The 115,343-nt window shown below is 65.2% G+C and carries 81 protein-coding genes and 2 pseudogenes (1 of these 83 only partly in view); 42 read left to right on the forward strand and 41 right to left on the reverse strand.

The genetic code is table 11. From position 1 onward, the window contains the following. Both VT03_RS29200 and VT03_RS29205 read right to left on the reverse strand, forming a co-directional pair. A protein-coding gene (locus tag VT03_RS29200; protein WP_075096264.1) for a hypothetical protein crosses the window boundary here: on the reverse strand, positions 1-126 show its start. The gene continues 150 nt to the left of window position 1, outside the view; the window shows 126 of its 276 coding nt (coding positions 1-126); the start codon lies at positions 124-126; the stop codon falls past the left edge of the window. 213 nt (positions 127-339) lie between these two features. Then, positions 340-1,452, reverse strand: coding sequence for a DUF1559 domain-containing protein (locus VT03_RS29205; protein WP_075096265.1), 1,113 nt, complete (start codon positions 1,450-1,452; stop codon positions 340-342). Between the two features lie 576 nt (positions 1,453-2,028). Between VT03_RS29205 and VT03_RS29210 the strand changes: the two genes are divergently transcribed. Both VT03_RS29210 and VT03_RS29215 read left to right on the forward strand, forming a co-directional pair. Further along, the gene (locus tag VT03_RS29210; RefSeq protein ID WP_075096266.1) at positions 2,029-2,580 is read left to right on the forward strand and encodes a sigma-70 family RNA polymerase sigma factor; all 552 of its coding nucleotides are present in this window, start codon (positions 2,029-2,031) and stop codon (positions 2,578-2,580) included. 32 nt (positions 2,581-2,612) lie between these two features. Beyond that, entirely contained in the window at positions 2,613-3,989 is a 1,377-nt protein-coding gene (locus VT03_RS29215; RefSeq protein ID WP_075096267.1) for a FecR domain-containing protein, read from the forward strand. A 117-nt stretch (positions 3,990-4,106) separates the two neighbouring features. On the opposite strand, the gene VT03_RS29220 is transcribed toward VT03_RS29215, so the two are convergent. Together VT03_RS29220 and VT03_RS29225 are read right to left on the reverse strand one after the other, a co-directional pair. Next, the gene (locus VT03_RS29220) at positions 4,107-5,969 is read right to left on the reverse strand and encodes a polymorphic toxin-type HINT domain-containing protein (protein WP_075096268.1); all 1,863 of its coding nucleotides are present in this window, start codon (positions 5,967-5,969) and stop codon (positions 4,107-4,109) included. 278 nt (positions 5,970-6,247) lie between these two features. Beyond that, a complete protein-coding gene (locus VT03_RS29225; protein WP_075096269.1) occupies positions 6,248-6,790 on the reverse strand; it encodes a hypothetical protein in 543 nt (180 codons plus the stop codon). 127 nt (positions 6,791-6,917) lie between these two features. On the opposite strand from VT03_RS29225, the gene VT03_RS29230 reads away from it, so the two are divergent. Further along, positions 6,918-7,907 (forward strand): alpha/beta hydrolase, encoded by a 990-nt coding sequence (locus tag VT03_RS29230; protein ID WP_075096270.1) that lies wholly within the window; start codon positions 6,918-6,920, stop codon positions 7,905-7,907. Between the two features lie 239 nt (positions 7,908-8,146). Then, on the forward strand, positions 8,147-8,464 hold the full coding sequence (locus tag VT03_RS29235; RefSeq protein WP_075096271.1) for an HU family DNA-binding protein: 318 nt from the start codon (positions 8,147-8,149) through the stop codon (positions 8,462-8,464). Positions 8,465-9,108: 644 nt separating this feature from the next. Here the strand turns inward: VT03_RS29235 and thiO are convergent. Both thiO and VT03_RS29245 read right to left on the reverse strand, forming a co-directional pair. Next, entirely contained in the window at positions 9,109-10,200 is a 1,092-nt protein-coding gene (gene thiO, locus VT03_RS29240; protein ID WP_075096272.1) for a glycine oxidase ThiO, read from the reverse strand. 18 nt (positions 10,201-10,218) lie between these two features. Beyond that, positions 10,219-11,724, reverse strand: a complete 1,506-nt coding sequence (locus tag VT03_RS29245; protein WP_075097365.1) for a sulfatase — start codon at positions 11,722-11,724, stop codon at positions 10,219-10,221. A 163-nt stretch (positions 11,725-11,887) separates the two neighbouring features. On the opposite strand from VT03_RS29245, the gene VT03_RS35040 reads away from it, so the two are divergent. From VT03_RS35040 to VT03_RS29280, 7 genes are all read left to right on the forward strand, one after another. Beyond that, positions 11,888-12,802: a DnaJ C-terminal domain-containing protein gene (locus tag VT03_RS35040; protein ID WP_075096273.1), complete on the forward strand. Its 915-nt coding sequence runs from the start codon at positions 11,888-11,890 to the stop codon at positions 12,800-12,802. An 828-nt stretch (positions 12,803-13,630) separates the two neighbouring features. After that, positions 13,631-14,437 (forward strand): serine/threonine-protein kinase, encoded by an 807-nt coding sequence (locus tag VT03_RS29255; RefSeq protein WP_156514836.1) that lies wholly within the window; start codon positions 13,631-13,633, stop codon positions 14,435-14,437. A gap of 324 nt (positions 14,438-14,761) precedes the next feature. Beyond that, complete coding sequence (motA, locus tag VT03_RS29260) at positions 14,762-15,625, forward strand: flagellar motor stator protein MotA (RefSeq protein WP_075096275.1); 864 nt, start codon at positions 14,762-14,764, stop codon at positions 15,623-15,625. 56 nt (positions 15,626-15,681) lie between these two features. After that, positions 15,682-16,263, forward strand: a complete 582-nt coding sequence (locus VT03_RS35045) for a flagellar motor protein MotB (protein WP_082846630.1) — start codon at positions 15,682-15,684, stop codon at positions 16,261-16,263. 615 nt (positions 16,264-16,878) lie between these two features. Further along, positions 16,879-18,750, forward strand: a complete 1,872-nt coding sequence (locus VT03_RS29270) for a hypothetical protein (RefSeq protein ID WP_156514837.1) — start codon at positions 16,879-16,881, stop codon at positions 18,748-18,750. 175 nt (positions 18,751-18,925) lie between these two features. Further along, on the forward strand, positions 18,926-20,143 hold the full coding sequence (locus tag VT03_RS29275; RefSeq protein ID WP_075096277.1) for a PmoA family protein: 1,218 nt from the start codon (positions 18,926-18,928) through the stop codon (positions 20,141-20,143). A gap of 51 nt (positions 20,144-20,194) precedes the next feature. Beyond that, positions 20,195-20,458, forward strand: coding sequence for a biotin/lipoyl-containing protein (locus tag VT03_RS29280; protein WP_075096278.1), 264 nt, complete (start codon positions 20,195-20,197; stop codon positions 20,456-20,458). Between the two features lie 468 nt (positions 20,459-20,926). On the opposite strand, the gene VT03_RS29285 is transcribed toward VT03_RS29280, so the two are convergent. Both VT03_RS29285 and VT03_RS29290 read right to left on the reverse strand, forming a co-directional pair. Continuing rightward, a complete protein-coding gene (locus VT03_RS29285) occupies positions 20,927-21,259 on the reverse strand; it encodes a hypothetical protein (RefSeq protein WP_075096279.1) in 333 nt (110 codons plus the stop codon). A gap of 759 nt (positions 21,260-22,018) precedes the next feature. Further along, positions 22,019-23,326 carry an MFS transporter gene (locus VT03_RS29290; RefSeq protein ID WP_075096280.1) on the reverse strand — a complete coding sequence of 436 codons (1,308 nt, stop codon included), beginning with the start codon at positions 23,324-23,326 and terminating at the stop codon, positions 22,019-22,021. Between the two features lie 238 nt (positions 23,327-23,564). On the opposite strand from VT03_RS29290, the gene VT03_RS29295 reads away from it, so the two are divergent. The 5 genes from VT03_RS29295 to VT03_RS29315 all read left to right on the forward strand — a co-directional run bounded on the left by VT03_RS29295 (position 23,565) and on the right by VT03_RS29315 (position 31,010). Further along, positions 23,565-24,272, forward strand: coding sequence for a hypothetical protein (locus tag VT03_RS29295; RefSeq protein ID WP_075096281.1), 708 nt, complete (start codon positions 23,565-23,567; stop codon positions 24,270-24,272). Positions 24,273-24,561: 289 nt separating this feature from the next. Then, on the forward strand, positions 24,562-26,268 hold the full coding sequence (gene groL, locus VT03_RS29300; RefSeq protein WP_075096282.1) for a chaperonin GroEL: 1,707 nt from the start codon (positions 24,562-24,564) through the stop codon (positions 26,266-26,268). Between the two features lie 137 nt (positions 26,269-26,405). Beyond that, positions 26,406-26,699, forward strand: a complete 294-nt coding sequence (gene groES, locus VT03_RS29305; RefSeq protein ID WP_075096283.1) for a co-chaperone GroES — start codon at positions 26,406-26,408, stop codon at positions 26,697-26,699. A 197-nt stretch (positions 26,700-26,896) separates the two neighbouring features. Continuing rightward, positions 26,897-28,510, forward strand: coding sequence for a chaperonin GroEL (gene groL / locus VT03_RS29310; protein ID WP_075096284.1), 1,614 nt, complete (start codon positions 26,897-26,899; stop codon positions 28,508-28,510). A 199-nt stretch (positions 28,511-28,709) separates the two neighbouring features. Continuing rightward, positions 28,710-31,010 (forward strand): tetratricopeptide repeat protein, encoded by a 2,301-nt coding sequence (locus tag VT03_RS29315; RefSeq protein ID WP_075096285.1) that lies wholly within the window; start codon positions 28,710-28,712, stop codon positions 31,008-31,010. 472 nt (positions 31,011-31,482) lie between these two features. Here the strand turns inward: VT03_RS29315 and VT03_RS29320 are convergent, their stop codons facing one another. Next, a complete protein-coding gene (locus VT03_RS29320; protein WP_075096286.1) occupies positions 31,483-33,843 on the reverse strand; it encodes a prenyltransferase/squalene oxidase repeat-containing protein in 2,361 nt (786 codons plus the stop codon). 323 nt (positions 33,844-34,166) lie between these two features. On the opposite strand from VT03_RS29320, the gene VT03_RS29325 reads away from it, so the two are divergent. Further along, entirely contained in the window at positions 34,167-36,266 is a 2,100-nt protein-coding gene (locus VT03_RS29325) for a diguanylate cyclase (protein WP_197489118.1), read from the forward strand. A 371-nt stretch (positions 36,267-36,637) separates the two neighbouring features. Here the strand turns inward: VT03_RS29325 and VT03_RS29330 are convergent, their stop codons facing one another. Further along, complete coding sequence (locus tag VT03_RS29330) at positions 36,638-37,210, reverse strand: hypothetical protein (RefSeq protein ID WP_075097366.1); 573 nt, start codon at positions 37,208-37,210, stop codon at positions 36,638-36,640. A gap of 257 nt (positions 37,211-37,467) precedes the next feature. Between VT03_RS29330 and VT03_RS29335 the strand changes: the two genes are divergently transcribed. From VT03_RS29335 to VT03_RS29345, 3 genes are all read left to right on the forward strand, one after another. Further along, complete coding sequence (locus tag VT03_RS29335; protein WP_156514838.1) at positions 37,468-38,301, forward strand: tetratricopeptide repeat protein; 834 nt, start codon at positions 37,468-37,470, stop codon at positions 38,299-38,301. 244 nt (positions 38,302-38,545) lie between these two features. Beyond that, positions 38,546-39,436: a hypothetical protein gene (locus tag VT03_RS29340; protein WP_156514839.1), complete on the forward strand. Its 891-nt coding sequence runs from the start codon at positions 38,546-38,548 to the stop codon at positions 39,434-39,436. Positions 39,437-39,532: 96 nt separating this feature from the next. Then, the gene (locus tag VT03_RS29345; protein WP_075096290.1) at positions 39,533-40,411 is read left to right on the forward strand and encodes an alpha/beta fold hydrolase; all 879 of its coding nucleotides are present in this window, start codon (positions 39,533-39,535) and stop codon (positions 40,409-40,411) included. Between the two features lie 403 nt (positions 40,412-40,814). Here the strand turns inward: VT03_RS29345 and VT03_RS29350 are convergent, their stop codons facing one another. Beyond that, positions 40,815-43,208: a DUF3488 and transglutaminase-like domain-containing protein gene (locus VT03_RS29350; protein ID WP_075096291.1), complete on the reverse strand. Its 2,394-nt coding sequence runs from the start codon at positions 43,206-43,208 to the stop codon at positions 40,815-40,817. 1,062 nt (positions 43,209-44,270) lie between these two features. Between VT03_RS29350 and VT03_RS29355 the strand changes: the two genes are divergently transcribed. Together VT03_RS29355 and VT03_RS29360 are read left to right on the forward strand one after the other, a co-directional pair. Next, positions 44,271-44,459, forward strand: a complete 189-nt coding sequence (locus tag VT03_RS29355; RefSeq protein WP_075096292.1) for a carbon storage regulator — start codon at positions 44,271-44,273, stop codon at positions 44,457-44,459. A 106-nt stretch (positions 44,460-44,565) separates the two neighbouring features. After that, positions 44,566-46,620 (forward strand): S41 family peptidase, encoded by a 2,055-nt coding sequence (locus VT03_RS29360; RefSeq protein ID WP_075096293.1) that lies wholly within the window; start codon positions 44,566-44,568, stop codon positions 46,618-46,620. 268 nt (positions 46,621-46,888) lie between these two features. Here VT03_RS29360 and VT03_RS29365 read toward each other — a convergent pair whose 3' ends face one another. From VT03_RS29365 to hemP, 3 genes are all read right to left on the reverse strand, one after another. Beyond that, positions 46,889-47,161 (reverse strand): hypothetical protein, encoded by a 273-nt coding sequence (locus VT03_RS29365; RefSeq protein WP_075096294.1) that lies wholly within the window; start codon positions 47,159-47,161, stop codon positions 46,889-46,891. Between the two features lie 105 nt (positions 47,162-47,266). Next, on the reverse strand, positions 47,267-48,223 hold the full coding sequence (locus VT03_RS29370) for a DUF1559 domain-containing protein (RefSeq protein ID WP_075096295.1): 957 nt from the start codon (positions 48,221-48,223) through the stop codon (positions 47,267-47,269). Between the two features lie 119 nt (positions 48,224-48,342). Beyond that, entirely contained in the window at positions 48,343-48,531 is a 189-nt protein-coding gene (gene hemP, locus VT03_RS29375; RefSeq protein ID WP_231870550.1) for a hemin uptake protein HemP, read from the reverse strand. A 422-nt stretch (positions 48,532-48,953) separates the two neighbouring features. On the opposite strand from hemP, the gene VT03_RS29380 reads away from it, so the two are divergent. The 4 genes from VT03_RS29380 to VT03_RS29395 all read left to right on the forward strand — a co-directional run bounded on the left by VT03_RS29380 (position 48,954) and on the right by VT03_RS29395 (position 53,841). Next, positions 48,954-49,865, forward strand: a complete 912-nt coding sequence (locus tag VT03_RS29380; RefSeq protein WP_075096296.1) for a DUF1559 domain-containing protein — start codon at positions 48,954-48,956, stop codon at positions 49,863-49,865. 84 nt (positions 49,866-49,949) lie between these two features. Continuing rightward, positions 49,950-50,414 (forward strand): hypothetical protein, encoded by a 465-nt coding sequence (locus VT03_RS29385; protein WP_156514840.1) that lies wholly within the window; start codon positions 49,950-49,952, stop codon positions 50,412-50,414. Positions 50,415-50,490: 76 nt separating this feature from the next. Continuing rightward, the gene (locus VT03_RS29390) at positions 50,491-52,143 is read left to right on the forward strand and encodes a hypothetical protein (RefSeq protein WP_082846633.1); all 1,653 of its coding nucleotides are present in this window, start codon (positions 50,491-50,493) and stop codon (positions 52,141-52,143) included. Positions 52,144-52,278: 135 nt separating this feature from the next. Continuing rightward, the gene (locus VT03_RS29395; protein WP_156514841.1) at positions 52,279-53,841 is read left to right on the forward strand and encodes a PQQ-binding-like beta-propeller repeat protein; all 1,563 of its coding nucleotides are present in this window, start codon (positions 52,279-52,281) and stop codon (positions 53,839-53,841) included. Positions 53,842-54,280: 439 nt separating this feature from the next. Here VT03_RS29395 and fabF (VT03_RS29400) read toward each other — a convergent pair whose 3' ends face one another. Both fabF (VT03_RS29400) and acpP read right to left on the reverse strand, forming a co-directional pair. Beyond that, positions 54,281-55,525, reverse strand: a complete 1,245-nt coding sequence (gene fabF / locus VT03_RS29400; protein ID WP_075096299.1) for a beta-ketoacyl-ACP synthase II — start codon at positions 55,523-55,525, stop codon at positions 54,281-54,283. A gap of 3 nt (positions 55,526-55,528) precedes the next feature. Next, entirely contained in the window at positions 55,529-55,771 is a 243-nt protein-coding gene (acpP, locus tag VT03_RS29405; RefSeq protein ID WP_075096300.1) for an acyl carrier protein, read from the reverse strand. 482 nt (positions 55,772-56,253) lie between these two features. Here acpP and VT03_RS35290 point away from each other — a divergent pair. Beyond that, positions 56,254-56,508: pseudogene (locus VT03_RS35290) on the forward strand (FHA domain-containing protein); the annotation flags it as partial. A gap of 579 nt (positions 56,509-57,087) precedes the next feature. After that, a pseudogene (locus tag VT03_RS35295) lies at positions 57,088-58,188 on the forward strand (CpaF family protein); the annotation flags it as partial. 248 nt (positions 58,189-58,436) lie between these two features. Here the strand turns inward: VT03_RS35295 and VT03_RS29415 are convergent. Further along, a complete protein-coding gene (locus VT03_RS29415; RefSeq protein WP_075096302.1) occupies positions 58,437-59,942 on the reverse strand; it encodes a PQQ-binding-like beta-propeller repeat protein in 1,506 nt (501 codons plus the stop codon). Between the two features lie 239 nt (positions 59,943-60,181). Here VT03_RS29415 and VT03_RS29420 point away from each other — a divergent pair, with 239 nt between their 5' ends. Then, positions 60,182-62,245, forward strand: coding sequence for a prolyl oligopeptidase family serine peptidase (locus VT03_RS29420; RefSeq protein ID WP_075096303.1), 2,064 nt, complete (start codon positions 60,182-60,184; stop codon positions 62,243-62,245). Between the two features lie 374 nt (positions 62,246-62,619). Here the strand turns inward: VT03_RS29420 and VT03_RS29425 are convergent, their stop codons facing one another. Beyond that, positions 62,620-63,843 carry a pyruvate carboxyltransferase gene (locus VT03_RS29425; RefSeq protein WP_075096304.1) on the reverse strand — a complete coding sequence of 408 codons (1,224 nt, stop codon included), beginning with the start codon at positions 63,841-63,843 and terminating at the stop codon, positions 62,620-62,622. A 542-nt stretch (positions 63,844-64,385) separates the two neighbouring features. Between VT03_RS29425 and VT03_RS29430 the strand changes: the two genes are divergently transcribed. The 5 genes from VT03_RS29430 (at position 64,386) to VT03_RS32995 (ending at position 73,473) form a co-directional block, all read left to right on the forward strand. Further along, positions 64,386-68,558 (forward strand): hydantoinase B/oxoprolinase family protein, encoded by a 4,173-nt coding sequence (locus VT03_RS29430; protein ID WP_075096305.1) that lies wholly within the window; start codon positions 64,386-64,388, stop codon positions 68,556-68,558. 241 nt (positions 68,559-68,799) lie between these two features. After that, positions 68,800-70,080 carry a beta-ketoacyl-ACP synthase II gene (fabF, locus tag VT03_RS29435; protein ID WP_075096306.1) on the forward strand — a complete coding sequence of 427 codons (1,281 nt, stop codon included), beginning with the start codon at positions 68,800-68,802 and terminating at the stop codon, positions 70,078-70,080. 83 nt (positions 70,081-70,163) lie between these two features. Beyond that, positions 70,164-71,117: an alpha/beta hydrolase gene (locus tag VT03_RS29440; protein WP_156514842.1), complete on the forward strand. Its 954-nt coding sequence runs from the start codon at positions 70,164-70,166 to the stop codon at positions 71,115-71,117. A gap of 656 nt (positions 71,118-71,773) precedes the next feature. After that, positions 71,774-72,406, forward strand: coding sequence for a hypothetical protein (locus VT03_RS29445; protein ID WP_075096308.1), 633 nt, complete (start codon positions 71,774-71,776; stop codon positions 72,404-72,406). 105 nt (positions 72,407-72,511) lie between these two features. Further along, positions 72,512-73,473, forward strand: a protein-coding gene (locus tag VT03_RS32995) for an IS630 family transposase (RefSeq protein ID WP_231870551.1) whose coding sequence is annotated in 2 segments (ribosomal slippage) — positions 72,512-72,848 and positions 72,848-73,473 — 963 coding nt in all. Because the reading frame shifts where the segments join, the coding sequence is not laid out codon by codon here. Between the two features lie 8 nt (positions 73,474-73,481). Here the strand turns inward: VT03_RS32995 and VT03_RS29460 are convergent. The 8 genes from VT03_RS29460 to VT03_RS29495 form a co-directional block, all read right to left on the reverse strand. Further along, positions 73,482-73,850: a Rieske (2Fe-2S) protein gene (locus VT03_RS29460; protein WP_075096311.1), complete on the reverse strand. Its 369-nt coding sequence runs from the start codon at positions 73,848-73,850 to the stop codon at positions 73,482-73,484. 107 nt (positions 73,851-73,957) lie between these two features. Continuing rightward, the gene (locus VT03_RS29465; RefSeq protein ID WP_075096312.1) at positions 73,958-74,806 is read right to left on the reverse strand and encodes an endonuclease III domain-containing protein; all 849 of its coding nucleotides are present in this window, start codon (positions 74,804-74,806) and stop codon (positions 73,958-73,960) included. Positions 74,807-74,976: 170 nt separating this feature from the next. Further along, positions 74,977-75,468: a 30S ribosome-binding factor RbfA gene (gene rbfA, locus VT03_RS29470; RefSeq protein ID WP_075096313.1), complete on the reverse strand. Its 492-nt coding sequence runs from the start codon at positions 75,466-75,468 to the stop codon at positions 74,977-74,979. A 64-nt stretch (positions 75,469-75,532) separates the two neighbouring features. Further along, on the reverse strand, positions 75,533-78,502 hold the full coding sequence (gene infB / locus VT03_RS29475; RefSeq protein WP_075096314.1) for a translation initiation factor IF-2: 2,970 nt from the start codon (positions 78,500-78,502) through the stop codon (positions 75,533-75,535). A 173-nt stretch (positions 78,503-78,675) separates the two neighbouring features. Beyond that, entirely contained in the window at positions 78,676-80,061 is a 1,386-nt protein-coding gene (nusA, locus tag VT03_RS29480) for a transcription termination factor NusA (protein ID WP_075096315.1), read from the reverse strand. Between the two features lie 421 nt (positions 80,062-80,482). Then, positions 80,483-82,603, reverse strand: coding sequence for an ABC transporter ATP-binding protein (locus tag VT03_RS29485; protein ID WP_075096316.1), 2,121 nt, complete (start codon positions 82,601-82,603; stop codon positions 80,483-80,485). 87 nt (positions 82,604-82,690) lie between these two features. Then, positions 82,691-84,226, reverse strand: coding sequence for a trypsin-like peptidase domain-containing protein (locus VT03_RS29490; protein ID WP_075096317.1), 1,536 nt, complete (start codon positions 84,224-84,226; stop codon positions 82,691-82,693). Positions 84,227-84,304: 78 nt separating this feature from the next. Next, a complete protein-coding gene (locus VT03_RS29495; protein WP_075096318.1) occupies positions 84,305-84,757 on the reverse strand; it encodes a TraR/DksA family transcriptional regulator in 453 nt (150 codons plus the stop codon). A 398-nt stretch (positions 84,758-85,155) separates the two neighbouring features. Between VT03_RS29495 and aroE the strand changes: the two genes are divergently transcribed. Then, the gene (gene aroE, locus VT03_RS29500; protein WP_075096319.1) at positions 85,156-86,637 is read left to right on the forward strand and encodes a shikimate dehydrogenase; all 1,482 of its coding nucleotides are present in this window, start codon (positions 85,156-85,158) and stop codon (positions 86,635-86,637) included. Between the two features lie 162 nt (positions 86,638-86,799). Here aroE and VT03_RS29505 read toward each other — a convergent pair whose 3' ends face one another. Continuing rightward, a complete protein-coding gene (locus VT03_RS29505) occupies positions 86,800-87,564 on the reverse strand; it encodes an arginyltransferase (protein ID WP_075096320.1) in 765 nt (254 codons plus the stop codon). A 155-nt stretch (positions 87,565-87,719) separates the two neighbouring features. On the opposite strand from VT03_RS29505, the gene VT03_RS29510 reads away from it, so the two are divergent. After that, positions 87,720-88,247, forward strand: coding sequence for an adenine phosphoribosyltransferase (locus VT03_RS29510; protein ID WP_075096321.1), 528 nt, complete (start codon positions 87,720-87,722; stop codon positions 88,245-88,247). A 76-nt stretch (positions 88,248-88,323) separates the two neighbouring features. On the opposite strand, the gene VT03_RS29515 is transcribed toward VT03_RS29510, so the two are convergent. Next, positions 88,324-92,445 (reverse strand): beta strand repeat-containing protein, encoded by a 4,122-nt coding sequence (locus tag VT03_RS29515; protein WP_156514843.1) that lies wholly within the window; start codon positions 92,443-92,445, stop codon positions 88,324-88,326. A 658-nt stretch (positions 92,446-93,103) separates the two neighbouring features. On the opposite strand from VT03_RS29515, the gene VT03_RS29520 reads away from it, so the two are divergent. Continuing rightward, on the forward strand, positions 93,104-93,718 hold the full coding sequence (locus VT03_RS29520) for a 5-formyltetrahydrofolate cyclo-ligase (RefSeq protein ID WP_075096323.1): 615 nt from the start codon (positions 93,104-93,106) through the stop codon (positions 93,716-93,718). After that, positions 93,711-94,487: an alpha/beta hydrolase-fold protein gene (locus VT03_RS29525; RefSeq protein WP_082846636.1), complete on the forward strand. Its 777-nt coding sequence runs from the start codon at positions 93,711-93,713 to the stop codon at positions 94,485-94,487. The genes VT03_RS29520 and VT03_RS29525 overlap by 8 nt, the downstream gene beginning before the upstream one ends. Before the next feature lie 105 nt (positions 94,488-94,592). On the opposite strand, the gene VT03_RS29530 is transcribed toward VT03_RS29525, so the two are convergent. Then, a complete protein-coding gene (locus tag VT03_RS29530) occupies positions 94,593-95,501 on the reverse strand; it encodes a DUF58 domain-containing protein (protein WP_075096325.1) in 909 nt (302 codons plus the stop codon). A gap of 156 nt (positions 95,502-95,657) precedes the next feature. Between VT03_RS29530 and VT03_RS29535 the strand changes: the two genes are divergently transcribed. After that, positions 95,658-96,551, forward strand: coding sequence for a triphosphoribosyl-dephospho-CoA synthase (locus VT03_RS29535; protein WP_075096326.1), 894 nt, complete (start codon positions 95,658-95,660; stop codon positions 96,549-96,551). Between the two features lie 315 nt (positions 96,552-96,866). On the opposite strand, the gene VT03_RS29540 is transcribed toward VT03_RS29535, so the two are convergent. The 6 genes from VT03_RS29540 to VT03_RS29570 all read right to left on the reverse strand — a co-directional run bounded on the left by VT03_RS29540 (position 96,867) and on the right by VT03_RS29570 (position 109,102). Further along, positions 96,867-99,500 carry a PVC-type heme-binding CxxCH protein gene (locus VT03_RS29540; RefSeq protein ID WP_075096327.1) on the reverse strand — a complete coding sequence of 878 codons (2,634 nt, stop codon included), beginning with the start codon at positions 99,498-99,500 and terminating at the stop codon, positions 96,867-96,869. A 1,142-nt stretch (positions 99,501-100,642) separates the two neighbouring features. Further along, complete coding sequence (locus tag VT03_RS29550) at positions 100,643-102,199, reverse strand: hypothetical protein (RefSeq protein ID WP_075096329.1); 1,557 nt, start codon at positions 102,197-102,199, stop codon at positions 100,643-100,645. Positions 102,200-102,343: 144 nt separating this feature from the next. Continuing rightward, positions 102,344-102,655, reverse strand: a complete 312-nt coding sequence (locus tag VT03_RS29555) for an immunity 53 family protein (RefSeq protein ID WP_075096330.1) — start codon at positions 102,653-102,655, stop codon at positions 102,344-102,346. 134 nt (positions 102,656-102,789) lie between these two features. Next, positions 102,790-103,116 (reverse strand): DUF6572 domain-containing protein, encoded by a 327-nt coding sequence (locus VT03_RS29560; RefSeq protein ID WP_075096331.1) that lies wholly within the window; start codon positions 103,114-103,116, stop codon positions 102,790-102,792. Positions 103,117-103,159: 43 nt separating this feature from the next. Beyond that, entirely contained in the window at positions 103,160-105,229 is a 2,070-nt protein-coding gene (locus VT03_RS29565) for an FAD-dependent oxidoreductase (protein ID WP_075096332.1), read from the reverse strand. Positions 105,230-105,766: 537 nt separating this feature from the next. Then, entirely contained in the window at positions 105,767-109,102 is a 3,336-nt protein-coding gene (locus VT03_RS29570; RefSeq protein WP_075096333.1) for a PVC-type heme-binding CxxCH protein, read from the reverse strand. A gap of 589 nt (positions 109,103-109,691) precedes the next feature. On the opposite strand from VT03_RS29570, the gene VT03_RS29575 reads away from it, so the two are divergent. The 3 genes from VT03_RS29575 to VT03_RS29585 are packed head-to-tail and all read left to right on the forward strand — an operon-like array spanning position 109,692 to position 111,935. After that, on the forward strand, positions 109,692-110,894 hold the full coding sequence (locus tag VT03_RS29575; RefSeq protein WP_075096334.1) for an aspartate aminotransferase family protein: 1,203 nt from the start codon (positions 109,692-109,694) through the stop codon (positions 110,892-110,894). A gap of 35 nt (positions 110,895-110,929) precedes the next feature. After that, positions 110,930-111,496: a Uma2 family endonuclease gene (locus tag VT03_RS29580; RefSeq protein ID WP_075096335.1), complete on the forward strand. Its 567-nt coding sequence runs from the start codon at positions 110,930-110,932 to the stop codon at positions 111,494-111,496. Positions 111,497-111,512: 16 nt separating this feature from the next. After that, positions 111,513-111,935 carry a GNAT family N-acetyltransferase gene (locus VT03_RS29585; protein ID WP_075096336.1) on the forward strand — a complete coding sequence of 141 codons (423 nt, stop codon included), beginning with the start codon at positions 111,513-111,515 and terminating at the stop codon, positions 111,933-111,935. Position 111,936: 1 nt separating this feature from the next. Here the strand turns inward: VT03_RS29585 and VT03_RS29590 are convergent, their stop codons facing one another. The 6 genes from VT03_RS29590 to VT03_RS29615 form a co-directional block, all read right to left on the reverse strand. Beyond that, the gene (locus tag VT03_RS29590; RefSeq protein ID WP_075096337.1) at positions 111,937-112,386 is read right to left on the reverse strand and encodes a DUF1801 domain-containing protein; all 450 of its coding nucleotides are present in this window, start codon (positions 112,384-112,386) and stop codon (positions 111,937-111,939) included. Positions 112,387-112,426: 40 nt separating this feature from the next. Beyond that, a complete protein-coding gene (locus VT03_RS29595; RefSeq protein ID WP_075096338.1) occupies positions 112,427-112,981 on the reverse strand; it encodes a DUF1801 domain-containing protein in 555 nt (184 codons plus the stop codon). Positions 112,982-113,035: 54 nt separating this feature from the next. Continuing rightward, entirely contained in the window at positions 113,036-113,260 is a 225-nt protein-coding gene (locus tag VT03_RS29600; protein ID WP_075096339.1) for a hypothetical protein, read from the reverse strand. A 45-nt stretch (positions 113,261-113,305) separates the two neighbouring features. Continuing rightward, on the reverse strand, positions 113,306-113,749 hold the full coding sequence (locus tag VT03_RS29605; RefSeq protein WP_075096340.1) for an SRPBCC family protein: 444 nt from the start codon (positions 113,747-113,749) through the stop codon (positions 113,306-113,308). Beyond that, positions 113,746-114,078, reverse strand: a complete 333-nt coding sequence (locus tag VT03_RS29610) for an ArsR/SmtB family transcription factor (protein ID WP_197489119.1) — start codon at positions 114,076-114,078, stop codon at positions 113,746-113,748. The genes VT03_RS29605 and VT03_RS29610 overlap by 4 nt, the downstream gene beginning before the upstream one ends. 329 nt (positions 114,079-114,407) lie before the next feature. Further along, positions 114,408-115,274 (reverse strand): class I SAM-dependent methyltransferase, encoded by an 867-nt coding sequence (locus VT03_RS29615; protein WP_075096341.1) that lies wholly within the window; start codon positions 115,272-115,274, stop codon positions 114,408-114,410. Positions 115,275-115,343 lie beyond the last annotated feature (69 nt).

Raw genomic sequence — 115,343 nt, forward strand, 5'->3', positions numbered from 1 at the left:
CTCGGCGTTCTTCCGGGCCAGCGTGGTTTCGGCCTCCAGGTCCATCGGAAGGGGCTTGTCCGGAATCCCGGAGCCGCATCCGGAGATCACGAAACCGATCAGGATGAGTCCAATCAGGCGTAGCATCGTGGATCACGTCTCTCGTGATGGAAGGTGTGAAACGAGGTCGCGTCGCCTCGAAGTGGGGAGCTGCACCGGACTGGGGCGCGGCTCCAATGTCGTACCGCGACTAAGTCGTCTGCCGGGGCTGGTCCCGTGCGGGGAGGCGGGGATCGATGTCGTGGACCCCTGCTCTCGATCCGCCGCGTCCCTCGCGGACAGACGGCAGAGAAGACCGCTTTAGAATTCGCCGATCATGTCCCGGTCGGCTCGCGAGCCCAGCGCCCACCACGTCGTCATCGCGATGTGGTCCGCAACAAATCGTACCGACCCGTCGGCCAGCAGCACGTGGACGCCGCCGGGGTGCTCGCTCGTGGGAGTGATGTGCATGTTGTGAGCCCACCACTGGTTGTTCCAGTAGCAGCTCCGCGTGTTGGGGGGCATCAGGTGCTGGTACATCGTGGCGCTGTTGCCGTCGACGACGGCCCACGTTCCTCCGGCATACTGGCTGTAGCTGGGGAGAGACGCCGTGTAGGTGGCGCAGCGCTGCTGAATCTGGCCAAGAGTTTCGATCGCCGGGATGTTGCCAGAGAACTGCAGGTGTCCCCGCCGGTAGTCCCTCTCGGCCGAACCGAGCTGGTTGATCAGGAACTCCGAGAACGCCGCCGTGTTGGAGGCCCCGTCCGTGATGTCCGCGATGCGGACGTTGCAGGAGGTGTTGGGGTCGTTGCTCGTCGAGTAGTGGCGATAGTCGTAGAAGACCGAAGCAAAGCCGTTGGGGAAGGCGAGCTTGCCGTTGGCCCCATTTCCGCCCAGCGACTCGACGTATCGTTCCCCGCTGACGCCGGTCGCCTGCCGCGGCCAGCCGTGATTGACTGCGTAGTTATTGTTCCCCACCCCCCGCCCATAGGACGCGTTCTTGCGGGCCTTGAAGTCCGACGGACAGAGGAAGATGTTGATCGTCGTCTTGATCGCCGGGAGGTTGGGATGATTGGCGTCAACGACGACGGAGTTCGCGAAGCCGCGGCGGAAATCGAACTTGTTGTAGACGTTGGCCTGATCGAGATAGGGAAGGAGCAGCACCTGGCCAGAGATGCGGCCGTTCACTCCGGTCTCTCCCCCCGGTCCGCTGTCGGGCTGCGTCTGATTCGTGTTCCAGGGGGGGAAGACGAAGTGGGTCTCGTGATAGTTATGGAGCGCGATCCCGATCTGCTTCAAATTGTTGCGGCATTGTGCCTGCCGCGCCGCTTCACGGGCCTGCTGAACTGCCGGTAGCAGCAGCGAGACCAGCACCGCGATAATGGCAATGACCACGAGCAGCTCAATGAGCGTAAACCCCTTCTTCACGGTCATCTGTCGTCCCCTCTCCCGTGCTGACGCCTGCAGGGACCATCGGGGTTCGGCCCCGAGTTCAGTTGTCCGGAAGTCCCGCCGGAAGAACGCAACGTTGCGTCCGCCGGCTGCAGAGTGCCAACGCCCATCAATGTCGGAGAGGGGCCTGAACGTCCCGTTCTTCTCTTAAAGTTTACAAGGGATTTGCCCGCTCTTGTTGCGGCCTGCCGACTCGACAATCCCGAGAAGAGGCGCGCGACATCTGGACGTTTTGATGCCGTGCCGCATGCCGTGTTTCGGAGCGATGCGGCCCCGCAACGCTCTGTGAATTCTCTGTGATTATCGGGAAGAAGTGCGCAACACCCGACATTGAGAGGCACAGCGGCAACACGTCCGTGAGATTCTGGTCCCAGGCGGTTTGAAGCCGCCCGGTGTTCGCCTTCATCGGCCTCCCGTTTCCATGGCGCCGCCGGTCGCACCAGGACTTCAGGTCCACACCTGCGGGCCAAGGCGACCGGTGCGCCGCTGTCGCGGTGGTCATGCGGTCCCCTGCCGGTCGGACCGCGGCCGCCCCACGTGTCTCGCAGGAACTTCGTGATGGAGAGTACGACTTCCCCCACCAACGAGTCGCGACAGGACGAGTTCAGCAAGCTCGTCGCGTCGGTCGAGCAGAGGCTGCGCCACTTTCTGTTATCGCTGACATGCAACCCGGATGACGCGGAGGATGTCCTGCAGGACTCGTATGAGGTGGCGTGGAGGCGGTTCGACGACTTCCAGGAGGGGACGAACTTTTACCACTGGGTTTCGCGGATCGCGTACAACCAGGCCCGGAACTTCAACCGTCGACGCAAGCGGCACCGCGGGCTCGGGCTCAGCGACGAAGTGCTGGCCAGCCTGGCCAGGATCCATTCGGGCTACAGCGAATTCCTGGAAGTCCGCCAGCAGTTGCTCCAGCAGTGCCTGCAGAAGCTCAAGCCGATCGACCGGGCGCTCCTGTTCGACTCTTATCGCGAAGAGGGACCGAAGTCCGCCATCGCGGACCGATACGGCGTTCGCGGCGACCTGCTCTACAAGAAACTGTTCCGGCTTCGCGTCCGACTTTTTGAGTGTGTCAATTTCGCCTTGGGAAGAAAGAACCCGCATTCATGACCGCGCCGTCTCCAGATGCTCATGAACGACTCTTGGAGCTTTCCGAACAAGCCTGCAACGGCACGCTTGACGCGGAGGACTACATCCAGCTGGATGCCCTGCTCTCCTCCAGTCACCGGAACCAGCTCACCTTCCTCGAGTACGTTCATCTCAGCGCCGAGCTCGAGACGCTGGCGATGGGTGAGGACCGTCCGCCGTACCGGGTCCACGAACGGTCGCGGAAGCGGGGCGTCGCCAGGGCGATCGCCGTCGGACTGTCGCTGTGCGGGGCGGCGGTCCTGACGGTGGCGGGAATCGCGCTGCTCTCCACGGGGCGGTCCGGTGCCGGACGGCAGGTTGCCGGAACCGGCGACGGCTCCGTGCCGTGGCTGGCGCGGGTGCAGCGGTTCTCGGGGAACGCGGTCTGGAAGGTGGACGGACATGACAAAGGGAGTCACGTTTTGGGCCGCCAGTCGCTCGTGATCTCCGAGGGATACCTGGAGCTGAGCTTCCGGAACGGCACGCGGCTCTCGGCCGAGGGACCGGCGGAGCTCGTGGTGCATGACGATCTGCGGGTCAGCCTGGCGAAGGGGACGGTGCGGGCGACGCTGGCGGAGGGAGTCTCCGGCTTTCAGGTCGAGACCGACACAATGGAAGTGGTGGACCGGGGAACCCAGTTCTACGTCGAACGCGACCGCGACGGGCTGACGACCTCCTATGTCAGCGACGGCGTCTGCGATATCCGCAACCGCGGGGAGAACGCCCCTCCGGCTCCGTTCCGGACGGTGGTCGCGGGGGAGTCGGTCCTGGTGGATCAGGACCGCCGGCTGGTCCCGCTGAGCGCGGAGCAGTCCCGCCGGTTCGCCGAGCGGCTGGTCTCCAGCTTCCTTTCGTATGAGCTCCCGATCAAGCGGATTTCGCCGTCCGTCTGTCTCATCGCGCCGCCGGAGGGGACGCTCGACCACCTGTTCTGCTCGGTGAACCGTCCGGTGTATCTCATTCCGGAGCGTCAGAACGTCCTCCTGCAGGAGGACCTGCTGCTCCCGGGACGAAACGGGGCGGAGGGGGTGAGGCTGGCCGCGGGGACGTTCGTCGACAGCTTCCTGGTTCACAACGCGTTTGGTCCCGACCTTCCCGCCGGCGCTTCGAGCAAGCTCCTCAGGCAGACGCAGACGACCGGGGAGATCGTCTTCGGGCACGAGGTGCTGGCGGTGCTGAGCGAACCGGGGCAGCTTGTGCAGACGGATCAGGAGTTCGCGGTGAAGGGGGCCAGGTTCCCGGCTCCGAACCGGCGTGTCCTGGAGTCCCAGGACCGGCTCTCGCTGTCACCGACCGATCCGCACCGCGTGGATTTCGTATTCCAGGCGACGGAAGGGGACGTCGACCACGTGCGGGTGCTCGTCCGATCGGGAGCGAATGGGACGCGATAGCCGGCCCGGCTTCGCTCGCCCGAAGCTCATCCCCTCCGGCCGGGAGTTACCGCAGCCGGGGCGGCCCGCCCTGGACCCGAGGCGCTCCCGCGCGATTCGACACCACGGTGCGGCCATTCAGCGGGCATTGGAGACCTTCGCCGGCGCGTCGTCCTCCGATTCCCAGAGCGGCGAAAGCCCTGGGACGAGCGAGTTCGTCGGTGCCCGGGGCGTCACGTCGTGGCTGAGAAAGGGGGACTCGCTCCCAACGAAGTAGGAATGCGTGTCGGCCACGATCAGGTTGTGGACGGCCCCTTCACCCGCCGGCTCAACGGAGCGAACCTCGGTCGAACCCCGAACCGTGTGCAGCGGCATCCCGGCTTGCAGGGAGCGGGCCTGAACCCAGCCGAGGCCGTTGATCCAGAACGGATGCCCCTGGGAACAGACGACCTCATCCCCCGCCGTCCGAAGACGGTAAAGGACCGCTTTCTCCCTTAAGGTCCGCCCGAGAACCGGCTTGAACACGAGCTCGCCGGTCTCAACATCCTGGGCCAGTACGCGATCGCCCGGCTCGATCGTCTCCACGGCGCGGGGGCCCTGCTCCGTGACGATCGGAGTTCCGGCCACCAGACAGGAGTGCATCCGAACTTCCCGAGTGATGTTCGGACGATTGTTGCGGGAGACCCCGCGGCGATCGACGTACCACGTCGACTCATAGTTCGCGGAGACCTGATTCTTGACGGGGAGCTGGTCTTCTACGTCGCGCCACCAGGCGGCCACCTCCGCAGGAGTCTCCAGCGGGCGGCCGGCGATCGCCGAGACGGTCCTCACGATCCGGGCTGTTCGCGGTGCGTCGGATTCCGCCTCCACTTCCGCCAGAGTCTTCCAGAACTCGAAGTTTGCGAGTTCGCCTGCCATCTCGGCCTGCGACAGGCGGTGGTATCGCAGCCCATAGAGCTGGCCCCTCCGGACGATCGCCGTCATCGGTCGGTTCATCACGAAGTGAACCCGGCTGAGTCCGTCGATCCCCGTCCACTCCATCGAGTACGCATACCCGCCGGAAGGAGTCGAGGTGAACGTGGGATCCGCGCGGAATGACCGCGCGCTGCCGACGAGCGCGTGGAGATAGTCCTCGCGAGGACGGGGCTTGAGGAAGCTTGTCGCATCGGTCCGGATCGTGGCGTGCTCGGAAAAGATCGCCTGCCGCGCGAGGGCGATCGTCGCCTCGTAGCAGTCGAAGCGGTCCAGCCACTTCACGAACGCGGAGTGCACCGCGTCCCCACGGTCATCCATGGCCTGTTCCAGCGCGAAGACGCGGTCGGGATGCTTCCAGCCTTGGAACGGATCCGCCTGGGAGGCGAGTTCCTTGGCGGAGAGCCGGCGCAGCCTCTGGGTGAGCCGCACAGCCCGCTCCCCGTGCTTGTCCGAGCTCTCGCTCCACCTTTGCGAAGCGGCGACACGACTCACGGCCGATTCCCGCGGAATCCAGCCTCCGTCGGATGGCACATCTCCGAGACGGACGTGCGCATCCCGATCCGTCGGCTCGAGCGAGACAAGCCGCGCCAGGACCGCCCGCTCCTCATCCGGCATCTTCCGTTGACGAGCCTGGCGGGCGAAAGACCGGAGGTCCGCCGCCGACCCGGACTGCCGGGCGCGTTCCGTCCGAAACCAGTCGATCTGTTCCCGGCGCCCCGGCTGATCGGCAGCCTGACTGTACGGGACCCAGTCCTCACCGAAGCGGACGTCGCCGAGATGCCAGTGAGCAGCGGGGTCTTCGGGGGCCTCCGCCAGCCGCTGCCGGAGAATCGCCGTCCGGTCGGCGGAATTCCCCGCCAGCTCCGCTTCGAGCGCGGCGGGGACGTCTCCCGGCAGGCCGGACTGCGAGCCGGATGAGGTTTTCCGTTGAGCGCTTTCGGGGGGCGCCGCCGTCAGGGGCCACGCCGGAGCGAAAGCCAGGGAAGTGCAGAAGAACAGGGTGCAGAAGAGCCGGTGTCCGGACATAGTGAGGTCCCCTCGCGCTGCAAGACGCTGCCTCTCATACGGAAGACGCTCGACGAGTTTACCGGTTTTTCGAGCCGAAAGCCGGCAGGCGCCGGGGCGGATGGTGAACGACCGTGCTCAGGGTTTCTCCGGACTGGGCGCGGACGGCACGAATACCGATGTGGCAAATGGGCTCCTGTGACGTTCTCTTTTGAATCCCGCACCCGCTGCGGCTGAAACCGTTCCTCGGTGAAAACGCCTCCGGCGGCCGGGGCTGCTCGCCCGGGACCCGGGGGGCCCTAGTTCCGAACCGCCTCCCATCGATACCGGTCGCGGGACTTCGTCAGTTCTTCCAGGTCCAGCACCTGCGAAGTGATCGAGAGAATCCGCGACGACCGCCCCGCTCCAAAGTCGCGGATCAGCCGGTTGACGTCTTTCTCCGGCGTCCCGGATGTGATCGTGTGAGTGAGAACGCCCTCCTCCACGGTCCAGGTCAGCTCCAGGTCGAGCGACCCGCCGTACGCCAGCGACCATGGAAAGCTGATCGTCACATCCATCGAAGCGGTCCCGTCGGGGCGGTTCGTCACCACCCGCGTCCCATAGTCATTGAGACGCCACGTCCCCAGGAGCTTCTGTCGCAGCTCGTCATCCGTCGGGACATTTGACGAGGGGGCTTCCGGCGGGACGGCCGCCTCGGAGGCGGCGCTCCGGGCTCGGACGGGAATCCAGGTCGCCGTTCCACCGATCAGGAGCGCCATGACCACCACGACCACGACCGGCGCGGAGCCGGGCCGCCGAACGCGATCGGCGAGTCCCGGAGAGAGGGGCGGAGAAGATTCCATCGAAGTCCGTTCCACGACTTTCCCAGTGTTTGCATATCCTTCTCTCGAAATTATGAGAGTCCGAGCCCAATTCGGGAACAGGGGTTCCACGGGCGGACCCGCAGTCACAGACGGAGCGTTCGGCGACATGACGGATCAACCCCAGCCTTCTCCCGCCCTTTCGGCTCCGCTGGCGACGAGACTGCGGCAATGGCTCTGGCGCGTCGCCCGGCTGATCGTGGCGGGGTACTTCGGAATCGTGCTCCTGCTGTGGAGCTTTCAGAGGACACTGCTCTATCACCCGCTCAAGGCGACCACGATCGAGCGGAGCGCGACCGGCCTGTCCGACAGCGATGTCGAGGAGGTCAGCGTGACCGCCGGCGACGGCGTGGCGCTCCATGGCTGGCTGGCCCGGACGGCGGCGACAGGGATGGCGGCGACAGCGAGCAGCCCCGGCGAGGCCTCCGTCCGGGAGACCGTCCGGAGTTCGAACGCGCCGGTCGTGATCTACTTTCAGGGGAACGCCGGGAACCGGAGGACGAACGGCGACATCGTCGGCGAACTCGCCTCGTACGGCTGCCACGTCCTGTACTTCGATCACCGCGGCTTCGGCCTCAACGCGGGGTATCCGACCGAGGCGGACCTGTTAGCCGACGGCCGGACGATCTGGATTTTCGCCACCGGGGAGCTGGGGATCCCTTCGGATCGCCTGTATCTCTTCGGCGAGTCGTTGGGGGGCGGCATCGCCACGGGCGTGGCCCAGGGCCTCTGTCGCGACGGGCTGAAGCCGCCGGCCGGGTTGATCCTCGGCGCCACGTTCTCTTCGGTGCGCCGCGTGGCTCAGGATCTCTACCCCTTCGTCCCGGTCCGCTGGATGCTGAGCGATCCGTTCCTCTCCGATGTCCGGATGGCCGACGTCACCTGTCCGGTCCTCCAGTTTCACGGAACGGCGGACTCGATCGTCCCCTTCCCGATCGGCCGCGAGCTTCACGCGGCGATCCCGGCGGCCTCCCGTTCCGGAGTTCCGAAGCGCTTCGTCGAGATCCCCGACTGGGACCACTTCGGCATCCCTGCGGCGGTCCTGCGAGGCGAGCTTTCCGAGTTCATCGCGCGGGTGCAATCGGCCTCGTCCAGGTAGCCGCCGCGCGCGGCGACGGAGCCTCATCGAAGTGGCCTTGCGACCTGCGTCTCGATCGTCAAGACCCGCGCCTCGTCAAGTCAGAGCCAAGGGCGCCGAAAAGTGGCCCGGAAAAATCCAGCATTTTTCCAAGCGAAACGCGTTTGCGGTGAATTGACAACGCGAAATCCCAGCATTCTACTTACCCCGCGAGTGAGTCGCACCAACCCGTACACGCCGTTCCATTGAAAGGAGCCACGATGGCCAAGGCCGCCGATAAGCCCATGTCGAAGAGTGAGATCGTCGCCTCGATCGCCGAGTCGACCGAGCTGGGGAAGAAGGAAGTCACCGCCGTCCTCGACGGTCTCGAAGCCCTGATCGCTCAGGCGATGGCCAAGAAGGGTTCGGGCACGTTCGTCATTCCGGGTCTGATGAAGATCGTCCGGACTGAGAAGAAGGCCACCCCGGCCAAGCAGGGGCGCAACCCGAAGACCGGCGAAACGATCACCATCGCCGCCAAGCCGGCCCGCAAGGTCGTCAAGGTCCGGGCTCTCAAGAAGCTCAAGGAAATGCTCTAAGAGTCCATTCCTTCGAGAGCGTCTCGGCCGGCGGGGCGATGATCCCTCAGGGTGATCGCCCCCGACAGTCCGGCCGACGAATCCGGTCTGTCCTCTGACCCGGTTTTGCTCTCCGAAGACGACTCTGCTTTGCGGGCGGGCCCGATTCGCGGACAGCGTGTATTCGGTCGTCGCAAACCTCGACTCCCTGATTTTCGTCAGGGAGTTTTTTCATGCGCTCAGGCAAGCGGGCCGAATGAGAGGCGGAGGAATCGGTTGTCGCGCCAGCTCGAACGAGGTCCATGCCCGCGCGGCGTCCTTGCCGCCGGAGGCGCTTCCATGAGGAACCGTGGGACAACACGGACGTCCCCTTTGTGGAACCGGCGTTGAGGACTCACCGCTCGCTGCGGAATCCCGGCGGGTTGATGTGGGGGCATACGGCACGTTGTCCGCGCTTGGACACCATCTCCTTCAGACATCTCTCGACGGCCAGGCCTCCGGCGGGCAAGAGGGCCAAGAAAACAACACAGGCCCCCTTGCATCCCCCACCAGGGTGCCCCTGGACCCGGTCGGTCAGTTGCGGGCTGCCACCGCCTCCGTCCTGCGAAACGCTCATGGCGAATCCATCCGATTGAGGATGAGTGATCCACGTTGAAGCGGCGAACTCAAGCCTCGGTCTCGAACGGTGCCAGCGGCAGCGAGGTCGGCAACCCGAGCAGGCGCTCCGCGATGAGCCGCGCCGTGGCCGGCGACAGATGCAGCCCCGCCCGGTAGTGCCCCGCCGCCAGCAAGAGATTCTCGACGGCGGGGGCCCGACCGATCCAGGGGCGTCCACGACGGGCGTGCGGCCGCAGTCCGGCCCACGTCTTCTCGATTCGCGCTCCGGCAATCGGGGGGACAAGCGAGGCACCGAAACGGATCAGCTCGGCGATCGCCTCAGGCGTGTTCTCCTTCTCGAATCCCGCCCGCTCTTCGGTTGAGCCGATCAGAATGTGTCCGTCGCCGCGGGGGACCACGTACCGCGGCCCGCATTCGAGCACATGGCTGAGAGAGATTTCGGGAGCGTTGAGCAGCGCGATCTGTCCCCGCACCGGAACGATCTCGAGCGGGATCCCCACCGCCGCGGCCAGCTCATCGGCCCACGGACCGGCCGCCAGGACGAAATGTCCGGCGGTGTGGCGCCGCGACTCCGTGGCAACCGCGATGACGCGATCGCCGGCCCGATCCCATCCGCGGACCGGCTCGTTCTCGACGATCTCGACCCCGCGTTGCCGGCACGCCGCTTCGAGTGCCCGCAGATGCCAGGGGTTGCGGACCTGATGCAGGTCCGGCAATCGGTAGGCGGGGCGTCCGCCGGCATCGATCGACGGCTCCAGGCGACGCACTTCGTCCGCGGTGAGCCGCTCGACCCGCGCACCGCTCTTCTCCCAGAGCACGAACTCCTCATCGAAGCCGGTGGCGTCGCCGGGACCGAACTCCAGGCCGCCGCAGCGACGGTAGCCGTTGTCGACGCCGGTCGCCTCCCGCAGTCCCGCGCTCAGCGCGGGCCACAGCCCGTCGGAGAACTTCGTGAGTCGGGCGAGAGGCCGCTCGGGATCGCCGGGATACCCCGGAGGAAAAATCCCCGCGCCGGCCCACGACGCCTCGCGACCCGGCGCCGCGCGATCGAGAAGGCGGACCGAAAGTCCCCGACCGGCCAGCTCCCACGCGGTCGTCAGGCCGATGACCCCCGCTCCAACAATCACGACATCAGGCATGGACGAAGATCTGTTCCTTCAGCGTCGGGCTTCGTTGGGGGCGGAGGAGGCGGGGGCGGCGGGCGGTTCAGGCGGGAGTTGTGCGGGGGGCCGCAGGCCGGTTCCCTTCCGCTGCTGGGCTGAGTCTCCCAGCTCGGCGCGGGCCGCTTCGGCCAGTTCTTCGAGCTGCTTCCGAACCTCGGGGAACTGCCCCTGCACGTCGTCGGTTTCACCGACGTCCCAGGAGAGGTTGTAGAGGGCGGGGCCGGTTTTGCCGACCGTGTAGCCGCCGGGCCGGCCGTCGTCCCCAGGCGTTCCGGTCAGCGAGCGGTATTCGTGCGGGAAGTGGAGCTTCCACGGGCCGGACCGGATCGCCTCCAGGGCGTTCCCCCAATAGTAGTAGTACACCGGGTGCGGCGTCCGGGCCCCGGGCTCGTTCCGCATCAGGGGGCCGATGTCGAGACCGTCGATCGGATGGTCCGGGAGCGGAGCCCCGACCACCTTGGCAATCGTCGGCAGGAGGTCGATTGTCGAAGCGAGCTCATGACACGTCGTCCCGGCGGGAATGACCCCGGGCCAGCGCATGAGGCAGGGGACCCGGACGCCCCCTTCCCACGACGTCCCCTTCCCTTCCCGCAGCGGCCCGGCCGAGCCGGCGTGTCGGCCATAGCTCAGCCAGGGACCGTTGTCTGACGTGAAGATCACGAGTGTCTGCCGGTCGACATTCACTTCTTCCAGCGTCGCCAGGATCTGACCGACGCTCCAGTCGATCTCCGTCAGGACGTCGCCGTAGGGGCCCTGGGCCGTCGCGCCGCGGAAGGGATCGGTGCAGTAAAGGGGGACGTGCGGCATGCTGTGCGCGACGTAGACGAAGAACGGCTCCTGCGCATGGTCGCGGATGAACTGCGTCGCCCGCTCGGTGTACCAGCCGGTCAGGTGCTCCTGGTCCTCGGCCGTAACCGACGGGTTCAGGACCCGGTCCCCTTCGATCAGCGGCAGTTCGGGATAGGCCTTCGGTGTCTCCGGGTGCTGGGGCCACATGTCGTTCGAATACGGCAGCCCGAAGTATTCGTCGAAGCCGTGGTGCGTCGGGAGGAACTGGGGATGGTGTCCCAGGTGCCACTTCCCGGCCATCGAGGTCGCGTACCCCTGCGCCTTGAGCAACTCCGGGAGGAGGACTTCGCGATCGTGGATGCCGTACCTCGTCTTCGGCCCGGGAGCTCCCAGCATGCCGATCCGGTTCGGGTAACAGCCGGTCAGGAGTGCCGCGCGGGAGGCCCCGCACACCGCCTGCGGAACGAGAAAATCGGTGAACCGCATCCCCTGCCGGGCCAGGCGTTCCAGGTTCGGCGTCTCGTAACCCCGCTGGCCGATCCCGCTCAGATCGCCGTAGCCCATGTCGTCCACGAAGATCAGGACGATGTTGGGGCGGTTGTCCGGACGAGGGGCGGCGGGGGCCGCCGCCGGTTCCGGCGAGACGGCATCCTGAGCGGCCGCCACGCCGACGAGACCGAGGAACAGCAGGAGGAGGACGCGACAGATCATGGGAAGCACACCGGGGACGGTCTGCGGAGGGGGCATCGGCCGGCCGGCAGAATCGCCGATCAGTCCCCGATTTTCCACGCCGCGGCGCGTCTTCTCGGACAGCAGGGGACCCCATATTATGCTCGGAACACGACTCACTCCGTGAGAGACCTCGATCCCAACAATGGCCAAGCCAAACTTTTACGACGTCCTGGGCGTTTCCAAGACGGCGACCCAGGACCAGATCCGCAAGGCGTACAAGAAGATCGCGCGCGAGAACCATCCGGACGCCAAGCCGAACGACAAGGCGGCGGCGGATCGGTTCAAGCAGGCCAACGAGGCCTACGAAGTCCTGGGGGACGAAGAGAAGCGGAAGAAGTACGACCAGTTCGGCGACGCCTACGAATACGTCCAGGGAGCGGGCGGGGGGGGCGGAGGGGCCGGTCCGTTCCCCGGCGGCTTCGACCCGTCGAGTGTCTTCGGCGGGGGTGGCGACATCGACCTGGGAGACATTTTCGGGGGGGCCTTTGGAGGCCGCAGCCGGAGTCGCGCGCCGCGGGCCCGCAAGGGGGAAGATCTCCAGACGTCGATCACGGTCCCGTTCCAGATGGCGGCCGACGGGGGTTCGTACGACGTCTCGCTGCAGAAGGAGTCGGGGGTCGAGCGGTTGGCGGTTAAGGTTCCGCCTGGGGTCAACACCGGCGACGTGATTCGCCTTTCCGGACAGGGACATGCGGGAATTCAGGGAGGGCCGAGCGGGGATTTGCTGATTACGGTCCATGTCGCTCCGCATCCGGTGTTCAAGCGGGACGGCGACAACCTGACGGTCGACCTGCCGATCTCGGTGACCGAGGCGGTGCTCGGGGCCAAGGTGGACGTTCCGACCCTTTCTGAGGGGACGGTCGTCATGACGATTCCGGCGGGGACGTCGTCGGGGGCGAAGCTGCGGTTGAAGGGGAAAGGGATTCTGAACCGGAAGTCGGGGGAGCGGGGGGACCAGTACGTCCAGATCCGGATTGTGGTTCCGACGTCGCTTTCCGGGCGTGCCAGGGAGCTGTTCCAGGAGTTGTCGAACGAGCTTCCGCCGATTCCGAGATAGCTTGAACGGCGTCCTTGCCGGCACGACTTGATAGCTCAAGCCCAATGTGCGACGGCAGCCTGGGGTCAAGGGGGCCACGCCCCCTTGCCGCCGGAGGCACTTTCGTCGCGGAACCGTGGGACATAACGGATGTTCCCTTTGTGGTCCCAGTGTTGAGGACTCCCTCACAGCACACCGCTGGCTTTGCAATCCGGGCAGTTTGGTGAGGGGGCATCCGACACGATGTCCGCGCCTGGGAAACGTGCTCTTTCAGACATTGTCCGGCGAGACGGCCTCCGGCGGGCAAATGGAAAAAAAACAACACAGGCCCCTCTGCACTCCCTACCAAGGAGGTACCCCCTGGACCCCAGTTCGGCCCGCTGACGATGGCAATCGTCTCCAGGGAGAAAACTGCTTCGCCCGCGCCAGCGATGCCAAAGGTCAACACCGCCGAACGACACAGCCCACCCGGCAGAAGACGCCGGACTTCACACATCGACCAGTAAAACACCGGTTCCCAGACGGTCGCAGCCCTCCCCGGGCGCAACGTGTTGTCCGGAATCTGGTTGTGGTTCACGCCCCATTCGCCAAAAAATCTTGAAACGTACCCGCTGGTTCTTTGACGTGTCCGCGGGAACAATGCATGACGGTCGGACGGCGATCGGGGGGCCTGCGTCTCGCGTCAGGCACGGATTCTTGACACCTTTCCACTCTCCGTAGCCGATCAAAGGGGACACCCTCGCTGGGTGTCCTGGTCAAACTCCCCGCCCTCGCCCACCTGCCGGGTGCTGCCGCTCCCGGGACTGCTGCGCGGGCATAACGTCTGGTCCCCTCCGCGAAGAACCACCCGTGTCACTCCGTGCGCGAACCAAGCTGGGCAAGTACCGGATCGAGAAGGTCCTGAGCGAAGGGGGCTTCGCGACCGTTTACCAGGCGCTCGACTCCATCGAGGGGATCCGCGTCGCCCTCAAGATCCCCCACTCCAAGATCGTCAGCGACACCCTGCTGAAGGATTTCCGCAACGAGGCCCGGCTCGCCGCCCGCCTCGAACACCCGAACATCCTCCACCTCAAGGACGCTTCGGTCATCGACGGGTACTTCGTCATCGCCCTGCCGCTGGGCGAAAAGACGCTCGCCGACCGGCTGATGAGCCGCCTCTCGCTGCGGACGGTCGTGGAATACACCGGCCAGATGCTGGAAGCGGTCGCCTATGCCCACCGGCAGCGGATCATCCACTGCGACGTGAAGCCGGAGAACATGCTCCTCTTCGCCGGCAACCGCCTCCGGCTCACCGACTTCGGCATCGCCAAAGTCGCCCAGAAGACGGTCCGCGGTTCCGGGACCGGAACCGTCGGCTACATGGCCCCCGAGCAGGCGATGGGCCGCCCTTCCCTCCGGTCCGACGTCTTTTCGCTCGGCCTGATCGTCTACCGGATGCTCTCCGGCGAGTGGGCGGAGTGGCCCTTCACCTGGCCGCTGCCGGGCTATCAAAAGCTCCGGGGCCGCGTGCACCCCGAGTTCATCGCCTGGATCCGCAAGTCGCTCGACCTCAACCCCCGCAAGCGGTTCCAGGACGCGGACCACATGCTCCGGGTTTTTCGCGTCCTCGAGCCCCACATCCTGGACTACGGGACGCGGCGGCGACGGTCGGCGTAGGGCTTTCCGCAAGCAGCGGTCAGCTTTCAGCGGTTAGCGACAACCGCGTCCTCGCAGTCCGAGTGGCGTCTCTTCTCTTATCCGGGGCGATCTGCGTTCCTCTGTGGCCCGCCCCTCCCTCTCCCCGCGAAAAGGGGCTCTCGCGGACCTGGGAAGCTGGGCGGACTCTTCCGCCTGTGTTGGCTGAATCGAGCGATTCCCCCCGTCTAGGCTGCCTCACTTTGCCTCGCCGGGACGATGTAAGCAGGGGATGACCGCGTCCAGGACGGGGGCGGAGCGTCCCCGTGTCGATCGAGGCTAGGACGCTGGCAGGGTAGGGAAACCATGTTCGTCATTCTGGGCTCCCTCGTCGTGATCGGAGCAGTGCTGACGGGCTTCACCATGTCCGGCGGCCAGGTCGCGGCGCTGATCCACCCCTCCGAATTCATCACGATCGGCGGGGCGGCGTTCGGGGCCATGATCACCATGTCTCCCAAGAAGGTCATCGTCGACCTCTTCAAGGGACTGATCGCCATTCTCAAGCCTTCCCCGTTCGGGAAGCCGGCCTACATCGACCTCTTCAAACTGCTCTATTCGCTCTCGCAGATCGTCCGCCGCGACGGACTTCTGGCTCTCGACTCGCACCTGACGAGCCCGCACGAAAGCCCCCTGTTCAACAAGTACCCGCGGCTCGCCAACAACCACCACATCCTCGACTTCATCGTCGGGGCGCTCGGGATGCTCTCCGACGGCAAGCTGACGTCGGACCAGCTCAAGGCGGCCCTGGAAACGGAAGTCGGCGTGATGGAGACCGAGCACCATGCCGCGGTTGGCGCTCTCTCGAAGACCGCCGACGCCCTCCCCGGCTTCGGAATTGTCGCGGCCGTGCTCGGTATCGTGATCACGATGGGTGCGATCAACGGCCCGGCCGAAGAAATCGGCCACAAGGTCGGTACCGCACTCGTCGGTACGTTCCTCGGGATTCTGATGTCGTACGGCTTCTTCGGTCCGATGGCGGGCCGGATGGAATTCCAGGGGATCGAGGAGATGACGTTCTTCCGGACGATCATCATCGCCGTCGTGGCCCTCAACGAGGGGGCAACCCCTCGCGACATGATCATGCAGGCCCGCCGCGGCATCGGAACGGAAGTCCGCCCCACCCTTGAGGAGCTGGAGCAGGTCTTCAAGGAAGCCAGCGCGGACACCTGATCCCCGTCCATACCTGTCACTGACGACTGAAAACCGAAGACTGAGGACTCTCCGAAATGGCTGGCAAAGGGGGCGGAGCGTGGAAGGTCGCCTATGCCGACTTCGTGACGGCCATGATGGCGTTCTTCCTGGTGATGTGGATCGTCGGACAGGACAAGAAGGTCAAAGAGGCGGTCGCCCACTACTTCATGGACCCGATGGGGCATTTCCCCATGGGAAGTTCCCGGACTCCGGCGAAGTCCGGGTCGCTGTTTCAGTCGGTCCAGGACGGGAACGTCCCCGATTCGGAGAAAGTCCCCAACGGGCGGGGACGCGGATCGTATGCCGACCAGGCGGAGCGCGGCCCGGCGACGATCATGGTCGGCCAGTGGCTGCAGTCCGATCCGGACCTGAGTGAGAAGTGGACCAAGGAGGCCCAGGAGTGCCGGGAAGAGGCCGAGCTCTCGCCCGCCGTCCGGTCCGGCGACGCTGAGGCCGAATATGTGGCGAAGACGCTGCTCGCCCGTCGCCTGAAGGACGACGTGATCACCAACATCCCCAAAGAGGCCAAGGGGATCTACCAGGACATGTTGTACGCGGCGATGAACGAAGTGAACTGGAGCCAGCTCGCGGAAGACATGCAGGCGCAGGAGCCGTAGCGCGACGGGGATCTGGGCGCCTTCGCGGAATGGAAGAGGTCGAACGGCCGACTTGCCGGCGCGGCTCTGTTCACTCAAACCCAATGTGCGACGGCAGCCTGGGGTCAAGGGGGCCACGCCCCCTTGCCGCCGGAGGCATTTTCGTCGCGGAACCGTGGGACATAACGGATGTCCCCTTGTGGTCCCGGCGTTGAGGATTCCCCGCTCGCTTTGCAATCCCTGCGGGTTGGTGAGGGGGCATACGACACGTTGTCCGCGTTTGGGCACTCACTCCTTCAGATATCTCTCGACGGCCAGGCCTCCGGCGGGCAAAGGGGCGTCGCCCCTCTGCACTCCCCACCAGGGTGCCCCTGGACCCCGGTCCGCCAGTGACGTTGGGTTGCGCCAAAGCGACCCGTCGATCGAGACACCGCCCGAAGAAGAATCGTGAGCCCCGCCGACCACTCCAAGCTTGCAGCCTTTTCAGGATTTCCTGTCCCAGCCAATGACCGCCCCACGCCGCACGCAGAGACTGCCGCAGGAGTTCCGGCAGAACGAATCCGTCTTCACCCATCGTCCGCCGTCCGGTAATCTCTCCCCGCGCAAGGAAGTTCGATGCTCCGGGAGGGGGTATTCATGTTTCGGGCAGGAAGCCGCGGTAAGTTCGTGTTGGCAGGTGCCACCCTCGCCGCATTGGGCGTGATGGGCTGGAAAATCGCTGACGCCGCCGGTTTTCGCGACCGCCTGACCGGCAAGACTCCCCAGACGCAGACCAAACAGGGAGCCACTCCCTCTTCGTCGGGCGTCGCCCCCGCCCCGCCCGCTTCCCGCGACCCGATCGCCCAGGAAGCCCGCCTCGACATCCCCGCGGCCCGAATCGAATCGGCAAAAGCGACCGATCCTCTCCAGGAACTCGTCGACCGCGCCATCGATCACAACCACCGTCGATATCTCAACGTCACTCCCGGCGCTCAGCAGAACTCCCCCTGGCAGATCATGCACGGCATCCTCGCCTACCGCGGGGACCTGCAGCTCAAGCTCAGCCAGCCCGGCGGCGTCCGGAAGATCAACGCCATCGAGTACATCTCGAACGAGGCGGTCTACCGGAACGAATACTGGTTCGAGGCGACCCCCTACGGCGGCCGCGCCCATCCCTTCAACGTCCCCTACTGGTTTGAAGGGCACGTCAACCAGTTCCTCGCAATCCTGACGATGTCGAACCTCCCCCTGAACCACGAGTTCAAGGTGGCGGGGGGACGCGTCGTGACGATGGCCGACATGGTCCGTCACGCCCAGATGACGACGAGCGCGAACGTCGAGCCTTCCTGGACGCTGTGGTTCCTGACGCATTACCTCGATCCGGATGCGGAATGGAAGAACATGCACGGCCAGAAGTGGAGCCTGGCGGCGCTGGCTGAGATTCAGACCGCGGCGAGCGTCGTCGACGCCCCCTGCGGCGGGACGCACGGGCTGTTCGCCCTCTCGTACGCCCGGAACTCGTATCTCCAGAAGCACGGCGACCTCCGCGGGATCTGGCTGAGCGCCCACCAGAAGATCGAGCAGTACATTCAGCAGGCCCGCAACGTCCAGAATCAGGACGGGTCGTTCTCGACCAAGTTCTATCGTCAGCGGGAGTTCAGCTTCGATTTCGCCGAGCGGATCCGCGCCTCCGGGCACATGCTTGAGTGGCTCATGATGGGGCTTCCCGCCTCGCGGCTCCAGGAGCCGTGGGTCCAGGCGGCGGTCCGGTCGCTGGCGACCGATCTCACGTCGACCAGCAACCAGCCGATCGACCCCGGGCCCTTGTACCATGCGAGCCACGCCCTGGTCCTCTACCGGATGCGGACCCGCCCGCGCGACATGAGTCCGATTCCGGAATCGCCCGTTCCGCTTCCGCAGACTGCCGAGCGGGCGCCGACGTCCAAGCCGATCAGCCTGCCGATGCCGGTCGCAGCCCCGGCCCCATCGATTCTGCCGCAGCCTGCGGCGCCGCAGCCGCCGATGCCGGTCGTCAAGGACGAGCCGACTCCTGTTCCGCTCGTCCCGCCGGTCCCCGTCATTCCGCTCCCGGTCATGCCGGCTCCGACACCCGTTCCGCTCCCCGCGCCTGCGGCTCCCGTGGTCCGGGACATCCCCAAGCCGATGTCGGAACCGGTGGCAACCGTGACGCCGCAGCCGCTCGAGGCTCCGGAGTCCGACGTCCCCCCTCCTCCGCCGCTCCCGGTCCTGTTCAACGCCGGGGCGCCATCCGTGGACGACGCGCCGATTTCGGTGCCGGTCGTCGCCGACGAGGGAGTGAAGGAGGCCGCGGCGACGGTCCCTCAGCGGGACACTACGTTTCAGCCGAGCGGTCCGCTTCTCGCTCCGCCGTCGCGATTGAAGCTGGTCCCGGCCGAAACGCGGCCGTTGCTCGTTCCGATCACGCCGGTGCCGCTGCAGACGACGCCGTCGATCATTCCGGTCCCGGATTCGATCGAACTCCCGCCGCAGCCTCCCAAGGTCGACTGATCAAGACCGCCTCTCCGCGAGCCTGCGAGCGGCAAGGTGTGGGGGCAGAAGGCCCGTCTTGTGGTTTGCGAGTCTGGCCGCCGGAGGCGATTCCTCGCCGACCGGTCCAGGCCACGAAAAGCTCTGCTTCGGGCGGACCAGTCGACGAGTCGAGTCTCAGCCGGGATAATCCGGCATGCGCATCTCACTCCTGGCGGCCGGTCTCACTCTTCTCGGTTTCGCGGCAGCGGACGTCTCTGTCTTGCGGGCTGATGAGGCTGTCGTCGTCCCCGGGATCGCCGACGGGCCTCCGCGCGAGGCCCTGATCGGGTGGCCGATCCCCGAGTCCGGGAGAACAACCTCCTGGAGCGTCTTCGCTGAGGGGCGACAGATTCCCTCGCAGGTCATCGAGGAAGGGACCCGGCTCTGCTGGAAAGGGAAGGCCGGCCGAGGAGCGGACGAAGCGACCCGTTTCGAGATTCGTCCGGCCAAGGGAGAGACCGCTGCGGACGATTCGACGGCGGAGCGCTCCGAGGAGGGAATCGAGCTGAGGACCCGGAATGGAAGCCGGGCCGTGGTGACCTATCACACTCAGGAGCGGTTGCCGGACGGCGTCGATGCGGTCTTTCGGCGGAGCGGGCATCTTCATCCGCTCCGCAGCCCGCGGGGGAAGGCCCTGACGGACGAGTTTCCGGCGGACCACCTCCACCAGCACGCGATCTTCTTCGCCTGGGTTAACACGGAGTTCCGGGGGAAGCACGTCGACTTCTGGAACCAGCCGGCGCGGGAAGGGACAGTCCGGCACCACGACGTCGAACAGGTCTGGTCCGGGTCGCTGCTGTCCGGGTTCCGCGCCTCTCTGGAGCATGTCGCCTTCCCGGGGGGCGAGACGGTGGCGCTGAACGAGCGGTGGACCGTCCAAGGCGGACGCCTGGGGCGGTTCCATCTCGTCGACGTCGATTCCGACCAGCGGGCCGCCACGGCGGAGCCGCTTCTGTTGAAGAAGTATCACTACGGCGGGTTTGCGGTCCGCGGCTCGGCCGGGTGGGGCGAGGCGGACCAGGGAGGAACCGGGGCGGTCTTCCTGACGAGCGACGGCAAGGGGCGGATCGACGGGAACCACGCGCACTGCACATGGGTGCGGGTGACCGGCAAAGTCGGGGGCGAGCCGTGCGGGCTGCTCGCGTTGAGCCACCCGGACAATTTCCGTTCGCCGCAGGCGGTCCGGATCCATCCCAAGATGCCGTACTTCGTCTTCAGTCCGTGCGTCGACGGGGAGTTCCGGATCTCGCGTGACGAGCCGCTCCGTTCCCGGTATCGCGTCCTCGCCTTCGATGGCGAGATGACCCCCGAGGAGTGCGAGGCGGCCTGGAACGACTATGCCCGGCCGCTGACGGCGGCGAAGGCCCCGTGAGACGGTTGAAAGAGAGCGGCCCTGGGCGGGTCGTTTCACAAGGAGGGAGCGATGGAGTATCCGGAGCGGGTTCCGATCGTTGTGCCGGGGGCGGTGGGGACGCTGCGCCCCATTGTGCTGCAGCAGTGGCTGGCGGAGGTGGGGAGCGAGGTCTACGAAGGAGAGCGGCTGGCGGAGCTGAGTGTCCCCGGAGTCCTCGTCTGTGTCTCCAGCCCCTGCCGCGGCCGGCTCGACAAGATCCTGGCGACACCGCTCATGACTGTGGAGGCAACAACGATTCTCGGCTGGATCGAGTGCAGGGACGACGAGGGCTGAGTTCGGGGGATGCGAGGTGCGGTGAAGGTCGGCCTGCTTCCGTCATCCTTTGGCAGCCGGTCAACAGGCGTCTCTCCGGCCCAAAGGGCCAGCCGTTCCCCCAGCCAGGGCCATCGGCCCTGGATAATCCCGGAGCAGCGCCCGGAGAGGCCTGAAGGGCCGGTCATTCGGTTCGGTCCAACCGGCTCCCCTGCCCTCTCGTTCGGAAACGAATGGCCGGCCCGTTGGGCCTCGGATGCTCTTGTCGCGGTAACCCCAGGGCCGGTGGCCCTGGCTGAAAGAACGAATGACCCTTCGGGCCGGCCGGCTCGATGTTGGGCCGGAGGAGCGACAAGCGAACGATGTTGTCTTGGGCCTCGACGACGCGCTGATGACTGAGAACTGAGAACTCCAAACAAAAAAACGCCGCCTGGAGGGATCAGCTCCGGGCGGCGTCTTGTGGAGACATCTTGGGGAACGAACTTCAGCTTACCACTTCGGAGCTTCGTTGGTCGGAGCGGCACAGGCGAGCTGGCACTCGTTGCGGTCGCAGTCGTCGGCGTGGTCCATGAAGGACGAGCCGGCGAAGTAGGCTCCGCAGAATCCGCCGCCGTGGTTCTTCTTCTGAGCGCTGAAGCCGCTGAAGGAGTAGGACTGGTTGAGCTCGCCGATCGCTTCGCCGACGTCGTTGAGTTCCGAGACGATGGCGTGCTGGACTTCGCTGAGTCCGACGACGAGCCCGATGACGAGGATGGTGGCGATGAGAACGAGTTCGGCCGAAACGATGAAGCCGTTGTCATCGGCCAGGAACGTACGAAGCATGTTGGAATGTCCTTGTGTGTCTGGAGAAAGTTGTCGGTGCACGGATCCGCCGCGGACTTCTCTCTCCCGAACTTCGCAGGGGGCGCACGGGGAGCGCGTCTGATCATCACGCGCGGCCGGCGCTCGTCGCCTGGCCTGAGCTTCCCGTTACGAACTGCTGCGGAGAGATAGCACTGGGGCCGAACTCGGCCTCGGTCGTTGTGCGTGCTGACAAGGGCTAACGCAGTCGCTGTGCCAGACTCGGACGTGCGCTACCGAAGCACGTCCACAGGGCGAGAGTTCCGCCAGTCAAAATGCTGGCGGAATCAGATCGGCGCACCCCCGGTTCGCGCGGCGACCTGAACACAGGCGCGGGGCCGCATGTTCAGGGACGTGAACGGGGTGAACACTCAAATTGTTCGGACGGATAATCAACTCCGCCCGGTTTCGGACGCAACAGGGGTAAAGCAGTCCGCGTGCCGTTTGTGACGATCACACGCAGTTGAGCGATCTGTTGCCGCCGGGGTTCAGCGGTCCGGCGAAGGCGGTGGAACCACGGAGGCACAGAGGGGACGGAGGCGTTTCGCTGGCCGCCTTGAAGCGTTTGTGAGGCGTGCAGAGGGAGGAGGCCACCGATGAACACGGATCAACACGGATAAGGAAAGGAGTCGCGGTTCTCGCAGACCCGCGACTCCTTCTACATTCTTCTCTGTGTTCTCCGTCCCTCTGTGTTTTCCCTTCCCTGTCCAAGAGGCCGTGTGCGGCCGGCACCGACCGGACTCAGGCGGCCCGGGCCGGAGAGGGCTCGTCGGCGAGCTGCGACTTCGCTTCGCGGGGCATGTCCCGCCAGCCCAGGATCAAGAGGATCGCCGCCAGGATCGGGAGGCAGCCTGTTGCGGCGAACGGGAAGTCGTAAGCCCGCGGCCCTTCGACGAGCTTCCGCTGGTCGACGTACGCGCCGAAGACCGGGTGCAGGAGCGACACCGGCACCCAGGCGATCGTCCCCAGAAATCCGGTCACCTTCCCCTGGGCCTTGGCGGAGATCTCCTGTCCGAAGGCGTAGTAGCACGGAAAGAGTCCCAGCGCCCCCGCCGCGACGATCATCATCACCCCCTGGAGCATCCACCCTTTGCCGAGCCACGGAGTCGCGAGGGTGAACATGGTGCACAGAGCGCAGAGCGAAAAACCGTAGACGCGGGCCCGGTTGGCCGACACGCCGCCGCGGGCGAGGACGACGGTGAAGTACCCGACCGCCAGGCATCCGATGTCGTTCATGATCCCGAACGCGACGAGGAACCACCGCCGCTCGGTCTCGGTGTAGCCCCGGCCGGTCTCCAGGAACGGCGTCTGCCAGACCCGGAGGAGGTGCCAGGTGATGTTGATCGTGATGACGGTCACGACCAGGATCGCCAGCCGCTGGAGCAGCCAGGACCACGGGGCGGCGGCGGTCTGGGGCGCGTTCGGGGCGTTCTCGGAGAGCGGAAGCAGGTCCGTCTTTCGCACGGAGGCGAGCCACAAGACGACCCACCCGAGCCCGCCGAGGCCGATCACAAAGAACGGCAGCCGCCAGTTCGTGGGGTAGAACTGCAGCAGGCTCATGACCAGGAGCGGCGTCAGGATCGCCCCGACGGACGATCCGCTCTGCAGGAGACTGTTTCCCCAGGTCCGTTTCTCTCGCGCCAGAATCCGCTGAGTCGTCTGGAGGGCGCAGGGCCAGTGGGCCGCCTCGAAGAAGCCCAGGAATGTCCGGCTCCAGAGGAGTTCGTCGTAGTCCCGAACGAAGCCGGTTGAGCAGCCAGCGAGCGACCAGAGCATGAGCATCAGGGGATAGAACCAGCGGACCGCGACCATGTCGGCCACGATCCCCCAGGTGACGGATCCGACGGCGAAGGCGATCCCGAAATTCTTCTCCACGCGGCCGTACTGCTCTTCCGACAGGGAGAACTCCGACTTCAGCCGGCTCTGCAGGTCGTTGAGGGCGAGCCGATCCATGTAGTTAATGGTCGTCGCCAGAAAGAGCAGTCCGCAGATCCAGTAGGTCCAGGTCGTGGAGCGCGTGGTCGAAGGTGAGGGAGAGGCTGAGTCCATGCAGCAGTCCGCCAGACGGAAGGGGGAGTTCGCGGCGAGCGGGGCGATTCTGGCGTCTCGCCATCGTTGGCATCAACCCATCGGTCAGCTCAAATGAGTTGCTTCCGGGGCGGTGGGCCGATTAATTCATGGAGGGGCGCGTTCCCGTTGGGGAGGGGCCGCCATCGCGGAGAGCCTGGGCAGGTGCGTTGTGTCAGGATTGCTCGAGATTCCAGTCCGGCGATCGCGACCCGGCAGGTTGTCCGATCCGCATCGCGATCACGACGAAGCGTCGCTCCGCGAACTGTTGGGGACGCGTGACGACCTGCTGACCTGGCGGCACTTTCAGTCGCTCTTTTGCCCGTGGCTCCCCGCCGGGACCTATGAAGAGGTCGTCTATTTCCTCCCTCTGGCGTTGCGGTTCGTTTACGACCGCCGCGAGGACGTGGAAGAGGTCGTCGGCCATCTCCTGGGATGGATCGCGACCAATCAACGGGAATTGCAGGCCGACGACCTTTGGGACGTGGTCCGTGAGAACGTCGTCATCTCCCTTGAGCATTGGACTCAGGACTTCGATGTGGTCCCCTCTCACGGCGGACCCGCGGCCGACAGTCTGATCGGAACCTTTCGCGTCAGGAATTCGCGTCTCGTGACGCACACTCTTCAGTGGCTCTGTGTCGGTCGCGGTCTCCGCGACCTGGCGCCGCGGTTTCTCCGGTCCCTGGCATTTCATTCCAGCAACAAGTTTCAGCGGGCCTGGATTCTGGAACTCTCACGCTCCCTGCCGTTGGCCTTCTCCAGCGCGACCGGGCGGACTGGCAGCGACATGCCGGACGACATTGCGGCGATCCTCCAGGACGAGGCGATCCGGCGGCGGGCGGCTGCCGTCGTGCTGAAGGAACTGCTCCCCTGGCCAAGCCAGACGGTCTACTGGCAGGAGACCTTCGAGGTTCTGGGAATCGCCTGACTCATGGGTTCCGATCACGTTCCTCCGTCCTGCCAACATGGCATGTGCTACGACGGTGTTGTGAGCTCATTGAGTTGCAAGTTTCTGTTGCGTAGTGAGTTGCGTTCTTGTGTGTTCTGATGGCATAGCGATTGCATTCGCCCCAACACACGCGAGCTTTCGCGCTGAGATGGCGGTGTTCCTTCACGGAGGGCCCCGCTCCGATCCCCGAGACACACCGACCGGTCCGCTGGATCGCACCAGACAACTGTCGCTGAATTACCTGTTGCCGAATATTTGAGGAGCATCCGTGGCGAAATTGCTGAGTTTTGACGAAGACGCTCGCAAGCAGCTTCTGGAAGGCGTTTCCAAGCTGGCTCGGGCCGTCGCCTCGACGCTGGGCCCCCGCGGGCGGAATGCTGTTCTGGACAAGGGATGGGGCGCCCCCAAGGTGACCAAGGACGGCGTGACCGTCGCCCAGGACATCGAACTCGAATGCAAGTTCGAGAACTGCGGCGTCCAGCTCGTGAAGGAAGCCGCCTCCAAGACGGGTGACACCGCCGGCGACGGCACCACGACCGCCACCGTCCTCGCCGAAGCGATCTACCGCGAAGGCCTCAAGTACATCGCCGCCGGAGCCGCTCCGGTCGCCCTGAGCCGCGGCATCCAGAAGGCGGTCGACGCCGTCGTCGAGAACCTGAAGAAGATCGCCAAGCCGATCCAGGCCAACGACCGCAAGGCGATCGAAATGGTCGCGGCGATCGCCGGCAACAACGATCCCGAGATCGGCAAGATCCTCGCCGACGCCCTCCTCAAGGTGGGCAAGGACGGCGTGATCACGATCGAAGAAGGCCGCCAGACCCAGACCGAGATCGAACTCGTCGAAGGGATGCAGTTCGAGCGGGGCTACCTCTCCCCGCACTTCGTCACGAACGAAGACGATCAGGTCGTCGAGCTGGACAACGTCCGCATCCTCATCCACGAAGAGAAGATCTCGAACGCCCGGACCCTCGTGCCGGTCCTCGAGCAGGTCTCGAAGGACGGGGTTCCCCTCCTGATCATCGCTGAAGACGTTGAAGGGGAAGCTCTCGCGACTCTCGTCGTCAACAAGCTCCGCGGCATCGTCAAGGTGTGTGCGGTCAAGGCCCCGGGCTACGGCGACCGCCGCAAGGCGATGCTCGAAGACCTGGCGATCCTGACCGGCGGCCGGGCCTTCTTCAAGGACCTCGGCGAGAAGCTCGAGAACATCAAGCTCTCCGACCTCGGCAAGGCCAAGAAGGTCCGGATCGACTCCGAGAACACGACCGTCGTTCAGGGAGGCGGCAAGAAGGAAGCGATCGAAGGCCGCGCGGCCCAGATCCGCTCCGAGATCACCAAGACCGACAGCGAATACGACCGCGAGAAGCTCCAGGAGCGGCTCGCCAAGCTCGCCGGCGGCGTGGCCCAGATCAACGTCGGTGCCGCCACTGAAACGGAAATGAAGGAACGTAAGGACCTCATCGACGACGCCCTGCACGCGACCCGTGCCGCCGTTGAAGAAGGGATCGTTCCGGGGGGCGGGGTCGCCCTGCTCCGCTCGGGCGAAGCCCTCAAGAAGGTGAAGCTCGAAGGGGACGAAGCTCTCGGCGTTCAGCTCATCAAGAACGTCCTCGAGATGCCCCTCCGCAAGATCGCCGAGAACGCCGGTCTCGACGGCTCGGTCGTCGCCAACACCGTCCGCAAGAACAGCGACGTCAACTACGGCTTCGACGCTCTCAACGAGAAGTATGGCGACATGCTCTCCTTCGGCGTCGTCGACCCGGCCAAGGTCGTCCGCTCGGCTCTCCAGAACGGAGCCAGCGTCGCGGCCCTGCTGCTGACGACGGACTCGATCATCGTCGATGAGCCCAAGAAGGACGAGAAGGACGGCCACCACGATCACCATGACCACGGAGGCGGTGGCATGGGAGGAATGGGTGGTATGGGAGGCATGGGCGGAATGGGAATGGGTGGCATGGGAGGGATGGGAGGCTTCTAGTCTCCAGCGGGGTCGGCCTCCGGGCGACTCTCCGCAACCTGACAGTGACCCGTTTTCCTGGTGTGTTTGCAATTCCTCGAATGGCGGCCTGACCCCATTCGCTTCAATCCATAAGCACTTTTTCGGAGTCGACAGATATGGCCATTTCTCTCAAGCCCCTTGACGATCGCGTCGTCGTTCAGCCCATGGAAGCCGAAGAGCGGACCGCGGGCGGGATCGTCCTGCCGGACGCCGCCAAGGAAAAGCCGCAGCGCGGCAAGGTTGTCGCCGTCGGCCCGGGCCGGCTGCTCGACAGCGGCGAGCGGTGCGCGGTTTCGGTCGTCGTCGGTGACGAAGTCCTGTTCGGCAAGTACGGCGGAACGGAAATCGAAGTCGACGGCCAGGAAGTCAAGATCCTCCGCGAGAGCGACATCCTCGCGAAGGTGGTCTGAGACAAGTTTTCCGTCGTCAGCCGTCAGTTTTGAGTCAGAGCGAAGCGGGCGTTTGAGGAGACTCAAACGCCCCTTCCTGACAGGTCGGCTGGCTGGTCTTCACCCTTGAAACAACGTCTGCGGCGGACAGAGTTCGTTCGGCCTTCCGAACTGAAAACTGAAAACTGAAGACTGACAACTCATCCGAAGGATTCCCTGTGGCTAAGCAACTTCTCTTCGACGACCGTGCCCGGCTGAAGCTGCAGCGCGGCGTCCGGACGCTGGCCGACGCCGTCGCCGTGACGATGGGTCCGACCGGCCGCAACGTGATCATCGACAAGTCGTTCGGCAACCCCGTCGTCACCAAGGACGGCGTGACGGTGTCGAAGGAAGTCGAGCTGGAAGACCCCTACGAGCACATGGGGGCCAAGCTCGTCAACGAAGTCGCCAGCAAGACGAGCGATCAGGCCGGCGACGGCACGACGACCGCCACCGTCCTGGCCCGGGCGATCTACGAAGAAGGCCTCCGCTCGATCACCATGGGGGCCAACCCCACGATCGTCCGCAAGGGGATCGAAAAGGCGGTCGACGCCGCCATCGCCTTCCTGGAAGGGATGGCCAAGCCGGTCGACGACAAGAAGCAGATCGAGCACGTCGGCGCGATCTCGGCCAACAACGACCTCGAGATCGGCAAGCTGATTGCCGAAGCGATGGAGAAGGTCGGCCGCGACGGCGTCATCACCGTCGAAGAAGGGAAGTCGAACGCGACGACCCTCGAGCTGACGGAAGGGATGCAGTTCGACAAGGGATTCATCTCCCCGTACTTCATCACCGACTCGGGCTCGATGACGGCCGTTCTCGACAACGCCCTGATCCTGCTCTACGAAAAGAAGATCTCCAACCTGCGGGAACTCGTCCCGGTTCTGGAGAAGGTCGCCCGCCTCGGCAAGCCGCTGCTGATCGTGGCGGAAGACGTTGACGGCGAAGCCCTCACGGCCCTCGTCGTGAACCGGCTCCGCGGCGTCCTCAACGTCTGTGCCGTCAAGGCCCCGGGCTTCGGCGACCGCCGCAAGGCGATGCTGGGCGACATGGCGGTCCTGACCGGCGGCACGCTGATCTCCGAAGACCTCGGGATCAAGCTGGAAGCGGTCGATATCGCTCATCTCGGCAAGGCCAAGAAGATCGAAGTCGACAAGGACTCCTGCACGATCATCGATGGGGCCGGCAAGGAAGACGAGATCCAGAAGCGGATCGGCCAGATCCGCAAGCACATCGAAGACACCGACTCGGAATACGACCGCGAGAAGTTCCAGGAACGGCTCGCCAAGCTGACCGGCGGAGTCGCGATCATCAGCGTCGGTGCGGCGACCGAAGCGGAAATGAAGCAGACCAAGGCCCGGATGGAAGACGCCCTCCACGCGACCCGCGCGGCCGTGGAAGAGGGAATCCTCCCCGGCGGCGGGACCGCTCTCCTCCGCACGATCGAAGCGGTCCAGGGAGTGAAGGCGAAGGGTGACGAGCAGATCGGCATCCAGATCATCACCCGCGCTCTCGAAGCCCCGATCCGTCAGATCGCCGACAACACCGGCCTCGACGGGGCGGTCATCGCCGACGAAGTCAAGCAGAAGACCGGCAACGTCGGCTACAACGCCGCCACCGGCGACTACGTTGACATGTACAAGGCGGGGGTCATCGACCCGGCGAAGGTCGTGAAGAGCGCCCTCCGCAACGCCGCATCGATCGCCGGCCTGATGCTGACGACCCAGGTTCTCATCACCAAGAACGAGGACAGCGGCAGCAAGAAGTCGCTCGTCGAAGGGGCCGTCAAGTAGTTTGAGCCGCTCCCGACCGGCTCGGCCCCTGGTGGCCGAGCTCCGCGGAGAAATACGAAGCCGCCGGACATCGACCCGATGTTCGGCGGCTCTTTCTTTGTCGGGAGTGCGCTCTTTTCCCGCCCTCCCCTGGCGCCAATGATTCACTAAGCTGCGTTCTCAGGCGGCCCCTCCGCCGAGGTCACCGCAGACGAATTTCATGGCCAAGAAAAAGCCATCCAAAGCCGCGAAACGTCCGAGCCCGAAGCTCCCCAAGGCTCCGGCGGGGCGGACGGTGCGGAAACGCCCTGCCTCCGCTGCTGAGAAGCCGGGCGACACGATCGTGGTCGACCTCGGAACCCGCGGGCAGCTGGGGGGCGAACCGGCTGCGGTCGCCCGCGAACTGTGCCGGATGGCGGACGATGAGGAGAGCAAGCGGACCGCGGAGAAACTCCTGAAGCAGGCCGAGAGCCTCGACCCGCGGTGCGTGCTGGTGCCGCTGCAGCGCGGCGACCGGGCGGGCTCGACGACCCGCGCCCTCCCCTTCTACGAGAAGGCGCTGAAGCTCGTCGAACAGAACCTCGACCGGCAGAAGAAGGAGGGAAAGACACTCAAGCGGAACTCGCAGGAGGCGCGGGATTACCAGGCGGTCCATCGCGCGATCGCCACCGCGCTGGAGGCGGAGCGGCGGCTCGTCGACGCGATCCCCCATTACCAGGCGGTGCTGCGGGTCCAGCCCGATGACGTCGCCACGGTCGAGTCGCTGGCCCTGGCGTTTCTGGAGGCGCAGCGGGTCTCGGACGCGGCCGATCTCCTCAGCCGCTTTGAAGACGTCTCGTACTTCACGAAGGCCCTCGTCGAATTTCGCCGGAACGGCCCGACCCCCGTGGCCGGCCAGTTCCTCCGGCGGGGACATTCGGAAAACCCCCACGTTGCGGCGCTCCTCCTGGGCGAGATCGCCTTCGACGAAGAGATCCCCGACGACCTCTCCCCCGGCAGCTTCGGCGCGGCGGAGTTCTACCTCCTCCGGGCGATGCCCGCCTGGCGCGATGCCGCGGGAGCGATCAGCTGGCTGCGGTCGGTTCTGGGGAAGGAAGTTGACTCACGCCGTCCGCGTCTGCGGGACCGCCGGGCGCAGGTCCGGACACTGCTCGACCGCCTCAAGGCGGTGACGGAGGAAGACCTCGATCCGTGGCGGCTCTCGGTCCGGCCGCTCCATCCCGGGGCTCCCTCCGAGCGGGGGCAGCTCTGCGTGGTGACGAACGAAGTCGGGGACACGCTCTATCAGTCGACCGTCTTCGACGATGTTCCCAACACGGAGATGATGATCGAGCTCCTGCTCGAGACCGCTCAGGAGCGGAAGCAGCGCCCGTCCACGATGCTGTTCGACGATCCGCGGCTCATCCGGCGGATCGAGACGGCGCTGCAGTCGATCGGCACGGGGACTCGGCTCGTCGAGCACAGCCAGCGGCTCGATCGGGCGATCGAAGACCTCCGCAACCAGATCGCGCAGAGCCTCGACCATTCCGATAGCTCCGGGGCCGAGGACTTCGAGCGGATCCCGCCGTCGGCGGAGATCTGGCTCGTCGATGCCCAGCGGCTCCCCCGGTGGGTTCAGAACGACCAGAACCGGTATGTCCGGCTGCAGTCGATCATGGTGGTCTCTGTCTCCCAGGGGGTGATCGTCTCACAGCGGGTCGAGACCGCCGAGGAGAAGATGCCCGAGCTGGTCTGGCAGACCGTCGCGCGGGCCATCACGCATCCCTTCGCGGGTCCGGCCCAGCGCCCGGCGGAAGTCCGCGTCCGGACGCACGACCTGCGGGTGGCGCTCGAGGGCCGGCTCAAGCCGCTCGGCGTCCGGTGCGTCGTGACGAATGAGTTCGCGATGTTCGACGAAGCGCACAACATGCTCCTGAAGAGCCTCGCCGAAGACGAGGAGGAGAAGGAAGAGCTGTCGCTCGTGAAGGCGGGGCACTCGCTGGAGCGGATCGAGAGCCTCTACCGGGAGGCGTGCCGGCTGCACCGGGCCGCCCCGTGGAAGGTGGTTCCGCCGGAACGGGCGGTCGAAATCAAAGGCGGCCGCTGGCGGCGTCCGCGGTATGGCCTCGTGATCGGGCAGTCGGGGTTGCTGCAGGGGCTGTGTATCTACGACAGTCGGGAGGACCTGGAGCGGGCGACGGGAGTCGAATCCGAGCTCGACGACATCAACGTCCTGAATCTCTTTTACGACGAGCCCCAGGCGCTTCCGACTGAGGACCATGACGCCTTCCTCGATCACAACTGGCCGGTCGCCTCTCCCGAGGGGTATCCGATCGTCATGCGGATCCGGCGGCGGAAGGCTCCGCAGGTCCCGACGGAAGACGAGCTGCAGATGCTGACGGCGTTCGCTGGCGGGCTCCCCGATCTGCTGGACGCCGAGGGCCCGGAAGTGGTCATTGACTCACCGGCGGGCAAGGTGACGCTGACGTGGTTTGAAACCCGGCCTGACAAGGCTCGCAAGACTGGCAAGCCCAAGAAGTGACGGTGTTCTTTGGGCAGCGTTCCTGGCGAATGCTTGAGCCGGCGTGCCCGGCCGACGAATCTCCGATGTGCACTCCACCATCACCGGGTCCATGGGCACCCTGGTGGGGAGTGCAGACGGGCCTGTGTTGTTTTTCTGGCCCTTTGCCCGCCGGAGGCCTGGCTGTCGAGAGATGTCTGAAGGAGTGAGTGTCCAAGCGCGGACGCCGTGCCGTATGCCCCGTCACCAACCCGCGAGGATTCCAGAGCGAGCGCGGAGTCTTCGACGCCGGTTCCACAAAACGGACGTCCGTTGTGTACCGCGGTTCCTCATGGAAGTGCCTCCGGCGGCAAGGGGGTGAGACCCCCTTGACCCCAGGCGGCCGTCGCACCATGGGATTGAGCGAGCATCGCCGTGCCGGCAAGCACGCGATTCGAGCGAGGGAGACGATCCGAGGACTCGCGAATCGCCCCCGCGGGCAGAACACCCACAGTCACGGGGCCGTCGCGACCAGATTCCACGTGCGATAGTCGAAGCTCTCGCGGAACCGCAGATACCCTTCGCCAGGACCGACGACGATCGCATCCAGGCCCGCCTTACGACGGTAAGCGAAAACGTTCGACGTGTTCGAGAACTCGAAGTCGTCCGCCCGCACCGCATGGTTGAACGCGCCGAGCGGCCGCTTCGCCGCAAAGGTGATCGTCTGCTTGGCGCCGTTCTCCTCGGGGACGCCGAAGAACGAGTTGAACTTCTTGGCATCGACGACCGTCATATTCTGCTTGCCGGCGCTCCCAACCCACCGCATGACGTCGAACAGATTCCCCGTCCCCTGCCAGTTCACCCCTTTGTGGGAATCGACAGCGGGGAGCATCGAGGAGCCAAGCCAGTCCCCCTTGTAGGCGACGCCGTCGCTCTGAATGGAGATGGGGGTCGTGAGGCCGCGGAAGTTGAAGATGTCCGTCCCGTAGGCGGCACACCGGGAAAGGTGGAGCTGGCAGTCGGCGTCTTCCGGCTTGGGACCGTTGAAGACGCTCACGCAGGCGGTGGAAAAGAGGAGCGTATTGTCGATGAGGATCTTCTGCTTCCCCCCCGTCAGGACTTCAACGCCCGTCCGCCCGCCGACCAGCATCGAGTTGCGGACCGTGACCTCGCCCGGCGAGGTGACACGGACCGCCGCCATCCCCATCTTGTTCGCTTCCGAGACGATGCAGTTGAGCATCCGCAGCGTGCCGCCGTTGATGACCACCGCGGAGAAGGAAACGTTCTTGACCGGAGCGTCCATCTGGAGAGCGAGCCCCTCCATCGTGAGGTGCCCCTTGTTGACCCGGATCATGTGCCGGACCTCCCGGTCGTCCTCAGGACGCGACCGCTTGCCGTCGGCGTTGTAGCCGATGTCATAGCGGAAGGTCGGGATGTAGCCGGTGCCGGCGACAATCGTGAGGTCCTTGTCGATCTCGAGGTGCGGCATGTCGTAAGGACCGGAGCCGTCGATCCGGATCACGTCCCCCTCCTTGGCCCCCTTGATTGCATCGGCCAGAGATCCGAACCGTTCTCCGGCCTTGGACGCGACTGAGAACGCTTTGGCCGGCTCCCCTTCGAGCAGCCGGGAGATGTCGCTGCCGAGGTTCGCCTTGCGGAGGAACAGAATCGCGAAGGCGGTGTCGGGGAGCGTCCCCTTCCCTTCCTCGCCGCTGACCCATCCCCCTTCCTTCGACTGGCTGGTGATGAGCGCCGTCGAGCCCTTGTTGAACCAGTCGGTGTTTCCGAACTTGTCCTGCCCCAGGAGGACTCCCATCCGCTCGACGGACCACAGGAAGTAGCGGGCCGAGCCGGGAGACATGCTGCCGGCGAACAGTCCGGCCCGCTCCAGCCCCTTGGCGAAGACCGGGTCTTCCTTCAGCGTCTTGGCTTTCTCGCCGGGATCGACCACCTCCAGGAGGTTCGAAGCCGGCTCGTCGGACATCGGCATCGGCGCCGGCATCGGATCGGTGGCTCGCGCGGAGTTCGTGCGGGGCTTCTTGGCCGTCGTCGGCGGTGCCTTGGGCTTGGGGAGCTTGACGCCGTTGAGCTCAGCCCGGATCCGGGTGGCCCGCGCGACGGTGAGGCAGAACAGTCCGGCAAAGGTCATCGACGGGCTGGAGGGATTGAGCTTCGATTCCGCCTCGGTGCCGGAGGTCGTCGGAGCGGGCGTGCCGGTCGAGTTCCCTTCCTCTTCCTTGGGCTTGTCCTCGTGCTGGTAGGGCCAGCCGCCGTCGGGTCGCTGGGTGGCGACGAACCGCTCGGCCACCTTGAGCATCGGGATGTCGATGTTGACCCCCCACCGCGACGCGACCCACAGGCCCAGGACGGCGAACTGCGTGCAGCTGTTGTCCCCTTTGCCCGCCTGCGGCTTGATCCGCTCATTGCTGTCGACCAGGATCGACTGCGTGGCTGCGGGACAGGTGTAATGCCAGCCCCCGTCCACGTTCTGTCCGGCAATGAGCCGCGCCGCCAGGTCGCGGATCGGCTTGCGGTTGTCGCGGTCGCCGACGCGTGAGAGGAACAGGATCGCCAGGGTGATGTCGTACGTCTGCTTGACGTCCTGGTAGTTCTTGACGACGTACCGCTGAGCGCTTTCCACGATCGGATCCGAGATCGGGAGCCCGTTCTCGATCAGAGCCAGTCCGCAGAGTGCGGTGATGCCGACATCGTGGCCGGCGTACTCCCACGACCCGTCCTCGAGCTGCTGGGACTTCAGGAACTCGTACCCCTTGAGGCGGGCCTCCTCCGCTTTATCCGGAGTCTGGGCCTGAGCCAGGCCGGCCACCAGACAGAAGGTCAAAATGAGCTGCCCGAACGAAAGAATTTGCGACACGGCGTGACCCTCGACTCAGCCTGCGGGAACACTGGCCATCCTGATGTCCATAATGTCACCTCAGATCAATGCTGTCGAATGAGTTGCGGCAGAAAAATCGACAGGTCCGAGGGCCATCCGTTCCGGATGTTGCGATTCTGCGGGCAGTGGGGTGATATGTTTTTGTTCGAGGCCGCGGAGAAATTTGCCTCCTTGGAGAATCTCCTCTTCTAGCGGGACAGAGAATTTGACTGAGGGGAGGCGCGACCTAGCTTTGCAGCGATGCCCGGAGGATGGCTTCTCCGGGCCGCACCCTCTACGTGATCCGGCTTCCCATGAGTGTCATGCTGACCAGTCCCGATATCGAGGCGCCGCCGCGGTCTACGGCTCCTCACCCGATGGATTCCTCGCGCCTGCTGCTGGCCCTGACGTCGCTCGTCCGGGAAGGGGTGGCGGAGCGCGGTGCGTCGACGGAAGAAGGCGTTCCCCTGGGAGTGCTCAGGCGGCTGCTGGCCGCGCTGCACTATCGCGATCCCCTGACGCTGCACCATTCCCGCCGCGTCGCCCTGATCGCTCTCGGGATTGCCGAGCGTCTCGGCTGGGAGGAGCACGAGCTCTACGTCCTGGAAGCGGCCGCCCTCCTGCACGACATCGGCAAGATCGGCGTTCCGGACCACATCCTGTACAAGCCCGCCCGGCTCAGTCCGGACGAGGCGGACCTGATCGGCATCCATCACTTCACCGGCGTGGGGCTGCTCCAGGCGTGCCGCATGGACCGGACCACGATCCAGATCGTCTCCGACAGCTACGCGGCCGGGACGAGCGAGCATTCGGAACTGCATCAGGGGGCCCGCATCCTGACGGTGGCGGACGCCTTCGACTCCATGTCGCGGGACCAGGTGTACCGCAAGCGGATGTCGCGGGAGCAGATCTTCCGGGAGCTGATCGGACAGTCAGGGAAGCGGTTCGACCGCAACGTCGTCTCCGCCCTCCAGCGGTGGGTGGAGACGGACGGGCTCAACGTCCTCCGCGACGAGGACTGCGGATCGTCGATCGATGCCGCCGTTCCGGTCGATTCGTCGACGGTCGGGGAAGCCCACACGCTGTGCCACGTCTTCTCCTACCTGTATCTCCTCGAGACGCTGTACGACGGCTTCTACATCCTCAACAACGACCTCAAGCACATCGTCTGGAGCCGCGGCGCCGAGACTCTCTTCCGGCGTCCCGCCCGGGACGTCCTGGGGGAGACGTGGTCGCGGCGGTCCGTCGGCTGGGTCAACCCGGACGGAAAGCCGTACATCGACGAGACCTGCCCGATGCAGCGGCTGCTCGACAGTCCGCGGGCCGGGTGCGTCAACGTCCAGCTTCCCGATGAAGCGGGGAAGCTCCAGACCTATGAGCTGTTGCTCCTGCCGATCCTCGACGATCGCCACAAGCTCCAGGGGATCGCTCACTGCTACCGGGCGCTCGACGAGTCCCGTCGGCGCAAGGGGGAGTTCCGCGAGCTCAAGCTCGCTGCGACCCGCGACGCCCTGACGTCGCTCCCGAACCGCAAGGAACTGGACAACTTCATGACCAAGCTCTACGGGCAGTTCGCCAAGTCCGAGGACTCGGCCCCGTTCAGCGTCATCTTCTGCGACATCGATCGCTTCAAGAGCGTCAACGACGCCTATTCACACGTTGTGGGGGACCAGGTCCTCGTCGACTTCGCCCGGATCCTGCAGGACGAGGTCTATTCCGGCGAGCTGGTGGCCCGTTACGGCGGCGAGGAGTTCGTCGTCATCTGTCCCGAGACCGACCTCGAGCACGCGGAGCGCCGCGCCGAGCGGTTGCGGCGGACCATTGCGGCGTCGCTGTTTGGCGGTGATCAGAAGCTCAAGGTGACCGCCTCGTTCGGCGTTTCGCAGATCCTGCGGGGCGAGCACGTGGACGACGTGATCCGCCGCGCGGACGAAGCTCTCTTCGACGCGAAGAAGGGGGGACGCAATCGGACTGCCCGCCGGATGCCTGCCTCGGAGGCGGCTTCGGCCGCGCCGGCGGCGGCGAGTGTTCCGGAGCAGAGTTCCGACTTCGCCGCGCGGATCACCGGCAACAATGAAGTCACGGTCTATCTGAAGACTGCGGTGGCCGCCGACATCCTGGTCTACAAGCTGAGCGGTTTCATTGAGGAGACCAAGGCCTCCCTCGGCAAGGCGACGAAGGAGGAGGTCGAGCTGACGATCGGGAAGTCCTCGCTCTTTGGGGGGTGGGGGAATACGTCGGACCGGCAGCCGATCCGTATCCAGGTGTTTTTCCTGGGTGAAGATCGTTCGCGGGGTGCGGCTGTCCGTCAGGAGATGCGGGTCGTCTTCTCGGCGGTGGGCAAGCCGAAGTCGACGGAGCAGTTCCAGATGCGTGTGTCCGAGGTGCTGGACCTGTTCCGTGGGTACTGCGTAGCCGACTGAGAGGCACCGCTTGGCCTTCGCCGGGTCCAGGGGCACCCTGGTGGGGAGTGCAGAGGGGCAACGCCTCTTTGCCCGCCGGAGGCCCTCTCGTCGAGAGATGCCTGAAGGAGCATCTGTCCAAGCGCGGACAACGTGCCGGATGCACCCTCACCAACCCGCGGTAATTGCAAAGCAAGTGGTGTGGTGCGAAGGAGACCTCAGCACCGGCCACACAATGGGGACATCCGTTGTGTCCCATGGTTCCTCAACGAAAATGCCTCCGGCGGCAAGGGGGCGTGGCCCCCTTGACCCCAGGCTGCCGTCGCACATTGGGTTTGAGCTGACAGAGCCGCGCCGGCAAGGACGAGGTACCAGCATCGTGCCGCTCGACCTCAGGTCGCGTACGCACCGCTGAGACTCTGAAGCAACGCCTGCTCCAGCACGAAGTCACGCCCCGCCGGTACCCACCCGGAAGGAGCGGTCTGCCCCACGACCGGATTCAGGTCGATGTCCAGCGGGCGACTCTCCTGGAACGTCGCCGCCCCAGCCGAATTCGCCGCGATCCCCTGAACGTCTTCCAGCTCCTTGTACGCCTCCACGGTCAGGAGGTACCCCGCCTGAACCTCATGCGGGACGAAGCTCACCGTCACCCGCCGCCGGACCGATTGAAGCGTGCTCTCCATCCGATTGAACAGGCCGATCGTCTCCCCGTGCTGGAGCTCGATGATGCTCGATCCGACCTTGTACTGCGTCTCGATCTGCCGCGAGAACCGGTCCTCACGCGCGATCTCAAACTTGTAGTCGTGCAGCACGTCGATCGTCCGCTCCCACAGGAACTCGTCGTTCGTCCGCCCGATGAACGTCGGATTCGCGAGAGCGGCCTGCTGCTGAAAGGGAGACCGAAGCCCCGCGCAGCCCGCCCCGAAGCCGAGGGCGACGATCGATAGCCAGTCTCGACGATTCATGCGTGACGAGCGGCGGCGCTGGGGAGGGATGAGGAGGGGAGAGATCGGGCGGAAGTGTGCCACCCTTCGTTTTTCCTCACAAGACCGATTCGGCAACGTCACAAGCCGCCTCCCCCTCCGGTTCACCTCGCCTCGGCGCTCCAACCGGTGCAATTGTTAAGATTGACACAACCGGCACAATCGGTATTCTGGGGGAGTCTCAGGTCACTCACATACGCACAACGTCCAGGCTGCCTCCGCGACGAGGTTGGCTGTCGATGTCGTGTTCTACATCGGGGAATTCCCCATCGCGCCCGGTCGTCCGTGAATTGCGGGACCGTGCTGTTTCGTACGCGGAACAAGGCGCTTACGAGGCCGCCCTTACCTTCTTTCGGGCGGTCGTGGCGGTCGATCCGTCCCCGGTCTCCCGGCTGACGTTTGCGGTCTTTCTGTTCGAGAACGGCGAGATCGCAGAAGCCGAAACCGAACTCCGGACCTGCTGGAACGACGCCCGGCGGCTCTCCGATCCGCGCCTCGCCGCCCTCGCCGCCCACAACCTGTCGGTCCTCTGCCGGCACGAGGGACAACGGGCGACAAAGGAATCGGGACGAGATCGGCGGATCGAGGCCGAACAGTTCTGCCAATGGGCCTGCAATGCCTGGTTCCGATCGCCGGAGGCGGCCGGAGAGGGGCTTCCCGGCTGGCTCCGTCGGCTTCAGGCGGCATTCTGGATGGACGCGGGAGAAGATGACGAAGCGCACAAGCTCCTGCTGTCCGCCCTTCCCGAGGCCGAACCCGGGGAGCGGGTTCTCGACGAGGCGCTGCGGGCCTGGAGCGGAGGGGATGGAAGGCGGGCCGCGGCGATTCTGGAGGCCGGGCTGTCGGAGCCTGGGGTGAGCCTCTCCGCCTGGGAGCGGGGGGAACTGCTGGAACGTTGCGGACTGGTCGCTGGAGAAATCGGGAACCTTCGCGTCGCGGGAAAGTGCTTCGCGGAAGGGGCCGGCGCCTTCGGGGAAGCCCGTCACTTCGGGGCACGAGCCCGCTGCCGGCAGCGGCAGACACGGGTCGACTCGCTCCTGGCACTCCTCGATGCGGACCCGGCCCGAAACTGACTTCGGGGCTCACCGGCAGAAACTGCCGGTCGGTCGTGAACGGCGGTTCATGCGGGCAAAAACCGCTCTATCTCCGCTCTGCCCCGGCGTGTTAGACTCGCGGGCCGACAACGACTCCGGATCTCTAGTGGCTGCCCTCAAAGACTTTGCGTTTAGGGCGCGTTTTGCGGGAGCCACGGGGATGTGCTGCGGGATTTCGCAGCACCGGCAGTCAAACCAGTGAACGTGAAGGATGCCGCAGGTGATGGATCGCCGCGAATTCTTGAGAGGAACCGCCACGGCGGTCATCCCAATACTGCTCTCGCCGCTGGCGGCCTTCGCTCAGCAGCCGCAGGGCAACGCGCAGCCGCAACAGCCGGCCGCCCCCCCGGCGGCCCCCGTGAGTCCGCAGGTTCAGGCAGTATTGCGGAACTGGGAACTGCGGACGGCGAACATCACGTTTCTCAGCGGGAACTTCACTCGTTACGTCTATGACTCGGTGTTCGGCGTTGAGAAGCGCGCGGACGGCCGCTTTCACTATCAGGCACCGGATCTGGGACGCTTGGACTTCACGATTCCGAAGGCGCTGCCGAATCCACCAGTCAATCCTGGTCGGACGACCAAGGCCGGCGATCCCTATAAAATTGTCGCCGACACGCCTCAGCGCTGGGTTTGCACCGGAACGAAAGTCCTGGTGATCGACGACGCAATGAAGCAGGTCCAGAAGATTGACATCCCTCCCCAACTCCAGGGGCAGAATATTGCGGACGGGCCGCTTCCGTTTCTCTTTGGAATGAAGGCGGACAAGGCCCTGAAACGGTACGAACTCGCCATCGGGAAGATGCACGGTCCGGACACCTACCACATTGTCGCGAAGCCGCTGTGGAAGCAGGACGCCCAAGAATGGTCGCAGGCGGAAGTGCTCCTCAATCCGGCCAACTTCCTGCCGAAGGCGATTCGGACGATCGATCCCGCCGGAACGCGCGACACGGTCTACGCGTTCCATCAGGACTCCATCGATACGAGCAAGGCGCTCTTCGCGGCGAATCCGTTTGATGAGCGCAAGCTGGGGATCAGCGCGTACAACATCATCCAGGAAACGACGGCCGAGCAGCCGCAGGAGCAGCGGACGGTCCCCCGCAGCGTTCTCCGGTAGCGCCGGGCCGGCGTCAGGTTCTTCTCACATTTGTCTCTGGAACGGCAGGTCGCCACACTCGATGGCATGGACCCCCTGCCGCAGCCTGCTGAGACAATGACGGCTCCTCCCCCTGCCCCTCCAGCGGCCGGAGAGGGGTGTCCCACGCCGCTCGCCTGGGCCGAGGTCGTCCAGGCGTTCCAGGAACTCGGCGAAGTCCGGGAGCACGCGTTCTCTCGGCGGGCCGTCACCTCCCGGCGGCTCGGTCGCGGGAAGCCGATCTATTTCCTCAATCACGCTTCCGGGGACGGTCTCCTCTTTGCGCTGACGGCTTGGCTCCTCAAGGACGAAGCGGAGTGTGTCGTCATCGATTACCCGGCCGTTCGAAGCGGGCTGACGGCCGCCGGGTTCCTTCCCGCCGTCGTTGAGGGGCTCGAACAGGTCCGTTCCGACCTGGGGCACGGCTCCGTCAATGTCTACGGCGCGACGCTGGGCGGACTGTGCGGCCTCGAGTGGATGCGCCAGCGGCCCGGCTCCGTCGCGCGGGGGATCCTGCAGACGCCGATGTTCTCCGTTCCCTGGACGCCCATGGAGCGAACGTTGTTCGCTCTCGGCCGTCGCCTCCCTGGAACGCTGGCGGGCCTGCCAGGGTGGAAGGGGATGCTGGAACGGAACCACCGCGACTGGTTTCCTCCGTTCGATCCGACCCGCTGGGATTTTTTGCTCGCCAACCAGGGAGCGACGCCGCTCCGAGACGCCGCGGTTCGGCTTCGCGCGGCGGGGACGCCGCTCTCTGCGGAGACGAAGAGCATCGCGCAGCCCGTGCTGATCGTCCGCACGGAAGGTGAAGGGGCGGGTCTGACGCGCAACGCCGAGACGCTGGCGGCGACTCTTCCGCACGCGACGACGGAGTGGATGCACACGGCCGGCCACTCGCCGTTCCTGACGCATCCGCACCGGCTGGTCAAGCTGATCCGGGCGCACCTGTTGGAATAAGGGCCTCACCGGACCTCGGACCAAGTCCTTGCCGGCACGGTGATGCTCGCTCAAACCCATCGTGCCATGGCAGCCGGGGTCAAGGGGGTCTCACCCCCTTGACCCCGGAGGCGCTTCCATGAGGAACCACGGGACACAACGGATGTCCCCTTTGTAGGACCAGCGTTGAGGACTCCCTCGCGCTTTACCGCTTGCTTTGGAATTCCCGCGGGTTGGTGAGGGGGCATCCGGCACGTTGTCCGCGTCTGAATACTCACTCCTTCAGACATCTCTCGACGGCCAGGCCTCCGGCGGGCAAAGGGGCGTTGCCCCTCTGCACTCCCCACCAGGGTGCCCCTGGACCCGGTTGGGGTAGCGAGGTTGGGCGGCGCGTCGGCACGACTCCGCCCTGAACGCCATCACTTCAGCGCGGCGCGCGAGGCTTGCCGTCGGCCGCTTCGTCCGAAAACGCCTGCTCCAGAGCGGTCAGCCGACTGTCAATCTCCTGAACACGTGCCGCAGGCAGCGTCTCCCCGCCGAAGCGAACCCCGTAAAACCACTCCACCAGCTCGCGGGTCGCCCCCGCGTCCACCTTCCGGTCCGTCAGCCGCGGAAGCAGCTTTCCCATCGCCCCATCGACGAACTCCCGCGGAGTCTGCGCCGGCTGCGGCTTGAAGCCGGCCTGCGCCAGCAGGCTCATCAGCCGCTCATAAAACTCGACGGAGACCCGCGCGTTCGCCTCCTGCTTCTGGGACTTCCGCCGTCCACGGCCCCATCCCATCGCGGACCGCACTCCCCGCGCCGCCAGGAGGAGGACCACGCCGATCACAGCCGTGACGACCCCGCCTCTCCAGCTGAACCACTTGTCCGGCCGCCGGACGGTGGCGCTCAGAGCTTCGGACAGGCTGATCTTCCCGGAGAGCAGCCCGGTGGAGATGTTCCACACCAGCCGGAGCCGGTCCTGCACCGGCTGGTACAGATACCGCTGCTGCTGATCCTTCGTCATCTGCATCGACTGCCCCCAGATGTTCTTCGAGGCTTCGAGCAGCGTTCCGAGCCGCGAATTGTTGTGGGCTTCGACCTTCTCGTTCACATCCAGGTCGCGACTGGCCGGTGTGGGGTCGTAGGTGACCCAGTTTCCGTCGATCTGGGCCTCGACCCACGTGTGGGCATGGAGCTGCCGGACTTCAAACCGCCCGTTCCGCGAGTTGAACTGCCCCCCCTTGAAGCCGCTGATCATCCGCGCCGGAATCCCCAGCGAGCGGAGCATCATCGTCATCGCGGAGGCGTAATACTCGCAGTGCCCCGATTTCCGGTTGAACAGGAAATCGACGAGCGGGTCGACCCCCGGGTCGACGACCGAGCCCTTCAGGGTGTAGCCGAACTTCCCTCCCTGCAGGTCGTTCCTGATCTTCTCCGCCGCCTCCCGCTGCATCTGGGCCCCCACGGTGTCGGCGATCGCACCCGCCAGACCCTCCAGTCCGTCGGCCCGCTCCGCCCGGAGCATGTTCGCGGAATACGCCCGAAGCGCCTGGGACTTCTCCGTGCCGACCACCTCGATGGCGTACTGACGGATGCGGTCGAGCGAGATCGGGAAACGCGTGAGCGAGGCCAGGTACGCCAGCCGCCGGATCCGGGCGTCGACAGTCTCGACCCACGGCAACGGCAGGTCCTCGACGCGGCTGAAGACCCGGTACGTCATGACGTCGGCCGCCGAGAGGATCCGGCGATGCAGCTCGTAGGAGCGGCGGTCGAGGTGGATCTCCGCCAGCTGGTTCTCATCGAGGGCCCCGACCGGGAAGCCGACACAGAACAGGACCTTCGTGCCGATCGGCTGCATGCGGATCAGCTGGGAAAAGAGCGTCTCCCGGTCGATCGGCCGGACCGCCCGGTAGCGGACCAGCTCCCGCTCCCGGCCCAGCGTCCAACGTCCGTCGCGGTACTGCTCCAGGACCGCCCCGCGGAACAGCGGCTCCGCCTTCAGCAGGCGGTCGATCTCCTCGAGCGGCATCGGGGTCTCTTTCATGAACCCGTAGAACTCGACGTCGAAGACGAGGTCGGTGCTCTCGAGGATCTCACCCACTTCGCCCAGCGAGACGGTCTCCGCGAAGCCGGTCAGCGGCTGCGTGTCTTCGGCCCGCACCGTCACTCCCGAGATCCACATGCGGGGGATGAACAGGAAGAAGACGAGCGCCAGCAGCAGCGAAAGGACCGTGGAGGAGACGCCCCCCGCGACGAAGCGGGAGTTGACCCAGTTCGTCTTTTCGGACTTCACGCCGTGGCGGATGCGGCTTCCCGTGGCGGCCGCGGTCCAGCTCGCCCCTGTGTCGGCGACGGAGCGTTCGGTGACCCGCAGCCCCGCCCGGTACAGGGAGAGGACCGAGAGCGTCCACAGGGCGGCGAGGACGTAGACGAGCAGCGCCGGACCGAGCCATGCGTCGGTCGTGAGGATCGACGCGACGGCGACGCTCAGGATGCTCATGGCCAGGAGCAGCCAGATCTGGAACGGGCCCTTCTTCTGGATCAGGAAGATGCAGGTCAGATAGGTGAGGATGTGGCCGGCCGTGATGACCCGGCGTTCGAGGTCTCCTCTGAAGAACTCATAGCCTGTTGCCAGGAAGGCAATCACGCCGAGTGCGTTGGCGACCACGACCGGAGCGCTCCACAGGCCGCGGCGGTCGACGGTGACGACCGTCAGGATGGCGACCGGGATGACGAGCAGCGGGATCGGCCCTCCTTCTGCGGCCCCCAGCACGCCCGCGGCCCAGATGACGACGAAGGCCAGGCTGTAGTGCAGAAGCTGAAGAAGAGGCTGCAACGGCGCACCCGACGGGGGGAGTGGGGGCAGGAGGCGTGGCTCGGGCTCTGTGGGAGTTGAGCGTTGCGGTGGAGTTTACCGCGAGTGTGCGGAACTCACGAGTTTGGCGAGAGGGAGAGGAGGCAAGCAGCGTACGTTCGCTGGATATATCGTCACCCATGGCGCCATCCCCGAACCGGGTCCAGGGGCACCCTGGTGGGGAGTGCAGAGGGGCAACGCCCCTTTGCCCGCCGGAGGCCTGGCCGTCGAGAGATGTCTGAAGGAGTGAGTATTCAGACGCGGACAACGTGCCGTATGGCCCCTCACCAACCCACGGGGATTGCGAAGCGAGCGGTGAGTTCTCAACGCCGCTCCCACAAAACGAACAACCGTTGTGTCTCAGGGTTCCTCATGGAAGCGCCTCCGGCGGCAAGGGCGCGAGGCCCCCTTGACCCCGGCTGCCGTAGCACGTTGGGTTTGAGCGGGCATAGTCGTGCCGGCAAGGACATCGTCCGAGCCACGGGACAACCCTCGTCGACGCGCCCGCCTTCACTGCCCACGAATAGGTGAATGCACCCCGGCCGGCCGGTCATCAGCAAACTGGGGGACTTGGGCGAACTCTCCCGGTCGACCCGCCTCATCGCAGGGCCCGCTGGTCGAAATCTCCCTTCTCCGCCGCGTCGGCTTTGCAACACTTTCACAACGCTCTTGCACGGAGTCACGGGCTGATCCGGAAGGGAATTGCCGGCTTGTATTCCCTTGTGCGCCACCAGTGTGAGCAGATTGTTGTCATAGTGTGCCTTTCGGGCGGCTTTTGAGCCCGTTCGCGCTGGTGGTCGGCAGAGACCGATCGGGAACCGCTTGGAAGATTCTACTCCAACTTTGACGCCGGCAGACACTGCCGAAGAATGTAAGTGGTTTTGCAGTAGTAGAATGTGGAGTTGTTGTCATTCGCGAGAATGTTTGGCACACCCGGTGCATAATGGATTCTCCGTTACGCGGTTGCAGTGATCAGAACAACTTCAAAGACGCTCAACTGCACCTTCCAATCAGACAGAAATCCAAGGAACAGGAGACACGGCCATGTTGGTTCTCACCCGCAAGCAAGAAGAAATGATCCGGATCGGCCACGACATCGTTATCAAGGTGATCTCAACGGGCCGCGGCAAGGTGAAGATCGGAATCGAGGCCCCCAACGACGTCCGCGTCATGCGGGCCGAGCTGGATGAAAAGGTCATCCCGGTTGCCCATCTGGCCCGCACGGCAAGCTGAGACCGGTTTCCCAAGGCGGCAACAAGAACACGAAGACGCTCAAAACAACTCTCTCTCACGGCTGCGACAAGACATCCCCCTTCTCGACTGGAATAGGATTCCTGCCATGTCCACGACGACACCCTTCTCCCTGAACTGGCTTGTTCTCGCCTGCTCGATGGCCCTGACGATCATCGGTGCGGCTCCGGCTGCCGAGCCGGCCCCCGCGACCTCGGAGGCCATCGGCCCCGATCGCTTTGACCGCGTTGCGAATGTCCTCCCTGTTGAATCCGCCGTCACGCCGACCTCGGTCGAAGATCCGCCGGATGAAGTGAAGGTGGCTGTGGTTCCCCGGGACGGCTCGGGTGCCTCGGCGAGCTACGGCGACTCGATGAGCGCCGCTCCCGTGAACTACGGCCCGGCGAACTATGGACCGGCCAACTACGGCCCGGTGAACAACAGCCCCGTGAACCTCGGTCCGCAGGCCCCCTTCAACGGGAACTACGGCAACGCCTCCACGATCCCCTACAACAGCAATTACGCTCCGGCCCCGACGTGGAATGGCGGCCGCCCGACCGCTCCTTACCAGCCGCAGCCCTACCAGGGCCAGCCGAACTGGAACACGAACCCGTACCAGCAGCCTGGTTCCTATCAGCAGCCGGCCAAGCCCAGCGACGCCGAACTGCACGATGCCAAGGTGACCGCCCGCTACCAGGACTCGGCCTACCTGTCGTTCCTCGGCCGGTCCAGCATGAACCAGCTCACCTCCCTGTATATGGAGGCCTCCAACCTGATCGACACCCGGCACGTCAGCCCGACCTCGTACCAGATCCGTTCGCAGGCGGCGATCCAGGGGCTCATCGTGGCCCTCAGCAATCCCGCCTTTCAGCAGGCCAACGGCGTCGCTCCCCGGCCGGACCAGATCCAGGCCTTCCAGAGCGATCTGTCCCAGATCGTCAACGGTCAGGGACCCCAGACGGCCAACGAAGCGGTGGGGATCATGCAGTGGGTCGGTGAAACCGCCAACCGCCGGCTCGGCCTGCGGCGGGAAGTCGTGGCGATGGAGTTCCTCAACGAGACGCTCGACTCGCTCGACAAGTATTCGACCTTCATGCCCAACAAGACGGCCGCCATGGCCGACACCGCTCCGACCGCGTCGCTCGACGTCAGCCTGACGAAGAGTGCCGCCCTGGAAGAAAGCATCGTGGGGATCGGCGTCGAACTGAAGACCCACGAACAGGGAGCCCTGGTCATGGGAGTCATCGAGAACGGTCCGAGTGCCCAGGCTGGCCTCCGCAAGGGTGACATCCTGGTCTCGGTGAACGGTCAGGAACTCGCCGGCCAGCCCCTCTCGCAGGTGGCGGACCGGATCACCGGCCCGGCCGGAACGCAGGTGGTCATCAATGTCCGTCGGAACGGTCAGCGGCTCGGTGCGACTCTCGTCCGCCGGGCGGTCTATGTCAGCAGTGTGACCGGCACGACGATGATCGAAGGAAGCCAGGTCGGATACATCCGCCTCAAGCAGTTCTCGGACTCGTCGACCAAGGATCTCGAAGCGGCGATGATGAAGCTGCACAACAGCGGTATGCAGGCCCTTGTCCTCGACCTCCGCGGCAACCCCGGCGGACTCCTGACCCAGGCGATCACGGTCTCGGACCTGTTCCTCACCCAGGGGACGATCGTCTCGACCCGGGGGAAGACCGCCTCCGACAACACGACGGAAACGGCGAAGTTCGCCCAGACTTGGAACACGCCGCTGGTCCTGCTCGTCGATGACAACAGTGCCAGTGCCAGCGAGATCCTGGCCGCCGCCATCCAGGACAACCGCCGCGGGGTGCTGGTGGGACGCAAGTCCTACGGCAAGGGAACGGTTCAGACCCACTTCCCCCTGAAGACGGTCAACGGGACCCTCAAGCTGACCACCGCCAAGTTCTACGCTCCCAGCGGGCGGGAAATGGCCGGTCAGGGTGTGACCCCGGATTACCCGGTGTACCAGTCGAACCAGGAGACCGCGATGAACCTGACGGAAGACGCCGACGTCCGGATGGCCCTCCAGGTCGTCCAGTCCGGTGTCGCCGGCCAGCTCGCCGGGGGCGGCTCGGCCGCTCCGACCAGCGGGTTCGGTGGCCTTAGCCAGCAGCTCGGCGGCCTGCGGGACTACCTCATGAACCCGTCCCGGTAAGCCCAGTCAAGATCAGCAGGCCAAGAATCGCCTGGTCAAGAATCGTGAGGGGCAGAGAAGACGCCCGCCTCGGGAGCAATCCTGAGGCGGGCGTTTATTTTTTGTTCTACCGTGAAATGGTCCGTGCGAGACCCGAGGAATCACGGTTCACCGAGACCTGTCGACCGTCGGTCTTGCCCGGCATCAGCGCCGGGGCGCGTGTGCCCGCGTTGCTGGTCAGAGAAAGCAGACGTCGATGGCGAGGCCTCAAAATCGGAGAGAGAAGCACTCAGTTGTGGTACTTCGGCGGCGGGACATCGATGGCCCGCTGCGGGACAATGACGGTCTTCTCAACTTCCCGCCACGCCTTTTCCTCCTGGAGGCTCGGCTCTCCTTGCCGCAGCCGCTCCATCGTCGCCCCGTCATACTTCGTCTGCATATCGGTCATCGCTTTCCAGTCGGCGATGGTCAGCGGACCTTCAGCAACCGCCGGTGGTGGCGGCGGTGATCCGCACCCCGACAAGGCAATCCCAATCAGCATCGGCAACAGGCGCGAGAACATAGGACTTCTGAAGACTCCGGATCACGGAAAGATCGGACAAAAGAGAAATGGCCGGAGAGGCCCATCGGGCTCCACTCCGGCCATCAATCCGTCGTGGAACGCACCTTAGAACTCGTTGGAGATCTTCTCGGCGCCATTACGGGTTGCCAGCCCCTTGTAGATGTCGGTGGAGACATTCTCGTTGACGAAGTTCACCGAGCCATCCGAGAACACGAAGGTCGCTCCGCCGGGATGCTGGCTACGAAACGTGCCGTACGTCGTCCCGGTATTCTTATGATTGTTGTAGATTTGGAAGGTTGTTCCGAACGTGTATCCGAGGGGATACCCGTACGCCCAGACCGACCCCATGGACGTCGACGGAACGCCATTGGGTGAGAAATCGGTCTCCCCCAACAGGAAGGTGTTGGACGTTCCGTCGGTAATGTCGGCCAGCCTCGTCGGCTTGATGTTCGTCTTGTTGTCCGTCGTCTCCTTATACATCGGCGGGACGGCACCGTTGAATTCGGGTCGAGGGTTGGCATACATGCCGAGCCCCGCGTCGGGAGTGCCCGAACTCCAGATATAGCTCGAAGGGGACCGGTTCTCAGTCGCCGATCCCAGCGGGCCGCTGGGCATCGTCATGGTCGGACAGACGAACGTGGGAATGATCTTCTGCTGGATCATGGCGTTCGTGACGCCTCCACCGTTGTCCACGGTGCTGTTCCGCGGAAGCTTCGGATCGTAACGCTTCGCGATCGCGTCCTGTTCCAGATAGGGCATGATCAGGGTCAGGCCCCCCACGTAGCTCGCGGCCATGACGTCCGGTTGATAGTCGAGGCAGGCATAAGGGAGGTGGTTGAACACCTCATGGAAGTTGTGCGTCGCCAGGGCCAGTTGCCGCATGTTGTTCTTGCACTGACTGCCTCGCGCCGCCTCGCGGGCCTGCTGAACGGCCGGAAGCAGGATGGCCACGAGCACCGCGATGATCGCGATGACGACCAGCAGCTCGATCAGCGTGAAACCATGACGAAGTGAATGGCTGCGCAGAGCGCGGCCGCGCCGCAGGGGGGCGGGGGCATGCATTGAGAAGGCTCCTCAAGGTGTCAGGGACCGTCTCCGCGTCGGACGAACAGAGACGGGACGAAGCCGGGCGAAGGGTCGCCGGCGGAAGGCTGTTGAGGCGGGGCGACGCGCCCGGGACCTCACTTGTTGAGAATCAGCTTTCCGTTTCGCGTCGCACGCAGGCGGTACTGCTGTCCGCGGTACTCGATGACAACTTCTCTCTGGCCCGAAGCGATCGATTCAAAAGCGACGATCGGAAGATCGCTGGTCGCAACGTCGGGTGTCGAGGAGGCGGGCATCGTGGCCGGGAGCTTGTCGTTCGATGACATGGGTCGCCTGGGGCGGACTGCCGAATCGAGAAAGCAAAGCCTGGCTACTGCGCGCCGACCAGCGAAAAACCTCGCGGACCGTTGCATTGGCTGGGAGCGGCGGCGAATTTAGTGAGACTGAGTCTCAAAAGCAAGCGTCTCGTCGGCCTGTTTTGAATTCGGATAAATTCCCCTCTTCGCCCTAGACGCCGTCGGGGGATGGATCGTGGCTCGCGGCTGCCACTCGCAGAAATTTCGACTGATCCCTTGCAGCTCTGGAATCTCACGGTATTTTCTGAGACTGAATCTCAGTTCTCATCCGCAGCCAGCCAGCTAATTCGTTAGCCAGCCCGCGACGTTTCGTGACTGCAGCCAGCCACGCTCGGATGTCCCGTTTCCTCGCATTGCGCAGGGCCGGGTCACCGCTTTGTGGAGGCTGCCTCATGGTTCTCTTGCGTCGGCGCAACGGTTTTACGCTCATCGAGCTCCTGGTTGTGATTGCCATCATTGCTGTTCTCGTGGCCATCCTCCTCCCTGCGGTCCAGCAGGCGCGGGAAGCGGCCCGCTCGGCCCAGTGCAAAAACAACTTGAAGCAGATCGGCATCGCGGTCCACAGCTACCACGAAGTCCACGGGGTGCTTCCGAACGTGAATGCCAGCGAGACCCTGACGGGGGGCAGTCTCTTTCTGCATCTGCTACCGATGCTCGAAGCCTCCAACCTGTACAACCGGTACGACTTCAATAAGTCGAACAGCCACGTCGACAACCTCCCGGTGTCCGGTCAGCGGATTGCCAGCTACATCTGCCCGACGGCGGTTTTTCCCCGAGCGGTTCCGAGTTGCTCCGGGGACTCCGGCCGGGCTCCCGGAAACTACGCGGCCTGCGTCGGCTCCATCGCCTATGACATGTACCTCGCCCTGCCAGCGCGTCCGACGCTGGACGGGGCGCTCGCGTACACGAACGCCGTGAATCCCATGATCCGCATCGGCGATATCAAGGACGGCACGTCCAGCACGCTGCTGATCGGGGAGTCGGCCTACAACATTCCGGACTACAAGTTCAACCCGCCCGAAACAATCTGTCTCGGTCAGTCCCGGTATTCCTTCACCTATTGGAACAATCCGTACCCGACCTCGGTCGGCTTCAGCACGCGGTACCTGTTCAACCCCAAAGACAAGCCCAACGACGGGGTTTACGACTCCAACTGGGTCGGCTCGTTCCGCAGCGACCACGTCGGTCTGGTCAACTTCGTGATGGCGGACGGTTCCGTCCACGGCATCACGGAGAACATTGATGAAGCGCTCCTCGACGCGCTGGCGACCCGCGCCAGCGGCGAACTGATCGGCGAGTTCTAGCGAGCCGCCAGTTTGCCGACATCCGCTGTTCGTTGGTCACCTGCGTTCGTTCGCCTTGAGATCCGGCCTACTGCAAGCCTCACCATGTCACTCTTCCGTCGGAATCCCGGTTGTCCGTTTTTCCTGCTGACAGCCGCGTCTGCTTTGATGGCGGGATGCGGTGGGCAGCCGCAGATCCCCCGTATTCCGGTGGCGGGAATCGTCACGGTCGACGGCACACCGCTCCCCAAAGGGAAGGTCGTGTTCACCCCCGCCGAGGGAAACGCGTCTCTGATTGCGATGGCTCAGGTTGTTGACGGACGCTTTGAAACACCCGAGGCGTTCGGTGCGATTCCCGGAGTGCAGCGGGTCGAGATCATTTCGACGGACGACGGCGGATATGCGCCGGATGACGAGGCGGCGATGGAGCGGTGGGTCGCCGGTGGGCGCAAGCCGATCAAGGTCGTCCGGATTCCTAAGCAGTATCAGAAAGACGGAAAGCTGAAGGCCGAAGTCAAAACGGGCGGTCCCAACGAGTTCAAGTTTGAACTCGCCTCCAGCGAGAAGTGAATTTACGACCGGCCTTCTTCCAGAGGGCAGTCTCAGACGTCCTCGACTCAGTCCACTAACCCCAGTGAGTCCGAATATGAAACGATGGTTGCGATCGGTGGCTCTGGCCGCCTGCCTCGCCGTGCCGTTCTCGGCGGCGCAGGCCCACTTCATCTTCCTGCTGACGAAAGCCGATCCCTCGGGGCCGGCTATCCACGTCTACTTCTCGGAAGAAGCCGCTCCGGACAATCCGGCTCTCCTCGACCGGCTCGCCGGCCTTGAAGTCTGGCAGATCACCGCCGGACAGGAGCCGAAGAAGGTCGACGTCGCCAAGGGGACCGACTCCCTGACGGGCAAGCTGGACGCCGCCTCCAAGGACAGCGTCTACATCAGCAAGCGTGATCTCGGCGTGATGACCCGCGGCGAAGTCAGCTTCGGCCTCCAGTACTACGCAAAGACCGGCCCGTCGACGCCGAACCATCCGGCCTGGAAGATCGACACCTCCAAGCAGCTCAAGCTCGACGTCGTCCCGACGATCTCGGACAAGGACGTGCAGCTCAAGGTCCTCCTCGACGGCAAGCCGTTCGAAGGGGCGGAGATCGCCGCCGACGGCCCGATGCTCGGGATCAAGGATCTGACGAAGGCCGACGGCGTCGCCACCTTCAAGCTCGGCGGACCGGGGGTCTACTCGTTCCGCGCCAAGGTGGTCGACAAGACCCCGGGCGAGAAGGACGGCAAGAAGTATCCGGAGCTCCGGCACTACACGACCGTCGCTTTCGCGATCCCTGGCGATGCCAAGGGGGCCGCGAAGCCGGCCACGGCGGAAGCGAAGCCGGGCAAGGCTGAAGCCAAGCTGCTGACGGACGTCCCGGCTGCGGTGACGAGCCTCGGCGGCGCCGTCCTCAACGGCGACCTGTACATCTACGGCGGCAACATGGCCGGCGCCCACTCGTACTCGAACGTCGACCAAGGCCGCGCCCTGATGAAGCTCCCGCTCAAGGGGGGTGAGTGGACGAAGGTCCTCGACGGGCCGGGGCTGCAGGGACTGGCTCTCGTCGCCCACGGCGACAAGCTCTACCGCGTCGGCGGCTTCACTGCCAAGAACGAGAAGGGGGCCGACAAGGACCTCTGGTCGCAGTCGGACGTGGCCGTCTACCAGCTGTCCAAGAAGGACTGGGAAATCTATCCGCCGCTCCCCGAAGCCCGCTCGTCGCATGACGCCGCGGTCCTCGGCGACACGCTCTACGTCGTCGGCGGCTGGCAGCTCGCTGGTAAGGACGACAGCAAGTGGCACCACACCGCCTGGAAGCTCGACCTCAAGTCGTCGCAGCCGGTCTGGCAGCCGATCGCCAAGCTCGAGAAGGCCCGCCGGGCCCTCGCCCTCGCCGCTCACAACGGCAAGATTTACGCGATCGGCGGGATGCTGGAAGACGGCCCGACGACCTCGGTCGTCGTGTACGACCCGAAGAGCGACTCCTGGTCGGACGCCCCCGCCCTCCAGGGCGAAGGAATGAACGGTTTCGGAGCCTCCGCCTTCGCGACCGGCGGCCAGCTCTACGTCAGCACGCACCACGGCGACCTGCAGCGGCTCAACGCCGACGGCACCGCCTGGGACGTCGTCACGAAGCTGCCGACCGAGCGGTTCTTCCACCGCATGCTCCCGGTTGACGAGGATCACATGGTCATCGTCGGCGGAGCGAGCATGACCTCCGGCAAGTTCACGACCGTGGAAGTGATCCACGTCGACTGAGTCTTCCTCAGGGAGAGGTCCCTCGGCGCCGTGTCGGGGGACCTCTTTTTGTTTGGTCGGCCCGAGCTGCGGGATCCGGCCTGCGGTGATCCGCATGAAGACTTCGATGGACCTCATTCGTCCGGGACCGCCGTGATGACGATCCTTCAGCTGGTCGAACTGCACTTGGCGATCTTCAGTGGTGTCGCGGCGGCGACGCTTGCCATCCTGGTCGGGCGCGGAGCATGCTCCCGCTTCCCCGCCCGTCTCTTTCGGTTCAGCAACAGCTTCAAGATGCACACTTCTCCCCGCATGATTCCTGCCTCTTCCGCGGCCGCACGGCTCTTCCCGGGACGAACCCGGCCGATGGCGGACTTCCTGAACGCCGCCGGTTCGACGTGGAAGCGGACTGCCTGCGTCGCCCTGCTTCTGGGTGGGGGGGCTCTGGCTGGGGCGGAGGCTCGCGCGGAGTCGGCCTGGCCGAGTTTCCAGAATGGCGGCGCCGTCTCTCTCTCGGCTGACCTCCCGACAAAGTGGGACGCCGCCACCAGCGTCGCCTGGCATCAGGATCTCGTCGGCTACGGCCAGTCGAGCCCCGTGGTCTGGAAGGGCCAGGTGTACATCACCTCCGTCAGCGGCGCGAACAAGGAGACGTACCACGTCGTCGCCTACTCGCTGAAGGAGGGCACCAAGCTCTGGCAGTACGACGTGGCCAACCCCTCGCCCCAGGAGAGCACCTCTTACGTCTCTAAGGCGGCTCCGACACCGGTGGCTGATGACAAGGGGCTGGTCTGCTTCTTCGAGGGAGGGATCGTCGCCGGTCTGACTCATGGCGGCGAGAAGCGCTGGGAGCGGAATCTCGTTACCGAGTTCGGAGCGATCGACAGCCGCCACGGCGTCTCCGCCTCCGTCGAACAGAATGCCGACCTGGCCTTCCTGTGGGTCGAACGGACGACCGAGCCTTACGTTCTGGCGGTCAACAAGAGCACCGGCGAAACCGCGTGGAAGGTGGCCGGCATCGGCAAGACGAGCTGGGCCAGCCCGCGCCTCGTGCCGGTGGCGGAGGGTGAGTCCCATCTCGTGCTGAGTGCGATCGGGTTCCTCGTTGGTCTCGATCCGAAGACGGGCGAGCGGCTCTGGACCTTCGACCAGATCGCGGGGAACTCGACCCCCACGCCGGTTCCCGCCGGAAACGGAAAATTCCTGATCGGCGCGACGACCGGCCAGGGGGAGAGTGGCGGCGGAAATCCGCCGGACTCGAATGGGATGGTGGCGATCGGCCGCGATGCGAATGGCCAGTGGGCCGCGCAATGGATCTGGCACGCCAAGCGGGCGACGTCGTCCTTTGGATCGCCGATCCTTGCTGAGGGGAATGCGTACTTCGTCAACCGGTCCGGGGTGCTGTACTGTCTGGACCAGGAGACGGGGGAGGAGCACTACGCTCAGCGGGCCGGGGAGAGCGTGTGGGCCACGCCGCTGGCGACGAAGGGGCACGTCCTGCTGTTCGGCAAAGGGGGGACGGTCTCAGCGGTTGCGACCGGGAAGACTTTTGAGAAGCTGGGCGAGAGCATTGCCTGGGAAGGGGCCGGAGCGGCGCCGGCCGAAGGGCGCGGTGGTCCTCCTGGTGCGTCGGGACCGGTCCTTTATGGCGCGGCCTTCGTGGACGGCAGCCTGTTGTTGCGGCGGGGAGATCAGCTGATCTGCGTTCGGACGAAGTAAGCGTGTCCTTGGTCCCGCTCGCTTGAACCGCGTCCTTGCCGGACGGGCTTCCATAGCTCACACCCATCATGCGACGGCAGCCGGGGTCAAGGGGGTAACCCCTTGCCGCCGGAGGCGCTTCCATGAGGAACCGTGGTAAGCAACGGACATCCGCTTTGTGGAACCGGCTCTGAGGACTCTCTCAACGCGCACCGCTGGCTCCGCAATCCCCGCGGGTTGGAGAGGGGGGCATACGACACGGTGTCCGAGCTTGGACACGTGCTCCTTCGGACAGTTCTCGACGGCCAGGCCTCCGGCGGGCAAAGGGCCAGAAAAACAACACAGGCCACTCTGCACTCCCCACCAGGGACCAGCCCCTGGACCCTGGTATGGGTGTCAACGAAAACGGGACGACCAGATGGTCGTCCCGTTCTTGTTTACATCAGCGAGTCCGCTTGTCTCAGGAAACGCGTCCCAGAATCAGACAAGCATTGTGACCGCCAAACCCGAAGCTGTTCGAAAGAACCCGGTTCAGCTTCATCTGCCGGGCCGAGTGGGGGATGTAATCCAGATCGCACTCCGGATCCGGGTTGTCGAGATTGATCGTCGGCGGAGCCACCTGCTCCTTGAGAGCCAGAGCCGAGATCACGAACTCCACGCCACCGGAGGCTCCCAGCAGGTGGCCAAGCTGGCTCTTCGTGCTGGAGACGGCGAACTTCCGAGCGTGCTCGGTAAAGACACTCTTGATCGCGATCGTCTCCGCCTTGTCGCCGAGCGGGGTGCTCGTGCCGTGGGCGTTGACGTACTGAATCTCGTCCGGATTCAGCTTTGCGTCGCGGAGGGCGGCGGACATCGCATAGGCGGCCCCCTTCCCTTCCGGACAGGGAGCGGTCATGTGCGTGCCGTCGGCCGACATCCCGTAACCCAGGACCTCAGCAATGATCGGAGCGCCACGCTTGCGGGCGTGTTCGTATTCCTCGAGGACGACGACGCCAGCCCCTTCGGACATGACGAATCCGTCCCGGTCGCGGTCGAACGGACGGCTCGCCGCCTGCGGATTGTCGCACCGCGTCGAGAGGGCCTGCATCCGGGCAAAGCCGGAGAGCCCCATCGGAGTGATCGCGGCTTCGCTGCCGCCGGTCACCATGACGTCGGCCATGTCGTGCTGGATCAGCTTGTACGCGTCGCCGATGGCGTTCGTCGCCGATGCACAGGCGGTGGCGATGGCGCTGTTGGGCCCCTTGAGGTGCCACTGCACCGAGATGTTCCCCGCCGCGGCGTTGACCATCAGCTTGGGAATCATGAACGGCGAGACGCGGGAGGGGCCGCGATCGAACAGCGTGGAGTGCTGCTGCTCGATCTCGTTGAGGCCGCCGATCCCGCTGCCAATGAGCGTGCCGTAGCGGTAGGGGTCACCGACGGAGAAGTCCATGCCGGACTGGTGGATCGCCCGCATTGCGGCCAGCATGCCGAACTGCACGAAGCGATCCATCCGCTTGACGTCCTTATCCAGCAGTCCGAGGCTCTCCGCAAAGTCGATCTTGGCGATTTCACCGCCGAAGTTGACTTTGAACGTAGAGCAATCGAACCGACGGATGGGACCGATCCCGCTTTTTCCAGCGCAGATCGCGTCCCAGAACTCCGCGGTCTCACATCCGAGCGCCGTGACGACGCCCAGGCCGGTGACAACGACTCGCCTGGCCATCCTTTACGCGTTCCCTCGCTGCTTGATGTAGCTGACGGCGTCTCCGACCGTCTTCAGCTTTTCGTAGTCTTCGTCCGGAATGCTCACACCGAACTTGTCTTCGAAAGCCATGCCCAGTTCGACGATGTCGAGCGAATCGGCCTTGAGATCATCGATGAAGTTGCTTTCCAGCTTGATCTCTTCCACCGGCACGCTGAGCTGCTCGCTCACAATGGCGATGACTTTCTCCTCAAGACTCTGCGACACGCCTCACTCCTTAACTCGGCAATTGAATCCGCATACCCGCAACAGTTTGCCGAATTTTCGCTGACCGATCCGTGACCACAGCATCCTGAATTTCAGGCCCGATTTGCTGCAGAAACTCCCTTCTCCTGCGAAGAGAAATCTGCCGTCCTGAGTTCAACCGAAGGTCAAGGGGATACGAAGGTTCCGACAAGGGCACCAGCCGGGCGGACCGATGCTCATGAAGATATAACGCGTTTGGAAAACGCTGTAAACGGCAAGAGTCACCGGAACGCTGCTCAATTACGCAAACCGGCCATTTTCGCCGACCGGACCTTGCCCCGGGCAGGCCGCGTCGCTCCGTCGGGCGAGTTCCGGCGAGGGGCCGGATCCGCTCCCGCCGATGTCCTGGCGAGGACGACTTGTATTCAGCCCTCCTCCGGCGATGATCGTCCGTGGGCGGCCATCGGTTTCGGACGGCCTCTCTGTCGCGATCGGGCGGACGCATGCGCATCTGGTACAACAAGATTCACGACAGTCGCCGGTCGCTGCTCGAAGTCGGCGGCGACACGATCACCATCGGCCGCGACCGGCAGAACGCCCTTGTCCTCAACAGCCCGCTCGTCGCCAAGCAGCAGGCGATCGTGAAGCGGGCGGAGACCGGCGGCGGCCTTGTCCTCGAAAACCTCGGGATCAACAGTTGCCTCGTCGGCGACATCGAGGTCCTCGGCGGACAGACGCACCCGATCCGGTCAGGCGAGACGGTCCGGATCTGGCCCTACACCGTCACGTTCGAAAGTGGCGAAGCGGCGGCGATCACGCGGCACGACCTGGAAGCCCATCTCCGCGGGCTCCTCTCCGACCTCGAGCTGCGGGTCCATCGAAAACTTCTCGACCGGTTCGACCTCTATGAGCTGGAGACGAACCGCATCGGCGACCAGGAGAGCATCGTCAAGCTGGAGCGGCACATCGAGGACGTCTGCCGCGAACTCTCCCTCTTCTCCGAGCAGAACGATTCGCTTCTCGAGGAGATCCTCGCCCTGACGCTGAAGGACTTCGTCGTCAACCAGCTCATCCTGACGAGCGACGACGAGCGGTTCCGCGTGGCGTCGATGTTCACGAACGAGTTCGACCTCCCATCGACGCAGGTCCCCGAGCGCGAGGCCGAACTGGCGAACCTCGTCCGGTTCGCCCACGAGAAACTCCAGCTCGACGATCAGCCGGACCTCAGCTCCAAGATCCGCCGGGTCGAGGAGAAGTACGCCGACTCCTTCCCGTTCATCCGCCCGCACCTCCACAAGGAGCTGCGGAAATACCTCCTGCTGCGGACCCTCAAGAAGGACCTCAAGGACACCGTCTTCGGCTTCGGCCCGCTGCAGGACCTGCTCCGGGCCCCGACCGTCACGGAAATCATGGTCGTCCGCAGCGACCAGATTTACGTCGAACGGGACGGCGTCATCGAGCTCTCCGGCCGGCGGTTCCTTTCGGACAAAGTGACCGAGTCGATCATCGAGCGGATCGTCTCGCAGGTCGGCCGCCGGATCGACAAGAGCCAGCCCCTCGTCGACGCCCGCCTCCCGGACGGAAGCCGCGTCAACGCGATCATTCCGCCGCTGGCCGTCAAAGGCCCCGCCCTCACGATTCGAAAATTCCCTTCATACCGGTACTCGATGGACGACCTGATCGAGATGAACTCGATCACGGCGGCGGCGGCGATGTTCCTGCGGGCCTGTGTCATCGACCGCAAGAACATCCTCGTCAGCGGGGGAACCGGCTCGGGGAAGACGACGCTGCTGAACGTCCTCTCGGCCTTCATCCCCACCCGCGAGCGGATCGTCACGATCGAGGATACGCAGGAGCTCCAGCTCCGGCAGGACCACGTCGTGACGCTGGAGAGCAAGCCGGCGAATGTGGAAGGGACCGGCGAGTACACGATCCGCGACCTCGTCCGGAACGCCCTGCGAATGCGGCCCGACCGGATCCTCGTCGGCGAGTGCCGCGGCGGCGAAGCGCTCGACATGCTCCAGGCGATGAACACCGGCCACGACGGCTCGATGACGACGGTTCACGCGAACGGGGCGGAAGAGGTCATCAAGCGGCTCGAAGTCCTCGTTCTCATGGCGGTCGACCTGCCGGTGCAGTCGATTCATCGCCAGATCGCCTCGGCGCTCGACGTCATCGTCCAGATCGCCCGGCTCCCGAACGGCCGCCGGGGGGTGACGCAGGTCGCCGAAGTCGCCGGCTACGACGCGCAGACGGGCAAGATCGTCCTGCACGACATCTTCAACCGCCGCAACGGGAACGTCCTGGCGCCGACGGGGTTCCTGCCGACGTTCGTGGACTCGCTGATGGAGAAGCGGCTGCTGGAGCTGGAGTTCCTCTACGGCGCCGATGACAAGAAGCGGCTCATCCTGGAGACGAAGGCCCTGCCCGGGAGTTGAAGCCGCCGATCAAGGACCGGGGTGGAGACCGGGGCCGCGGTTCCGGGACGACCAAGAAAGTCCCGACAGGGACGGCCGAAAATAACCCACCATTTCAATGGTGGGTCTGCGATGCGGCCTCCGAATCTGCAGTCCCGTCAGGGACGAAAGAACGAATGGGGCCTGGCGCGTTCTCGTCCTCTTCTTCCGTCCCTGACGTGACTTCGTCGAGATCGTTTCGACGGTCCTGCGTGATCGCCGAGCTTGGATCACTTCACGGCGTAGACCGCCAGAGAGTCCTGGTCTCGGAGGTACAGTTTGCCGTCAAAGACGACCGGGTGCGGCCACGCCGGGCGGTCGCCGCGGTTCGATGGCGAGAAGCGGCCGTTCTCCACGTACGACTTCGGCGTCGCTTCGAAGAGGGCCACCGGCCCTTCCTCGCTTCGCAGGATGATCTGTCCGTCGGCGTAGACGACCGCTCCCTTGCCCACGGAACGGTTCTGCCACATGACGTTGCCGGACTTGATCTCCAGGCACTTCAGCACCCCTTCGTCGGTGCCGTAGAGGTAGTCGCCGTCGATCACCATGCCGCCGTGGTGGCTCTTCATGTTCTTTGTCTGGTAGGCGAGAGCCGCGGTAACGCCGCTCCGCGACCCGCTCAGCCGGACGAGCGCGCCGCCGGTGCCGTAGCCCGAGGCGCTGAAGACGTTCCCGTCCCATTCGAGGGGGGACGAGCAGTTCGCGGTGCCGTTGGCGGAGGCGTTGTTCCCCCACAGGAACTGCCCGTTGTCCGCCCGGACGCTGACAACGCCGGTGTGGACGAAGTTGACGTACTGCCGCATCCCGCCGGTCTCAACGATGATCGCCGAGGAATATCCGGTCTGCGGATTTCCCGGGATGTCCGCCTTCCAGATCAGCTTTCCACTGTTCTTGTTGAGGGCAACCAGTCCCGCCCCCTGCCCTCCCGGTGTGACGATCACCTTGTCGCCGTCGATCAGGGGGGACTCGCTGATCCCCCAGGTGATGTTCTGGGCGCTGAAGTTCTGGAGGATGTTCCCGCTCCAGAGCGGCGCGCCGTCCGCGAGCTTGAGGCACGCCAGATCGCCGTTGGCTCCCAGCGAATAGACCCGGTCGCCGTCGATCGTCGGGGTTCCCCGCGGTCCGCCCCCCATTCCGTCCGGGCGGGTCCGGCCGATCTTGGCGGACCAGACTTCGCTGAGGGTCTTTTCATCGAGGCAGACGACGAATTCGTCGTCCCCGCGGCTCCCCATTGTGAGGATCTTTCCGTCGGAGAACGTGACGGTCGAATAGCCGATGCCCAGTCCGCGGCCGTTCGCCACCATTTCGGGCCCCGAAGCGGGCCAGGATTTCAGGAGGCCCGTTTCGGTGGAGCGGTTGTCGCGGTTGGGACCGCCGTACTGCGCCCATCCGCTGCCGGTTGCTTTCGAGCCTCCGCCGCCCGCCTTGGCGGTGGCCCGGGGCTGGGAAGAGGCTTTCTTGACGCGGACGACGGTCACTTTGCCCGACTTGTCGGTCGTCACCGTGATCGACTGCCCTTCTTCGAGGGCGTCGATCTTGGCCGCCTTCGCCATCATGAAGAACTTGGCGCTGTCGGGAAGCGGATAGCTCGTCGCCTCTCCCTTCGCGTTCTCCAGCTCCAGCGTCCGGCCTTCGACGTCGATCGACTTCAGCGTGCCGTTGATGACTTCGGCCCACGCCGGAGCCCCCCATAGCCCGAGACAGATCACCGCAGCCAGGACGCGGGAGGTGGACATGGTGCCGTCCGTCAGAACTGAGCCAGAGATGATGAAGTCGTAATGAAGTAGTGTGCCGACTCGACATACGGAGCCGCAAGGCGAAGTTTTGCACTGTTTCCGGCGCGTCGCGGAAGTCCGCCGCGAACGGCCTCCGGCGGGGCCGGACGTCCCGTCTCCGCCGCTCGCTCGCACAATTCCGCTCAGTCCGTACATTGGCCCGAGTCGATTCCTCGAGTGGGCCGGTTTCGGAGCGTCGCATGAGATTCGCAGCACTGTGGATGGCGGTCGTAGTCGCGGGAGCAGGGGGACAGGGGGCGGCCCGGGCCGACGGGCCGGGGGACAATCTCGTCGAGAATGTCCGCCCGATTCCTCCCGCGGGAGTCGACCTGGAGCCCGAGGTTCGTAAGGGGCTCGAAGAGAAGCGGGACGCGCTGGGAAAGACGCTCCAGACGCTGCGTCAGAAACGCGATCCTCTGACGACCGAGTTTCTGCCGGACGTCGAGATCTTCCATCGGGCGGTCGATCAGGCCCTGAAGTTCAACGAATTCTTCGACAAGAACGAGGCCAAGTCCGCCGAGAAGGTGCTGGCGGAAGGGGAAGCCCGGGCCGCGGCCCTGTTGGAAGGGAAAACCCCCTGGACCCGGCAGACAGGGCTCGTCGTCCGCGGCTACCGGTCGAAGCTCGACGGAACCTGCCTGCCGTACGGACTCGTGATCCCGGACGTCGCCTTCTCCGGCGGCCCGCGGATGCGGTGCGACGTGTGGTGCCGCGGCCGGTCGGAAAAGGGGGTTGAGCTCCAGTTCATCGCCCAGCGGATGACGCAGGTCGGTCCGGTCCAGCCGGAAGACACGCTCGTCCTGCACCCCTTCGGCCGCTACTGCAACGCCAACAAGCTGGCGGGCGAAGTCGACACCCTCGAGGCCCTGGAACACGCGCAGAAGCACTACCGGGTCGACGCCGAGCGGATTGCGATCCGCGGGTTCTCGATGGGAGGGGCCGCGGCGTGGCACCTCGCCGTCCACTATCCGGACAAGTGGTTCGCCGCCAATCCCGGTGCCGGCTTCTCCGAGACGCCGGACTTTCTCAAGGTCTTCCAGAGCGAGAAGCTGGCCCCGACGTGGTACGAGCAGAAGCTGTGGCGGATGTATGACTGCCCCGGCTGGGCAGCCAACCTCTGGGAGTGCCCGACGATCGCTTACAGCGGTGAGATCGACAAGCAGAAGCAGGCGGCCGACATCATGGAGCCGGCGGTCGAGAAGGAGGGGATGGTCCTCACGCACATCATCGGCCCCAAGACCGCTCACGCGATCCATCCGGATTCGCTGAAGGAGATCGAGCAGCGGCTCCGCGGTCTGGCGAAGTCGGCGGGAGACCGGACTTCCGGCATCCAGCACTTTGCGACCTACACCCTCAAGTACAACTCCGCGGGCTGGTTTCGTGTGCACGGTATCAAGGAGCACTGGGAAGAGGCCCGGATCGATGCCAAGGTCTCCAACCCGATCGCGGCGGAGTACGGCGGGTTCGAGCTGGCGATCAAGACGAAGAACGTGACCGATTTCACGATCCAGATTCCGCCGGGGGCGAAGTCCTACGAGACGGTCCTGGGGATCTCGCTCACGACCGAGGAGAATGAGACGCCGATCCGGCTGGGGGCTCCGGTTTCGCGGATGACCGACGGTTCGCTGGCGATGCGGGTCCGGATCGACTCGAAGAAGGTGGAGGTGGTCGATCTCGATTCGGAGCTCACCGGCCTCCGCAAGCGGCACAATCTCCAGGGGCCGATCGACGACGCCTTCATGGACTCGTTCCTGTTCGTGAAGCCGAGCGGCAAGGCGAAGCAGCCGATGGTGGAGGAGTGGGTGCAGGCGGAGATGGCGCATGCGGTGAAGCGGTGGCGGCAGCAGATGCGGGGGGACGCCCGGGTGAAGGCGGACAGCGAGATCAAGGACGACGACATCGCCCGGCATAATCTCATCCTGTGGGGGGACCCGACGTCGAACGCCGTGCTGGCGAAGATTGCGGACAAGCTGCCGGTGAAGTGGACGGAGAGCGAGATCATCGTTGGCGACGAGAAGTTTCCGGCGGACAAGCACGCTCCGGTTCTGATCTATCCGAATCCGCTCAACCCGTCGAAGTACGTTGTCCTGAACAGCGGGTTCACGTACCGGGCCTATGACGATCTCAACAATGCCCGTCAGGTCCCGAAGCTGCCGGACTGGGCGGTGATCGACCTGACGACGAAGCCGAATGCCCGGTGGCCGGGGAAAGTTGTGGCGGCGGACTTTTTTGATGAAGGGTGGCAGCTCAAGCCGAAGAAGTAGTCGATCGCCCCGACGGTCGCCGTTACACCGGGTCCAGGGGCACCCTGGTTGGGAGTGCAGAGGGGCAAGGCCCCTTTGCCCGCCGGAGGCCGTCTCGTCGAGAGATGTCTGAAGGAGCACGTGTCCAAGCGCGGACACGGTGCCGGATGCCCCCCTCACCAACCCGCGGGGATTGCAAAGCCAGCGGTGTGTTTTGAGGGAGTCCTCAACGCGGGTACCACAAAGGGGACGCCCGTTGCTTACTACGGTTCCTCATAGGAGTGCCTCCGGCGGCAAGGGGGCGAGGCCCCCTTGACCCCGGCTGCCGTGGCACGTTGGGTTTGAGCTAACAGAGCTCAGCCGGCAAGGCCGCGGATTAGATGACGAGTAAGCCGTCAGCATTTGGCCGCGGTTCGGAGCCAGTCGTCAGTGACCCGGACCCCTTTCGGCAGCTGTTTGATCTGCTCGAGGACGCGGGAAACGTCGTCAGCCGACGCCTGCACCCCAAGCTCCTCCAACCGGCGGGCGACCGCGCTCCGTCCGCTGTGGCGGCCGAGGATCAGGCGGATCCCCTCCGCTCCGATCCGCTCGGGACGATAAGGAAGATACGTATCCGGGTTCTTCAGCAGCCCGTCCTGATGAATCCCCGCCTCCGTGGCGAAGAGGTTCTCACCCGCGACCGGCTTGTTCACCGGGATCGGAATGCCGGTCAGCTCTGAGACGAGCCGGCAGACCGAAGTCAGCCTCGTCATGTCGAGCCGGCCGGGGGGGCCGTAGAGGTCGCGGTTGAGGTCCATCGCGATCGCGACCTCTTCCAGCGGGATGTTTCCCGCCCGTTCGCCGATCCCGTTGATCGTCCCCTGCACCACGTTGACCCCCTCCTGGATCGCAGTCAGCGTGTTGGCGACCGCCAGTCCCAGGTCGTTGTGGAAGTGGACGCCGAAGAGGGCCTTTTCGAGGTTCGGGACGTGATCCTGAATGTGGCGGATCATGTCCCGCGTCCGGTCGGGGGTGAGGATTCCGACGGTGTCGGTGAAGCCGATCGACGTCGCTCCGGCGTCGATCGACTCGCGGAGGACTTGGCAGAGGAAGGGGAGTTCGGTCCGGCTGGCGTCCTCGGGGCCGATGGTGACGATCTCGAACTTTTCGGCGGCGTAGCGGACGGCGTCCGTGATGAGGGTGAGGATCTCCGCTTCGGACTTCTGGAGTTTGAACTGCCGGTGGAGGGGGCTGGTGCCGCAGAAGAGGCTCACTCCCCGCTTGTGAACGGCGCGTCCGGCAAGGGCTTCGTCGGCGGCGTCGATGTCTCCCTTGACTGTCCGGCAGAGGGCGGTGAGGACGAGTCCCGGGACTTCGGGGACCATCTTGCGGATGGCGATGCGGTCGGCTTCGGAGGAGGCGGGGAAGCCGGCATCGAGGGAGTGGATGCCGAGGGCTTCGAGGGCCTGGGCGATGCGGAGTTTGTCGTCGGGGTCGAGGGTGGCTCCGGGCATTTGTTCGCCGTCGCGGAGCGTGGTGTCGCTGAAGAGGACGGTGCCGGACCGTTTGTGATGGCGGATCACCTGTTCTTTGACGATGCGGGTGACGCGGCGGCGGGCTCCGCGGAGGAATCCGAACATGGGCTAGGGCCTGGGGGGAGAGGAGTGGGGCGTATTGTGTCGTTCGTGGGAGGAATGCACAGCCCGCCCCGAACCGCGTTCTCGCCGGGATGGCTTCCATAGTTCAAACCCAATGTGCGACGGCCACTGGGGTCAAGGGGGCCTCGCCCCCTTGCCGCCGGAGGCGCTTCGATGAGGAACAGTGGTCAGCGACGGGTGTCCCCTTTGTGGAACCGGCGTTGGGGACTCATCGCTCGCTTCGTATTCCCCGCGGGTTGGTGAAGGGGCATCCGACACGTTTGCCAAAGTTGGATACGCCCTCCTTCAGACATCCCTCGACGGCCAGGCCTCCGGCGGGCAAAGGGGCCTTGCCCCCTTGCATCCCCCACCAGGGTGACCCCTGGACCCGGTTCATCGGCCGATGATGTTTTCTCCGCGTTCTCTGCGCCTCTGTGTTTCAAAAATTCGCTTCCATCGACTTTCGATTCCCGCCAATCAGAATGGAACCCCGGGTTGCCCGCCCCGCTCTCAACGACACCCGCCCCCCCCGCCCCGGAAGACCAATGGTCACCACCCCCGGCACCGCACCTCCCCTCTGGCAGTTCGCCATCGACGTCGGCGGAACCTTCACCGACTGCGTCGCCATCTCCCCCCGCGGCCAAGTCCGAACCTTCAAAACCCTCAGCTCCGGCCGCACCAAAGGAACCGTCAGCCGGATCTTCGACCTCCAGATCCTCGAAGACCCCATCCGCTCCCGCGACGCCGACGGCTTCTGGATCGGAGCCCGCCTCTTCGTCACCGGAGGCCCCGCCGAAGGCCTCCCGATCCTCGACTCCCACGCCGGCGGCGGACGACTGCGGCTCGAAGGAAAACTCCCGCCGACGGTCGTCGCCGGAACCCCCTACGAAATCGTGACCGGCGAGGAAGCTCCCGTCCTCGGCATCCGCTGGCTGCTCGGCCTGCGACTCGGCGAACCGCTCCCCCCGTGCGACGTCAAACTCGGAACAACACGCGGCACGAACGCCCTCCTTGAACGAAGGGGAGCCCGCGTCGGCTTCGTCACGACAAAAGGTTTCGGCGACATCCTCCTGATTGGCGATCAGGCTCGGCCTAAGCTCTTCGAGCTGGCGATCCGCAAACCGGAGCCGCTGTTCCAGCAGTCTGTCGAGGTCGACGAACGCCTCGCCGCCGACGGTGCCGTTCTCATTCCGCTCGACCGGGATTCAGCCCGAGCCCGGCTCGAAGAGCTGCGCCAGGCGGGCATTGACTCCGTCGCGATCGCGCTCCTGCACGCCTACCGCAATCCCGTCCACGAGCAGGCGCTGGCCGCCATGGCCCGCGAACTGGGCTTCCGCGAGGTCGTCACCTCCCACGAAGTCTCGTCGACGATCAAGCTCGTCCCCCGCGGCGAGAGCACGGTTGTTGATGCCTACCTCAACCCGATCCTGCGGGACTACGTGACGCGGATCGCATCCCAGCTCCAAGGAGAGACTCATGCGGGGACGGGCAAATCCGAAATGCCCCCGTTTCCCCGGGCGAATGCCGAACGGTTCGAGCGGTTTCTGTCGGAGAAAGGATTGCGCCCGACCCAGGAGCGAAGCCTCATTCTGGAGGCAATCCTGGCGTTCCCGAAGGCCTTTGAAGTCGAAGAGCTCGTTCAACATCTGGCTCTCTCCCCCGGCGGAGGGCGGATCTCACGGTCGACGGTCTATCGAACTCTCAACCTGCTGCACGAGGCCGGAGACCTTCAGGTCATCACAACTGACCTGTTTCCCGATCGATACGAGCTCGTCCCCGCCTCTTCGGTCCGCAGCGGCACCCGGCTGCAGCTCATGACCTCCTCCGGAGGACTGGTCGAACCGAGTGCCTTTTCCGGCCGGGACAGCATCCTGTCGGGCCCGGCGGGCGGCGTGATCGGATTCTCGCTGACGGCGGCCCGGGCCGGCTTTCCCCGGTCGATCGGGTTCGACATGGGGGGGACGAGCACCGACGTCTCCCGCTACGACGGGCGATGGGAGCTGGAATACGAAAGCCGCAAGGCGGGAGTGCGGATCACCGCTCCGATGCTGGCGATCGAAACGGTCGCCGCCGGCGGCGGGAGCATCTGCCGCTTCGACGGCGTGAAGCTCGTCGTCGGACCCGAAAGCGCCGGCTCCGACCCCGGCCCCGCCTGCTACGGCCGCGGTGGACCGCTGACGATCACGGACTGCAACGTCGCGCTTGGTCGGATCGTGACGGACCATTTTCCCTTCGTCCTCGATCGGGACGCGATCGACCACCGGCTGGAGGAACTGGCGGCCGTCGTTGAACACGGCACCGGCCAGCGGATGTCGCCCGAAGAGATCGCGGCGGGCTTCATCGACATCGCCAACGCCCACATGGCCCGAGCCATCCGGCGGATCTCGATCGCCAAAGGGTACGACCCGGCGGATTACGCCCTGGCGGTCTTCGGCGGCGCCGGAGCCCAGCACGCCTGTGCCCTCGCCCGGCAGTTGGGCATGACGGACATCGTCATTCACCCGCTCGCCGGTGCGCTGAGCGCCTACGGGATCGCCTGTGCCGATGCCGTTCAGCACGCCTCCCGGTCTCTGCTGCGTCCGCTGTCGGAGTTCGCTGTCGGTCAGTTGGACGCGGTCTTCGCCGAGCTGGAGACCGAAGTCCGGACCGGATTGAACGCGGCCGAGGGCTCCGTCGGGCTCGTCCGGTCTCTGGATCTGCGATACCTCGGCCTCGAGTCCGCTGTCACGATCGTTGAGCCCAAGGACGGAAATTACGCCGCCGCCTACGAAGCCGAGCACGAGCGGCAGTTCGGTTACCGTCGATCGGGCCGGGCGATCGAAGCGGTCGTCGCCCGCGTCGAGGGACGCGTCTCACGGGAACTGCCCCCCTCGCCGGGCTCGGAACGACGCTGGAAACGCGGGGACGAGACCCGCGTCGTCATCGCCGGCGGATGGCGGACCTGTCCGACGTTCGTCCGCGATCCCGCGGGCGTGGTCGAATCGGTCGGCGGCCCCGCCCTCCTGGCGGAGTCGATGACCACGGTCTTCGTCGAGGAGGGTTTTCGAGCCGCCTTCGCCGAGGACGGTTCGATCGTTCTGCGGTATCTCGGAGGGGCGGACCGGCAGGCCCAGGACGACGATCTCGAACACCCCCACCCTGTCCGCCTCGAAGTGTTCAACAACCAGTTCGCCTCGATCGCCGAGCAGATGGGAGAGACACTCCGGCGGACCTCCGTCTCGACGAACGTGAAGGAGCGGCTCGACTACAGCTGCGCGGTGTTCGATGGACAGGGAGCTTTGGTCGTCAACGCCCCTCACATTCCGGTGCACCTCGGTGCGATGGCTCAGACGGTCCAGTGCGTCCTCCGTGACAACCCCGACTTGAAACCGGGCGATGTGGTCCTGACGAACGACCCGTTCCGCGGCGGCTCCCACCTCCCCGACCTGACCGTCGTCACGCCGGTGTTCGACGATGCCGGAGCGAAGATTCTCTTCGTCGTCGCCAGCCGCGCTCACCACGCCGAAATCGGTGGAATCGTCCCCGGCAGCATGCCCCCCTTCTCCCGGAATCTCGCCGAGGAAGGGGTTCTGATTCGGAACTTCCATGTCGTCCGCCAGGGGGCGTTCCAGGAAGAGGAACTGCGTCAACGGCTCGGGCAGACCCCGGGGAACTCGGCAGCGTCGCCGGTCTCCTACCCCTCCCGCCGGCCGGACGACAACGTCGCCGACATCATGGCCCAGATCGCCGCCAACCAGACCGGCGTCCGCCTTCTTGGCCGACTCGCCGCGGAGGAATCGCTGCCGGTCGTCGAGCGGTACATGCGGTTCATCCGCGAGGCGGCGGCCCGCAAGGTTCGCCAGGCCCTCGCCGCCCGCCCCGACGGAGAGGTGCGCTGCGTCGACTACCTCGACGACGGAACGCCGATCGCCGTCCGGATCACGATCACGGGCGATCAGGCGACCGTCGATTTCGAGGGAACCGGCCCGGTCCTGGCGACCAATCTCAATGCGAATTCCGCCATCGTGACGGCGGCGGTGCTCTATGTGTTCCGGACCCTCATCGACGAGGAGATCCCTCTCAACGGCGGCGTACTCGACCCGGTGACGATCCGCATCCCGGAGTGTCTCCTGAATCCCCCGCCCCACGACGACCCGCGGCGGTGCGCGGCGATCGTCGGCGGAAACGTCGAAACCTCCCAACGCGTCGTCGATGTGCTCCTGGCCGCCCTTGGCCTGGCGGCCGCCAGCCAGGGAACGATGAACAACCTCACCTTCGGCGACGGGACGTTCGGGTACTACGAAACGATCTGCGGCGGCAGCGGAGCAACCTCCGGCGCCGATGGAGCGGACGCCGTCCACACCCACATGACGAACACCCGCCTGACCGATCCCGAGATCCTCGAACACCGCTACCCGGTCCGATTGCGGCGCTTCGCCATCCGCCGCGGCTCCGGAGGCCCCGGCCAGCACAGCGGAGGAGACGGGATCGTCCGGGAGCTTGAGTTCCTCGCCCCTCTCAGCGTCTCCATCCTCTCTCAACGCCGGGGAGCGTTTCCCCCTCCCGGTTTGCAGGGAGGGACGGCCGGGGCGATCGGGAACAACCGCCTGATCCATGTTTCGGGGGATACCGAGGACCTCGGCGGGTGCGCCCAGCGGGAAGTTGTTTCCGGAGAAAGACTTGTGATCGAGACGCCCGGGGGCGGCGGATTTGGGACAATACCATCGGAAGGAGGATGAGGCGTCGTAAGTCATTTCAGAACAGTCAATTGTGCCTCGTTGTCGCATCGGGCGGCTGGTCTCTTCGGTCCGGCGCAGCCCCCCGGGTTTTCGCATTCCCCGGAAAACGCTTTCCGTTCACTGCCGAACGGCCTTACAATCACCGGCGGTCAGGCATGACTCCGCCACGAGCGGAGTCTTTGTCATTTGTCCGTCGGCGGTTGAGAACGCCGGCGGCAGCGGTGAACGTTTAGGAATGACTATGAGACGGCGCGTCGTTGTGACGGGTTTGGGCTGCATTACGCCCGTAGGAAACACCATTGAGTCGATGTGGAAGTCCCTCCAGGAGGGAAAGAGCGGCATCGACTTCATCTCGCACTTCGACGCCTCCGCCTATCCGACCAAGTTCGCTGCCGAAGTCCGCGGGTTCCAGCTCGGGGACTACGTCGATAATCCTGACCGCTTCGCTTACTCGGGCCGGAACATCCGCTTCGCAATCGGCGCCGCCACGCAGGCGGTCCGCGACGCCGGCCTGGGCGAGAACCACGACCCGGCCCGCTTTGGTGTCTATCTCGGCGCCGGCGAAGGCCAGCAGGACTTCGTCCTCTTCATGTCGACCCTCGCCGACGCGCAGAAGAACGGCGACTTCGACATGGAGATGTTCACCCGTCTCGGCCTCGAGCGGATGAACCCCCGGTTCGAAATGGAGCAGGAGCCGAACATGCCGGCCGGACACCTGGCCAGCCTGTTCAACGCCCAGGGACCGAACCTCAACTGTCTCACCGCCTGTGCCGCCTCCAGCCAGGCGATCGGCGAGGCGACCGAAATCATCCGTCAGGGCGAAGCGGACATCATGCTCTCGGGTGGGGCCCACAGCATGATTCACCCGTTCGGCGTGACGGGCTTCAACCTCCTCACCGCTCTCTCGACCCGCAATGAGTGTCCGCCGAAGGCCTCGCGTCCGTTCGACCGGGACCGCGACGGGTTCGTTCTAGGGGAAGGAGCAGGAATGCTCATCCTCGAAGAACTAGAACATGCCAAGGCGCGCGGAGCTCGCATATATGGAGAGGTTGCGGGTTATGGGTCGACTGCGGATGCTTATCGGATTACCGACATTCATCCGGAAGGCCGCGGCGCGACGAGCTGCATTAAGATGGCTCTGAACGACGCCCGCATTAATGTCGAGGACATCAGCTACATTAACGCGCACGGGACGAGCACCGAGGTCAACGATAAGGTCGAGACCGGCGCGATCAAGCGGTCCTTCGGCGATCACGCCCGGAAGGTGGCGATTTCCAGCACGAAGAGCATGATGGGACACCTCATCGCCGCGGCCGGAAGCGCCGAGGCGATCGTCTGTCTGCTGGCGATGCGGGACAGCGTTCTGCCGCCGACCATTAACTACGAAACGCCGGATCCGGAGTGCGACTTGGACTATGTGCCCAATACTCCCCGGACAGGAACGGTCCGCCATGCCCTCTCGAATAGCTTCGGTTTCGGCGGCCAGAATGTTTCCTTGATCTTTTCCCAATTTAAGGGGTAGAACACGGATAGAATTCAACTGCGGGCCTCGAACGGATTGCCGGGGGAGAAAGACAGTTGTTCTGGTCGGTCGCGATTCTATGTGTGGCCCTCATTCTGCTGGGAGAGGCTGCGTTCCATATCTACTATGGTCGGCGCATCCTGACGTATTTCGAGATGTCGCCGCCGTTCCTGGCGCCCGTCGGAGTTCCTGACCCGGCGGCGGAACTGATCGCTTTCCGCAGTGCTGACGGGGTGATTCTCCGCGGGGCGATCGCACGGACCGATGACTCGCCGCGGGGACTCGTGGTCTTCTGCCCCGAGACCCGGGCCGACTTCTGGTCCTACCAGGCTTACATTCCCGAGGCGCTCGCTTCGGGCTACGACATCCTGTCGTTCGACTTTCGGAACCAGGGTTTCAGCGACGCCGATTCGAACTACCAGCCGCTCCACTGGCTGACGAAGTTTGAAGTCAGCGACCTCGAGGCGGCGATCGATTTCGCCCGCCGCCACGAACGCTATTCCGACCTCCCGATCGTCCTGCACGGGGTCTCGCGGGGCGCGAGCGCGGCGCTTCATGTCGCGGCGACCCGGCGGGACATTGCTGGTGTCGTGACGCAGGGGGCGTTCTCCTGCTGGACGCTTTTTGACCACTACGTCCGGAAGTGGAAACGGGCCGTTATTCCCCGCCTGCAGTACGTTCTGCCGAACTGGCACAACTGGATCACGATGTGGGTGGCCCGCAAGATGAGCGAGCGCCGCCGCGGCGGACGGTATGTCTCGCTTGAGTCCTCGCTCCCCCGCCTGCGGCGGCTGCCGATGCTCTGGATGGGGACGCAGCGGGACAGTTGCATCCCTCGCGAAGTGACCGAGACCCTGTTCTCATTGACCGGGCATCCGGAGGGAGACCTGTGGATGGCGCCGCGCGGCCGTCATAACGGTGAACGCGTGGCTGCTCCGGAGGAGTTCGACCGCCGCCTGCGGAACTTCCTCGATCAGGTCGGGCTTCCGGCCTCGAGCCGGAAGCCGATCGCGGCTCCGATGCCGAACGTCGCGTAGCGTTCTGGGGTGTGTCGGCGCCCTTGAGCCTGCGGCTACGTGCGGTGCAGTGCTCATCAAGTGAAGTCCAGTTTCCAGTCTCCGTGCTCTTTGTCGGTGGACGGTCGGAAGTGTAGGGGCAAGGCGGGGGCATTGGCCCATTGGTGACCGCTCCAGTACTGGCCAACCGGGTCCAGGGGCACCCTGGTCAGGGGATGCAAGGGGGAGAATCCCCCTTGCCCGCCGGAGGCCTGGCCGTCGAGCGACGTCTGACGGAGTGCGTGTCCAAGCGCGGACACCGTGCCGTATGCCCCCCTCACCAACCCGCGGGGATTGCAAAGCCAGCGGTGTCGATTGAGGGAGTCCTCAACGCCGGTCCCACAAAGCGGACGCCCGTTGTTTCCCACGGTTCCTCACAGGAGTGCCTCCGGCGGCAAGGGGGCGTGGCCCCCTTGACCCCCAGGCTGCCGTGGCACGTTGGGTTTGAGCTATGGAAGTCGTGCCGGCAACGACGCGGTTCGAGCCAGCGGGACAGTCCCTCGTTGACCGACCACCATCCAGCAAATGCACTTGGGCAAAGCTCCCTGCCAGATCCGCGTTGTCGACTCGGTCTGGCATTCTGTACGCTCGTGTCTGCGGGGGACTGGCCGCCGCGCCATGACCGTCGGGGATTTCCCATGACCATCCGAATGCTGGGCCGGACCGCCGCGCTGTTTCTCGCTCTATCGGTCGGCGCCATCGCGCAGGAGACCGCCGAGGACAAAGTTCCGCTGGTCATCTTTCCGAATGCCGTCGGCTCCGAGTGGACGTTCCAGAACGGAGCGATGCAGATTGCCGAGCGGATCGCCGCCTACGAGAAGATCGGCGACGAGTCCTGCGCCCGGCTCGACACCATCTACGACGGCAAGGTCGTCGCCTCGGAACACATCGCCTTTCGCAAGGACGGCATCTACCGCGTGGCGATCGCGGGAAAACGGATCGAGCCGGCGTTCCTCTTCGTGAAGCTCCCCCCGGAGCATGGGGCCCAGTGGAAGGTGAAAAGCCGGATCGGCGACGACGAGCTTTCCGGGGAGTTCAACGCTCTGATCACGGAGGTCACTGTGCCGGCCGGAAAGTTCCAGGCGCTGTCGGTCCTGGGGAAGAACTTCAAGGCGGGAGACAAGAAACTCGAGTTCGAGACCGCGTTCGCTCCCGGGGTCGGCAAGGTCCGGCACGCGGTGCGGATCGACGGCCGCGAGACCCTCCTTGAGCTGAAGGCGTTCGCGCCTGGCCCGGCGGATGCACCGACCGCGGATGACGCGAAACCGTAATTGCGGCGTCCCTTTGGCCAGGGAGCGGCGTTAGAGCGGTTCTCTTCAGTCTCTAGCGCCATCCGCGGAAATTGAGTAGGACAGGTAACCTCAAGGAGGCTGCCGATGAAGGCTTACTCGATGGATCTCAGGAACCGGGTGCTGGCCGACTGCGACGCTGGGATGGAGGCCCGACAGGTTGCCGTGAAGTACAACGTCAGTGAGTCTTGGATCAGACGCCTCCGCCAGAGACGGCGGGAGAGCGGTGAAACGGCTCCCCGGCGACCGAAGACGTCTCCTCCCAAATGGCAGCCTTATGCTGACTCGATTGAGCAGTTCGTGACGGACCAGCCGGATGCCACGCTCGCGGAACTCAAAGAGCATCTGGAAATTCCACTCAGCATCCCGACTCTCTCCCGGGCGCTGATCGCCCTCCGGTTCACCTTGAAAAAAAAGTCTTCCGCGCCGCGGAGCAGGACCGGCCGGACGTCGCCGACCAACGGACGGACTGGCGGAAGTGGCAAAGCTCACTGAGTCCGGAGGACATGGGCCGGTTTGTCTTCATCGACGAGACCTGGGCCTCGACGAACATGAGCCGCCGGTATGGCCGCAGCCGAAAAGGCCAGCGGCTGATCGGTGCGGTTCCCCATGGGCACTGGAAGACCACGACGTTCGTGGCGGCACTCCGGCTAGAGGGACTCACCGCGCCGGTGGTGATCGACGGCGCCATCAATGGGCGGATCTTCCTGGCCTACGTGCGCCAACAGCTGGTGCCAACCTTGCGGACTGGCGACATCGTGGTGATGGACAACCTGGCCTCGCACAAGGTGCTGGGTGTGCGGGAAGCCATTGAGGGGGCCGGAGCGCGGGTGGCCTACCTACCGCCGTACAGTCCAGACCTGAACCCCATCGAGCTGGTGTTCTCGAAGCTGAAGCGGCTGCTGCGGAGTGCCAAGGAGCGGACGGTGGAGGGGCTATGGGAACTGCTGGGGAAGGTTCTTGACCGCTTCTCCGCGGACGAATGTGGCCGCTACATCACCCATTGCGGGTACCACCCCAGTTCCAAGCCCGCCGCTACACCGCCGTGAAAACGAGACTAGGGTGTCGGCGGGGAAGCGGAGTCGCCGGCCGCAGGTTGCCGCGGAGGCGGGTCGGGAACGCAGACCTGGATGGCGGTCCCTTCCACGCGGACTGAAAAGCATTCACTGCGGATCTTGGACTTGGGGCTGTCGAGCCAGCTTCCGTCCTTGAGCGAGAATCGCCAGGCGTGCCAGGGGCAGCTCACGGCGTGGCCTTCGACATAGCCCTCGGCCAGCGACGCTCCCATGTGCGGGCAGAAATCGTTGATGGCGAAGTGCTCGCCGCCGACGCAGAAGACCCCCACCATCTTGCCGTTCACTCGGAAGGAACGCCCCTCTCCTTCCGGGATCTCGCCGACTTGGGCGACTGTCTGGAACTCGCTCATTCCGCGTCGATCTCTGCGAGGCAATGGGGCTTCAAGCGTTCAACGGCAGTCGACCACCCGATTCGCTGACAGCCGACAGCGGACCATGAACGGCCGGCGGGAGACGTCTACTTCTTGCGGGCCGCTGGCTTCGCCTTCGTGACCTTCGTCGGCGGGACGGGGGGCTTGCCCGCGGGCTTGGCCGTCCGCTTGGGCATCGTGGTGGGCTCGGGCTTCTTGGTCTTGACGACTTTCGGAGCCGGCTTCGTCGGAAGCCCAGCCAGGAGGTTGCCGAGCCGCTCGACCGCTGAGAGGGGGTCGGGCTCCGTTCCGGCGGCGACCTTGAACTTCCCCTTGTAGGCGGGATCCGTCGCGAGCTGCCGGATGACGTGGCAGAACTGGTCGGTATCGGCCTTGCGGATGATGTGCTTGAGGTCTTCCGCCGCCTCCTCCACTCCCATCCCCGGCTCCACGAGCCCCAGCCAGGTCAGGACTTCGCGGCTGCGGTCATCGAGCGGGATCGCGTGCGCACCGAGGGAATAGTGGTGCAGGCACAGCTTCATGAACGGGGTGAAGTGCCGGATCTTGGCCAGCTGCTTGTCGACGACGTCCGCCGTCTTCCGCCGGAGCTGCTCGAGGTCGAAGTTGAAGTACTTCTCGAACGTGAACTGCAGGAGCTCCCGGATGCGGACCGCCTTGGGACCCGCCTCGGAAAGGGGCTCGAGGGCCTGCTCGATCTCGGCGATGGAGCTGACGCGAATCTCGTTCAGGTCGTGGAACGACTCCAGGAGCCGCTCGTAGGCTTCCGTGGCCGAGGGAGCGGGAGCGTTCTCCAGGATCGCGGCAAAGAGCAGCGTTTCGAGCGTCGGATACTCGATCTCGGGCGGATGACCCTTGTACTGCTTCTTCAGGACCGCCGCGACCTTCTGCGCGATCGCCAGTCGATCGGATGCCTTCAACTTCTTGACGTTTGACATGGTCTCTTCCGATGGTTGGTGTCCCGACTCCCGGGGCACGATCCACTGACGCTTCGCTTAACCCGCGATGCCCCCGCTCCGTCCGGGCCCGTTGACGTCGGCATCCTGTTTCGGAAGAGGCCCGCGGCCGCGAGCCTTTTCCCATTCCGCCGTCTTGTGCCCCAACACCTTCACGGCGCCTCCCGATCCGGGTTCGGGGGGGCCGGCTCGTCCGGACCGGCGGTCCCCTCGTCCTCGATCGACTCCGCGCTCTCCTCGTCGTTCTCTTCGTCCCCCTCGCCTTCCTCGTCTCCCTCCCCGTCGTCGTCCTCATCCGCCGGCTCGGGAAGCGCTTCCCGCAGCTGGCGGCTGATCTCCAGGCTCTTCTTGATCCCGGGGTCGACGATGAACGACAGGACCGGCGTCCAGCGCAGGTCGAGCTCCTCGGCGATCTTCTGCTGAAGCCATCCGCGGGCCGCCTCGAGCCCCTTCAGGCTCAGCCGCTCCGTCTTGGGATCCCCCATGACGGAGACGTACACCTTGGCGGAGCGGAGGTCCTCCGGGACTTCGACGGAGATGACCGTGATATTCCGCGCCCGCGGGTCGCGCATCTCCATCAGGATCGCCTGACTGACGACCTGCTTGACGGCCTGGGCCACACGGGCGAGACGACGCTGGGACACTCACTCTCCTGATCCGGGGACCGGCCGCCGGGGCTCGTCCGAGGACGTGAAACGCTTCGGGAACTTAATCCAGGGTCCGCTTCCGCTCTTCGATCCGGAAGGCTTCCAGGAGGTCCCCTTCCTTGACGTCGTTGAAGCCGTCGAGACGAATCCCGCACTCGAGACCGTCGCGGACTTCGCGGACGTCGTCCTTTTCCCGCTTCAGCGAGGCGAGGGCGTAGTCGTTGAGGATCTTCTGGTCGCGGATGACGTGGACGCGGTTGGCCCGCTCGATCAGCCCGCTCAGGACGCGGCAACCGGCAATGGTTCCCGTCTTGCTGATGTTGAAGGTCCGCAGGACGATCGCCCGGCCGGTCTGGACTTCGACCCGCTCCGGCTTGAGCAGACCTTCGAGGGCCTTCTTGATGTCGTCCGTGACGTTGTAAATGATGTCGTACCGGCGGATCTGGACCCCTTCCTGCTCGGCCAGGCTGGCGGCCCGGTCTTCAGGGACGACGTGGAAGGCGACGGTGATCGCTCCCGTCGAAGAGGCGAGATACACGTCGCTCTCGTTCACCCCGCCGACGCCAGCGTGGATGATCTGCACGCGGACTTCCGGGTGCTCGAACTTGTTGATCTCGTGCCGGAGGGCCTCGACCGAGCCTGGCGTGTCCGCCTTGATGATGAGCGGCAGGGTCTTGAGGGTTCCGTCCCGCTCGGCGAAAAACTGCTCGAGGGTCTTGGGCCCGCCGCGGCGGGCAAGGACCTCGTCCCGGCCGCGGGCGCGGCGGCGGGACGCCACCTCGCGGGCCATTTCGACGTCATCCACCGCGAAGAATGCGTTGCCGGGGCTCGGGACTTCGTCGAGACCGGCGATCTTCACCGGGGTCGACGGACCCGCCTCGGTCAGCTCCTGGTCGCGGTCGTTGTACATCGCCCGGATGCGTCCGGTGGCCGAACCGCACAGGAGCATGTCGCCGACGCGGAGCGTACCGCGGCGGACGATCGCCCAGGCGATCGGACCGCGGCCTTCGTCGCGGAAGGCTTCGAGGCACACGCCGTCGGCCGGCGTCTCAACCGGAGCGGAGAGGCCGTTCAGTTCCGCCGTGACGAGGAGCGTCTCCAGCAACTGGTCGATGTTGATCCCCTGCAGACCCGAGACCCGGACCACTTCCGTGTCGCCGCCCCACTCCATCGCCTGGATGCCGTGCTGGGCGAGTTCGGTAAGGACCTTAGTCTCGTTGATGCCGGGGAGGTCGATCTTGTTCATCGCCACGACGATCGGCACGCCCGCCGCCTTGGCGTGGGCGATACATTCGACCGTCTGCGGCATGACGCCGTCGTTGGCGGCGACCACGAGCACGACGATGTCGGTGACGTTGGCCCCGCGGGCCCGCATCTCACCGAACGCCGCGTGACCGGGGGTGTCGACGAACGTCAGCTTCTGACCCTTGTGTTCGACCTGGTAGGCGGCGATGTGCTGGGTGATCCCCCCCGCTTCGCCCGCCGCGACGTTCGCCGACCGGATCCGGTCGACGAGGGTCGTCTTGCCGTGGTCGACGTGGCCGAGGATCGTGACGATCGGCGGACGCGGCAGGACCGGAACGCCGAAGTCTTCGTCCGGCCGGTCGAGCCAGGCCTGGAGTTCGTCTTCGACGTCGTCCTCGCGGGCGGCACGGATTTCGACCCCCAGCTCAAACCCGATTTCGAACGCCGTGTCGGCGTCGATCGGGTCGTTGATCTGGACCATCTTGCCGTTCTTCATGCAGATCCCGATCAGCGCGCTGACCGGACGGCCCAGAAGTTCGGACAGGTGCCGCATCGTGGTCGGGAAGGCGACTTCCGCCTCCTTCTTGAACTCGACCGGACCCGCCCGCCGATGCCGCTTCTGCTGCTTGACGATGCGGTCTTCTTCTTCCTCCGCGGCGGTGCGGGTCGTCGACCGCTTCCGCTGCCGCTCGCGGCGGATATCGTCGAGCCCGCCCGAGCTTCCTCCCTTGCCGCCGGGCTTCTTGGCGCTGTCGTCCTCGGCCGTGAACGTGACCTTCTTCCGGGTACCCGCAGCACCGCCGGGGGGCGTCACCTGCTTGTGACGCTCCATGATGTCGGCGAGCTTGGTCTTCTTGAACGCGTCCGGCGTGATCCGGACTTCCGGCTTCTGGGCCGGAGTGCTGTCGGCCGCCGGAGCGGCCCGCGGCGTGAACGTCGGCCGGGCCATCGTGAAGCCCGGCTTGCGGCCGCGGTCGCGACGGTCGTCCCCTCCCCGATCGGCGGGAGCGGGCGTCGCTCCGGCGGCGGGGGTCGGCGGAGCGGTTCCACCACCCTTGCCCGGTTCGCGAACGGTTCCGACCGCTCGCATGTCCCGCACGGCCCCGAGGCCGCGGTTGCCGAACTCGTCCCGCTTCATCGGTGTCGTGCGGGCGATCGGCCGGGTCGGAACGGCGGGGCTGGCTGGAGCGGCCGGCGCGGGGGCCGCAGGAGGCGCGGTCGGCGGCGCCTTGGCGGCCGGAGCCGCTGTGGCCGGAGGAGGACCCGGAGGTCCCTTCTTCGCTTCCACGGGAGGAGCCGCCGCGACCGGAGGAGCCTCCGGGGCCGAGTCCGCCGGCGGAGCCGGCTCGACTTCGGCTTCCGCTTCGGGAGCCGGAGGAGCCTCTTCGACGACGGCTGCTTCGGCCACGACCGGTTCCGGCGCTTCGACGACCGGCTCTTCGATCACTTCTTCGACCGGCGGGGCGACCGCTTCTTCCGGCTCCTCGACGACGACCTCCTGGGGCCGCGTCCGCGCGAGCGGACCGGAGGGGGTGATCTTCTTCATCTCGCGGAGCTTGCCGCCGATCGGTTCGCGAGTCGCCCCGACAGGCTCGGGCTTGGCCGGCGCGGACGAGGCCCCCTTGGTCCGCTGCTTCATGAAGCCGAGAACCATGTCCCGTTCTTCCGGAGAAATGCTGGCGAGCGGCGAGCTCTTGACGTTGAGCCCCGCATCATTGCAGTACTGAATGAGCTCTTTGCTATCGAGATTGAGCTCTTTCGCGAGTGCGAAAATCCGAATCTTCAATCGAAACTCCTGTGACCCTGAGGCTCCTGCCCCGGGCAGGAACTCTCATCTTTGGAATCGCTGTCTCCCCGCGAGCGGCGGCATCGGCCCCGCTCCCACCACTCCGCCCCGTCCACTGACCTGAACCACAATTTCTGTCGAAGGCTGCTGTCTCTGTTTTTGCCGGGCCGTCCTCATGCCTCTTCCACCACTGGAGCTCCGCCACTGTTGTCGCCGGCACCAGTCGCCTCGACCGGGGCCGCTTCGGGCTCAGCCGTCTCGGCAACGGCTTCGCCATTCTGCTCTCCCTCGACGGCCGCCTCGGCCGCCGCCGGAGCGGGGGCCGGTGCAGGCACCGGGGCCGGGGCCGGCGGAGCGTTCCGATTGGCCCGTTCCTGGGCCTTCCGGACCGCCGCTTCCGCCTCTTCCCGCTGACTCTCTTCTTCGGCGCGGGCGACGATTTCGTCGCACTGCTCGGGGGTCAGTCCGCCGAGCTCGGCGAGCTGATCGGGCTCGATCACCGACAGGTCTTCAAAGCTGAAGAAACCCTGGGAGACGAGCGCTTCCGCCAGCTCCTCGGTGACGTGCGGGACTTCGGCGAAGGCCTGAACCGAGCGGTCGAGCTGCGTGTCCAGCTCTTCGCGGGTCATGACTTCGATGTCCCAGCCGACCAGCTTCGACGCCAGGCGGACGTTCTGTCCCTTCTTTCCGATCGCCAGCGAGAGCTGGTCCTCGCGGACGAGGACGATCACGCGGCCGAGCATCGGACAGAGGATGACGTCCTCGACTTCGGCCGGCTGCAGTGCGTTGGGGATCAGGACCTGGAGCGAGTCATTCCAGCGGATGATGTCGATCCGCTCGCCGTCGAGCTCGTCGACGACCGTCTTGATCCGCGAGCCGCGGACCCCGACGCATGCGCCGACGCAGTCGATGTTGTTGTCGAAGCAGGAGACGGCGACCTTGGAGCGGTACCCCGCTTCCCGGGCCAGGGAGCGGACGGTGATGAGCTGGTCGGCGACTTCCGGGATCTCGACTTCGAACAGCCGGCGGACGAGGTCCGGATGGCTGCGGGAGAGGACCACCTTGATCCGGCTCCCCATCTTCTTGACTTCGAGGACGATCGCCCGGATGCGATCACCCACCTTGTGGGCTTCGCCGGGGACCTGCTCGCTCTTCGGAAGGAGCGCCTCGATCTTGCCGATGTTGACGGTCGCCACGCTCTGGTCGACGCGGGTCACGGTCCCGTTGACGAGCTGCGAGCGGATCTCCGCGAATTCGTCGTAAAGCGTATCCCGTTCCGCCTCGCGGAACTTCTGGATCATGACCTGCTTGGCGGTCTGCGTCGCGATGCGGCCGAGGAGTTCCCCGAGCTCGTCGCGGGGGAGGTCGGAGCCGTCGATCTTGGCGGCGGGTTCGCCCGACTTGCGGTCGATCGAGATCACGATCTCGCGGTCTTCGCCGTAGTGCTTGCGGGCGGCGGAGAGAATGGCCTGCTCGATCCCTTCGAAGACGATCTCGGCGTCGATGTTCTTATCGCGGTGGATCGCGTCCACGATCCGCAGAACTTCGCTTCCGTTCATGATCGACCCCCTAAAAACGAAAAAGGGGGCTCTCGCCCCACTTTAGTCCATCCAACGGTTCGGGTGATCCGCCGGAAACTGCGAGCGCAAGCTCGCCGACATTCCGCGGCAGAGGCCGACCGATTTCTCGCTCGCCTACATCATCAGCAACCTCGCATGACGACGTCACTCGCGACCAAACCTCTTGACTGTTCAGGAGAACGGTCAAGAAACACCTCACGGACGACGCGGGGGAAGCGTGGGGACTTCACCCGTCGCCCTCTCCGGACCGCCGGAGAGTACCGCGACAATTTATCGGAAAGAGAGGATAAGAATGGACTTTCGTGAAGTCAAGGGTCTGGCGGGATCCGTCGACACGAAGTCCGAAGCCGATTCCGCTTTCCGCGGTCAGCCTTCGTGAGCATGCGATCCGGCCGCCCGGTCAGGCGGCCGCCCCCTTCGTCCGTTCCACGGCCCTTTCGGTCTCGACCGAGGGTTTTTCTGCCGCCGCCCCTCCCTTGAGTCGAGGAACGGCCCGCGATGGTGCGTCGAACAGCCGCCGGTAGAGCGGGCTCGAGTCCATCAGCTGCGCGTGGTTGCCGTCGGCGACCACCTGTCCGCTGGCCACGACGACGATCCGGGTCACGAACTGGAGGAGGCTTTCCGACATCGAGTGCGTGACGATGAACGCCGTCCGCCCCTTCACAAAGTCCCGCAGGGTGGCGTGGATCAGGGCTTCGCTCTCGGCGTCGATCGCCGAGGTCGGCTCGTCGAGGATCAGGATCGACGGATTCCGGACGATCGCCCGGGCGAGCGCGATCCGCTGCCGCTGGCCGCCGGACAGTTCCTTCCCCTTCTCTCCCACCCGGGTCTCGAACCCGGCGGGGAACCGTTCGACGATCGGCAGGACGTGGGCCATTTCGGCCGCCTTCTCGATCTGCTCCCGCGTGGCGTCCGGGGAACCGTAGCGGATGTTCTCAAGGATCGTATCGTCGAACAGGACGGTGTCCTGGGTGACGAGCCCGATCCGGGAGCGGAGGTCGGCCGTCGTCATGTCGCGGATCGACGTGTCGTCGATCCGGATGTCCCCCGCCTGCGGATCGTAGAGCCGCAGCAGGAGATTCAGGAGCGTCGACTTGCCGCAGCCGTTGGTGCCGACGACCGCCACGACTTCGTTCGCCTTGACGTCCAGCGAGAGCCCGTCCAGGACGCTCTCCCGGGGGGCGATTCCGTTCCGCGGGTTGTAGCGGAACGTGATGTTCTGAAAGGAGATCGACTGAAACTCGCTCGGGAACGGGACCGGCTCGGCCGGTTCGGGAATCCGGGACTCGTCGTCGATGACGTCAAAGATCCGGTCGATCGCGGCGTTGGCCCGCTTCACGCGGGAGAACGAGGTCGACATCTTCCGGCACGGATCGAGCATCCCGGCCAGGAACGCGTACAGCATTCCCAGCATGGCGGGGTCCATCACCTCGGACGAGAGCTTGATCCCCCAGATGTCGGTCCGCTCCTTGAGGACGAGGTACACCCCCGGGAGGAGGGCGATGAACATGGCCGCCAGCCCCAGCAGCTCGAGGGCCGGGCGGGTCAGGGCGTCGAGCTTTACGACCTTCATCGAGGTCCGGTAGTACTCGTTGCACTGGTCGTCGAACATCTTGCGATGCCGGGTCCCGGTGTTGAACGCCAGGATCACCTTGATCCCGTCGAAGGTCTCCTCCAGCACTTTGTAGATCCGGGACATGCTCTCCATCATCCGCCGGCAGGCCCGCTTGAGGAGCACGCCAAACTGGTTGATCGTCAGTCCCAGGAGCGGAACGAACAGCAGCGAGAGGAGCGTCAGCCGCCAGTTGATGACCAGGGCCCCGACCATGCAGGCGAGGCACTTGAGCGGCTCGCGGATCAGCTTCCCGGCAAAGAGCGTGATGGTCGTCGAGAGCTGTTCCGTGTCGTAGGTGAACCGCGACATGAGCCCGGCGGTCCCCTCCTGCGAGAGGGACTCGTAGTCATTCTTGAGTGTCTGATCGAGCATCTGCTTGCGGACATCGATGATGATCAGCTCGGCGACGCTGTTGACGAGGACTTCCTGGAAGTACAGGAAAACGCACTTGATCCCGGTGGCGACGAGCAGGACCCCCAGGATCGCGGCCAGGGTCTGCAGCTTGTCGCCGGGGATGTAGGGAAGGACGTAGCACTGCAGCCAGAGGACCTGCTGGTGCGAGCGGGAGAATTCGTTGACGCGCCCCTGCTCCCGGACCATGGCCTGGCGGGTCTCGACGCGCTGCGGGTTCTCCGGCGGGAGGCCCTGTCGTTCGAGGGCGGCGTCCTGCTCCGTGATCACCTGGAGCTGCCGCGTGTGCATTTCGATCTTGGCCGTCGCGACGGCGATCTCCCCCTCGGCGTATTCGGCGAGGCTCTGCTTCTCGAACAGCACCTTCACGATCGGGAACGCGACCGTAAGGTTGGCCCCCCACAGCACGGCGACGATCAGGCCGCAGACCAGCGAAACGATCAGCCGGCGGCGGTGCGGGTAGAGAAACGGGAAAAGGCGTCGAAAGTTGTCCACTGTCGTCCGTCCGTGGAAAGTGCGGGATCTCGTCGGTGAGGTCCCGTGCGGAGCCTCCGGCGCGGGGCCGGGGCGGTCGCGGTGGTCTCAGGGGCTGGGGGCAGGTTTGGGAGCCGGCGCGGGGGCGGGGGCGGGTGTCGGTACGGCGAGGTCGGGCCGTTTCCAGATCACCAGTTGATCGGTCGGGGTTCCGTTCGAGACCCGCCGCACCTTGAGGAGGACTTCCTCGCCGGCGGGGATGGTCTCGAGGATCTGGTCCAATTGCTCGGCGGTGGCGACGGGGCGGCGGGCGACCTCTTCGATGACATCGTAGAGCTGCAGGCCGGAGTCCTCGTCCGCCTCCGTCACGAGGAGACCGCGGGTCCGGGCCGGCAACCCGACCTGTCGGGCGATGGGGGGCTGGAGGATCCGCGTCGAGAACTTCATCGGAATCGCCGGCGTTCCCCCCCCGCCCTGACCCGGCTGGGCCGCCTGGCGGTTCGGCGGGCGTTCCGAGAGGGTGACGTTGAGAGGGGTCCGCTTTCCGCCCCGCAGGACGATGACCTGCACAGTCTTGTTGACGGTGGTCAGGCTGACGAGGTGGATGAGGTGGTTCTCGTCCTCGATGTCGATCCCGTCGAAGGTCAGGATGACGTCGTCCTCCCGGACGCCGGCGGAGTAGGCGGGGGTGTCCGTGTAAACCTGGAGGACGTGGGCTCCCCGTTCGCGGTCCAGGTTGAACCGCAGGGCGGCCTGCTCGTCGAACTCCTCGTCGAGCCGCACGCCGAGGTAGCCGCGGCGGACCCGGCCGTGCTCCAGCATCTGGTCGACGACGTACTTGGCCAGATTGGACGGGATGCTGAATCCGATCCCTTCGTTGCCGCCTCCCTGGGAAGCGATGGCGGTGTTGATCCCGATGATCCGGCCGGTCAGGTCGACCAGCGGCCCTCCGCTGTTGCCGGGGTTGATCGCCGCGTCGGTCTGGAGGAAGTCCTGGTTGATGACTTCGTAGTTGTTGTCCGTCAGCACGAGCGCCCGGCGGCCCTTGGCGCTGATGATCCCGAGGGTGACCGACTGGCTGAGTCCAAACGGGCTTCCGACCGCCATCACCATGTGTCCAATGTCGAGGCCGTCGCTGTCTCCCCAGCGGGCGGTCGGCGCGTTCGTCACCGGGAGCCGCAGAATGGCGATGTCGGTCGCCTGGTCTTCCAGGATCTGCGAGGGGGTGAGCGGCGTGCCGTCCGACATCCGGACCTTGACGCTCTGTTTGTTGGCTCCGGCGATGACGTGCCGGTTCGTGACCACGAAGTACCCGCCGAAGCGCTGGCTGGTCATGATGACGCCGGAGCCGGTCTCTTCGACGGTTCCGTTACGCCCGCCGCGGCGGCTTTCGATGTGGACGACCGTCGGCTTGACTGTCGCCGCCACCCGGGAGAGTTGTCGGCCCGCCTGCTCGAGGATCGTGGCGCTCTCGCCGGCCGGGAGGCGGGAGTTGGCATCCTGCGGGAGCCCGGCCGTCTGCGGCGGCTCAGCGGAAGCGCATGTCAGAAAAGTGGTGAGCGCCAGGGAGCCCAGCGTGGCGCGGATCAGCGTCGTCTGACGAAATCGGCATTCCCATCGACCGCGGAACGTCCCTGCGGACATCTTGACGCTCTCCATCCTTGAAGACCGGTATGGGCGAACCGCCCCCGCCCCTGCCCCATGATGTCCAAATCCGCCGGTTCAGTCGACATCAACATCCATCTGATCGAGTGTCAGGTCCCGCTCCTGTTGCCGCGACTCCAGGTCGCTGACCGTCTCCCAGTCTTCCTTGCGTTTCCGCTGTTTCCGGGGATGTTCGGCGTTCTGCTGGCACTCGATGCAGCGGGTCGTATGCGGCAGGGCCTCGAGCCGGGCAATGGAAATCGGGCGGCTGCACCGCTCGCATTGGCCGTAACGCCCTTCCTTTAGGGCGTTTATGGCTCGTCTGACGAGGAAAAGCTCGTCGCTCTCGATCGAAGCGAGCTGCGACCGGATTTCCCGCTCCGAGTCCTCGTTGGCTACGTCTCCCGCATCTCCCGAACCGAAACCGGTGTCGGCCGTCCCTTCCGTGTCGTGGAGATACATTTCCTCGAGGTCGGCCCGGTGGGCCAGCAGTCGCTGATGAAGTCGTCTCAGTGCCTGATCGCGCGTCATGGCCTTCTCCTCCTCATCGGGGTGAAGAGTTACAATGTCCTTTGCTTGAATACGTTGCGAAGAACGTTCGTTAGCAAACGGTCTTCGGTGGAATTGTTGCCACGGGGAAGTCGGCGACGGGAAAAACCCGAGCCGTTCCGTTTCGATTTCGACAATTTTCTCGTTGGGAAATGCCAAAGGGCCACGGTAACTTCATCTCCCCCGTGAATCGGTTCGCCGGAGCGTTCCCCCGAAACCGACGGTCAGCGGCCCCCGCTGCAGGCGACCCGCCCGCCGGAGGGCGACGACGGCGAACAGAGAACCCCGTCCGGCCTCGGTGGCGGTGCCGCAAGGGGACTCTCCCTGGCGGTTGTCCGGCATTCAGCACCTCAGACCACGCACCGAAGACCAAGCACCTAATGATCTGCGTCAGTCTTGGACGGACCCGACACCGGATGATGCTCGCCGAGCATCAGGCCCTGGCCCAGCGGGGAGCGGAACTGGTGGAGCTGCGGCTCGACTGGCTGTCCCGCGCCCCGGAACTGCAGCGGCTGCTCAAGGATCGTCCCACCCCCGTGATCTGCACGGTCCGCCGGCCCCAGGACGGCGGGCGGTGGCGCGGGTCGGAGGAGGAGCGGCAGACGATCCTCCGGCAGGCGATCGTCTCGGGGGTCGAGTACGTCGACCTCGAACTGGACGCTGCGGAAAAAATTCGCCGCTACGGGAAGACGAAGCGGATCGTCAGTTTCCACGACTTCCAGGGGACTCCCGAGAACCTCGAGGAGATCCACGCGCAGCTGGCGGCCAAGGACGCCGACATCGTCAAGGTCGTGACGACGGCTCAGTCTCCCCTCGACTGCGTGCGGCTCCTGAAGCTGGCCCGCTCCGCGAAGGTCCCGACGATCGCGTTCTGCATGGGAGAGATCGGTCTCATCAGCCGCATCCTGTGCGGACGCTTCGGGTCCCCGTTCACGTACACGACGTTCAGCGCCGACCGCGTCCTGGCCCCCGGCCAGATCGTGTTCGACCAGATGAAGAACCTCTACCGGTACGACCGGATCACGACGGCGACCCGGATCTTCGGGGTCATCGCCGATCCGGTGGCCCACAGCTACAGCCCGGTGATCCACAACGCCGCGTTCCAGCATGACGGCCTGGACGCGGTCTACATCCCGATGCGCGTCCCCGCGGACCAGCTGACCGCGACCCTCAAGGCGTACGGGGACCTGGGGGTCGAAGGGTACAGTGTCACGATTCCCCACAAGGAAGCGGTCCTGACCGCCGCGCAGTTCCGCGAGCCGATCGCGGAGGAGATCGGGGCGTCGAACACGTTGTTCCGGGACCAGAACGGGAACTGGCACGCCGCCAATACCGACTACGAGGCGGCGATGGGCTCCCTCCGCGCGGGACTCAAGGAGAAGGGGGACGCCGATCTCTCCGGAAAGCGGTGCCTGATCCTCGGTGCCGGCGGCGTGGCCAAGGCGATCGGCCTGGGGCTGATCAAGGCGGGGGCGATCGTGACCGTCGCGAGCCGGACGAGCAAGCGGGGGGCGGCCCTGGCGGCGCAGCTCGGCTGCCAGTCGATCGGATGGGAGAACCGCGGGGCCGGGTTCATCGACGTCCTTGTGAATTGCACCCCTGTCGGGATGGCGCCCAACGTCGATCAGAGCCCATATGCCGGCAACTGGCTGCGGGAGGGGACGCTCGTGTTCGACACGATCTACAACCCGGAGAACACCCTGCTGATCAAGGAAGCCCGGGAGCGTCTTTGCCTGACGGTGAGCGGGCTCGAGATGTTTATCCAGCAGGCGGCGGCCCAGTACGAGCATTTCGTCGGGCGGCCCGCTCCGGTCGATGTCATGCGGGATGCCCTGAGGCGGGCGATGTCCGCCGCGCATTGAGACTGCGGGCGCGTTTGGACGATGTCCTTGCCGGCACGACGCTTGTTGCTCAAGCCCAACGTGCCACGGCAGCCGGGAGCAAGGGAGCGTGACTCCCTTGGATCCCCCACCAGGGACCAGCCCCTGGACCCCAGCGCAAGATCCGGAGCGATCGGCAGGATTTCAGCCCTCTTGGATTTCCTGGGAATCGGGACGTTTCCAGACCGGATCGTCGTTGTCGGCGACGTAGGCCGACAGCAACTCGTACGGCCCGAACTGGTTCTTGTAGGCCATCGACTGGCATCCACTGACCCAGTAGCCCAGGTACAGCCACCGCTTTCCGAGCTCGCGGGCCAGCTCGATCTCCCGAAGGATGCTGAACGTGCCGAGTGCCCGGGACCGCAACTCCGGGGCGTGGTAGAAGTAGATGCTGGAGATCGCATCCGGGACGACGTCGATCAGCCCCAGGCCGACGAGCTGACCTTCCGCGAGGTAGCGGATCTCGAACGGAAAGTCCCAGGGGCCGGCAAGGAAGCCCTCGAAGTATTCGGACGGCGCGGTTTCCCGATTCGGCCATCCGCGCCGCGCGTGCATGTCCGCGTGGTAGGCGTTGTACAGCGCAATCTGTTCGCTCGAGACCTCAGGCCGCTCGACAACCGTTTCGATCTCCTGGTTCTTCTGCCAGCAGCGGCGCTGGCTCTTCGACGGCTGGAACGCGGCAACGTCGACCCGCAGGCTGACGCACTGCGTGCAGGCGGGGCAGCGGGGGCGGAAGAAGTGCGTCCCCATCCGCCTCCATCCCCGCCCCAGGAGCAGGCTGTATTGGGTTGCGGTTAACGTCCGGTAAAGACGGTACTCCAGGGCCGCCGTCTGATCCGGAAGGTAGGAGCAGGGGCGCGGGGGCTCGCGGAAAACCAAGGGGAGCGATGTTGGAAACGAGTCTCGCATCGACCGGCCGAAGGTTGGGAGGGACGGACTGTCACGATATCGAGCGGGCCCCCTCTCATGAACCCTCCGGGCGGTTGCACGAGGCAAGACTTCCTCGTCACACTACCGCGCGCTCAAACCTGCCGGAAAACGCTTTTGCCTGGAGACAGAGCCCGATGGCCGACCTGAAACCGTGGATCCGCAATGTTCGCGACTTCCCCAAGCCGGGGATCATGTTTCGGGACATCACGCCGCTCCTGTCCGATCCGGCAGCGTTCCGGTCCGCGGTCCAGATGATGGCCGACCCGTTCCGCGACCAGGGGATCACAGCCATCGCCGCGGCGGAAGCCCGGGGCTTTATCTTCGCCGCCCCGCTGGCGCTGGAGCTCAACGCCGGGTTCATTCCGGTCCGCAAGCCCGGCAAACTCCCCTTCGACACGCAGTCCTTCCACTATGAACTCGAGTATGGGAAGGACACGCTCGAGATCCACATCGACGCCGTGAAGGCGGGCGACAAGGTCCTCCTCGTCGACGACCTGCTGGCGACGGGCGGGACGATCGGCGCCTGCGCCCGGCTGATCCAGAACTCCGGGGCGGAAGTCGCCGGCTACGCCTTCCTCATCGAACTGGCGTTCCTCAACGGCCGCAAGCGGCTCGGATCGGGGAAGGTCTTCAGCCTGATCTCGTACGACGACGAGAACTGAACGTCGCTCTGGAAAGCAAAACACTCCGGGCGGCGGCTAAGCCACCCGGAGTGTTTTGTCCGCTTTTGTCCGGCGATCAGGGGACCAGGGTCCCGTTGATGCTGATCTGACCGGTGGTCGTTCCGCCAGGGGCGACGATTCCCGTGAACCCGCCGCCGTTCTGGGTCTGAATGAGGTTGTCCCCCTGGTTGACCAGGACGACGGTTCCGGCCTGCACGCCGGAGAAGTCGAAGCCGACTTCGTCGAGGGTGTTGAGGTCGAACAGGTTGATGACGTTCAGACCGATGTTGTACGTCGAGTTGACGTTGCCGACGACCTGATTGACCGCCACGGCCGTTCCGAAGGTGGCGTTGTTCGAGAAGTTGATCAGGTTGCTCTGGATCGTGACGTCGCTGTTCGCGCCATCGAACTGCAGCAGCATGGCCGTGCTCAGGATTCCTCCCATCTGGAATCCGGCGATGGTCGAATTCCCCTGGGCGTCGAAGCCGAAGTTGTTGGTGATGAGGGCGGTCGTCTGGGCGTTGAACGTCCAGTCGAGACCGACGCTGCCGTTGAAGTTGTTCGGGCCGGTCGTGGCGGTTCCGGTCTGGAGGACGTTTCCGGAGTACTGGATGCCGCTGTTGAGGGCCGCGTTCCCCTGGAAGATCCCGAAGCCCGTGTGGGCCTGACCCTGCATGTTGAACAGGTTGTTCAGGACCACCGAGTCGTCGGCGATTCCCCCTTGCCAGACGATTCCCAGGGCGGCCTGGCCGAACGTCCGCTGCGACTGGAAACCGCCGGTGCGGGTCGTCGTGTCCCCGTTGTCCGAGATGTCCAGGTGCAGGATCCCGCCCGTCGTGAGGCCGTCGATCCGGACCATGTCGTTGCCGGACCGGAGGCCTCCGTCGCTGATCGTATTGTTGTCCGAGATCGTGACGAAGTAGTCGTCGTCCGTCGTTCCGACGATCCGGATCTGGTTGGCGCCCAGGTTGGCGTTGAAGTTGTTCCCCTGCAGGGTGGTGGTGAACACGGAGAACGCGTTCAGGCCGCCCGCATCGCCGAAGGCTCCGAGGCCGTTGTTGGTGATCTGCGAGTTGCGGATCTGCAGGATGTTCGTCGTCCCCGTGCCGCTGATCGTGTTGACGTCGATGGCCCCCCCGGGGTTTCCGGTGTAGACCTGATTCTGCAGCACGATCCGGCCGACGTTGTCAAACTGAGCCCCGGCGACCGTGAATCCCTGAATCGTATTCTGGGCCGCGGTGCCGATGCCGTTGACCGTGAAGCCTCCGGCCAGGTTCTGCACGAGGATGGCATTGGTTCCCCCCGCGGCCGCGACGGCCCGGATGCGGTCGAACGTCAGGTTGCCGTTCAGCAGTGTCGTGTTGTCGACATGCACGGCGGCGATCCCGGTTCCGTTGGTGACTTCGATGGCTCCCCCGCCAGTTGAGACGGTCTGGTTGTCCTGCATGTAGACCATCGTGCCCCCGGTGCCGGTCACGCTGAGCGTGTTGAACCCGACACTCGTGTTGTCGCGGATGTCGACGCCCGGACCGGCGATCGGCGGGAACGCGATGGGTGGAGTCGCCGCCGTGGGGGCGGTGCCGAGAACACCCGTGGCCGCGAATCCGGTGAAGCTGACGGGGCCAACGGTGTCGAAGATCTGCAGCGCCGATTCGACCTGCGCGAGAGTGTTGTCGACGTTCGTCGCTCCGAAGAACCGGATCGGCCCGGTCGTATTGCGGATCTCGATCCCCACATCGGTGCGGTCCGTGATCAGGTTCGTGCCTCCGACGAGGGTGGAGCCGAAGTCGACCGCCGCACCATCGTTAAGAATCTGGATCGAGGACGATGGCGTTCCCAGGAAGACACCCCCGGCCTCGTCGATCGAGGTGCTGCCGAGGACGACGAATGACGCGTTGCCGCTGTTGGTGGCGACGCCGGCCCGGTCGCCGATGTTGATCCCCGCACCCAGCGGGCTCCCGTTGATGTCGATGAATCCGAACCGGACGGCACCGCCCGAGCTCTGGAAGTTGATCGCCGCGTCGCCGAGGGCCGTTCCGCCGCCGGCGCTCTGGCCCGTCTGTCCCATGTTGATCTGCGTCAGGCCGTTGAACGCCACGCTGCCGTCGATCGTGAGGCCCGTGATCTGGACGCCGATGTCGTTGCGGTTGGTGATAATCAGGTCGCCGAGCTGAGTGAAGTCGCCGTCATAGTTGACGATCTCCACTGACGGCCCGCCGACGTCGTCGATGAAGATGAAATCGTTCACGGCTACGTTGCCGAAGGAGTCGAGCAGCTTGAATCCGGCATTGGCCCCGGTACTGCTGACGAAGACGCTCTCGAGGGTCGTCTGGGCGTTGGATCCCTGGATCAGGACGCCGTTGCCGCCGATATCGACGATCTCCGTGCCGGTGAGGTTGACGACTCCGAAGTTGTTGATCATCCGCAGGGCGTAATTCCCGTTCGCCCCGATGTGGGTCAGCTCGCCTTCCTGGAGGCTGATGAGGGCGTTGCCGCCATTGATCTCCAGGGAATTGCCGAGCACGGCACCGGCCGAGGCGGGACCGAACTCGGGGTCATCGCCGACTCGCGTCCGGTCGAGGCTGACGGTCCCGAAGGCGTTGGTGACCGTAATCCCGTTGCCGGTGATTCCGTTCATGACGTTGTCGCGGGCGACGACATTCCCGACGCCGTTGATGTTGATGACGCTGGTCGTGGCCGAGTCGAGGAAGCTGAAGCCCGAGAAGGTGCTGTTGTTCGCCATGTTGACGATCGGGCCGCCGCCGGTGTTCAGGTTGGTGAACAGCGGGCGGTTGACCCCCAGCGTGGCGCGGGGAACGTTGATGGTCCCCCCGCCCTGCAGCGGCAGCGTGTTCGTGACGAAGTTCGATTCCCCGAGGACGGTCTGCCCGGCGACCAGGTTGATCGGCGTGTTGATGAGGGGGTTCTCGACGATCGTCTGCGGGTCGGCGCCGTTGTAGACGCTGTCGGCATGGACGTAGTAGATCGTGCCGGGGAGCGGCGGCGAATTGGCGAACGCCTCCTGCAGGTAGCGGTACGGGTCGTCGATCGTTCCCGCCCCTCCCGGGAACTGCGAGTTGGCCGGCGGGTTGTCGTTCGGCGGCGGCAGGTTCCGGATGTGGACGAAGTTGTAGATGTTCCCGTTCGGGTCGGTCGCGAGCTGGTCGGGATTCAGGACATCCTGCGTGTTGGCGACGACGTTCCGGTTGCGGCGGGTCCACTGCGAGATGCGGTTGAACTGGCTCGTTCCCAGTCGCGGGCGGGACTCCTGTCCGTTCCAGTAGTTGAGGTCGATGCCGAAGACGACGTTCTTGTCAAAGACGTTGTCGCTCGTGAACTCGACGAAGGAGTGCACGACCTTCTCGAACAGGTCGCCGTCCAGGCGGAGCTTCCAGCCCCAGACCCGTTCCAGATCGAGGTTCCGCGCCTCATAGTGGTAGACGCCGGCGGAAAGCTCGGTGTTGAACTGCTGGGCGAACTGGCCGACGACCGGCACCGTGAAGGTGAGGTCCCCCCCCTCAAGGGCGGACGCGACGGTGGTCGACGTGTTGAAGGCGATATTGTTGCCCTGGAAGCGGACGGAGCCTGGGACGAACTGCGTCGAGATGTCCCGCCGCTTCTGGCCCTGGGGCTGGTAGTAGTTGAAGCGGACGTCGAGCCACTCGGTGAAGAGCTCGCCGGAGAAGCCGACCTGGTCGAATTGCACGCCGTTCCGGGAGGCGTCCATGTCGTACCAGAACGACCCGCCGACGACCGTGTTGAGCTGCCGGAAGAAGTGGCGGGCCCCGACGCCGGTGCTTCCGCCGATTTCGTCCTCGTTGGTGTAGAAGCCGCGGAGGTCGGTGAAGAAGTACGTGTCCTCGACGAAGATGTATGGGCTGAGGTCGAGGTAGGTCAGCGACGTCTGTCGCTCGATGTTCGGCCCGGCGATGTGTCCGAAGCGGCCCAGGACTCCCATGCCGCCGACGCCGACGTCTTCCGAGACCGGAGGCTGGAAGACCGCCTCCGGGGGCTGGGCGGGCGAGTACCCGTACGGGGCCGCGAGGGTCCCCGAGTCCTGGATGGGAAGCAGCTGCCCCCCTCCATCGGGGCCGTACGGCGGAGCGGCCCCGTCCTGGGCCGTCACGGCGGAGCCGACGGTGAAGATTGCGAGCAAGAGTGCCAGCACGGCACGCCACTGTGAGGATCGACTGCTCATGTGATCGAGGCTCATCCATGCACCTCTGAGTCATCCGCCGCTGCCTGCGGGCGAGTGCCCGAGGAGGGGGGTGCGATCAGGAGAGGGCCCGACTGGCCGGCATCCGGAGATGTCGAACAGGCGGAAACGGGGGACGGTTGGGGACGCTTTCGAAACTCGCGCGGACCGGAGGCTTCCGGCGCGCGGTCCCGAGACGGGAAACAGACGTGGTTCATGGCGACGGTACCGCAACCCCATGTGGTCGAAAAGAGGGAGTCGAGGGGCTCGGGACCTCGGATTCGGGCCGATTCGGGATCACTTTTCCGACACCAGCGGGGCCCGATTCTCGTTCGAAACCGATTCCGTTCGTCGGTGTAACTGTCTGTCTGGTATTTGTTTGCGTGTTCTGTGTTGCGTAGGTCCTGCGTGAGACGCAGGGGGCGCCCGGAACGCGAAAGTGAGTCGCAACGGAATGGCGGAATCGCTCTTGACGACCGCTGGACTTCGGCAGGGATTGCGGATGCCGCGCGGTGGTGGCCGCGAGAACCTGCGGAATCTGCCACCCTCCCGAAGCGCATTTCCCTGGCCGGGTTCTGGCTCGCGCCCGTCCGGTTCCTATACTGGACGCCGACCCTTCGACTCCCGCCGACGCGGATTCGAATGGACACCGGGAGACGACATGAACGAACCGACGGAAACGCTGGCCGACCTCAAGACCCGCATTCGCGAGCAGGCTCACGCCGCGCGGCAGGCCCTGGCGGACAAGGATCCCCTCAGCGTCGAGATCATGAACCGGGTCCTGGCGCTTCCGGAGTACCAGGCGGCGGCGACCGTCATGTTCTACGTCGACGTGCGGGCGGAGGTGCGGACCCGCCATTCGCTCCCGCAGGCCCTCGCCAGCGGCAAGAAGATCGTCATTCCCTACTGCGTGGACGGCGAACTGGAGCTGTTTCATCTGGAGTCGATGGACGAACTGGAAGTGGGGATGTACCGCATCCTGGAGCCAAAAAAGGAGTTGCGCTCGGTCGATGCCAAGCGGGTCGGCGTGGTCGATCTCGATCTGATCATCGTTCCCGGGGTGGCGTTCGACCGGAAGGGGGGACGGACCGGCCACGGCAAGGGGTATTACGACAAGCTCCTGGAGCATGCCCGCCCGCAGACGCCCCTCGTGGCCCTGGCCTTCGAGTGCCAGCTGTTCCCCGAGATCCCAATGCAGTCGCACGACATCTACATGGATCTCGTCGTGACCGAGAGCGGCGTTTACCGGGGTGTCGGACGGGGCGGGAATGGCTGAGTCGATCCCTCCGGCCGCGGCACCTGATGCGACCAGCCCACCCCGTTGGCGGGAGTTCGTGATCGGCGGCCGAACGGCCGACGTTCTGGTCCCTGAGGGCACCCCCGCGGGCGGGGCGATCTTTCTCCACGGCTATTCCGGCGACCGGCTCTCCGGCAGCCGGGCCTATGTCGAGGCCCTGCTCCGCCAGTCGCTCCTCGTCGTCTGCCCGCGCGGCGGCCGGTCGTGGTGGCTGGACCGGGAGACGCCGGAGTTCACCGGCATGTCCCCGATGGCGCATGTCGTGGACGAGGTGCTTCCCTGGGTTGAGGCGGAGGCGGCAGTCGCACGCCCCGCGGTCGGCCTGTTCGGGATCGGGATGGGGGGCCAGGGGGCGCTCAACATCGCGTACCGTCATGGACGGGATTTCGCGGTCGTGGCCGCGGTCTCGCCGGCGATCGATTTTCAGCTGCTCCACGGCCGGGGAACGATCCTCGACGAGCTCTTCGAGTCCCCCGAAGCGGCCCGGCAGGAGACGGCGATCCTCCATCTGCACCCCCTCAACTGGCCCGAGCATCAGCTGATTCTCTGCGATCCGCGTGATCCGCAGTGGCACGTCGGGGCGGAGCGGCTGTGCAGCAAGCTCTCGTCGTCCGGCATCCCCTTTCGCGCGGACCTCACGACTCCGGCGGGCGCCACGGGCTGGGGCTGGGACTACTTCGATGCCCAGGCCGCGGCGGTGGCCGAGTTCCTGGCCGCGTCCGCCCGGGACGTGAGAGCCCGGCTCTGAGTTCGTTGCCGGAGCCGGGTTGGATGGGGCGCCCAGGGGCGACATGTGTCGCTCGAACCGATTCCGCTGATGGCCGGCAGCGAAGCGCTGACAGCCGACAGCGGTCTATCGGCCCAGCCGCCGCGTCCGCGCGTCGAGATAGACGCCGAGCGTTTTCCCGTACGATTCCGTCGTCACGATCTTCTGGTAATCCATCCCCGCCACGCCGGCGATGCGGGCGATCTCCTGGTTGTGGGCCCGGTACTGCTCGAGATAGATCGCGCGGAGGCGGTGCGGATCGACGAGGATCCGGTGCGTCTCCTGCTCGAGGCTGTGAAACTGCGTCGGCTTCGCGAAGGGAAAATCTTCCTCTTCCGGAGCGACGATCTGCAGGAGCAGGACTTCGTGGCGGGCGTGGCGGAACTGCTTGATCGCCTCCAGAAGCTTGGCCGTGTCGTCGAAGAAATCGCTGAGGACGATCAGGAGGCTCCGCCGCTTGATCAGCGGGAGCATCGAGGCGAAGACTTCCGCGAGGCTCGTCTCGTCCCCTGGCTTCCAGGACTGGAGGCTCTGCGTGATCCGGCGGAACGTGAAGGGGTGCGTCGCGGGATCGATGCGTTCCCGGACCTTCGTATCGAATGTCATCAGTCCCACCGCGTCCCGCTGCGAGAGCAGGAGGTAGCCGAGGGCCGCCGCGACGTGCCGCGCGTAGTCGAACTTGGAGAGCGTTTTCCCCGCGTAGGCCATGCTGCCGGAACCATCGACCAGCAGGTAGGCCCGCATGTTCGTCTCTTCTTCGAACTCCTTGATGTAGTACTTCCCGGTCTTGCCGTAAGCCCGCCAGTCGATGTGGCGGATCTCGTCCCCCGGGTAGTACTGGCGGTGCTCGACGAACTCGACGCTCGATCCTTTGAAGGGGCTCTTGTGCTGGCCGAGCATGTAGCCTTCGACGATCAGCCGCGCCACGAAGTCGAGCTGGCCGTACTTCGCGAGAGCGGTCGGATCATTCACCGGCGGACTCGACGGAGTCGACATGACGGCGCGGTTCCCGGGAGAGGTTTCCACAGACGGATCGAGACTAACACAGTCCCTCGGCCGTTCCCATCGTCGTCCGGGCATCCCCGTCGGGGCCGGGGCGGACGATGGGAAAGACGCTATCATCGCGGATCCGTTCGGCCCGGCGATTGTTGCATGACTTCCCACACCGTTTCGTCCTCCTCTCCGTCCCTCGAAGAGCTGCTGCGGCAGGCGTGCCTCATGGAGGTCTCCGCGCGAAAGGCGGGGAACGTTCATCCCGAGGCCTCCTTCGCCGACACGACGTTCCAGGACTTTGTCGCCTCGGCGGAACTCGTCGCGCCGATCCTGGCCCAGGCCGCCGCGATCGGCGTCGGGCAGGCGATTCTCGATGCGGTCCGGGCGACCCGCGACGCGCTCGGGAAGAACACGAATCTGGGAATGATCCTGCTCCTCGCGCCGCTCGCGGCGGTGCCGCCGACCGCGAAGCTGACCGACGGGATCGGCGACGTCCTGCGGGGGCTGACCGTCCGCGACGCGGAGCTCGTCTACGAGGCGATCCGGCTCGCCCGCCCCGGCGGACTCGGCAAAGTGGATCGGGGCGATGTGCACGACGCCCCGCAGATGACGCTTCTCGAAGCGATGACGCTCGCGAAGGATCGGGACCTGATCGCCGCCGAATACGCCACTGACTTCGCCTTCACGACGCGGCAGTCGGCGGGGATCCTCGTTCGCACCAGTCACCTCGACTGGGAACTTCAGGTAATCCACCTCCACCTGTGGATGCTGTCGCGGCAGCCCGACACGCTCATCACCCGCAAGTGCGGCGAGGAGGTCGCCGAAGAGGCTCAGGGGTGGGCACAGCACATCTTTGCCGAAGGATGGCCGGAGACCGACGGCAGCATCCGCCTGTTCCAGAAATTCGATCGCTGGCTCCGTGCCGAAGGCAACCAGCGGAACCCGGGGACGACCGCCGACCTCGTGGCCGGGACGCTCTTCGTCGTCCTGCGGGACCGCCTTACCCGCTTTGAGGACTGGCCCCCGGCGGCGGATCGCGGCGCTTCCGTCTGATTGTCTCCCTCTATCGGCGGGCGGCCGTTTTGCGGAACCGGCGTTGCGGACTCACCGCTCGCTCTGCAGTCCCCGCGGGTTGGTGTGGGGGCATACGGCACGGTGTCCGCGCCTGGACACGTGCTCCTTCAGACAGTTCTCGACGGCCAGGCCTCCGGCGGGCAAAGGGGCGTTGCCCCTCTGCACTCCCCACCAGGGTGCCCCTGGACCCGGTATGGGTTTGGTGCAGTAACAAAACACCGGCCGGTCCCGTCCGAGGAACACTCGAACAGAACCGGCCGGCTGGATGCACATTGCTGACAGTCGCCGCCCGCCTTACTGGGCGCTCGCCTGCGGGTTGGCCTTGATCCGGCCTTCCAGCGTGGCAGTCGTTTCCTTGAGGACGTAATCGATGTACTCGTCCGTCGGGTGGATCAGCACCTGCACGGCGATGTCGAGCGCGTCCTGGCTCCCAAAGAAGCTCAGCGTCCGCACCCCTTCCAGCCGCACCCGCGGATGCTCATCGTTGACCGCCGCTTCCAGCTTCTTCAGCGGCTCCTTCACCCGGTCCCGCCACTGGCAGAGAACCCGGACACCCGCCGCACGGGCCCGGCCGTCCTTCGACGTCAGAGCCCGGTCGAGCAGCGTCTCATCGACGACGTCGTGGTGCTGCTTCACCCACAGCAGTTCGACAAGGAGGTGCTGAGTCGCTTCATCGTCCCCCTGCAGCGACGCTGCCACCTTATCGACGGCCGCCATCACGTCCTTCGTCGGACGGCCCCGCAGCTCGCGGCGAACGCGGTAGCGGGTCCGGTCTTCATAGGTCTTCAGGCCATCGAGCAGCTTTTCAATCGGCTCACCAGCGATCCGCACCGGCTCGACGAGCGGCTTCTTCTTGTAGGTGATCCGCCAGACGCGGCCGTGGGTGTGGTCCCGCTTCGGGTCGCGGACCGAGTGCTGCATGTGCCCGATCAGCGGGTTGTACCAGTCGAGAATGTAGAGCGATCCGTCCGGAGCGAAGTCGAGATCGACCGGCCGGAAGTTCGGGTCGGCGCTCCGCATCAGCGGCTCGACCGGATCAGCGGCGAATCCGCTTGCTTCGTCCTTCATCCGGTACTGGAGCGTCCCCTGGAAGCTGATGCAGTTGTTGAGCAGGTAGTCCCCCTGCATCTCATCCGGGAAGTGCCGGCTGGAGACGAACTGGCAGCCGCAGGTGGGCCGCCACTGCTTCACGAGGAACTGCTTGAGACCCGGGTGCTTGCGGGGATAGTCGACGTCGCCCGAGAAGGCGGCGGCGACGTAGTTCGCTCCGCCCGAGGCATCGGCACAGAAGTCCTGGCCCCACTTGTCGAAGCAGTAGCCCCACGGGTTGGCGAAGCCGTACGAGACATGGATGTCGACCTTGTCGGTCCGCGGCTCGTAGCGGAAGACGCCGGCGTTCTTGACCCGCTCGGGGCCGTAGGGGGTTTCGATCTGCGTGTGGTGGAAGGTTCCTTCCTCAAAGTACATGTCTCCCCCGGGGCCCCACTCGAAGGCGCTGATCGAGTGGTGGGAGTCGGCGGAGTCGAAGCCGTGCAGGACGAGTTCCTTGGAGTCCGCCTTGTCGTCGCCGTCCTTGTCCGGCAGGAACATCAGGCTCGGCTGGGCCGAGACGTACGCGCCCCCATCGCCGAGCTCGATTCCGATCGGCAGGTGCAGGCCGTCGGCGAAGACCGTCTGCTTGTCCGCCTTACCGTCGCCGTTGGTGTCTTCCAGGATCAGGATCTTGTCGTTCGGCGGCGTGCCGGGGAGGTACATCGGGTAGGAGGGGCAGCAGGTGACCCACAGCCGCCCCTTGTTGTCGAAGACGAAGGCGACCGGGTCCTGCAGATCCGGAAAATCCTTCTCGGAAGCGAAGCAGGTGATCTCGAAGTCCGGGGCGAGGGTGAAGGACTTCTGGGCTTCATCCGGCGAAGTGAGGGCGACTTCGTTCTTGAAGTTCGTCTCGATCGTCGTGAACTCGCCGGTGTTGCCGTCGTCGATCTTGGCCGGGAGGTCTTTGCCCTGGGCGGCCTGCCAGATCCGCTCGTCGCGGTTGGCGATCATCTTCCGGAGCTTCTTGAACTCGGCTGGGAAGTTGACGACGCCGAACGGGTTCTTGCGGCCACCGTAGATGTAGAACCCGTTGACGGCGCGGTAGTCGTAGAAGAACTGGAGGTTCTTCTCGGCGACTTCCGCCTTGATCTTCTTGAGGTCCCCCTTGGGGGCCGGGGCCTTGCCGAAGAGGGCTTCGTCGAGGACCGGGGCGAGCTGCCGGTAGCCTTCGGCGCTGAGGTGGCAGCCGTTGATCGTGAGGTACTTGCCATCGGCGTTGGCCTTGGCATAGAGGGCCTGGGATGGCTCGAAGAGGTCGACGCACTGGATGTCGTGCGCGGCGGCGATCGTCTTCATCGCGGCGACGTAGGTCGCGATCTGTTCGTTGTTCATTTTGCCGGCAAGGATCTTGCGGCCGGCGTGGTCCTCGTTGGCGATCGGCGTGAGGAGGACGAGGCGGGGCGGGTTCTGGCCGTCGTACTTGGTGGTCGTCGACTGCTTGATGAAGTCGGCGAGGTCTTTTTCGAACTTGGCGAGGCCGTTCTTGCCGCCGAAGGACTCGTTGAAGCCGAAGGCGGCGAGGAGGACCTGGGGCTTGTGGTCTTCGAGGTTGTGGCCGTGGTCCTTGAAGTCCTGGGAGCGGGGGCGGAGGGTGAGTTCGTCGGCGGACCAGCCGAGGTTGCGGAAGACGAGTTTGTGCTCGGGGAAGCGGGCGTGGAGGAGGACTTCGAAGTCCGGGAAGTAGAGCATCCGTTCGGCGAGGGTGTTGCCGATGAGGACGACGGTTTCGCCCGGCTTGATTTCGAGAGTTTTGGGGGCTTCCGCGCGGGCGATGCCGGCGGAGGCGGAGCCGAGGGCGAGCGCGGCGCACGCCAGCCGAGTCCACAATCGCGTCATATCGAGTGCTTTCTGTGCGACAGAGAAGAATCAGGATGGGAGAGCTCGCATTGTGGCTCGCTGATGCGAGGGAGACAATCGTGTGGGGAGGGGAGTGGCGAGGCTTAAGGCGGAAGGCTGAAGGTAGACCGGAGGGCCGGTCTCGCGACTTATGCTTGGAGAGCGTGCCCGGCGGACGGGTGTCCTTTGCGCAAACCGATGTCATTCGCCCACCGGGTCCAGGGCGGATGCCCTGGTGGGGGATGCAAGGGGGGCAGCCCCCCTTGCCCGCCGGAGGCCTGGCCGTCGAGAGTTGTCTGAAGGAGTGAGTGTCCAGGCGCGGTTCGGTGCGAGATGCCCCCCTCACCTCTTCGCGTCGACCGTGTCCGATTGGCCCCCAGAACGACTTCACCAGCGAGGCAGGAACGTGTGGACACGTCGGCGTCGAACGACTGCGGCCTGGGCCGGGGTGGGGTTAGCGGTCTTGTTCTCGCTGATGGTGACGTTCTACCGGACCCCGTTTGATCCACTCGACGCCGGCCGATGGCCTGTCAGCGGACAGTACGTGGGGCAGACGAAGCCATCCCTTTACGAACGGTTCGGCCCTCCCTCGCACGAACGCGAGGGATACTACGGAAACCCCGGGGTGGACTACGCCGGACAGCACAGCCCTTCCATCACGGCGACCTACATTCGTTCGACGGGCGTTCTCCACCTTGGATTTGAATCCGTTGGCGGCGCGTGGGTTTGCTATTCGTCGGACTGGATGCCCAATGGATGGGGCTTCTGAGATCAGAACGTGGCCCTCATCAAGCGGGGCCCCTCGGCCGCTTCTCAATCGGCATCGGCGTTTCTCGGCTGTTGGCTGGTGCGTCCCCAGCTTCCCGATGCGATGTACACGAAGATCGCTGCTGCGGGATTCTTGCCTCCGAAGACTTGTGAACGAGCGGCAGATCGACTGCCGTGGCCCGATCGACTCTGAGAACAGAAGGGGGCCGTTCTGAGCAGCTGTGTGTTCGCGGTGCGTCGTTCACGGGACGAATGCGCAACACTGCACGTCGTCCGGCCGTCCCTCTGAGAGCGTCTTCACTCTATTGATGATTGCAAGTTCTGTCTCACCCCGGCGAGCTGCCATCTGCCGCGGCACTACGAGCATCACCCGCTTACTGCTTCCGCTCAAACCAGACGTTCGTCAGGCGGCCAGGGAAGCGGCCGCGGGGGCCTTCGCCGACTTTGAGTTCCAGGCCTTCTGTCGTCAGGGAGAGTTCCGGCACGTCCGCTTCGGCGACGAGTTCGTCGTCGACGGTCAGGCGGAGCTTTTGACCCTGCCGCTCCGCCAGGATTTCGTGCCAGCCGGGGCCGAGTTCGCGGTCGTGCGTGAGAAGGGCGCCGGCGGACATTGACCAGACTTTGCCTGAGGGGAGTGCTGTGGTGAAGAGGCGGCCCTGGTAGGTCGCCATCGTCCAGACGCGGCGGAATTTGACGTCCGGGGTTTCGTCGAGCTGTTTGAGACGCGTCCAGGTTGTGTCGCTGTCATGGCGGTAGACTTCGGCTTTCGGCAGCGTTCCGGCGTAGAACGCGCCATTGTGGACGAGCATCCCCATGACCTCCTGCTCTTCCCCGAGGCGGCCGGTGTCGAGCCAGCGGTCGGCGGGACCGAGGCGATAGACCTTCCCGCTGGGCCAGGTGCTGACGTGCAGCGCGTTCTGCCAGGTGGCGAAGGAGTAGTTCTGCGTGACGTCCTGATCGACGAGGCCGAGGTCCGTCCACTCGGTGCCGTTGAAACGGTAGACCGCGCCGCTGTCGTAGCTGGTGGCGTAGAGGTGGCCGCCGTGGACTCCCAGGGCGTTCACGCGGCGGCCGCCGGGGGTGGGGAGGGATGTCCAGGTTTTGCCGCCGTCGTACCGGAAGAAGCCGGCCGGGCGGTAGAGAGACGAGGCGTAGAGTTTGCCGTCGTAGGTGACGAGGGCGGCGACCGCTTCCGTTTGCGGAAGTTCGCCGACCAGCTCCCATTCGCCGGGGCGGACGAAGCGGTAGACCTTGCCCCCCGGAGTCGCGTTGGTCGATTCCGTGAGCGCGGAGCCAGCGAGGCGGTACTTTCCGGTTCCGGCGTAGAGCTGACCTTCGAAGGCGGCGAGCGCGGTGACGGTGTTGGAACTATCGAGCTGGCCGAGCGGCTCCCATTTCCCGGGACCGGCGTAGCGGTAGACCTGACCGGGGGCGTCGCCGGTTTCGCAGGTGCCGACGTACAGGTTCCCGTCGTGGACGGCGATCGAGAACCCGAGGATGGCCGCCCCGGGGCGGCCTTCATCGCGCCAGGTCGGCTCGGTTCCGGCGTCGATGCCGAACTGCAGCTGTCGCCAGTTGGCCTGGCTGGTGGTGCTGCCGGTGTTGTTCCGCAGGCCGAGCGTGAAGCCGTGCCGCGTTTTGGGGTTCCAGAGGCTGACGAGGTCCCCCTGGTCGTGAGAGGCCGTGTGGTCCGCTTCGATGGAGATGTGGACCTTGAAGTCGGATGTGTCCAACGCCGGCATCTGCGATGACGTGACCGGTCCGTCTTTGAGCGGCTCGAGGATGGTCTCCGGGTTGATTTCAGAACGGTCCAGTATTCCGGGAACCGGGTCAGCAGCCGGCACAGGCATCGCGGCCGCTCCGACGGCCAGTATGACCAGCAGTTGCGGAACCAGACGGACAACGAGGAATCGACTCTGTCGCAACATCATGCCGGCTGCCCCTCAAGGCCGTGATGGAGAACTCGCGCGAGCCTGGCGACCTCCGGGCGTCGATTCTGGAGCACGGTGATCGGATTGCACAGCGACCTCGCCGTCGATTCCTCCGGACGGCGGCGCGGGCCTCGCTTTCGCGACTCAAGCGGGCTGCGCGGTCCAGGTCAGAAACGCGTCGAGGATGGCTGTGAGCTTCGATTCATCGCCTGCCCCGCGCCAGACACCCGATTCGACCGAGCAATCCAGCCACTGCGAGCCGATCGGATGACCGTCTGCACCGATGTGGTTGGCAATGGGGACAAAGCGTCTTGAGGCGAGCGCTGTTCCCGTCAGGTCGATGCGGACGATCCAGCCGGGATTGTCGCACGTCTCGATGCGGATCCCGTAGTGATGTTCCCAATCGCCGTCGCACTGTGCGCGATACCACTCACTCAAGGCGGCTAGCTGGTCCATGACATCTCCCACGTCGTGGCGACGGTTCCTCTCGATCAGACGCTATGGCTGGCGAAGGTTGCTGCGCCATACGGCCTGGAGACAGTTTGACGAGCATTCGGAGGGAGAAGCGGCTCTCCAAGTACAACGTGTACTCAGTTGTCCAGCTGGCGAAAGCGAAGATCATATCCCGCCTGGGAAACAATCTTCCCCGCTTCCCTCATGAACGCTTGCGCGATCTCGGGCTGCTCATATTGTCCGACAACCTGAATCGTAACCGTTCGCTCAGTCGCCGTCGGATAGAGCTCATCGAGTTCTCCTCCTTCGATGAAGCGGAGATAGGCGTTGATCTTGTCCTGAAGCAACTGCAAATGGCCCGCCTCGTCGTCCCAGTCCAAATGGTCTGAGATGCACAAGATCGCGGCGCCGGTTGCCGGATCGCTTCCGATGACGTCGATAACGTCTGGTTGATCAATGGACATGGGCGACTCGTTCCTGGGTGGCCAGCCAGGCCCCCCATCTCCATTACTTCGCCGGCAGCGCCTGGATAGCGTCCGCGATGACGTGGCCGTCCGCATTGATGTTGGCGATCTCGACCGCCGACTTACCATTGAGCTCGAACGTCCCGAGCGAGGTCCACACGTTGTCGATCTTCGGAGCCTTCTTCTGGTTGACCGTCACCAGATCGGTGCCGCCGGCGTGGTAGATAGTGACCGGGACGTTGGAGGCGCGGTTGCCGTTGGCCGTGTAGCTCATGCGGAGCTCGTACTGGCCGGGCTTCGTGATCGGCAGCTCGTAACGGACTTTCTTTTCCCCCACCGCCTCATGCGCGTCGTGGGCGTATCCCTCGCCGACATAGCCGTGGATCGTGGTGCCGATCGGCCAGTCGCCGGTCTTCTTCGCGTCCGCGTCGTCGACGACGATTCCGGGGAGCTTCTTCGGATCGAGCGGCGGTTGGGACGGGCCGCGGCCGGCGGGGATCGTCAGGACCTGGCCCTGGGCGTCGAGATGCTTGCGGAGCCGGGCGTACTCCAGGTCCTGAACCGCGATGCCGTCGTCGATGCAGAGACTGGCGGCGGTGGCGGCCGATTCGCCGAGGATCATGAACACCGGCTCCATCCGGATCGAGCCATAAGCGATGTGCGAGCAGGAGAGGCAGACCGGGACGAAGAGGTTGGTGCACTCCTTCTTCTTCGGCACGATCGCCTTGTAGGAGATCAGGTACGGGCCGCCGGGGCTGACCTGGACGTCCCCTTCGTTGCGGACGTGGCCGGTCTCGTCGACGAACCGCTGGCAGTTGTGGGAGTCCATATTGTAGGAGCCCATCCCGACCGGATCGGGACAGATCCTCTGGCGGCGGCAGTCCTGCTCGGTCTGGACGTAGTCGCCGATCATCCGGCGGCCTTCGCGGATGTAGCACCAGAAGGGAAAGTGGCCGTTGTCGGTGAACTCGTCTTTGGCCCAGCCCCAGCGGGAGACTTCCTTTTTGATGTTCTCCGGGACGCGGTCGTGCGTGGCCAGGACCCAGAACAGGCCGCGGACGTACATCTCGTGCAGCTTGAGGATCTCTTCCCGCTGCTCGTCGTCGCCGTCCGGGTAGTCGTAGTTCATGCTGATGAAGTCGGTCGAGACGGCGTGGTTGTTGTTCACGTCCGTCTTCCGGTTGGGCATCATCCCGATGGAGAGCGGCAGCCGCGGATCGCCCGCCTCGAAGTTCCGGAACAGCAGTTCGAAGTACTGCGGGTCGTAGCCCTCGGGCTTGGCGAACGGAACCTGATTCTCCTTGTTGTCCGTGATGCAGACGCGGTAGTTGTAGGCCTGCATCCGATTGTCCTCGGATCCGGCCGGAGCGAGCGTGGGGAAGATGCCGGGGAGCAGTCCGCTGGTCTTGTCGCCCGGCTTGACGAACGGGTCGACCGGCTTGATGAACTGGTGCGATCGCGAGACCTGGACGCCGTTGATCGTTTCGCCGTACTTCTCATTCGACTCGCGGCCGATCGAGTACCAGACCTCGGCGGCCTGCATCAGGTCCCCCTCGTAGGTCGTGTCGATGAACTGCTTGCCGGCGAACGTTTTGCCGGACTTCGTGGTGAGGGAGACGATCCGGGCGCCCTCTTTTTTTACGCCGTTTTCGCGCTCGAGCCATTCGCCGAGGACGATGTCGACTTTGACTTCGCCGAGCATGGCTTTGAGGGTCGCTTCGGCGACTTTGGGTTCGAAGGTCCACATGGCGTCATCGGCGGCGCGGAATGGCTTGTAGTTGTCCCGCTTCTCCTGGACCCAGGCGGCGTCGTTCTCGTAGTGCTTTTTGATTCGCTGGTAGAAGTTCCGCGACAGGCCGCCGATGACGGACTTGTCTCCGGAGTCGGTGGAGCCGAGGCCGCTGACGGTCAGGCCGCCGAGGTGCTGCTTGGGCTCGATGAGGACGACCGATTTTCCCATCCTGGCGGCCTGGATGGCGGCGGCGACGCCGCCGGAGGTGCCGCCGTAGATGACGACGTCGTAGGACTTGGTTTCGGCCGCGGCCGCGGGGAGAGAGCAGGTCGCGAAGAGCAGCCATCCCGTGGCGACAATCAGTCCGATCGAGCGGAGCATCTCAAACCCCCGTGTGTGCGACGTTGTGCGACCGGCCCGCAGGCCATCGGGACGTCGTGGGGACACAATAGTGAGCGGACCTCGGATCGGCCAATCCGCACGCAACGACTTCGCGCCGGCCGACGAGGGAGTCTGAACCACAGAGAGTGCGGAGACTCACAGAGGGAGAGGGAGAATGGGGGCCACAGATGAACACAGATACACACAGATCAAGGCAGGGGAATGCCGACCTCACAGCCTGGTCTGTCCTGCCTCCGGATTAGTGAAAATTAGCGGAGATCAGTGTTCCTCCCTTTCTTTTCTTGAAAGCGATTGGGAACACTCATTGTCGCTAATGATCGCTAATCCGGAGACGTCTCTTTCTCGGTGATCTTTCCGCGTCTCTCTGTGGTTCAAAAAGGACCGCGCAATCCTCTGTCATCAGCTTGGCCGCCCGAAGCGCGAGCGAGGAGCGAATTCCCTCGCTCGCGCTTCGGGCTAGTGTGAGCATCCAAACAGCCCCTGACACCGAATACCTGGCCTCTGACACCTCCCACGCTACTTCAGCGTCGACAGGTACTCGACGAGGTCGCGGAGGTCGGTGAGCGACATCTTCTTGACGATGTCGCTCGGCATGCCGCTGATTCCTTTGGCGGTCTCGTCGATCTCGTCCTTGGCGATCGTCACGACGCTGCCGTCGGCGAGCATGAGCTTGAGTTCCTTGTCGGTCGACTCCTTGACGATGCCGGAGTAGCTCTGGCCGCTGGTGGTGAGGACGATCAGGGACTCGAAGCCTTTGGCGATCGCCTTGTTGGGGACAACGATCGACTCCAGGAGATACTCCCGCGGCTTGTCCTGGGCGATCTTCGTCAGCTCCGGACCGACCGCGCCCCCTTCGCCTCCGGCGGTGTGGCAGCGGCGGCAGGAGAGGTCGCCGCGGCCGAAGAACAGCTCGCGGCCGCGCTCGGCGTTTCCTCCGAGCAGAGCGACGCGGTAGCGGGCGACTTCATCGTCGGCCGGGAGGGTCTTCTCCCAGGCTTCGACCATGGACTTCAGGTCCGGCCGGGCTCGTCCCGCTTCGAGGAGGTCGAGCTGGATGGCCGGCTCGACTTCGCCTTTGGCGAGGCGATCGAGCCAGGACTTCAGGACGTCGTCCGCCTCTTTCGACTTGCGGGCCGCGAGGTCGGCGATGGCCGCCTGCTTCTCCGTGGCGTCGCCGGAGTCGAGGGCTTTGCTGAGGAGGGGGACCGCTTCTTCGGGGCGGACGCGGACGATGGCGCGACGGGCCTGGATTCGGACGAGCTTTTCGGGATCGGTGAGGAAGGTCGAGGCGAGGTCGCCCGCTTTGGGGGACTTCAGGTCCGAGATCGCCTGGAGGGCGGCGGCGCGGGCTTCGGCGGAGTGGGAGGTGTCGGCGAGGATCCCGGCGAGGACCGGTCCCACTTCCTTGATGCCGTACTGCGCCGCGAGGCTGGCGGAGGCCTTGCGGATGGCGTCGCCGCCGGTGAACAGGCCGCCGAGGACCGGCTTGAGAGCGGCCGCGACGTCGTCGCCGTTGTGCTTGGGACGCGGGCGATGCTCTCCGGTCACACGGTCGAGGAGGACTTCATTGGGCCAGAGCTTAAGTTCTTCGATTGCCTCCTGCCGCAGGTTGGCGGGGAGGTCGGGATCGGCGGCGAGGCGGGCGACGCGCCCGGCGGCTTCGGCGGTGCCGAGTTGGAAGTTGGCGGCCAGGGTCCGCCGGACGAGGCCGTCCTGCAGGTCTTTCGGGAGGCTTGAGGTCGATCGGCTGGCGAGGGCGGCGAGGGCCGGCCAGGCATCGCGGATTCCTTCGTCGTAGATGGCCCGCGCGGCTTCCACGAGGATCTGCGGATCGACGTCGTTCAGGAAGCGGGACAACTCGGGGGACTTCTGACGGCGGAGGGCGACCACGCCGCCGAGCCGTACGGCGGCCACGGGATGCCGGGCGAGTTCCGCCAACGCCGCGGCCTTGGTCGACCGGGCGAGAGCGAGCGTTGCGGCGTGGCGAATGACTGGGTCGCGGTTGGCGTTCTCACGGAGGACTTCGCACAGCGGGTCGAGGAACGAGCCGCCGTCTAGCAGGCCGCGCTCGACAAGCTGTCCCACCGCCAGAGCGGCCAGGCTCCGGACGCGGAGCGAGTCGTCGCGGAGGAGCGCGGTGAGATCGCTCGTGGCATCGGCGGCGGGCTGGCGGGCCGAGTCGCCGAGGACGCGGGCCGCCTGGGCCCGGATTTCCGGATCGGCGTCCTTGAGGAGCACTGTGAGCTGCTTCTGGGCCGGGGCCGAGCCGCCACGAGCGCGCTGGCCGAGACCCCAGATGGCGTGACGCCGAACGACGTCACTGGCGGGAGCGGCGGTGAGGTGGACCAGTTCTTGTTCAAAGCCGTTCTCGGCCATCGCGATCTGGGCTTCGAGGCGGACGCGGCGGTCGGCGTGGCTCAGGAGGCGGCCGAGCTCGTCGGCATTCCGCTGAGTGAAACCTTCCCGCATGAGTGTGGCGGCGTTGGCGATCGCCGGGTTCTTGGCTGCTTCAGGAGCTTCGAAGCGGTAGATCCGCCCTTTGCCGAGGCCCGACCAGCCGTTGACCCAGTCGGAGAGATAGAAGCCGCCGTCGTAACCGAACTCGACGTCGGTGGCGAGAATGTGCCACAGGAACTCGTGGGCGTCCGTCATCTCGAACGTCGCACCGTTCGGCTTGAGACCAAAGGAGCGGACGCCGCTGTTCCCCGGCTGGCCGCGGAAGTCGACGAGGAAGAAGTGACCCTGGTAGCGGTCGGGCAGTCCGACGCCGGGATAGTAGGCCAGACCAGAGGGACCGTCCGAAAAATTGGCGATCGGCGGGACGGTGTAGGCGACGTGGTCTTCTTTGTACGGGTGCCAGATCCGTTCCCGGTTCCACGGGCCGCGGTCGGCGAGGTACTGGTAGTACATCCGCCAGCCGATATCGCCCCCTTCGACGATGTAGGTCCAGCGGGCTTTGTCACCGCCGTCAGAGTTGTTGTCGCAGGTGAAGAGGTTGCCGTGGTCGTCGAACGCCAGCTCCTGCGGGTTGCGGAGGCCGTGGGCGAAGACTTCCAGATGCGACCCGTCCGGCTCGCAGCGGAAGACGGCGCCGGTGTCGGGGCGGACGAGCTTTTTTCCTTCGAAATCGATGTTGTAGCCGCGGTCGCCGATGCTGAAGTAGATCCGGCCGTCCGGTCCGAGCGTCAGGCCGTGGAGGTCGTGACCGCGGAAGGCGACGCGGACGCCGTAGCCGTGATGGAGGGCGGTCTTTTCTTCCGCGACACCGTCGTTGTTGGTGTCCTTCAGCATCCAGAGCTTGGGGATGCAGGTGAAGTAGACGATTCCCCGGCGGGCCAAAAGCCCCGCACCGGTGCCGTCGAGGATGTCGTTGAAGCCGTCGGCGTAGACGGTCGACTGGTCGGCCTTGCCGTCGCCGTCGGTGTCGACGAGGCGGCGGATGCGGTCGTGTTCCTTGCCGTAGCCGGCGACTTTGTCACCCAGGTGCTTCCGGAACATGGCGGCCCGGTCTTCGACCGTCTGGAGGGACAGGTCGTCGTTGAGCCAGTTCATGTGGCTGCGGTTGTCTTCGACCCCTTTCTCCTGGCGGAAGGTTTCGGCGACGAAGAGGCGGCCCTGTTCGTCGATGGCGATCGCCACGGGGTTGGCGAGCAGAGGTTCGGCGGCCCAGACGGAGCCGGTCATTTCCTTGGGGATCTGGAAGCCCTTCAACGAGAGTTCCGCTTCGTTGGAGGCGGGGGCGATGGGCGGGTTGTAGGCCGGTTCGGCGGCGAAGGTCGCGGCGAGTCCGAGGGACAGGAGGCCGCAGACCACGATGGAGAGCGGGGAGATCAGTGTGAAGGAACGGCGCATCGACTGGTGAATTCGGGAAGGCGGGCGGACGCATCGGGAAACTTTCATTTTGCCGGGGGAGCGGACTGCCGTCGAGGCAGACGGATGATTCATCGTGCAGGTGAACCGGGGTCCAGGGGGTCACCCCTGGTGGGGAGTGCAGAGGGGCGACGCCCCTTTGCCCGCCGGAGGCCGTCTCGTCGAGAGATGTCTGAAGGAGTGAGTGTCCAAGCGCGGACAACGTGCCGCATGCCCCCACACCAAACCCGCGGGGATTGCAAAGCCAGCTGTGTCGATTGAGGGAGTCCTCATAGCTGTTACCACAAAGGGAGCATCCGTTGCTGACCACGGTTCCTCATCGAAGCGCCTCCGGCGGCAAGGGGTTGCCCCCTTGACCCCGGCTGCCGTCGCACATTGGGTTTGAGCAAACAACGTCGTGCCGGCGAGGACGGCGTTCGGGCCACTCCGATTGAAGTGCGCACCATTCATGTCAGAATGTCGCCCCAGGCCCCGCCCCCGAAGCGAACGGATCGCTCCGAACCGGCCGCCGCACTCGTTTGTCCGGTGCTCGAATCCCATTCGAGTCGCCCACCCCCAGGAAGCCCCCGCCGTGGCCCACACCGACACCTCCAGCGAAGAAACGATCGCCCTCTTCCAGAAGTACGTCATCCCCAACTACCGGCGGTACCCGATCGCACTCGTCAAAGGGGAAGGCTCCACCGTCTGGGACGCCGAAGGAAACCGCTACCTCGACTTCTTCCCCGGCTGGGGCTGCAACATCCTCGGCTACTCCCCCGAACGCGTCGTCCGGGCCATCCAGGAACAGGCCGCCACACTCATCCACGTCCCCAACACCTGGTACATCGAAGCCCAGGGACGCTTCGCCGAAGCCCTCTGCACCCGCTCCTTCGGCAAGGCCTTCTTCTGCAACAGCGGCGCGGAAGCCAACGAAGGGGCGATCAAACTCGCCCGCATGCACACCCCCGCCGGCAAGTACAAGATCATCACCTTCGAAAACGGCTTCCACGGACGAACCTTCGCTGCCGTGACCGCGACCGCCCAGCCCAAGTACCACGAGGGAATCAGCCCCCTCCTCCCGGGCTTCCTCTACGCCCCCCACAACGACCTCAAGGCGGTCAAGGAACTCGTCGACGACGAGACCTGCGCCATCCTGATCGAGCCGGTCCAGGGCGAAGGGGGCGTCAACATCCCCTCCGTCGAATTCCTCCAGGGGCTGCGGGACCTGTGCGACGAGCGCGGCCTGCTCCTGATCTTCGACGAAGTCCAGACCTGCATGGGACGGACCGGGAACTGGTTCGGCTACCAGACCTTCGGCGTCCAGCCGGACATCATGACGCTCGCCAAGGGGGTCGCCGGTGGCGTCGCCTGCGGTGCGATCATCTGCAAGGACGAGATCGCCCCCAGCCTCCGGCCGGGCATGCACGCCAGCACCTTCGGCGGGAACCCGATCGCCATGGCGGCGGGGATCGCGACCGTCGAGACGATCGAGGAAGACGGACTGCTCGACAATGTCCAGGTCATGTCGGAGCGGTTCCGGGCACACTTCGAGGCGCTGAAGGCCGAACTGCCGATCATCGACGAAGTCCGGGTGTGCGGGATGATGGTCGGCGTCGAGCTGACGACGAACGCCATGCCGGTGGTCGGCAAGTGCATGGAGAAGGGGCTGCTCGTCAACGCCACGCACGACACGGTCGTGCGACTGCTGCCGGCTCTGAATGTGACCGCGGAGGACGTCGACGAGGGATGTGAGATCCTGAGCGGCGTCCTGCGGCAGATGGCCGCGGAGGCGTAAGTCGTTTCGAGCCCGCCACGAGGGAATTGTCTGCCATGGACTGTGAACTCGATGTGGGCCGGTCGGCGCTGCTGACCGATCTCGCGATGTGCATCAATTACTACCGGCTGTTCTCGCCCGGTCTGTATTGCTGCGTCCACGCGACCGTTCAGCTCGACGACGAGATCCGGTTCCGCCCCGGCGTCACCGTGATGGTGAACCACGGGGCGCTCAAGCAGTGCAATCCCGAACCGGACTACGACTGTTTCCGGGGGCCGCCGAACTTTGTGCTTGATGTGTTCCCCGGGAACGACCTGCTGGACTACGAGCACCGACGGGCGTGCTTTGAGCGGAGCGGCGTGATCGAGTACGTGGCGGTGCGGGACACCGATCCGGTGGAGTGGATCTGGAACCGGCGGACGGATGGGCGGTTCTCGGTGGTAGAGACCGCCGGAAGCGAACTGATCATGAGTACGGCCCTGCCGGGGCTGTGGATTCCCGCCGACGCGCTGAGGCATCGCGACTGGTGGGCGATCATGGCGGCGATTGCGCGGGGCGTGAGCCGGGTCGGGCATCACGACTTGATGGAGACAATCTGGAAGCCCGGGAAGAACCGATCCTGACCGCGGGCCGCCGCCGATGAACTTTCGCTTCGCGACGCACGCCGATGCCCCTGAGCTGGCCGCTTTGAATCACGCTCTGATTCGAGACGAGGGACACCGCAATCCGATGACCGTCGGGCAACTGGCCCAGCGAATGACGGAGTTCCTCGCGAACGGATATCGGGCGACTGTCTTCGAGATCGACGAGTCGACCGCCGGCTATGCCCTGTACCGGTTTGACCCCGAATGGGTTTATCTGCGGCAGTTTTACGTGCGGCCCGAGTGCCGTCGGCGGGGAATCGGCCGAGCGGCCCTCCAATGGCTTCGCGCCAATGCCTGGACCGATTCCCGGAGAGTTCGCGTCGAGGTGCTTGTGGGAAACACGGCCGGGATCGCCTTCTGGCGCGCGGCTGGCTTTGCCGACTACTGCCTGACGCTGGAACTGGAGCGAGGCGGTTGACTCACTCGCTCTTTGGCTTCCTGGGAGAGCGGGCTGGTCGAGCGGTTGTCTGGGCCGACGTGTTGAGAGCGATGGCGGCGCGGATCAGGGCTTTCAGCCCCTTTTCGTTGATCTTGTCCCCCTCGCGGAAATCGATGGCGCGGCGGGTGTTTCCTTCCAGGCTGGAGTTGAAGAGGCCGGCCGGATCCGGGAGCGAGGCCCCCTTGGGGAAGGTCAGCTTCACCGCGGCTTTGTAGGACTCGCCGGTGCAGAGGATTCCGGCGTGCGACCAGACCGGGACGCTCCACTTCCACTCCTCGACGACTTCGGGATCGGCGTCCCGGATGAGGGCGCGGATCCGCGTGAGCGTCTCGCCCCGCCAGTCGCTGAGCTCCTGAATTCTCGCGTCGATCAGCTGAGAGGGCGAAGCGTCGATCTTGGCGTCTTTCGAGCTGCTGGCTGCTTTCTTCATCGTGTTCTCGCTTGGCCGTGACTGGTGCCTCGCCGATCTGTCACATTCGTTCGCCGGGCATCTGGCTGGCCTGCTTCACCCAATTGACGAATTGAGCTTCGTCGAGCGAGTCGTCTTCGCGGATGTCGAGGTAGCGGACTTCCTTCTGCTTGGACTCACCCGGCGGGAGGGGGCGGAGGGAGGCGCCTCGGAAGAAGGCGACTTTGACGTACTTGTTGAAGACATGGAGGCCGAGGAACCAGCCATCGCCCTCGATACCGTAGAGGGGCGAATTCCATTTGACCGCCTTCTGGACGTGGGGGACGGTCCGGGTGATCAGGGCGTCAAGGCGGCGGCCGAGGTCGCTTTTCCAGCCGGGCATCGCTGCGATGTAGGCCTGGACCGGGGCGTCGCCGTAGCCCTTGGCGATCTGCGGGTTGCCTCCTGAGAGGAGGACCGGCCCGGCTCCGTCCGCGGAAGCGGACTTCGCGGCGGCCTTCCGCGGTTTGGTCGCCTTCGCGGTGGCTCGCTTGGCCGCAGTGGTCTTCGCCGCGGTTTTCTTCGCGGGCGTCTTCTTCGTTGCTTTGACCGCTTTCTTGGGCGTCTTGCCGGCCATCGTGGTCACTCTCGATGTGCGGGAGCGGGGGCGTCGATGATGCGCTTTATACCGTCACTCCGCCGGAACGGCTGCGGCGTCCTTCGAGAACAGCCGCCGGAGGAGGTGTCCCTTCCACATCCAGAGGCCGGAGAGGGCCAGGATCGGGAGGAAGACGTACCGCGTGGGGCCGGCGTACTTGGGGATCTCTTCGAACGGACTGTAGACGTAGCCGAAGATCGGGATGCTGAAGACGATGTGGATCCAGCGGACGATGGCGCGTTGCGTGCTTGGCTTCATGGTGTTGTGGTGGGCGGTGGAGTGGGCTCCGTCCTGATGGGGCTTCTACGGCGCGTCGGTCGTCCGTTTCGCGACGACGGTGGCGAGCTGGCCGAGCATTCGGGCCCAGCCGTATTCGGCTCCCTTGAAGGCCTGGTCGCCGCCGACCTGGGAGAGATCGAAGCCGGCGTGCTCGAACAGGAGCCGCGTGCCAGGGCCGTCGGGTTCGAGGCGGTAAGAGACCTGGGTGTTGGCGACGGGGCCGGCGACTGACCAGGAGAAGACGAGGCGGCTGGGGGGCTCGCACTCCAGGACCTCGCAGCGGACGGTGAGGCCGTCGAAGCGGACCTTGGGGTTTGGCGGGACCTGGAACGTGAACTGGTGGCCGACGCGGGGTTCGAAGTCGTTGGGGTACATCCACTCGGCGAGCGTGGCGCGGTCGGTGATGGCCTGCCAGACCTGTTCCGGTGGTTGTGGGAAGAGGAGTTCTCTTCGAATGATGTTGTTCATTCCGGCTTTCTTTTCGCGAGCAGTTCCTGGAGACGGCGGAAACGCTCGTCCCAGAACTGTTCGTAGTGGGCCATCCAGTCCCGCACCGGGGCGAGGCCGCCGGGGACGAGGCGGTAGTGTCGTTCGCGGCCGTGCCGCTGCTCCGAGACCAGGCCGGCGTTCAGCAGGATGCGGAGGTGCTGGGAGACGGCGGGGCGGCTCATCTGGAACTCGCCCGCGATGGTGTTGACCGAGCGCTCGGCCTCGACGAGCAGGTCCAGCATCCGGCGACGTGCGGGGTGGCTGATGGCCCCGAAGACATCCGGTTCTCGTTCTGAGGTCATCACCATGCGGGACACAATAGGTAAGGGAAGTCTTACCAGTCAAGCGAAGTGCGAGTTGGGGAATTCGTCAAACCGTTCCTGCCGGCACGGCTACGCCATCTCAAACCCAACGTGCCTCGGCAGCCTGGGGTCAAGGGGGCCACGCCCCCTTGCCGCCGGAGGCACTTCCATGAGGAACCGTGGGACACAACGGGCGTCCGCTTTGTGGGAAATCTCCCGACGAGAGGGCCTCCGGCGGGCAAAGGGCCACACAGGCCCCTCCGCACTCCCCACCAAGGGCGAGCCCCTGGACTCCGGCTGGGGTGTGCACATCGAGACGGAAGGTGCGCTCCGCTTCACTCTGCGGTGGTCGCGACGAGCAGTTCCTCAGAGTTGCTGGGAGGACGAAGGCCGTCAGTCCGACCGGCGAAGTAGCGATCGCCGAGTTCAACGGCCGAGACATGCTGAACATGGCGGAAGCCGCATTCGCGGGCGAGGTCGAGCATCTCCGCGGGCGTAAAGAAGCTCAGGAAGGGAGTCCCGCTCGCCTTCGCCCCTTCGACCGCTCGCTCCAGGCCGGGCCGGATCGCCGGATCCGCGAACTCGATCGGCAGAAGGAACGACATCACGAATGTCGAACCCGGCGCCAGATGCGTCATCCGGCGGAGCGTGGCGGCGATCGCTCCACGGGTCAGGTACATGCTGACCCCCAGCGAGGCGACGACCGCCGGCCGGCTCGCATCGAAGCCGTTCTCGACAAGCCGCTGCCACCAGTCATCGCCCGCCTCGAAGTCGACCGGAACGAGCCGCAGGAACGGAGGCACGCCGAGCCCCAGTTCGGTCAGACGCTGGCGTTTCCACTGCTGGGGGCCGGGCTGGTCGACCTCGAAGACGAGCATCCGGGAGCCGATCTCCGGGCGTCGCTGAGCGAAGGTGTCGAGCCCCGCCCCGAGAAGAACGTACTGGCCGACGCCGCGGTCCGCCTGCTCCGCCACGAGGTCTTCGACAAAGCGGGCGCGGGCCACGATCGCCGCCCGAAACGGCTTCGTGAACGGGCTCATGTCCGGTCGGTTCCGCCAGCCGTCCTCCGGCGCGGCGAGCTTGAGGCCGAGGTCGTCTTCGAAGACGTGCGGCGGCGGATCGACTTCGACGTGCAGGGCCCGCCACAGGGCGACCCGTATGGCGGTGTTGTCCGGTTCGATGAGAGACGGGCTCTGGCTCATGGCTGTTGAACTCCCCGAAGCGGAGTCTGCCCCGACCTCCGCCGACTCGTGGTGCCCCCCCTGCCCCAG

Source organism: Planctomyces sp. SH-PL14, from assembly GCF_001610835.1.
GTDB lineage: Bacteria > Planctomycetota > Planctomycetia > Planctomycetales > Planctomycetaceae > Planctomyces_A.

What these genes read in the sequence shown, in the direction of transcription:
- VT03_RS29325 (WP_197489118.1), top strand. Translation starts at nt 34,167, where the DNA reads ATGCTGACCAGTCCCGATATCGAGGCGCCGCCGCGGTCTACGGCTCCT.
- VT03_RS29270 (WP_156514837.1), top strand. Translation starts at nt 16,879, where the DNA reads ATGTTTCGGGCAGGAAGCCGCGGTAAGTTCGTGTTGGCAGGTGCCACC.
- groES (WP_075096283.1), top strand. Translation starts at nt 26,406, where the DNA reads ATGGCCATTTCTCTCAAGCCCCTTGACGATCGCGTCGTCGTTCAGCCC.
- VT03_RS29565 (WP_075096332.1), bottom strand. Translation starts at nt 105,229, where the DNA reads ATGCTCCGCTCGATCGGACTGATTGTCGCCACGGGATGGCTGCTCTTC.
- VT03_RS29380 (WP_075096296.1), top strand. Translation starts at nt 48,954, where the DNA reads ATGGTTCTCTTGCGTCGGCGCAACGGTTTTACGCTCATCGAGCTCCTG.
- VT03_RS29495 (WP_075096318.1), bottom strand. Translation starts at nt 84,757, where the DNA reads ATGACGCGCGATCAGGCACTGAGACGACTTCATCAGCGACTGCTGGCC.
- VT03_RS35045 (WP_082846630.1), top strand. Translation starts at nt 15,682, where the DNA reads ATGGCTGGCAAAGGGGGCGGAGCGTGGAAGGTCGCCTATGCCGACTTC.
- VT03_RS29345 (WP_075096290.1), top strand. Translation starts at nt 39,533, where the DNA reads ATGACGGCTCCTCCCCCTGCCCCTCCAGCGGCCGGAGAGGGGTGTCCC.
- VT03_RS29425 (WP_075096304.1), bottom strand. Translation starts at nt 63,843, where the DNA reads ATGTTCGGATTCCTCCGCGGAGCCCGCCGCCGCGTCACCCGCATCGTC.
- VT03_RS29580 (WP_075096335.1), top strand. Translation starts at nt 110,930, where the DNA reads ATGGACTGTGAACTCGATGTGGGCCGGTCGGCGCTGCTGACCGATCTC.
- VT03_RS29505 (WP_075096320.1), bottom strand. Translation starts at nt 87,564, where the DNA reads ATGCGAGACTCGTTTCCAACATCGCTCCCCTTGGTTTTCCGCGAGCCC.
- VT03_RS29530 (WP_075096325.1), bottom strand. Translation starts at nt 95,501, where the DNA reads ATGTCGACTCCGTCGAGTCCGCCGGTGAATGATCCGACCGCTCTCGCG.
- VT03_RS29590 (WP_075096337.1), bottom strand. Translation starts at nt 112,386, where the DNA reads ATGAAGAAAGCAGCCAGCAGCTCGAAAGACGCCAAGATCGACGCTTCG.
- thiO (WP_075096272.1), bottom strand. Translation starts at nt 10,200, where the DNA reads ATGCCTGATGTCGTGATTGTTGGAGCGGGGGTCATCGGCCTGACGACC.
- VT03_RS29235 (WP_075096271.1), top strand. Translation starts at nt 8,147, where the DNA reads ATGGCCAAGGCCGCCGATAAGCCCATGTCGAAGAGTGAGATCGTCGCC.
- VT03_RS29385 (WP_156514840.1), top strand. Translation starts at nt 49,950, where the DNA reads ATGTCACTCTTCCGTCGGAATCCCGGTTGTCCGTTTTTCCTGCTGACA.
- VT03_RS29460 (WP_075096311.1), bottom strand. Translation starts at nt 73,850, where the DNA reads ATGAGCGAGTTCCAGACAGTCGCCCAAGTCGGCGAGATCCCGGAAGGA.
- VT03_RS29525 (WP_082846636.1), top strand. Translation starts at nt 93,711, where the DNA reads ATGGCTGAGTCGATCCCTCCGGCCGCGGCACCTGATGCGACCAGCCCA.
- VT03_RS29615 (WP_075096341.1), bottom strand. Translation starts at nt 115,274, where the DNA reads ATGAGCCAGAGCCCGTCTCTCATCGAACCGGACAACACCGCCATACGG.
- VT03_RS29280 (WP_075096278.1), top strand. Translation starts at nt 20,195, where the DNA reads ATGGAGTATCCGGAGCGGGTTCCGATCGTTGTGCCGGGGGCGGTGGGG.
- VT03_RS29335 (WP_156514838.1), top strand. Translation starts at nt 37,468, where the DNA reads ATGTCGTGTTCTACATCGGGGAATTCCCCATCGCGCCCGGTCGTCCGT.
- VT03_RS29535 (WP_075096326.1), top strand. Translation starts at nt 95,658, where the DNA reads ATGACTTCCCACACCGTTTCGTCCTCCTCTCCGTCCCTCGAAGAGCTG.
- VT03_RS29510 (WP_075096321.1), top strand. Translation starts at nt 87,720, where the DNA reads ATGGCCGACCTGAAACCGTGGATCCGCAATGTTCGCGACTTCCCCAAG.
- VT03_RS29415 (WP_075096302.1), bottom strand. Translation starts at nt 59,942, where the DNA reads ATGTCCACCTCCCGCGTCCTGGCTGCGGTGATCTGTCTCGGGCTATGG.
- aroE (WP_075096319.1), top strand. Translation starts at nt 85,156, where the DNA reads ATGATCTGCGTCAGTCTTGGACGGACCCGACACCGGATGATGCTCGCC.
- VT03_RS29395 (WP_156514841.1), top strand. Translation starts at nt 52,279, where the DNA reads ATGACGATCCTTCAGCTGGTCGAACTGCACTTGGCGATCTTCAGTGGT.
- VT03_RS29205 (WP_075096265.1), bottom strand. Translation starts at nt 1,452, where the DNA reads ATGACCGTGAAGAAGGGGTTTACGCTCATTGAGCTGCTCGTGGTCATT.
- VT03_RS29355 (WP_075096292.1), top strand. Translation starts at nt 44,271, where the DNA reads ATGTTGGTTCTCACCCGCAAGCAAGAAGAAATGATCCGGATCGGCCAC.
- VT03_RS29605 (WP_075096340.1), bottom strand. Translation starts at nt 113,749, where the DNA reads ATGAACAACATCATTCGAAGAGAACTCCTCTTCCCACAACCACCGGAA.
- VT03_RS29225 (WP_075096269.1), bottom strand. Translation starts at nt 6,790, where the DNA reads ATGGAATCTTCTCCGCCCCTCTCTCCGGGACTCGCCGATCGCGTTCGG.
- VT03_RS29220 (WP_075096268.1), bottom strand. Translation starts at nt 5,969, where the DNA reads ATGTCCGGACACCGGCTCTTCTGCACCCTGTTCTTCTGCACTTCCCTG.
- VT03_RS29550 (WP_075096329.1), bottom strand. Translation starts at nt 102,199, where the DNA reads ATGATGTTGCGACAGAGTCGATTCCTCGTTGTCCGTCTGGTTCCGCAA.
- VT03_RS29420 (WP_075096303.1), top strand. Translation starts at nt 60,182, where the DNA reads ATGAGATTCGCAGCACTGTGGATGGCGGTCGTAGTCGCGGGAGCAGGG.
- VT03_RS29210 (WP_075096266.1), top strand. Translation starts at nt 2,029, where the DNA reads ATGGAGAGTACGACTTCCCCCACCAACGAGTCGCGACAGGACGAGTTC.
- VT03_RS29340 (WP_156514839.1), top strand. Translation starts at nt 38,546, where the DNA reads ATGGATCGCCGCGAATTCTTGAGAGGAACCGCCACGGCGGTCATCCCA.
- VT03_RS35040 (WP_075096273.1), top strand. Translation starts at nt 11,888, where the DNA reads ATGGCCAAGCCAAACTTTTACGACGTCCTGGGCGTTTCCAAGACGGCG.
- VT03_RS29445 (WP_075096308.1), top strand. Translation starts at nt 71,774, where the DNA reads ATGACCATCCGAATGCTGGGCCGGACCGCCGCGCTGTTTCTCGCTCTA.
- VT03_RS29515 (WP_156514843.1), bottom strand. Translation starts at nt 92,445, where the DNA reads ATGAGCAGTCGATCCTCACAGTGGCGTGCCGTGCTGGCACTCTTGCTC.
- VT03_RS29585 (WP_075096336.1), top strand. Translation starts at nt 111,513, where the DNA reads ATGAACTTTCGCTTCGCGACGCACGCCGATGCCCCTGAGCTGGCCGCT.
- motA (WP_075096275.1), top strand. Translation starts at nt 14,762, where the DNA reads ATGTTCGTCATTCTGGGCTCCCTCGTCGTGATCGGAGCAGTGCTGACG.
- fabF (WP_075096299.1), bottom strand. Translation starts at nt 55,525, where the DNA reads ATGGCCAGGCGAGTCGTTGTCACCGGCCTGGGCGTCGTCACGGCGCTC.
- VT03_RS29570 (WP_075096333.1), bottom strand. Translation starts at nt 109,102, where the DNA reads ATGCGCCGTTCCTTCACACTGATCTCCCCGCTCTCCATCGTGGTCTGC.
- VT03_RS29370 (WP_075096295.1), bottom strand. Translation starts at nt 48,223, where the DNA reads ATGCATGCCCCCGCCCCCCTGCGGCGCGGCCGCGCTCTGCGCAGCCAT.
- VT03_RS29290 (WP_075096280.1), bottom strand. Translation starts at nt 23,326, where the DNA reads ATGGACTCAGCCTCTCCCTCACCTTCGACCACGCGCTCCACGACCTGG.
- fabF (WP_075096306.1), top strand. Translation starts at nt 68,800, where the DNA reads ATGAGACGGCGCGTCGTTGTGACGGGTTTGGGCTGCATTACGCCCGTA.
- VT03_RS29245 (WP_075097365.1), bottom strand. Translation starts at nt 11,724, where the DNA reads ATGATCTGTCGCGTCCTCCTCCTGCTGTTCCTCGGTCTCGTCGGCGTG.
- VT03_RS29430 (WP_075096305.1), top strand. Translation starts at nt 64,386, where the DNA reads ATGGTCACCACCCCCGGCACCGCACCTCCCCTCTGGCAGTTCGCCATC.
- VT03_RS29465 (WP_075096312.1), bottom strand. Translation starts at nt 74,806, where the DNA reads ATGTCAAACGTCAAGAAGTTGAAGGCATCCGATCGACTGGCGATCGCG.
- VT03_RS29330 (WP_075097366.1), bottom strand. Translation starts at nt 37,210, where the DNA reads ATGAATCGTCGAGACTGGCTATCGATCGTCGCCCTCGGCTTCGGGGCG.
- VT03_RS29365 (WP_075096294.1), bottom strand. Translation starts at nt 47,161, where the DNA reads ATGTTCTCGCGCCTGTTGCCGATGCTGATTGGGATTGCCTTGTCGGGG.
- VT03_RS29490 (WP_075096317.1), bottom strand. Translation starts at nt 84,226, where the DNA reads ATGTCCGCAGGGACGTTCCGCGGTCGATGGGAATGCCGATTTCGTCAG.
- VT03_RS29230 (WP_075096270.1), top strand. Translation starts at nt 6,918, where the DNA reads ATGACGGATCAACCCCAGCCTTCTCCCGCCCTTTCGGCTCCGCTGGCG.
- VT03_RS29610 (WP_197489119.1), bottom strand. Translation starts at nt 114,078, where the DNA reads ATGGTGATGACCTCAGAACGAGAACCGGATGTCTTCGGGGCCATCAGC.
- VT03_RS29360 (WP_075096293.1), top strand. Translation starts at nt 44,566, where the DNA reads ATGTCCACGACGACACCCTTCTCCCTGAACTGGCTTGTTCTCGCCTGC.
- VT03_RS29275 (WP_075096277.1), top strand. Translation starts at nt 18,926, where the DNA reads ATGCGCATCTCACTCCTGGCGGCCGGTCTCACTCTTCTCGGTTTCGCG.
- VT03_RS29390 (WP_082846633.1), top strand. Translation starts at nt 50,491, where the DNA reads ATGAAACGATGGTTGCGATCGGTGGCTCTGGCCGCCTGCCTCGCCGTG.
- VT03_RS29560 (WP_075096331.1), bottom strand. Translation starts at nt 103,116, where the DNA reads ATGTCCATTGATCAACCAGACGTTATCGACGTCATCGGAAGCGATCCG.
- VT03_RS29595 (WP_075096338.1), bottom strand. Translation starts at nt 112,981, where the DNA reads ATGGCCGGCAAGACGCCCAAGAAAGCGGTCAAAGCAACGAAGAAGACG.
- VT03_RS29315 (WP_075096285.1), top strand. Translation starts at nt 28,710, where the DNA reads ATGGCCAAGAAAAAGCCATCCAAAGCCGCGAAACGTCCGAGCCCGAAG.
- VT03_RS29555 (WP_075096330.1), bottom strand. Translation starts at nt 102,655, where the DNA reads ATGGACCAGCTAGCCGCCTTGAGTGAGTGGTATCGCGCACAGTGCGAC.
- VT03_RS29540 (WP_075096327.1), bottom strand. Translation starts at nt 99,500, where the DNA reads ATGACGCGATTGTGGACTCGGCTGGCGTGCGCCGCGCTCGCCCTCGGC.
- VT03_RS29285 (WP_075096279.1), bottom strand. Translation starts at nt 21,259, where the DNA reads ATGCTTCGTACGTTCCTGGCCGATGACAACGGCTTCATCGTTTCGGCC.
- VT03_RS29600 (WP_075096339.1), bottom strand. Translation starts at nt 113,260, where the DNA reads ATGAAGCCAAGCACGCAACGCGCCATCGTCCGCTGGATCCACATCGTC.
- hemP (WP_231870550.1), bottom strand. Translation starts at nt 48,531, where the DNA reads ATGTCATCGAACGACAAGCTCCCGGCCACGATGCCCGCCTCCTCGACA.
- VT03_RS29520 (WP_075096323.1), top strand. Translation starts at nt 93,104, where the DNA reads ATGAACGAACCGACGGAAACGCTGGCCGACCTCAAGACCCGCATTCGC.
- nusA (WP_075096315.1), bottom strand. Translation starts at nt 80,061, where the DNA reads ATGAACGGAAGCGAAGTTCTGCGGATCGTGGACGCGATCCACCGCGAT.